The following is a 115,343-nucleotide window of genomic DNA, read 5'->3' on the forward strand; positions in this document are numbered from 1 at the left end:
GACAACTTAGAGTAACTGAAATGCTCCTGTTCAGGATCTGGGCTTTCCAGAAACCTTGGTTAGTGGTCAGTAGTAAGAGGCTGGAAAGAGCAAGGATCAGTCCCAAGTTGTGAGTTGTTAGACCGGTGTTGGGGGTAGCGGGTACGTGGTAGGAAAGAGCAAAGGAACTGGTTCGCCATTGAAAGGTTCTCCGTTCTCCGAAGAATAAATAGGAGCTGGATGCTGAAACAAGTTCATGACGAATTGAGATGTTCCCGGAATTAACAAACGCTTTCAAACCGCCATGATTTTTCAGAAGTCACGCATGCTGTCATCCCGAACTTGTTTCGGGATCTTGCTTTTCGAAGGGATATAGCGTGGTTTGCGGTAGGACGTAGGGCGTTGGAAAAAGCCAAGTGAAACCGGTTTGCCGTTGAACGGTTCTCCGTTCCCCAAGGAGAACCCGTTCTTCCAGAGCGAGGATCTGTTCTTCGTTCTTCGCCATGTTCAAGAACCACAACCATTATGCTGAAACAATTTCAGATGACGCGGAGCGCAGGGTATCGATTACAGGGTATGGGGTCTCGTGAAGAGAACCGGCAATCAGTTCAGGGATTCAATGCAACTAAGGAAGTTATCCCGACATCGGCTTTGGGAAGTTTCTCACTGTGTCATCCCGAACTTGTTTCGGGATCTAGGTTTTGATCCTCTCGGAGGACCGTGGACCGTTGACGGACAACGCGGTTTTCATCGGCATACAGCGGGTTCTTGTTCCTAAATGGATAGCGGCTCTTTCGAGGGACAGGTTCATGATCCTTGACGAAGGACAGTTTCTTGAGGATGGCGGAATGTGACGTTATCGCAATCGCCTAACACTGTCATCCCGGACTTGATACGGGATCTGTTCAAGAACGAACAACCTGGACGCGCAGCGTCGGAACGAAGAACCAGTCTTTCCGAAGGACGGGTCCATGGTCTTGGACGAGCACCGAAGGACGGCTCTTTCCAGCGCACAGCGTTGCTTACATGTGAGATTCCGTTTGGTCTATGATTCTCCTTTTTGTTTCTTTCTAAGAGCCAACAGCATGGATTAAGAAGCACTATAAATCAAGCTCTTATAAACGACTTCCAGTTCTTATGAAGGATTAAAGCTCTTTCATGAAAGCCGATCACGGCTTACGTGACCGGCGACGGCATGAGAGTTATTCTTTTTCTGGGGCAGAGTCTTTTTCTTTTTTGAGTGCGTCTATAAGTTCATCGACGAGTTTTGGGTTGATTGTGATTCCTTTCTTAGTAGGTTTGTAGTCTCCTTCATCGTCCTGATAGTAGATCCTCAAATCAATGAATTCATGGCCTTTGTATTCTCTCTTGGAGACTCTTACGATCTCTGTGTCGTTTCTTTTTATGTCTGTCAAACTCGTCACGTCCTTTCGTTTTTGATCTTTCCCTTTATAACACATCAAGGGAAATTTGCCTATCTTTCTCTTTAAGAATTGAGTGATAGAATCGATTCAGTGAAGATGAAGGTGGTCGATTCTCTTGATAGATCTAATTATGATAGGCGCTGGAAATAGAGGGTATTTCGCATATGGTGAGGCTGTCCTTTCAATGGGCGATGCGCGCGTCGTTGCTGTGGCTGAGCCCGACGAGTTTAGAAGAGAGAGATTTGCAAAGGATCATTCTATAATTCCTCAAAATGCTGTGGCTGACTGGAAGTCGCTCCTTTCGCGACCCAGGTTTGCAGATGGTGTTATCGTCGCCTCACCTGAGGCGGTGCATGTCGAGCCGGCAATCGAAGCTCTCAGAAGTGGTTACGCTGTTCTACTCGAGAAACCGATCTCTGCGGATTTGAGCGGCATAAGGGATTTGATAAGCTCCGGTGCAGATACGTCGAGGCTTTTTCTTGCCCACGTTTTGAGATACTCCGGCTTCTTCAAAACGATCAAGTCGCTTCTTGAATCTGAAGCTATCGGAAAGTTAATTGCTGTTGAGTACACCGAACAGGTCGGATACTATCACTTCGCCCATTCTTACGTGAGGGGAAACTGGAGAAGATCGGAGCTTGCAGGTCCTTCTATCCTTTCAAAGAGCTGTCACGATATGGACATCCTCACCTGGTTGCTTTCGTCAAGAGCACTTTCAGTTGTTTCCCACGGTGGCCTCAAATACTTCCGTAGAGAGAACGCACCCGAGAGTTCTACTGGAAGGTGCCTGGACTGTCCTCTAAAAGGAACCTGCCCGTATTCGGCCGTCACCCAGTATCTTTCAGATAATACCGACTGGCCAGTGAATACGATTGGAAATGATATGTCACTCGAGAAGAGAAGGGATGTTCTCCGTACGGGTAATTACGGCAAATGCGTTTTCAGAAGCGATAACAACGTTGTCGACTATCAGAACGTTTTGGTCTCGTTCGAAAATGGTGTGGAAGCATCTTTCTCCATGAATGCCTTCACAAGTTCAAAGACAAGAAAGATTTTCATTAGCGGAAGCGACGGAGAGATCTACGGAGACTTCGAAAGCGACAGAGTCGAGCTGAGATTGTTCTCAGGAGAGACGAAGATTTATAAGATATCACATGACGAATCAAGGCACGGCGGCGGAGACATGGAGATTACTAGAGATTTCGTAAGATACCTTAAAGGCGAAACGGCTGGGCTGTCAACTTCGTTCAAAGAGTCGATTCAGAGTCACCTCATGTGCTGGGCTGCAGAAAAGTCAAGACTTGAAGGTGGTTTGAAGATCGATCCGTGGAGTCTTCTAGCTCTATGATTTCTCTCCGGTAAGCTCGACGAATACGTCTTCAAGAGAAGGCTTTATGTGATCAACATCTATCACTTCGAGCTTCATCTGGAGTATCTTGGGAAGAACGCTTTCCATAGTTGTCCCTGGCCTGAAATCTATCCTCACAACTCCGTTTAGCCGGCTATCGCTCATGTAGCCATCTATAGATTCAAATGGAACCTCTGGTCTGTTTTTCACAGTTATAGTAAGGCGGTCTCTATTCAAAGAAGCGCGGATGGCCTCCAGTTTTCCGGTCGTTATGAGTTTGCCTTTATTCATTATTCCTACTGATTTCGCGATATTTTCAGCTTCACTCATGATATGGGTGGTCAGCACGATCGTTCTTCCCGATTCATTGAGTTCTCTGACCATATTTCTTATAGTCCTGGTCGAATGAGGATCCAGTCCGAGTGTCGGTTCATCCATGAAGAGAATCGATGGCTCGTGCAACAAGGCCCTTACAAAGTTGACTCTTTGCTTCATTCCTGTCGAAAAAACCCTTACAGGTTTGTCTTTCCACTCGATCATGTCTACCTTTTCTAAAAGAGAATTTATCCTTTTCAGCGCAGTCCTTTTCTCAATCCTCAACATTGAAGAGAAGAATAGAAGATTCTCGACCGGAGTAAGACGATCATAGAGAATTACTCGCTCCGACACAAGACCGACTTTCTCTCTAATCTTCTTCAGATCTCGTTTCATATCAAGTCCGGCAATATTCACTTCACCTGACGTCGGTTTCATCAATCCAGTAAGGATTCTTATAAGGGTTGACTTGCCTGCACCGTTCGGCCCCAGAAGGCAGTACAGATCGCCGTCTTCTATCGAAAGTGAAACGCCCTTCAAAGCCTCAAACGAACCGTATCTTTTCACGAGATTCGATGTAACGATTCCATTCAATTAGAACCACCTCAAGAATATTCTACTACATTTCCTGTATATGGCTCACGATGTTGTGATATGTTGAACCTCACGATCACGACACAGTCTAATTTTTAGCCTAGATCTTTGACAAGTTACTGGGAGAGAATTATAAAGGTGCTAATCCCCGTTCGCCTATAACTTGGATTCTGTACTATTGACGACATCCTTAAAATCTGATATATTTAAATTCGTGAGCGGGGAGTAGCGCAGTTGGAAGCGCGCCTGTCTTGGGCACAGGAGGTCGCAGGTTCAAATCCTGTCTTCCCGACCAAGGGTCATTAGTGCGGCTGTAGCTCAATTGGTAGAGTATCGCCCTTCCAAGGCGAATGTTGCGGGTTCGACTCCCGTCGGCCGCTCCAGCGCCCGTGGCTCAATGGATAGAGCACTGGACTTCTAATCCGGTGGTTGCAGGTTCGAGTCCTGCCGGGCGCGCCACGCAATTTCTATGGTGGTTGTAGCTCAGTTGGAAGAGCGCCTGACTGTGGATCAGGCGGCCGCGGGTTCGAACCCCGCCAGCCACCCCATTTTTCTCTTTTTCCATGCGCCCGTGGCTCAACGGATAGAGCATCGGATTTCGGCTCCGATGGTTGCGGGTTCAAATCCTGCCGGGCGCACCATCCTAAATCTCTCTCCCAGTAGCATGACAGATCTCAAGAGGAGGTAGCAGTCATGGAAGTACTAAAGGTAGCAACCCACTCAAAACCAAACGCAGTTGCTGGTGCACTTGCCGGAGTACTCAGAGAGAAGGGCGTAGCAGAGATTCAGGCTATTGGAGCCGGAGCGGTCAATCAGGCAGTAAAGGCCATAGCAATTGCCAGAGGTTACGTTGCTCCAAGCGGTATGGATCTCGTATGTGTTCCAACCTTTTCGGATGTTGACATCGACGGAGAAGTAAGAACGGCAGTTAGGTTCTATGTACAGCCAAAGAAGTAATTCCTAGATATAAGAAGGGCCCCATCGGGGCCCGTTTTTTTATTTGATTTCTGCCACTGCCACCTCTCCGGGACCTAACGAGAGATGAAAGTCGCCTCCTACCTTCCATTCCGAGTGACCATCGAAACCCTTGAGCTTCCACGCAACTTTGTGTTCGCTCTTCCAGGTAAAATAACCCAGGTTTATGTGAAAATCCTTCATGCTTTGGAAGTCACCATTAGCAACAACCAGCAATCCCTTCGACCCATTCCAGTAGAAGAGTCCTGCAGATTCGATGTCTTCCTCCCAGAGAAGTTTCAAATCATGGGGGTTGATGAGCTCAAGATTATCTCTTCTCAGTGAAGATAGAAGGGAAATCAGATCGACCATGTCGTCATCCGCGTTCCAGTGGAGAACATACGGATCGAAGAAAGCCAGCTTGCCGTAGAATGGATCGTTTGGCGGAAGGACATATCTGCCGTCCTCGTCGTTATCCAGGCCTAGATTCATCGGTTGTATCTCGAATATCTCCTGGCCGGAATTGACGTAAGTTATTCCGTTTGGCAAGAAGTAGTTCAGAACGGTCGCAAAGCGCGAAAACTTCTTCCCGTTCGGTCTCGCGACTGCCCTGGGAGTGTCTGGAGTTTCAACACAGGCCAGCGTCGGCACGCGTAGTCTGGGAAGAATCTCGTATACAAGTTCTTTGAATTTTCCCTCAGTTATTCTCGGTTCCATCCACCATGTATTCCCCAAAATACAGTCGTAGCCAGACTGTCTCGCCTTCTCGTCATTCCCCATCACAAGTTCTTCGGCAATAATTGCAAACGAAGCATCGTTCTCCTTAGCCTTACGAATTATTCTAAGCTCTAACTCTCTGGGGAGGGCGTGACCCATGTCGAGCCTTGCGCCATCGACGCCAAATTTACTGTTGTAAAAGGGCATAATATTCTCAATGGTTTCCCAGAGATCCGTCATGGGCTCTTTCCCAGGAAAGAAGGATGATTTTACTACATCAAAGAGAACGTAGGGAGGCTGGTCCTCTGAAAGAAATTTCCGTGATTCCTCGGGATGATCTTTGTACAGCCTCAGGAAGGTAACATCGTCCCAGGTGGGCTGGTTGTCGTTTATCCAGTCGGAAAAACCCGGAGGTGTTATTACGCCGAACTCCGAAACGAGCTCATCAAGGAAGTTGTCGCTGCCTTCGTGGTGGGCGACGAAGTTTCTCCACTTTTCCGGATTGAGTTTCTCCGGCGAGTACCTGAACATCGCCAGATGCTTCTTCACGTTCTCATTCGAGTAGATGACAGGCAACGTCTCAACCCTGGCCTGGTCGAAGCCGAGACCATCAATCTTGGGCGGCCTGTAGTCCTTAAGATGAGATGCGTCTATCCAGTAGAACCACTCGGGATGTTTGAGTATTAAGGCAGAGTCTCTAGCGGAAGTTCTCGGGATGAAGTCTAGAACGATCCTCATTCCCATAATATGGGCCGCTTCGACAAATGCCTTGAATTCGCGTTCGACGTCCATATCCTCAAGCAAGACATCGTGGTAGCGTTCATCGATTGAGAAGAAATCCTTCACGGAGTAAGGTGAGCCTAGTTCTCCCTTCTTGAACTTGTCGCTGTAACTGGTAACAGGGAGGAAGTAAAGAGTGTCGAAGCCCATCTTCGATAGATATGGAAGCATATAGATCATCTTAAGGAAGGTCCCTGATTCCGAGTATTCTTGCGAATGGAGATCTGAGAAGAATTCCGGGTCTTGATGCGAGTAGGCTGCGGTCGACCTGACGAATGATCCGTAGACGATTGCGGATTTGATCCAAAGATTGTCGCTCTCGTTTCTAATCCTGCCCAGCGACTTCGAATAATCGACTCCCGGTTCGGCTTTAGCGGCTATGCTTTCAATTATGCTTGAGCCGAATTCGTATGGGTCCACAAATATGTATCGATCTCTAAGCTTCAAGGTACCTGAGTACCCGTCAGGTAACCACTCCTTTGGAATGGAGTAATCCATCTTACCCTTCTTACTCTTCAGAAGCTCTAGGATCTCCTTGAGGATCACGATACCACCTCCAAAAAATAAGGGCGCAACGGCCCGCTGGCGGAGGCGGTGGGACTCGAACCCACAAGGGGCGTCAACCCCACCGATTTTCGAGACCGGCTCCTTAGCCAATTAGGATACGCCTCCGTTTTCGTAACTGATTATATCACGGGCAATAGGGCTGTCAATATGGTAACTTGGGAGTCAGAGAGATCTCATCTATTCAAAACTCTTTCTCGTTCGTAATATAAACGTTACTCTTACACTGTTCTGTCACTGCCAATTATGATAGAATTTTGATCGCGAGTGGTTTTTCGTGCATGAAGCAGGTCTAAAATCCGAAAGGTACCTGGTTTCAGCACATTTCTATTGCATGAGGAGGTGGCTATTAGTGTATGCCATCATTGAGGCCTCGGGAAGACAGTATAGAGTCGAGGAAGGCATGACTCTCTTCACCGAAAGGCAGAATGGAAAGGAAAGCGGAGACGAGATAGTCTTCGACAGAGTGATTCTCGTCCACAACGGAGAAGAAGCAACGGTAGGCAAACCTTATGTGAACGGCGCAAAAGTTGTAGGCAAGGTTGTTTCTCACGGTAGAGACAAAAAAGTGCTTGTGGTCAAGTTTGGCCCCCGAAAGAACTTCGACAGAGTAAACGGTCACAGACAGTGGTTCACGGAAGTCTCTATTGAGAAGATCGAGACGGGGGTGAAATGAGATGGCCCGAAAAAGCGCGGGAAGGTCAAACGGGAGAGAGAGTAATCCCAAATATCTTGGGATTAAAAGAGGCGAATCTTCAGCCGTGAAGGCGGGTTCCATTATTGTTAGACAGAGAGGAACAAAGATTCACGCCGGTAAGAACGTAGGACTCGGCAGAGACCATACCCTCTTTGCTCTTATTGATGGCAAGGTTCACTTTGAAGAGAAGAACAACCGCAAGTACGTTAGTGTCTACAGCGAGTAGGCTGTTCGGTTAAGGAGGATTGCATCTATGAAGATTCAGAAGACACCTTTGTGCAGATGGGCAGTAACCCACTCCAAGGTGCAGACGAAAAGAAAGGGAGAAATCGAGAAGACACTCGGTTATCTGGTTGATCATAATGGCAACAAGATAGAGAAGAAATGGTACGTCGTCGATGCGACTGATGTCCCGCTGGGAAGACTTGCTGGACAGATCGCAATGGTTCTGATGGGAAAGAACAAGCCATATTATACTCCCCATCTTGATACCGGTGACTTCGTCATAGTAGTTAATGCCGACAAGGTTAAGCTTACCGGCAAGAAACTCGACCAAAAGAAGTACTACAGATACTCGGGTTATCCGGGAGGCATAAAGGAAAGAACGGCAAGACAGATGATGGACAAGTTCCCGGATAGGGTTGTAAGACTTGCAGTGAAGAGAATGCTCCCCAAGAAGGCTCTTGGTGAAAAGATGCTTAAGAAACTCAAGGTATATGCAGGTCCCGAGCATGAACACGCCGCTCAGAAGCCCGAACTTATCGAACTGGTTAAATGAGGAGGTTGAGGCATGGCTGACTTTGTTGATTATTACGGAACAGGCAGAAGGAAGACCTCTGTTGCGAGAGTTCACCTGAGACCTGGAACCGGTAAGCTCTTAATAAATGGAAAAGAATACAAGGATCTTAAGGAATACCTTTCAAATGACGCATGGGTCAGGAGTGCACTGAAACCCGCCGTTGTCACAAACACCATAGGTAGATTCGACATGATCATAAGAGTAAACGGCGGTGGACTTGGCGGCCAGGCTGGTGCGATAAGTCTAGGAATCGCCAGAGCGCTTGTTAAGTTCAATCCTGATCTCAAGAAGCTTCTACGACAGAACAGTCTCTTGACGAGAGACCCAAGAGAAGTCGAGAGAAAGAAATACGGCCTCAAGAAAGCAAGAAGAGCACCTCAATTCTCCAAGCGTTAACACGTTTCGAAAAATACGGCCCGTACATAGAGCGTATGGGCCTTTTTTTGCCGGTGGTGATTCAGTGTTCACCAAAGAGGAACTCGACGAGATAAAAAAATCCATAAACATCGTCGATTTCATAGGGCGCTATGTGAACCTGCAGAAGGCCGGAAGCTCTTACAGGGGACTATGCCCGTTTCACAACGACAACGACCCTTCATTTTATGTCCACCCTCAAAGGGGCTTCTTTCATTGCTTTGGCTGCGGTGAAAAAGGTGATGTGATTTCTTTCTATCAGAAGATCGAGAATCTTTCGTTCGCAGAGGCAGTTAAGAGACTTGCCGATTATGCAGGCATTCCCATTCAGGTCGATACGGCCGAGTCCGAGTACGATAAATTCACAACGATCATGTCTCGGCTTGCGGGTATTTACAATAGAGAACTAAAAGAGAAGAGGCCCGAGACACTGGCCTATCTTCTGGAAAAGCGAAGGATCTCCCAGAACACGATAGACGAATTTCAGCTCGGTTATTCACCGGATGAAAGAACTTTTCCGCAGTCACTGCCGTCGAAACTTAGAACCGATGAAAAGACTCTTCTTCAACTGGGGATTCTGGTGAGGAGAGGGGCGACCTATAGCGATAGATTTGCTGGCAGGCTTATGATTCCGATTGACAATGAATCGGGTAAAGTTGTTGGATTCGGCGGTAGAATCATGGATGCCGAAAAGGGACCGAAATACATCAACTCATCCGAGTCGAAATACTTCCAGAAAAATAGACTCTTATTCAATCTTTCACGTGCCAGGGCGGCCATTAAGCAGTTGAACTACGCGGTGATCGCAGAAGGGTACTTTGATGTCATTTCCCTGTTCGAGGCAGGAATAACGAACTCGGTGGGCCTACTCGGTACTGCGCTGACGGAAAGGCATCTTAGAATTCTCGGAAATTATACGCGTAACCTCTTGTTCTTTCTAGATTCCGACGAGGCTGGTCAGACAGCATCACTTAGGTCCATAGACATTGCAGAGAAGCTGGACTTTGGAACGGCCGTTGTTTTTTCGAGAGATCAGAAAGATCCGGCCGATTTGTTTGTTGCAGAAGGTCCAAAGGCGATAAAGGAGACCCTCGCGCTTGCGATTCCGGGCCCTGCCTTCAGAGTCGAGTTCTTTTCGAGAAAACTCGATCTGTCGATTCCTTTGGGCCGAAAGCACCTGATAGAGCATCTCAAACCATATGTGATCTCATTCAGAAGCACTGGAAACCTTGCTGCCGTCCAGTCGACGATTGCAGCGCTTGCACAGAAGACAGGTTATTCGGAGCGAGAGCTTGAATCCGCACTTCGCGGTGGAATGTCGAAGAGCTCCGGCGGGGAAATGAAAAGCGGTTTAGCTCTGAAACTCAAGGATCACATAAGGATATATTTGCAGCATCCAAAGCTGCGGGCAACGGTTGTCAAACAGCTAGAGTTGATGAATGAAAGCAGAGACCTGAAGGAACTCCTTAAAGGAATGAAAAAGGGTCTGGAACTTGAGGAGTTACTCGATCTGGTGGAAGAAAGTATAGGCAGAGAACTGATCGAACTGGCATCTACTTGCATTGATTTTGATACCGCACAACGTGTTCTCCAGTCAACCGGATTGTATGCCAACAAGAGACTTGTGGAAGAGGAGATGGCAGAGATTGACCGAAGACTTCCAAAGGTCAAGGATGAGGGGGCAAGAAAGGCTTTGCTGATCAGGAGGATCGAGCTAAGAAGAATGCTCGAGAGAAAGATGAAGGGTGGCGATTAGTTTGGAAAAACAGAAGAAAACAAAGTCAGGGGCCAAGGTTATTGCGGATAACATCAAATCTCTTGCCGAGAAAATAGCGGATGACGAAGCCGATTCAGATGAAACAGGCGATAACAGTGCTCTAATGACTAAGGAAGAGATAGACAAACGAATCAAGAAACTGCTTAGACAGGGAAAGAAGAAGGGATTTGTTACATACGAAGATATAGACAGCGCTTTTCCGCCGGATTACGAAGGCTTTGACTCTAGTCTTGTTGAATCGATATACGAGGAATTTGAAAAGAACAAGATCAATATCGTCGAAAAGGAGCCAGTTGAAGATGACGATGACATAGAAAGCGAAAGCAGCGAGGAGCTTGTTTCGATACTTGAAACTACGCCTGAGATGTATGACAACATATCATTAAAGGACCCAATAAAGATGTATCTGAAGGAAATTGGCAAGATCTCTCTTCTTACGCCAAGCAGGGAAAGGGAGCTCGCCCGTCGGGCACAAAAGGGAGAGCCGAAGGCTAAGGAAGAGCTGATCACTGCAAACTTGAGACTGGTAGTTTCCATCGCAAAGAGGTATATCGGACGCGGTTTGACCTTCCTTGATCTCATTCAAGAGGGAAACATCGGGCTTATTAAGGCTGTAGAGAAATTCGACTGGAAAAAGGGATACAAGTTCAGCACTTACGCCACATGGTGGATAAGACAGGCTATAACCAGAGCTATTGCAGACCAGGCAAGAACTATAAGAGTTCCTGTCCATATGGTTGAAACGATAAACAAGCTAAACAAAGTAATACGTGAACACTTGCAGGACCATGGTGAGTATCCAACGATAGAGGAACTTGGAAACCTAACCGGCAAGACACCGGAAAAGATAGAGGAGATCCTCGCCGCCTCGAAAGAAACCGTCTCTCTCGAATCGCCGATAAGTGGCGACGAAGAATCGACTATGGGCGACTTTATCCACGATGACTCCATGGAACAGCCAGAGGAAGCCGCGATGAAGATGCTTCTTAGAGAGCAGATCGATCAGATTCTCGATACTCTTTCGCCGAGAGAGGCGATGGTGCTCAAGATGAGGTATGGACTTCTAGACGGAAAGACAAAGACTCTAGAAGAAGTCGGTCAATTTTTTAACGTAACTAGAGAGAGAATCCGTCAGATCGAAGTAAAGGCACTAAGAAAGCTCAGACATCCTTCCAGAAGCAAGCAGCTCAAGGCTCTCCTGGGTATGCTGAACACGTCCAAGCGCGACTGATTTAGCCATTTAATTACAGGCTGTTAATTATTGCATCATTTCAGAGCAAAGAGTCTATGTTTATAATAAAGTACACCAGCGAAGGGACGTGAAAACTTGGTTGAGAAAAAGAAAGCAAGACCGGTTGAAACAAGTCCCAGGATTCTTTCCCAAATTGAATTATTGAAAAAAGCTAAGAATGGCGATTTACTCGCCAGCACGGAAATGTTTAGTCGCTTGAACGATAAGAACGGCAAAGAGGAGCAGTCTCGTGATTGAGACTGCTCTTTCATTGAAAGGTTTTACTCTACTCGTCGAGGGAAGGAAGATGCTCGACGGCATCACCTTTGATGTGCCAAAGGGGAGCATCGCACTCCTGCAAGGAGCAAGAGGGGCTGGTAAATCGGCGCTTCTCAGAAGTTTCATTCACTTGAACGAAGAACTGTTTGACAGAGTTAGCTATACAGGATCGATCAAGCTGTTCGGCGAGGATATAGACTCCCTCGAAAGAAAGAGCGTGAGGAAGAGAGTTGCTTACGTCGACACGACCTTTCTCGAGGCAATGTCTAATTTTACTCTAATAGAATTCTTCAGGTTTTTGAAAGGCAAGCGATTTGAGTTCGAAGACTTCGCGGAAAGCGAATTGGACCTCTTTCATGAACTTGATCTCCTGGACTTGCTTTCACTGAAGGCGGAAACCTCTCTAAAGACAATACCTCTTTTCAAGAGACTCTCGCTGCTCGTATTCTCCACCCTCATACGACACCCGGAGATAATCATTCTCGACAACATTTTAGACCACCTAGATGACGACGCCTGTACTGAAGTGAAAAACGTTCTTTTGGATACAAGGAACGGTGTGACAATGATAATCTCTTCAAGGTTTGTTTTGAGGCTTCTAGACATTTCCGATTTGTTGATTGTTCTTAAAAATGGTAAAATTTCATATGTCGGAAGTCCCGAAGTTTTCGTTTTGAACAACCGATAATTTCTCCCCATCGGAGGTGAACCGTGGACGTTCTTACCGTTACGCTTAACCCTGCACTGGACAGGGAGATCATTGTTGAAAATTTCAAGATTAACGAGTTCCACAGGGTGAAGAATCCCAGCTACTCGGTAATGGACCCAGGCGGTAAGGGCATAAACGTATCGGTTATTCTCTCCGGTCTCGGAGTCCGGAACGTTGCCATGGGATTTCTGGGTGGATACATAGGAAAAGTCGTTGAAGAGAGACTGCGTTTGATCAGTGATCTGATCACAACCGCCTTTGTCCATGTAGAAGAAGAGACCAGGGAAAACATAGCAATCGTCGATCCGCTTGGCGAGACTATAACAGAGATTAACTCATCCGGACCTTTGATCAAGTCTGATGATTTGAGGATGTTCATTCGAAGATTCGAAGTCGCTCTTTCAAGGGCGAAGCATGTAGTCGTCTCGGGCAGCATTCCGAGAGGCGTAGACAACGACATCTGTAAGACTCTGTGCAAGAAAGTCACTGACTCGGGCAAGATTTCCTTTGCAGAAGGAATCGGGCCGGCATTCGAAATAGCTGTGGAGGCTGGAGTTATCACCGTTGCCAGACCTGATTTGAGAAGCAGGAAACTGTTATTCGGCGAGACCATGGTAGAACTCGAAGATTACGTCAGGACCGCGAAGAAGATTATTGAAAGCGGTTCCCGATTGGCGATACTTTCTTATGCTATTGAAGGCGACGTCATAGCCACGAGAGACGGAATATGGTTGTTCAAAACCAAGGGCCACATAGATAGGTCTCACCTTTTGGGAACCGGAGATGCCTTCATGGCAGGAGTGGTACATTCCATGATAGAAAACGAGAACGATTGCTTTCTGGCGGCGAAGAGGGGAATGGCTGCTGCCGTTGCGGAAGCCGAATATATAGGTAAGGAACTTATCTCACTTGAGGATATCGAGCAACATCTTGATTCCTTCGATATCCGAAAGCTGGAGTGATCTCTATGAAAGTAAAAGAAGCTATGATAAGAGACGTATCGGCAATCTTCGAAGATGAGACGATCGAGGATTTCATTGTATTCTGCTTGAGACAGAATAAATCAGGGTTACCGGTGGTAGATCAGGAGTTCAAGGTTGTGGGATTCTTGAGCGAAAGCGACGTTATCAAAAGCGCTCTCCCAAGTTACTTCAGCCTTCTTCAATCGGCATCGTTCATTCCCGATACTCACCAGTTCGTTATCCGGCTCGGCAAGATAAAGGATGATCACGTTTCTCAACACATGGTCAAACCTCCTGTTCTTATAAAGCCCGACGATACGGTTATATACGCAGCCGACCTTCTGATCAAGAACGGGCTTAAAATCATGCCCGTCGTAGACGATGAAGGAAAGCTAGTGGGAATAGTAAACAGGATTTATCTTATACACGTAGCGACTCAAGGCAAGATCAATAGATGAAGCAAAAGGTTTCAATCTATACGTTTGGCTGCAAAATGAACCAATACGAATCCCAGGCAATGGCCGAGATGCTGCACGATTACCAAGTGGGCTTTTCACAGGACAAGGCAGATCTCTTCATTGTGAATTCGTGTACAGTAACCTCCGAAGCAGAACGAAAACTCAGGCAGCTTTTCAGGAGGTTGAAGGGACTTAATCCCAACTCAAAAATCATAATAACCGGTTGCTACTCACAGCTTTCTCCTAATGAGTTAAGAGAACTTGGAGCTGATGAAGTAATCGGAGTCAGAGAAAAAAAGGCAATACACAAGTATGTATCTCGTCAGCTTAATCGCCCCGACGGAGTTGCACCAAGTGAATTTCTAACCGTCACTTCAAGCATTGAAGGAAGAACGAGGGCCTTCCTAGGGATTGAGGACGGCTGCCTGAATTGCTGCTCTTATTGTAGAGTGAGGCTCGCAAGGGGAAGCAAGATTATTAGTAAACCAATAGATCTGGTGAAGAGGGAGTTTGAAGGATTGGTTTCCAGAGGTTACAGAGAGATCGTTTTGACCGGAATCAATATTGGGTACTATGGCTTCGATCTCGATTCCTCGCTGGTGAAACTGCTCATCGAGCTCGATAAGCTCGAAGGAGAATGGAGAATCCGGCTAGGTTCCCTGGACCCGGATAGAGTGGACGGTGAGCTCCTTCATTTAATCACTACTTCTCGGAGGATGGCGAGACACCTGCATCTCTCTCTTCAAAGCGGTTCAGATAGAATACTAAGAGCGATGAGACGGAAGTACACTGTAGATGAGTACCTAAGAGCAGTAGATAGGGCCAGATCGGTCGATACAAGATTCGCATTCACCACAGATCTTATAGCTGGATTCCCAGGTGAGAATGACTCAGACCATAAAGAGAGTCTGAAAGTCGTTGAACAGGTTGAATTCTTGAAGGTGCACGTCTTCCGTTTTTCGAGGAGACCGGGAACGGAAGCAGCGGAGATGAAGGATCAGATAGATTCAGGCACGAAGAAAGCTAGATCGCACGAGCTAATCGAGGCTGGAAAGAGATCAAGGAAAAAGTATCTCGAGAGACAAATCGGGAGAAAGGCAAGTGTTTTGATCCAAAAGACAGGCCATACAGAAAGCAGCGGATTCGATGAGTTCTATGCGCCTCATGCAATTGAAGGGGCACACGAAGGCTTTGTGAATACAACGATAATTTCTATTGAGAGTCAAAGGGAGGGTTCCGATGCTGAACTATATTGCCGATCAGTGGTGCGATGAACAGTCTTCGCTCGTAAGTGTTCTCTATCCGGGCGTAATGAACAGCGAGTCGGTCTATGAAGTAGTTCGAACGTACAACGGATTGCCTTTTGCATTCAGAAAGCATTTTGAGAGACTTAAGCAGTCGGCTGCTCTGATGGGGCTGGAAGTTCCATTTAGCTGCAAGGAACTCAACTCAATAATCATAGAGGGGCTGGAAAAAAACAAGGGATTTCAGACCCAGGATTTCAGAATTCGAATCTCCCTTATCAGTGATGGAGCACGAAGTAGACCAGCGATTATTTTCAGTGACCTTCCTTCACCATCTAAAGACATCTACGAACTGGGCGTAAAGATCTCAATCTCACCTTTTTTGAAGCCCTCCGCCGACATAGTCAATCCTCAACTGAAAATGCCCGGTTCAAGCTGGATCATAAGGACGAGAAAGGCGCTCGGGGACAACTACGACATGCTCATTTTGAATGAAAAGGGTAACGTCTGTGAAGGCTCCTTTTCGAACGTCTTCCTCGTGATGGACGGTTCAGTTGTTACGCCCGACATAAGATCCGGGGTACTTCCGGGAATTACCAGAGACAACGTAATCGGGCTGTGCGAATCGCTGGAGATTTCGGTGGAGAAGAGACCGGTTCCCGCATGGGAGCTTTTCTGCGCCGACGAGATCTTCATAACTCACACGAGCGTCGGGATCGTCCCGGTGCGAAGACTTGAAGATAAAGTGCTTATTGAAGACTTCACCGATGGTATAACTAGACTGCTGCTGGATAATTTCGAAGGATATATAATGACCGAGGATAGTAACTGGAGCGGATTGGATGAAGTGGAACCATCGAACTATAGGGCAGATATTTAACGATCTCGCGAAGAGCTCAAGCCTGTTCAGAAAGATACGGGTTTTTGAGCTAAACAAAGATTGGGAAGAGATCGTTGGAGAGCCTATCGCAAATCACTCGTCGATCGTCGATTTCTCGGAAGGAACCCTGATAATTCGAGTCGACGACGGTATGTGGCTTAATGAGATGAAACTGCGAGAGAAAATCCTGCTTGAAAGGATGAACTCTTCACTGGGAGTAGAAGCAATAAAGAGAATCAGATTTAGAATTGGACGGTAGACCTGGAGGTGTTAAATGTCTGATTTATACAACGCACAAAACATAAAGATTCTGAAGGGACTGGATCCCGTCAGAAAACGACCCGGAATGTACATTGGGTCGACAGGAAAGTCGGGGCTTCACCATCTTGTCTACGAGATCGTGGACAACAGTATCGACGAAGCTATGGGGGGATTCTGCGACAGAATCAATATCGTAATTACGGAGGACGGCTCTGTAATTGTTAGTGACAACGGGCGTGGAATTCCGATAGACATCCATCCCGATACCGGGACAAGCGCTCTCGAAGTTGTAATGACAACGCTTCACGCGGGAGGCAAGTTCTCCAAGGACTCTTACAAGATCAGCGGAGGTCTTCACGGTGTGGGCGCTTCCGTTGTCAATGCCCTGTCCGAGTGGATGATCGTTGAGGTAATGGTCGATGGAAAGATTTACAGGCAGAAATACGAACGAGGCAAGGCCCTTGCTCCGGTGGAAGTCGTCGGGGAGACCAACGAGACGGGAACGGTAACAAGTTTCAAGCCCGATCCACTTGTTTTTACCGTTACTGACTTCGACTTCGATATTCTTGAGGCGAGGTTCAAGGAACTTGCTTACCTCAACGGTGGAATCAAGATCACCTTCGAAGACAGAAGAATCGGAGAAAAGAGGAGCTATCATTTCGAAGGCGGAATCGTAGAGTTCGTGAAGGCTCTAACGAAGAACAAGAAATCCATCCATAAGGATCCGATCTATTTAGAAGGCACGTACAACGATGTCAAGATACAGCTTGCAATGCAGTACACATCTTCCTACGACGAAGACATTCTTACTTTCGTAAACAACATAAAGACCATAGAGGGCGGAACCCACTTGACTGGCTTCAAGACGGTTCTAACGAAGACAATGAATGATGTCGGCAGAAAGCACAACGTACTCAAAGACAAGGATCCGAACCTTCAGGGCGAAGATCTTCGAGAAGGGCTGTCAGCAATCCTAAGCGTCTTTGTCAAGGAACCTCAGTTTGAGGGTCAGACAAAGGCAAAACTTGGAAATGACGAGGCTTTCGAAGCAGTAATGAAGGTAGTCAAGGAGAAGCTTGAAGAGTACTTCGATTACAATCAAAAGGATCTCAAAGCGATCCTCAGTAAAGCTCTGGAGGCTTCCAGGGCAAGGCTTGCTGCCAAAAAGGCTAGAGAAATGGTCCGCAGAAAGAACGCGCTCGAAAACACGACCCTGCCAGGCAAACTAGCCGATTGTATCTCCGAGAACCTTGACGAGACAGAGATCTTCATAGTTGAAGGTGATTCTGCCGGTGGTTCGGCAAAGATGGCACGTTCGAGGGAGACGCAAGCCATACTCCCTCTCCGGGGAAAGATATTGAACGTCGAAAAGGCCGGTCTGGACAGAATGTTGAAAAGCGAAACGATAAGTAATATCATTGTTGCCCTTGGAACCGGGATGGGGGAGGATTTCGAGATCAAGAATCTGAGATACGGGAAGATAATCATCATGACTGACGCCGACGTAGACGGCGCACATATCACGACACTTCTCTTGACTCTCTTCTATCGTTACATGACCCCACTCATAACAAACGGAAAGGTCTACGTTGCTCAAGCCCCCCTGTACAAGATCGAGTTGAACAGGCAAAAGCACTACTTCTACAGCGACGAGGAGTTGACGACTTTTCTTAAGGAGCATTCAGACAGAAAACTGAATTACTCGAGATTCAAGGGACTCGGCGAGATGAATCCCGAGCAACTGTGGGAAACAACGATGAATCCAAATGACAGAAAACTTGTGAAGATAACCATAGAAGATGCGGAGGAAGCAGATCGGGTATTCACAATACTAATGGGTAGCGAGGTGGAGGAAAGAAGGTCGTTTATCCAACGGCATGCACTGAGTATTTCCAATCTTGACGTATGAGTCTTTCACTGAGAGCCGGAATTTGCATGGTGATTCTCTTTGCCATGTGGATATTGTCTATAGTGAACTTCGTGCTAGAGTCGTTTTTCACTGAACCCGTAGAGCAGTTAACCAGGATTGTAAATAAGGACGAGATTCTCATTGAATTTCCGCTGGCCTTTAGAAGAGCCTGGAAAACTGATATAATTTACCCACCGGGAAGTGTTGATGTTTCAGGCGGTAGAGTTTATTTGAAACCTGGTAAGTATATCGTCAGTTACGAGGGCAAATACTACTGGGTTTCGGAGGATTTTGTTATAGTAGACTATGCCCATCTTTCTGAAATTCTAAGCTATCCGATTATGGGTGGAATACAGTTCATTCTGACCGATGGAGTTTATGTAGCCAGCGAAAGAGACATAGATATTTTTGCCGGAGCGGTAGAGGGCATTCTTGCTGACAGAAGAGTTCTTGCACTGGTATCGTACTTTGATTTCGAGAACAACGTGTTGCTTCTCAGGAGAGGAATCAGAGTTAAGGTACTTGATTGGGAGAGTTTGGAGACAAACAAGGAGCTGCTTCTTCAGTTGGAAAACGCCTCCGACAGGAGCGAATATATTTTCTTGAGTGATGGTAAACTGTTGAGAGCGAGGTGACATTGATGGCCAGGGGAAAGGATTATACAGTTTCTCTCGATGTTGGCACGAACACCCTAAAAGGTGTGGTGGTAAGTAGAGAACAGACAGGTGAGATGACTCTTGAAGCCTATGGAAGCGTTAAGACTGTTGGACTCGACAAGGGCGAAGTGAAAGATGCTGTCGCTCTTAAACAGTCTATTCAGAAGTTGATCGAAGATCTTACGGGTCAAATGGGAAAGAAGGACGTTGAAGCGGACTTCAAGATAAGTTTTACGGATGGTGATTACTCGGTATTCTCTCAAAATATCGAAGAAGTCCTGTCTGAAGATAAACAGGTGATGGTAAAGGAACAGACAATTGTCGGTTTGATGAGCAGACTCAAGGCCGAGAAAATGAAGACCGGGAACACCAACATACACAGGAGTTACATTCGCAAATACATTCTCGACGATGACAAAGTCGTTTTCAACCCGGTTGAGATGTACGCGAAGAAACTCAATGTCGAGATGGTCTTCGTTTCCAGCGAAGGCAAATCAGTAGAGATATTCCGGAGGCTCTTCGAAGAGCTTTTTGGCAGAGGTGACTTCTTCATCTCTCCTGCGCTTATCTCCGCCTCCGAGGCCGTACTCACGGATACCGAGAAGCAGCACGGTGTGGTCAGCGTAGTTCTTGGCCATAGTTTCTCGGAAATGGTAATCTACAGAGAAAACCTTCCCGTATACATTTCGAGAATTCCTCTTGGAATTCGACATATCGTTCTCGACATCGCTAGAGTCCTGGGTACTTCTGTCGACGAGGCCGAAAGACTGCTCGTGAATTACGGCCACTGCAGCATGTTCCCGCCCGATGCTGAAGATGTGGTAGAGTATTTTGGACTGGACGAGAGGACAAGGAAGAATGTCTCCGTCAGAAGACTCTCAACAGTCATCTATGCAAGGGTTAAAGAACTCCTGAATAAGATTCGCAAAGAGATTCAACTCTTCGTAATAAACAATCCCGAGTATTCAGAAGAGAGAATACCGGGAGGAGTGGTCTTCACAGGCGGTGGATCTAAGCTCAGGGGGTTAACGGATGTGGGAGTCGAGTCTCTTAAGATGCCCGTGAGAATCGGTACGTACGAAACGAGCTTTAACAGGCGAATTGAGAATAGTCACGATGTTGCTAATGATCCCATATTCAGTTCGTGTTTGGGCAATCTGGTCTCCCCAGAAGAGATTCAGGGAGAAGCGGTGGAAAGTGTGGTAGAGAGACCCAAGAAAGGTTTTGCATCTTTTATTAGATCCCTCTTCTTTGGAGGTGTAGATGATGAGCTTTGAGATTGACACAGGCAAAAAAAACACACAAATTAGATTGCCTTCCATAAAAGTAATCGGTGTGGGCGGAGCCGGTGGTAATGCAGTCAACAGGATGATATCCGAAGGCATTCACGGTGTCACATTTATTGCTGCCAATACTGATGTCCAGGTCCTTGAAAGCAATAAAGCCGACCTGAAGATCCAGCTCGGTACGGAGTTGACAAGGGGTCTGGGAGCCGGCGGTAACCCCAATGTCGGTGAGAGAGCTGCAGAAGAATCGGTAGATGAGATTGGTACGTTCCTTGAAGACACAGACCTTTTATTTATTACCGCAGGAATGGGCGGAGGCACCGGTACAGGTGCAGCCCCGATAGTAGCCTCTATCGCAAGAGAAATGGGAATTCTGACGGTTGCAGTGGTCACAACTCCCTTCTTCTTCGAAGGAAATACCCGTTTAAAGACTGCACACGAGGGCCTCAGAAGGCTGAAGAATTCCGTAGATACTTTGATTCGAATCTCGAATAATAAGTTACTACAGGAACTACCACCAAACACTTCCATTGTCGATGCATTTGCGAAGGCCGACGAGACGCTTCATCACGGAATCAAGGGTATCTCTGAGTTAATAACTAAACGTGGCTACATCAACCTTGACTTCGCCGATGTCGAATCAGTTCTGAGAAATGCAGGTACGGCCATGCTAGGGATCGGAGTCGGCTCGGGTGAGAGACGGGCCGAAGAAGCAGCAAGAAGAGCTCTTGAGAGCAGACTTCTCGAAAAGCCCATAGATAACGCAACCGGTATAATCCTGAACGTCTCTGCAAAGAATATAACTCTTAGAGAAATGAATATCGCCGCGGCGATTGTTAGACAGAACTGCAGCGAAGATGCCGATGTGAAACTCGGCCTTATTGTCGACCCCGACATGAATGATGATGAACTGGATATAACTTTAATTGCGGCTGGTCTGGAACTCGACGAAGGTGAACTGATGGGCGATGCTTCCGATATCCCTGCAATTTATAGGTTTGGATTGGATCTTAGCGAGGAGGAGTAATTGTTGAGAGTCTACAAGAGACTCGGAGAGCTTTTAATAGACCAGGGTTTGATAAGCGAAGATACTCTCCAGCAGGCTGTTTCTCTGCAGAAAAAAGTAAATAAGCCGATCGGAGAAGTCCTCGTTGGGATGGGAGTAATCTCCTGGGAGGACATCTACGATTCGCTTTCGAAGCAGTACGGCCTGAAGGTACTGGAAGATCTACCTAACATGCTTTCTCCAGAAGTTCTCAGGATGATTCCCAAGCCTGTCGCCGACAGGCTGAATGTGATACCTATAGAGTATCTTCCAGAAAATGGTCTTCTGAGAGTTGTAACGACCGATGTTCTGAAGGTTCCCCAGATAGACAGAGAGCTTTCATTCCTTACCGGGAACAAGATTAGCACTCTTCTCGTACCTCCCCCGATGTTCGACGCTCTCTACAGGTCGTCATACGAAGAATCTGCTTCGAGTGAGATAATCGACAATACCTTTAGCATAGACCAGCACTCAGAAGTCGATCTCGACGAGCAAAAGGTCGACGAAACGGATGACACACCGGTCGCGAAATTCATAAACTCACTTCTCGATAACGGTATAAGAAGCGACGCCAGTGACATCCATCTCGAACCTTATGAAAAGATGGCCGTAGCGAGGATGAGGGTCGACGGGGTTCTGAGAAAGATACTGAGCTATCCTAGAAAGGCACATAATTCTGTTGTCTCTAGAATCAAGGTTATGAGTAACCTAGACATCTCTGAGAAGAGAATGCCGCAGGACGGAAAGTTCTACATCCGCCGTGGCAATGAGCAGTTCGACATGAGGGTCTCGACGATGCCGACGATTTTCGGTGAGAAGGTCGTCATGAGAATTCTCCGTGTCTCGAATGCGAAGAAACAGCTCGAGGACCTTGGCCTTTCGGAGTACAACCGACAGCGTTTTGAAAGCATCATTACTTCTCCATACGGCATCATTCTGGTATCCGGTCCCACGGGTAGCGGAAAATCGACCACTCTCGTTGCCGTTCTAAACCAGGTTACTTCCGACAAAGTAAACGTACTTACAGCCGAAGACCCCGTTGAATATACCATTGAGGGAATCTCTCAGTGTCAGGTAAACACAGACATAGGATTGACCTTTGCCAGATACCTAAGATCATTTCTCCGTCAGGACCCCGACATAATAATGGTCGGAGAGATTCGTGACAGGGAGACGGCCCAACTGGCAATTGAGGCTTCACTTACCGGCCATCTGGTCTTTTCAACGATTCATACGAACAGCGCAGCAGGTGCCGTGGCCCGTCTTGTCAATATGGGTGTCGACCCATTTCTTCTTGGCACATCCCTGATTGGAGTCATGGGCCAGCGACTGGTCCGTAAGCTCTGCAACAACTGCAAGGTTAAGATTCCCGTGAGAGAGGAAGTAAGGAAGATAGCTTCGATGCTTTATCCCAATCGCGATGATTTCAGTGAGTACATCCCCGGCAACGGCTGCCCCGAGTGTCGCGGAATGGGATACAGGGGAAGAACCAGTATCAGCGAGATACTTGTAGTCGATAATAAGCTGAGACAGCTTATAGGCGAAAACGCTTCCGAAAGGGAGATCGCAGCCGCCGCAATATCCGGTGGCATGAGAACGCTTTACAATGACGGCGTTCAGAAGGTAATAGACGGAATAACTTCACTCGAAGAGATCAAGAGAGTCGCCATAGAGTACTGAGTCATTCTCACTTCTAGTTATCTTATCCATACTTACGCATACTCAAACATACTCACGCAAGGTGTGTTTAAACGGGTTTTTTCACGAATAGCCGCATTTTGCTCAAATAGCTTCGCTTTTCTTCCGATGATAGTATTGAATTGAATAATCTAGAGTTCAGAATGGAGGTTTATTTATGGCTTACAGGGTTTTGGTATGGGGCCTGGGCGCCATGGGTAGTGGCGTGGCAAGAAATCTTTCTCAGAAGGAGGGCCTCAGGCTTGTTGGCGCCGTTGAAAAGGATCCACAGAAGATCGGCCGAGACCTGGGAGAGTATCTTGGCGGAGAAAAGACTGGGCGGCAGATCTATTCAGATGTGGAGAAGGCTGTATCCGAAACGAGACCGGACATTGTGGTTATTGCTACAAATTCCTTCGTCGAAGAAGTTCTAACGAAGATTGAAACCGTGGCCAGACACCACGTGGACATTCTTACGATAGCAGAAGAGATGGCTTTCCCATTTTTCTCGCATCCCGAAGAGTCGGAGGTGCTTGAGAACATTGCATGGCGCTATGGTGTATCGATTCTGGGAACAGGAATCAACCCAGGATTCGTACTTGACCTTCTAATAATCGCCATGACGGGCGCATGCTTGAAGGTTGACAGAATCGAAGCGAGAAGGATTAACGACCTCTCGCCCTTCGGTAGGACCGTGATGAGAACCCAGGGAGTCGGAACCTCGCCAGAGGAGTTCAAGAAGGGAATAGAAACCGGAGAGATTGTAGGGCACATAGGCTTTCAACAGTCAATAGCAATGATCGGCAACGCACTGGGATGGGATATCGACAGAATAGAGGAGAGTCGAGAACCGATCATCTCGAAAACCGAACGAAGGACGAGCGTTGCGCATGTCTTGCCTGGAATGGTGGCCGGATGCAGGCATATAGGCCGGGGTTACTGCGGAGACAAGTTGATGATAGAGCTGATTCATCCTCAGCAGATCCTTCCCGAAAAGGAAGGGGTCGACACGGGAGACTATATTGACATATTTGGCGAACCAGACATTCACCTATCAATAAAGCCTGAAATTCCGGGCGGAAAGGGAACGATCGCCCTTGCCACGAACATGATTCCTGCCGTAATTGAGGCAGGTCCGGGACTTCTGGAGATGAGTGAACTCTCGATTCCCAGGTGCTTGCTTAACGAGATCAAGGAGATCTAAGTATGAGTGTAATTAAGGGACAGTGGGTGCAGATTCGTCGAATAATCCTTGCTGCGGGTGAAAGAGCGCCCTCGGTTCCCGAGGACACGAAAGAAGTCCCTCTCGAACTAAGGGTTAAAGGCTTTCTCTTGGAGGAAAAGTCCGAAGTAGGTGAGATGGTAACGGTAGAAACGGCTTCAGGGAGAAAAGTGTCGGGAAAGCTTGAGACTGTTGAGCCGGCTCACGAACATAACTTCGGTGATTACATTCCAGAACTGTCCGAAGCGGGAAACGAGTTGACAAGATGGCTTACCGGTGGCGATAACGATGAAAGATAGATCTTACGAAGCCGTTATGGCAAGAAGAAAAGAGATAATGAAGGCAACTGTGGGAGTCGATTACGACAGATACGAACTGGACGGAATCGCCTTTGATTACGAGAGGCTAATGAAGGATACATCGCATCCGATCGCTTCCATCAGAAGGATTCAATCGGAAACCGGAGTGGGAAACACTCCCCTGATAGAGTTGAAGAACATCACAAGATTGGTCAGGTCGATGAGTAAGTCCGGCTATGGCGCAAGGATCTTTCTCAAGGATGAAGCGACGAATCCTTCAGGCAGTTTTAAAGACCGACGGGCCTCCATAAGTGTTTCACGGGCCAAGGAGCTTGGATATAAAGGAGTCATCGCTGCAACGAGCGGCAACTATGGCGCAGCCGTTGCATCTCAGTCGATGAAGAGAGCCCTGAAGTGCATAGTTGTTCAGGAGTGTTACGACAGCAGGGGAAAGGGTCAGCCTGAGATACTTGAGAAGGCTCGTGCCTGTGAAGCTTACGGAGCGGAAGTGGCTCAACTGACTGTTGGCCCGGAGCTCTTCTATTACTTTCTTTTGCTTCTTGAAGAGACCGGCTATTTCAACGCTTCACTGTACACACCATACGCAATTGCAGGCATAGAATCTCTCGGATACGAGATAGTAGAACAGTCAAATACACTTATCGGAAGAAATCCCGACTTCGTTCTCGCGACGCATGCGGGCGGTGGAAATTTGACCGGGACGGCCAGAGGCCTTATCAAAGCCGGTGCAGATCAGACAAAGGTTATCGGTGTTAGCGTCGATCTTTCGGGCCTTCACATGGCTAGCAACAGGGATTTCAACAGGAAGTCTTTCACAACGGGCCATACCGGTTTCGGCATACCCTTTGCCGTTCTCCCCGATAGATCCGATGTTCCCCGAAACGCTGCACGAGCACTGAGATATATGGATAGATATCTTCTGGTCACTCAAGGAGAGGTCTTCTACGTTACCGAAATGCTGGCCAGGCTGGAGGGATTACAACGGGGACCGGCTGGCAACACCAGTCTGACTGCGGCAATAGCTCTCGCAAGAGAATTGCCCGAAGACAAGACCATAGTGGTCCAGGAGACCGAGTATACAGGCGCCGGGAAGCTCCCGAGCGCACAGCTTACATTCGCGAGAGACAATGGAATAGAGATAGTCAGGGGAGACCCGATCAAGATGGATTCACCTGGCAAGAGAATCGCAATTCCCGAAAGCTACTCGCAGATTGCTTACAAAGAAGTGAATATGGACGATCTCAGAAGGTCTTATATCAAGCAACTCATGAAACAGGGAGTAACGCTGATCGATAGCGATTTCGAGTTTCTCTCTGAAGAGCTGAAGATACCTGTGACAAAGGTTCGGGAACTGGTTAAGGAGGTAAGTGATGATGTCGATTCAGAGAAGTGATGATTTCGAGAAGCGGAGTGTGCATCTTAAGAATCTAACCGACGAGGAGCTCGACAGAAGATTCTGGGAGCTAGCTGATAAGATTGTTGAACCCTTGATAGATCTTGCGAAGGCTAATACAAGCCCTTCAATCGAACGCTCTGTGCTTCTTAGAATGGGGTTTGATAGTTTGCAGGCTGGATCAATAGTCACGAAGGCCGTCGAACACGGTTTGCTCGGGAAGGGCGCCGGAAATATCGTTCTAACCTACGCGAAGATGAATTCACTGACCCTGGAAAAGGCGGTTGAAGAACTAGCTGTCGGAAAGGGATGGGAAGCTCTCGTTTCTAACTTCAGGGGAGGCGATCGTAATGCTGCCCGTTAATGAAAAGCTGAGAGTGGAAGAGATTCTAAAGGATCTCGAACACTATGTACCCAAGAGAAAGGGCTGGACCTGGAGAAAGAAACTTCCCGAAGGCACGAAGGTCGATGGCTTCTACTACGACGAGATCTCCGAACCTCTGAAGAACAGCGTGGGTCTTCCCGCTTCTCACTACTTTGATAACATAGATCCTCAGCCCGATCCCGTTATAACCTCGGAGATAGCTTCTGGAAGATTCGAAGACGATGTAAGGAGAATGAGAATGGCCGCATGGCATGGGGCCGATCATATAATGGTAATAAGGACTCTCGGCCAGAGTCACATAGACGGCCTAATAGAGGGAACCCCCGAGGGGATCGGTGGTATTCCAATAACGAGAAAGCAGCTTAGAGCCACACGTAAGGCTCTTGACATTATTGAGGAGGAAGTTGGAAGACCTATAAACTTCCATTCATATGTAAGCGGAGTGGCCGGTCCGGAAATTGCCGTTCTCTTCGCAGAGGAGGGAGTAAACGGAGCACACCAGGATCCTCAGTACAACATTCTATACAGGGGAATAAATCCACTTCGCTCCTTTGTCGATGCGGCTGTGGCGAAGAAGATTATGGCAAGCGTCGACATGCTGCAGATCGACGGCGCCCATAACGCTAACGCCTCTGCTAAAAGAGCATGGAAGGTTATGCCTGAACTCCTCGTCCAGCACGCGATTAACTGTGTGTTCTCTGTCAAGGCCGGAATGAAAAAGGATTTGATATCCCTCTCCACAGTTCCACCCGTCGTTTCTCCGGCTCCTGAGTTCAAGCTGAACTTCATATATGCGCTAACTGTTCGCGAATTATTCAAAGAGTACAGGTTCAGAGCGCAGATGAACACGAGATACATCGAATCCGATCTCGTCGACGCAACCAGAATACATGTTCTAGATACCCTAATATCAAGATTGACCAAAGCCGACATCCAGTCGACGATAACTCCCGACGAAGGCAGAAATGTTCCCTGGCATGTTAATTCGATCAGAGGGGTAGAAACAGCAAAACATACACTTGTTGCCCTGGATGGAATCAAGGATTTGCTCAAGGTAAATGAAGAAGTTGTAAGGCCAAGCATTCGAGAGCTGAAGATGCGGGCGATTCTTATGATGGAAGAGATACTGGAAGTCGGCGGATACTTCGAAGCTGCGGAGAAGGGCTTCTTCGTCGATAATGGTCTTTACCCGGAACGAAATGGAGATGGGATAGCAAGACCAAAAGACGGAGGTATAGGCGCAGGCACCGTAATCCCAAGGGATGCCGATTACTTCGCTCCTGTCTGTGAACACTTCGGCTACAACAGAATTCCCGAAGGCTTATCCTCTCCAGACGAGCCTATTGGCGGCTGCACTCTCCACGACAGGGCGAAAATTAAGTATATAGACGAACTAGATGAATCAGACAATGTGAATCTCAGGATCACACAGCAGCTCGAGGACAGGGAAAAGGGCCTGATATCGCCTGAAGTGGAATGGTGGGGTGACGGATGGGTTCAACTCGACATGACCATTCCAGATGATCCCGAACACTCAGAGGCGGCCGCAATTGAAATCGCAAAAAGGATGGGCTTCACAGATGCCTCCGTCATAAGCAAGACGATCCTACACCCCGTAGAAGGCACATATCTGGAACTCAAGGCGAGAGTCCCATTCAAGATCGAGAGAGATTCCTTGCAGCTGCCGCAAAAGCCCGATCTATTAAGTGAAGAGGAGATTACCGCCTTCATTGATGAACATCCCATGAGAGTCGTGGCGGGGACCGTTGGAAACGATGAGCATTCTGTAGGTATAAGGGAGATTCTCGACATCAAACACGGGGGAATCGAAAAGTTCGGCTTCAAATACACATACTTGGGAACGAGCATTCCTCCGGAGAAGTTTATAGATGCTGCTATCGAGACTGGAGCAGATGCGATTCTGGTTTCGACGATAATAACTCACAACGAAGTACATGTAGACAATATGACGAAGATTGCGCAACTAGCTGTTGAAAAAGGTGTAAGGGACAAGGTAATAATTATTTCAGGAGGAACACAAATAACGAATGACCTTGCAGTTTCCTGCGGAATGGACGCTGGCTTTGGCCGCGGAACGAAGGGCATTAACGTAGCATCTTTCCTTGTAAAGAAGAAACGCGACCTTCTCCGATAGAATCGAGTTAACATCGAAGGCGGCATTCGCCGCCTTCTTTGCGTTATACTTGAAAAGATGACTGAACAGATAGAGAATTCCATAAACAACACGATAGATGAGATCAGAGAACTGGCCGGCGGGGAACGACTCACGGTGGCTTTTTCGGGAGGCCTTGATTCAACTTTGGTTGCCTACTTGGCTTCGAAAGCCCTTGGACGTGATCGAGTCAAATTGATAAACGTTTGTTTCGGCCCTTACTCATACAGTAGAGGACTAGAAATTGTTGCATCCCTGGCAGAAAGGCTGGACCTAAGACTTGAGTTTACACCGGGCTATGAAGCTCAAGAGAACGTTTGGAAGCGTGGCCCTTCATGCAATAGATGTACCAGATTGGCCAAGCTGCCGGCTGTCAGATCTGGAGTTCTTGGCCTGGTTGCGACCGGGGCCAACCAGTCGGACACCTGGGGAAAGACTGGAATTGTGATCAAGGATGGTTTTTACGCGCCTTTGAGAAATTGGACCAAGGCTGAGATAGAAGAAGCGCTTTCTTATCTTGATATCGAGGTCCCGAAGATTGGCGAGGCACCCGTGAGGGAAGGCTGCAAGTTGAAACACCTGTTGAAAATTATGGCCAAACCTTCCTATCACGGATATTCGGTTGCGATTTCAAATGAGATTTTGCTCGATGAATTAGATGGTTTCTCACATACTCTGGCAAACGTAAAGATAATCGGTCCGCTCTCTAGGAACGTTGCACTGATAAATGTCAGTCCCCTTCCATCGGAAAGAAAGAGAGGCAGGATCGCGGCTTCTCTGGAGTCGCTTGATTCGATCGATGAAGTTAGATGGGTAGAGGGTCCCATGGTGCTCAAGATCATTGCCAATCCGGGATTGTTCAACAGTCCCGAAGCGAGAGAATGGGTCCTTAACGGAAGGCTGGCGCCGGAGTTTGCATTTCCGATCCATGCCAGGTGGGTGAAGTCAAAAAACAACAGGCTCGAGACTTTTCAGGTAATAGATTGCTGGAGGTTGGAAGATGATTCGGCTCATAGTTATTGATCTCGACGGTACTCTTCTAAATGATGAGAAGAAAATCTCTCAGGAAAATGAAAATGCTATACGCCGCGCTCTCGAAATGGGAATTGCGGTTTCAATATCCACAGGAAGAAGCTACGTTTCAGGCCATGAGTACGTTGAGCAGCTTGGAATCGATGTCCCTGTCTCGTATCAGAACGGCGCTCTGGTAACTTTCGGCCATGGAGAAGAGATCAAGGTGATTTCAAGGTCTGTCCTCGATCCCAGCAAGGCAAGGATGATATACAAAAGAGCAACAGAAAAGAGCCTGAATACTCTGGTCTTCTTTGACTTCTTCACACTTCCCGATATCTCTACCGTTGGGCCTTACGATTCCCCTTACAGAGAGTACTACAGACATAACAAGTACCGCATGGTATTTGAAGAGAATCCGCTAAAGAGAATCTCAAACGACGGAATTCCAGAAATCGCTGTAGAAGGCAAAGAATCCTTGATCAAGGACCTTATTCTTGAGTCGAATTCCCATCTCCAAAACGTCACTGTAGTGAAGAACGATTCCCTTGAAGATCACGCATTCTACGAGTTCTTTGGACCGGGCGTTGGAAAAGAGAAAGGTCTTAGGCACATACTCGATTATCTCAATCTAGACTGGGATAGTGTAGCTCACATAGGTGATAACTACAACGATTTGGAGATATTGAAGAAAGTGGCTTTGCCGATCGTAATGGCTAATGGTCCACTTGGTGTCAAAAAACACGCGAGTTTTGTCACAGTTAGAGACAACAACAGCGGAGGTGTGGCAGAAGCAATTGAAAGAATCCTCCGAACCAGGGGTGAACTTTAGTGGTCCTAGTTCTTGTTTCGGCAGCTCTCACTGCACTGGCCATGCCGGGAATGCTTTGGGGGTACTTGATATGGGTCGCCCTGATCCCTTTATTCATGGCAATGAAAGATGTATCACCCCTAAAGGGGGCTTTGAGAGCCTTCGTCTGGGGCTTTGTATACCTTCTTCTAACCCATTACTGGCAGCTCCCAGTGTTGACAGTGAACGTTCCCGAAGTACTGAATTCATTTCCCAATTTCATAGGGGTCGTCGTCTTCTTCTTGATGGGAATTGTAATGGCCGTTCCCTTTCTAGTATTTGGTCTAGTTTATGGTTTGTATCAGAGATTCTTCGACAGATACCCGGTTATTCTAGCTCTTTTTGCCGCTTCATTCTTTACGGTTACAGAATATCTGAGAGAGATCGGCCCGCTCGGCTTCACTAACGGAAGACTCTCTGATGCGCTTCTAAATGGGCAGCAAGGAATCTCTCAGTTACTTACTATTGGTGGGCCTCTCCTTCTAGTATTCATTATTGTTTTCGTAAATCATTGTCTTTCCTATCTCTTCGTGAACAGAACAAGAGACAGAGCAATTCTTATTGTCGTTTCAGTGGCAATCGTAGCCCTAGTTAATGCGGCTATCACGGCCTTAGTTCCGATCCCCCATTCCTCAAGCAAATATGAAAGCACTCTCTATGCTCTGCAGACAAACATATCGATGCAGATGAAGTACTACCAGCCACCGGATGAAACTCTGGCAGTCGTATCACGAGCACTCAGAGAGATTCCGGAGGGCTCCGTCGTGATTTTGCCGGAGGCAACCTTCATGAGCGACATAAGAAGAAACTCAACCGGAACCCAGCTGCAGCAGATTGCTCAGGAAAGAAATCTGAAGATTCTGATCGGTTTCCCCACCTACAACGATCACAACTACAATCAGGTGAGATTTGTTACTGCAGAGGGCTTCTCCGATAAATACTATGCAAAGATCCAGCTTACCCCGTTCGTAGAGTCTCTTCCTTGGCCCAAAGTATTTGGTGTATTCAGTTTCCTAAAATTCCTTGATTATTTTGATGCCGGAGAAGAGTTTACGATCTTCTCGGTCGACGAACATCGCATTGGAGCTCAAATCTGCTTTGATTCGCTATACAGTAACGTCGCCAGAGGGCTTACTCTGAACGGCGCAAATGTGATCGTGACGGCGACAAATGATGGCTGGTTCGATATTTCAACTGCTCTGAATCAGCATCTCTCAAAAAGTATTGCAAGAGCGATTGAAAATAGAAGATACGTCATTCAGGTATCCAACACAGGAATATCTGCAATAATCGACCCCTATGGGCGAATCGTCAAGCGTCTGCCGACCTCTAAGGAGTTGAATGCAGATTATGTTATTGGCGAATTCCAGTATCTTCCCACGGTCAAAACTACACTTTACACCAGGTTTGGAAACTGGTTCTTCTGGTTCTCACTATTTCTGGGAATAGCATTGATAATACTTGGAGGTGTTGTTCTTTGATCTACAAAGAGAACGCAAAGAAGATCCTAGAGACTTTCAAGACAGTAGTTGTCGTTGGTTTCTCGAAGAGTCCCGAAAAGGCCGCCAATTATGTCCCGATCTATCTAATTGAAATGGGATATCGGATAGTACCTGTCAACCCAAGTATGGAAGAGTACAGCGGCCTAAAAGTCTACCCGGACCTCGAAGCCGTTGTGGCAGATGGGATAGAACTTGAAGTGGTTGAAATCTTCAGACCCTCTGAAGAGGCCGAGTCCATCGCCTTGAAGGCAATAGAACTAGGCGCCAAAGCAGTCTGGCTTCAAAAAGGCATTTATAGTGAAAAAGCTCAGTTAGCTGCAGACGAAAACGGCGTCGTTTACGTAGAGGACCTCTGCATGTTTGAAGAACATAGAAGAATATCTCTTTGAAAACGTATCGTGTTCGCAGCTATGGGTAGGCGATCGAAAAGAGCACAAATTACACTTTTTGCTGAAGCAGATTATCCTCGACTCCTTAGAAAGTTAGGCTGCTTTGCAGAAAGCCTTATCAGGTCAACCGCCGACGGTACGCCGTCCTCCGAAATCAGCAGACTGGCGAGAGCTGAAGTGATGCGGCGAATAACATCGCCGGAAGTCATGCTACCATAAAACACTAAACGCAAGGCGCCGAAAATCATCGGCGGTCGCAATGACCGCTTCGCGGGTAAGATTTTAAAAACCAGTCTGCTTCGCAGGCCAGTCACCTTTGGTGGCCAGTCTCGCTTTGGCGAGCCCAGTTCCGCTTCGAGGGCCACAATATCCGCTGAGCGCTGCAAAGAGCCGTCCTTCGTACATCGTCCCAGATCATGGACCCGTGCTTTTCAAGACCCATGATCCTGAAATGAATTCAGTGACAGCGTAAGGTAACTTCGAATGCGGAAAATCTCGTCATTCTGAACTTGGTTCAGAATCCTGCTCTCAGAACCACTGTGCGCTTAGCCACAACCCGCTGTTCGCTGCAAAGAGCCGTCCTTCGTACATCGTCCCAGATCATGGACCCGTCCTTCGAAAGAGCAGTTGCAAGTTTTCCTATTCCAAGTTGTAAGTGCAAGAACAAAACAATTGTCAAAGAACGGTTCTTCAACGCGTCCCAGTTCACGGTTCACCGTATGGGATTCCGTTTGAATTTGATTCAGCATCGTGCTTTTCGTTTTTGATCTTGGCCAAGCACGAAGAACAGATCCTCCCTTCGGAACCAAGAACATGCTCTTTCCGGAGAACGGAGAACCGTTCGACGATGGACCAGTTCCTTTGCTCTTTCCTACCACGTACCCGCTACCCCCAACCACGCTTCAAGAAACGGCCCAGATTCTGAGCAGGATCATCTCAGAATGACGTGACCAAGGGGAATAGCGTGAAAAAAAGAAGACTTTTTATCCCCAGCAGCTCGTACCTACTTCTTAACTTTATCATCCCGTATAACCTGCAACAGATGCCTGTGTTTCGTGCTCCCGTTCAGGGTCATCCTCGTGTTTCTGCTCAGGATCTCGAATCTAAGAGCCGCTGTATGGTGATGAAAACCGTGTGCAAGTCAACGGTCCGCCGTCCTCCACCGAGAGGATCAGAACCTAGATCCCGAAACAAGTCCGGGATGACAATATTGGGCGATCAAGAGAACATCACATTCTATCTGAATTTGTTTTGGCATCCAGTTCTTGCATTATGACTTCAGTTCCGCTTTTTGCAGCTGATCTTTTGCTCTTTCCAGCGTTGAACGTCTCCTAGCGAGCGGTGACCGGCTCTCCTCGGCGAACGGAGAACCGTTCGACGATGGACCAGTTCCTTTGCTCTTTCCAAACCCTACCCGCTACCCCCAACCACGCTTCAAGAAACGGCCCAGATTCTGAGCAGGATCATCTCAGAATGACGTGACCAAGGGAATAGCGTGAAAAAGAGAAGACTTTTTATCCCCAGTAGCTCGTACCTACTTCTTAACTTTATCATCCCGTATAACCTGCAACAGATGCCTGTGTTTCGTGCTCCCGTTCAGGGTCATCCTGTGAGTGTTTCTGCACAGGATCTCCATCTAAGCGCCGATAAACGCCGATGAAAACCGCGTTGTCTGTCAACGGTTCGCTGTCCTCCGCCGAGAGGATCAAAACCTAGATCCCGAAACAAGTCCGGGATGACAAAGCGAGGGATTCCCACAAACCGATGTCGGGACAACTTCCATAGTTGCATTGAAACCCTGAATTGATTGCCGGTTCTCTTCACGAGACCCCATACCCCGTAGTCGATAGCCTGCCCTTCGCGTCGTTCTGAACTTGTTTCAGCATCTCGTTCCGTCCAAAAGATCAGGCGAGAAAGACCATTATCGAGAGCTCCGGCAAGAGACATAGCGGGAAGGGGGAAGCAATTGCCTTAAGAAGTAGGCTGCTTTTTTCTTTTGCACAGCAATAAGCGCGTAATTTCTTGAGAGTGGAGCATTTATTGCTCAAACTCCTTTTCAAAGGATCGCAGTATAGCCGAGCATTCAAATAAGCGTTAGTTATCACTGCATGATTGTGACGGAATGTTCAGTCTGAAATGAATTCTCCAGGTTGAAAAATAAATTGCGTTCAGTCGTACAGGACTCTATCGCGGAATTCTTTCACAAGTTCCGGTGAGTTGTTCGCAACGAGGACGTTTGGATTGAACAGGTCGAAATCCTCTTCGACACAGCTGCCGACAAAACCTCCGGCTTCCTTGACGAGTAAAATGCCACTTGCGACATCCCAGGGTTTAAGTGTCTCTTCCCAGAAGATGTCGGCTCTTCCAGACGCAACGTAAGCAAAATCGAGACAGGCACTTCCGGTTATTCGCAGTCCCCTGCAGATCTTTATTGCTCTATTTATTCTCCTTGTAATCCGCTCGAAAGCAGTTTCAGACGAGTATTGCATCCCCACATGGCTCGTGGCTTCTCGGAGTTCTCTCGTCTTACTCACCCAGATCCTTTTGTTATTAAGATAAGCGCCCTGCCCCTCGATCGCATGAAAGGTCTCCCTCCTGTTGTGATCGTAGGTAACTCCGAGAACAACTCGGCCTTCACTGTATAGAGCTATTTGAGTAGAATAATGGGGGTTGGATTTTGAGAAGTTTGTGGTTCCATCAACTGGATCAACGATCCACATTGTAGAAGATCTTACATCGGGACCGGACTCCTCACCGAGATAGGCTGCTTCGGGATAAAGATCGTGCAGGAAGACACGCAGGTTGTCCTCGATCTCCAGATCAACAGAGGTAACTATGTCCTTGTATCCACTCTTGCGTTCAATAGAGAACTCTTCTTTGGAGATCTTTCTCCAGAGTTCCGGAAGATACAGACGAATCTTTTTGCTGAAATTATTGAGAAGGAGGTTATCCACGTAGCTTCACACCAATCTTCTCGGTTTCTCTTAAGACGAGTTCAATGAGTGTATTGATCTCATCGTCAGTGAGAGTCTTGTCAAAGGATTCAAAAGCCAGGGTAACTGTGATGCTCTTGTATCCAGGTTCAATTCCTTTGCCTCTGTAAAGGTCAGAGACCCTGATCTCCTCGAAAGAGGTACCGTCAAGAGTTCTTCTTATTAATTCCTCCAGCTCTCCATAGGCTATTGAGCCAGGAACAAGGAAGGACAGATCTCTAAAAACCCTCGGGAATGGCGAGATTTTCTTCGCTCCGGAGAATCCCTTCATCAGGCTCTCGATTGTGCTAATGTTGAGTTCTCCTACGTAGACTTCACCACTCTTTATCTCATAAAGCGCATCGGCAGCTGAGATATCCACAGCGCCAAAAAATCCAATTTCCGTTCCGTCAACGTCCACCGATACTGCCTTGCCCTTTTCAAGCCAGGAGATCGTCAGGGGATTGTACACGGGATCCAAACCATATAGAGAGCACAACTCATCAATGACTCCCTTGAAGGTGAAGAAATCAAGTATTCTTTTGTCTGAATAATCAAGTGGGTTCTCCCTCCCGGTAGCAACAAAACCCAGTGCCGTTGTTTCACTCTGCTCTCTTTCCGGATTGAAAACAGAAGCTATTTCGAAGAGTTTTATATCTCTGTTTTGTCTTCTGTAATTGTATGAAGCCGCTGCCAAGAGGTTGTAGACGAGAGATGGTCTCATGACGGCCATGTCCATTGAAAGAGGATTCAAGAGAGCGACGTGTTTCGGATCAGTTCCAAGCTTGTCAAACTCGTCCGGGTTCATGAAACTGTATGTCACAATCTCATCGAAGCCATTGGCAACCATCAGATCTTTCACTCTCTTCTGCCTTTTCAAGAACTCCGGAACACCTCCCGAAATCGGCAGAACTCTGGGCAATACATTATCGATCTTGTCGTAGCCATAGATTCGTCCTATCTCTTCAACAAGATCGATCTCCTGTCTCGTATCGTAGGACCGGAAAGCCGGTGGAGTGACCTTCCATCCGAAGTCGGTTCTCACGGTCTTGAAACCCAGACTCTCAAGTATCGCGCCTATCTTTTCGGAAGGAACTATGCCACCCAGTCTATCGGTTACAAATTCCTCTCTCAAATCTATGGCCTTGACTGGAACAGTTCCGCCGGCATCGACAATCTTCGAGGCAACCGACGCACCACTAAGCCTCTCCATGAGATCGGCAAGGCGCCGAATCACGTATATAGAATCTTCGTAATCTATTCCTCTTTCAAATCGATACGAACTATCTGTTGAGATTCCTAGCTTTCTCGATGTTTTTCGGATTCTCACTGGGTCGAAGACGGCGACTTCTAAAAGGACTCTTTTCGTTGAAGAATAGATTCCGGAATCCTCACCGCCCATGACTCCAGCCAGAGCGAGTGGTGTTTCACCGTTGGTAATAAGCATGTCGCTACTGTCGAGCTGAACCACTTTGCCGTCCAGAAGCTCAAGCTTCTCACCGTTTCTTGCTGAACGAACAACTATTTCCGTAGATCCTATCCGATCAACATCGAAAGCGTGAATAGGATGGCCAGTTTCGAGCATCATGTAGTTAGTTATATCAACAACATTGTTTATCGGTCTCAAACCGGCCGCTACTAATCTTCTCTTCATCCATAATGGAGAATCACAGATTTTTACATCGTTCATTAGAAGTGCCGTATATCTTGTGCAGCCTTCATCTTTCAATGTAACCTTTAGCAGTCGGTCGTCTCCAACGGGGATTGAGTCGTCAACACAGGGTCTCTCTACCTTTCTCTCATAAATGGCACCGAGCTCCCTAGCCATTCCAACAACTGAGAGACAGTCGCCACGATTTGCAGTCAACTCCACTTCAATAGCCGCCGAATCGAGTCCCAGCAACTCAATGACGGACTCTCCAGGTTTGCCCTGCTCAAGTCGCATTATCGTTTGCGACTTCTCTTCAAGTTCTAACTCTTCAAGAGAAAGGAACATTCCTTCAGATAAAACTCCTAGAAACTCCTTGTTCTCGATCTTCGTACCGGAGAGGACGGAGCCTTCCGGCAGCACGCCAACGGTTTCGCCTTCCTTAACGGTCAAATCGGCAGTAACAATTGTTAGTTCACGAACCCCTGCGTCCACCCTTGTTACCAGAAGTCGATCACTCATGGGATGAGGTCTTGCTGACTTAATCTTCCCTACCACCGCACCCTGGACATAGCTCCATGGATACTCTATTCCCGCCACTTCCGTACCGCTGAGTGAAAGGCTGTTGTTTAATTCCTGGGGAGATTTGTCGCTTATGTCAACGAATTCATTAATCCATTCGAGATACAGTTTCATATTACTGCCCTCCTGTAACCCCTGAGGAAGCGTCTGTCATTGCGAAGAAGATCCCTGATATCTTCGAGATCGTACTTCAGCATAGCAATTCTCTCAAGGCCCGTTCCGGCAGCAAAGCCACTCCAGACCTCCGGATCATACCCAACATTCCTGAATACGTTCGGATGCACCATCCCGGCCCCCAGAATTTCTAGCCACCCACTTCCACCACAGCTTCTGCAACCAACTCCTCCACAAATTCCGCAGCTGACATCGACTTCGAAACTCGGCTCGGTAAAAGGGAAGAAGCTTGGCCGCAGCCTTATCTTCCTGTCTTCTCCAAAGAGCCTCTTGGCGAAATGGTCCAGAGAGCCCTTTAGATGGCTCACCGAAACACCCTTATCCACAAAGAGGATTTCAAACTGGTGGAACATCGGCAGGTGTGTCGCATCGGGAGTGTCTTTTCTGTAGCATGTCCCGGGCGCGAAAATTGCTAGAGGGGGCTTTCTTGATTCCATCGTTCTTATCTGCACAGGCGAGGTGTGCGTTCTAAGAAGTCTTCCGTCCTGAAGATAGAATGTGTCCTGCATGTCTCTTGCGGGATGCCACTCGGGGGTATTAAGTGCTTCGAAGTTGTAGTAAGAGGTCTCGATTTCCGGGCCCACTGTCACTTCGAAACCCATACTGACCCAGATACTCTGCACTTCTTCCATTATCTGCGTTATCAAGTGTAGAGAACCGATGTCTCTTTTCTTTCCGGGAATTGTGTAATCGAGTCTTTCAGAGGCTTCCCTTTCTTTTTTAGCCTTGTTCTCCAGTTCGCTCTTACGCCTGTTAAGAGCTTCTTCAATGAAATTCTTATACTCGTTTACGGTCTTTCCGTACTCTCTTCTCTCTTCAGGAGGAATCTCTTTCAACTTTTTCATAAGAGAAGTTATCACGCCTTGTTTTCCAGTGAGCCGTGACTTTTCTTCCTGAAGCTCATTAAGGTCGGATATTTTCATCAATCTTTCGAGGACTTCTTGTAGATTAATATCGAGTCCCTTCACTCCAGCACCCCCAAAAAGATAAAACTTGTCTATAGAAGTTTTTTCTTGCAGTCTGGACAAATTCCCTTGATGGTAAGTTCGAAAGAATTCACCTCGAAGTCAATCATTTCAGAAGGAAGCACCTTCAAGCAAGCTTCGTAATATTCCGTCGGAATATCGAAGACTCTCCCACAGCTATTACACATGAAGTGGCCGTGAGGTTTCACATCTGAATCATAACGTCTCGATCTCTTCGAATTCGCTATAGCCTTTATGATTCCTTCCTTTTCGAGAACTTCCATTACGTTGTAAACGGTTGCCATCGAAATATTCGGATGAACCTGTATTACCGATCTAAAAACCTCTTCGACTCCAGGATGGCCTTCATGATCCCTTAGAATCCTTATTATCGCGACTCTCTGAGGAGTAATTCTGTAACCTTTGCTTTTTAGAAGAGCAACCGTATCCTTTATTTCCATACAATTAAAGCCTCCATAAAGGGTTTGAGTTGATTATACAACAGAATTCAATCAATTTTGAGAAATCTTTATGAAAACCTCAATAAGTCTTACTTTTAGTGAACGCTCGCATTCAGTAGAGATCTTCAAGAAGGGAAGAGAGTGTTTCTGTATCTATCATCCCGAGAAGACTAATCGCAGAGTTCTCCGAGAGTCTCTCAATCGCGTAACTGTAACCGTTTGCCTGGGCCATCTGAGCGGAAAACTTCTGAAGATAGTCCGGTTCGGTATTGAATGAGAAGTATAGAACCATTCGACCATACTCGATCGAATACATCAGAACAGTGTAAAGATATGTCTTTCCGTCAGTTGCGAAATCCATTGATGACCAGGCAAAGTGCTTTTCCAGCATTGCCTCTGAAAAGTAGATTGGAGGACGGATTATTATCATGCCTTCAGTCGCGTTTGACAACTTTGTCAACGCTTCGTGAGACATTTCCGAATAACCTCTGTAACTCGCGCTAATAGTATGAAATGGATACGACTTAACCAGCTTCAACAACTTGTAATTGTCATCGTAAGTAGCTTCGAAAGTTAGATTGCCCGATGATATGGTGATTTTTCTGCTGTTGGGAAGATCTAGAAAGAGATCGACCACATAGTTCTTCCTGTTCACCAGGTCAATGAAGTTGTCTTCCACATCTTTGATTTTTGTTAACGGCTCGAAAGCAATACTCCTTGTGCGAAAGATAGCAAAATGGCCTGAGCTGTTTCTCACCCAGCCAAATTCACCCTTTGCAGAAGAATACGATGTAACCAGTTTATAGGGACCGGATTTTATTACTCGCTCGTTCTTTGCAGTAGTAACTATTCCGCTCTCTTGTACGTATCTATCTACTTCATACGAAGAGTTCTTCAAAACATCTACCAGGGTAGTTAACTCTTCGACAGCATCCTTTCCAACCGCCAGCCCGACAACAAGCAACAGGACAACGAGTACGGACAGTTTTTTCACGGCGATTTCACTCCTTCTGTGTCTTAGAGCGTCTATAGATTAGTAGGTCGTGCTGATTCCAGAGATCTCAAAATCATTCTCCACAGCTGATTCACTAAGAAAGCCGAGCGAACGCTCCATTTCCTTCTCCATCATTACCAGATTATTCCCCTCTGCTTCGCCCTGCGTAAAGGCATTCAGATTGACCCTGAGCCTTTCATTCAGACTCGAGCTACTGCCTAGGACATCTGCGAGCTGGTAAAGCTCTCCCTTTTTCTTAATAAGAATAGTGTTACCAGTGAAGAACGAAACCGAAAAGATACCCAGTACCAAACAGGCAGCTACGGTACCGAGAATTTTGTAAGGTCTGCTCTTTAGCTTCCTTACATTGCTCAGAGTTCTTTTCTTCAGTTCATCAGAAGGCTTGTAGCAACAACTCTCTTTCAGAGCGTCTATAGCCTTCACATAGCCTTTTAGTTCTTTCCTTTCATCTACCCTCAGCTTATCAAACGGGATCTCTCGATCCAAAATGCGGACAAATCTTTCTTCATCCAATGTAACCTACCTCCTCGAGAAGCTCTTTAAGCCGCTTTCGAGCGTAATGCAATCTGCTCTTGACCGTGCCGACCGGTTTATCGAGTATGTCGGCTATCTCCTCGTACGACAGATCATCTATGTCTCTCAACTTTATAAGTAGTCGATCATCTTCAGCAAGTCTCTCAACAACAGACATCAGTTCCTCAAAAGAGATCTCGTCCATGACTTCTCTGAACACATTTGTCGTAGCCGGAGGTTCAAACGCAACCTTATCTTCACTCTCTCTGAAATCCGTAAGAAATTCGTTGTTTCTCTTCCTCTTCACCAGAGTATCCTTACAGACATTCACAGCTATTCTATAAAGCCAGGTCGAAAGTTTTGCATCCCCACGAAACTTCCTAACGTTCTTGAAGACCTTTATAAAAACCTCCTGGATAACATCCTCAACATCATCGTATCCAAGGTATGATTTTACGACACTTCCCAACCTCGGAGCATATTCATCGTACAAGACTTCGTATGCCCAGACCTTCTTCTTCTTTAGTCCATCTATTAGCTTCTTTTCGTCCAACCATACCACCCTAATCTGTTCTATATGACGATAAAGGAGCGAATACAGTTCAACTCCTCACGTTAATTATATAATTATCCTTAAATCAATCATAACACCGGGGAAGAGACTGCGAATCTTTTGATTAGCGAATCATGAAAAACAAGACCATCTGCAAGCAAAAACGGAAATTTTGTAAAGCAAATCACTGAGCTCGAAAAAGCCAATCAAATCGGATAAAATTAAAGGTGAAAGAACTTATTCGCATTACTGGAGGTGAAGAATTGAAACGGGAAGATGCAAAGAAGCTCAGTAATAAGCTAACGATGAGGAAAAGGAGTGCCTGGTTCTCGCTTGATAAGGAAGAGGTCTTCGCTTACTCGAAAGAGTACATGAAATTCATTGGCAAATCTGTTACAGAGCGCCTGGCAGTGAAGAATCTCGTTGATCTTCTTGAATCGAGAGGTTTCAAGCCCGTATCATCATTTGAGAAGACGGGCGTGAAAAGGGGAGACCGAATTTATCTGACGAAAGACAACAAGGCGCTTATCGCCACAGTGATCGGCGAAGACCTCAAGGAAGGTATCGACATGGTTGCCGCTCACCTAGATGCGCCAAGGCTTGATCTTAAGCCCAGTCCGTTGGTCGAAGATTCGGAAATCGCAATGCTCAAGACTCATTACTATGGAGGAGTCAAGAAATACCAGTGGCTCAACATTCCTCTTGCCTTTGTGGGGACTGTAATCAAGAGTAACGGAGAGTCGGTTGACGTCTCGATAGGATTGAACAGTGGAGATCCCGTCTTCGTTATTTCCGACCTCCTTCCACACCTAGACAACAGGGAAGGGGATTTCAGAAAGGTATTTCAGGGTAAAGACTTGAACGCAATGTCCGGCACGATACCTATTGTTGAGGGAAAGGATTTCGAGAATCCCGTCAAACTAATGTTCCTTAACCTCCTCTACGAAAAGTACGGACTTGTCGAAGAGGATTTCTTTTCTGCCGACATCCAGCTGGTACCCGCTCTTGAGCCCAGGGAAGTCGGACTGGATAGATCCATGATCGGAGCTTATGGTCATGATGATAGAGTCTGTTCCTATTCTGCCCTCACTGCGCTTGCAGATATGTCCTCGATTGATAATCCTAAGCGTACGGCAATGGTTCTCCTCTTTGACAGAGAAGAAATAGGAAGCGAGGGAGTCACCGGAGCGAAGGGACAGTTCTGGGTAACGTTTATCGAAAAGCTCCTCAATCTCTCGGGGGCAAAAGGGCTTTACGAAATAGATTTCCTTTTGGAGAAATCGAGAATGCTTTCCGGGGATGTCGCAGCCGGCTTCGATCCTACTTTCAAGGATGCTCATGACCAGGCAAACGTAGCGAGATTCGGCTATGGAATCGCTATCCTCAAATACACGGGTTCTAGAGGAAAATCGGGGACAAGCGAAGCCAGCGCAGAATTCATGGGCTATGTGCGAAGACTGCTTAACCAGAAGGGAGTGCATTGGCAGAGCACGATCCTCGGAGAGGTAGACAGAGGCGGTGGCGGTACAGTAGCAAAGTTCTTTGCCGAAAGAGGAGTAACCGTAGTCGATGCAGGAACGCCAGTCTTTGGTATGCATTCGCCGTTTGAGCTTCTCTCCAAAGCAGATCTTTACGAAACTTACAGAGCATACAAGGTTTTTCTGGAGGGGGGCGATGTCTAGAAGCGACTGCTCTCCCGAAGCTGTTTCTAGCTGGATAGTTGGAAATTTCCCGCGCGAACAGGAATACGGAGACCCGTTCAAGGTTCTGGTAAGCACAATTCTCAGCCAAAGAACAAGAGACGAAAATACCGAGGAGGCCTCTCGCAGGCTCTTCTCGGTTTACCCAGATCCTCAATCCTTAATTGACGCAAAACCCGAGGATCTCTACGACCTAATAAAGGCCTCGGGGATGTACAGACAGAAAGCCGCAAGAATTATCAATTGCGCCAGAATGATAGTGGAGAGCTTTGCCGGCGAAGTGCCGGATACTCTCGAAGAGCTGGTGACAATCCCTGGAGTCGGGAGAAAGACGGCCAACATCGTTCTAAACGTTTCCTTCAAAAAGGAGGCACTGGCCGTTGACACACATGTACACAGAATCGCCAACAGGTTGGGATGGGTGAAAACGAAGACTCCCGATGATACTGAATTTGAGCTGATGAAGATCTTGCCACCTAGTATATGGGGACCGGTGAATGGATCGATGGTCGAGTTCGGCAGAGAAATCTGCAGACCGATCGGTCCTAAGTGCAATCTCTGCGGAATCAGCCAGTGTTGCGAATACTTCTCTCTGGTTTCTGAGCAAACCACCGAGAGACAGAAACAACAGAAATGATAATTATTCCCAACGCCGAACTGAGAAATCTCGCCTCCAGAAGATAGCGGCTGCCGTTGAGTCTGTAGATCGCAACGGCAAAGGTTGGAAAGTCTTTGCTCCCAAGTATGAGCGATCCACCGAACTCACCCATAGAGATCGCGAAGACAACGGTTGCCGCATATATAATTGTGCTTCTGAAGAAGGGAATGATCATGTATCTTAAACGCTCTATCTTTGAGGCGCCGTCTATCTGTGCCGCCTCAAGGAAGTTCAGTTCTGCTCCGATAACCTGACCGCTTATATAATTTAGAACAACCGGCAGGGAAATCACAATATAGAGCAATAGAATCAAGATTGGAACCGGAAAACCACCGAACACAGTAAGATACGATACTGCCAGTATAGAGGGTGTTACGGAGAGTGCGATCAAAGAAATTATCCGAAGCTGTTTCGAGCCTTTTATGGTTTTTCGTGCCTGCCAGGAAAGCAAAAAGGCTATCGTTACGGTCACTAGCGCCGCAAGGGCAGAGAGTGTCAGTGAATTGATCAGAGTATTTGTCAGACCGGCTCCAATGAGTACGAGTTTCTCACCAAAGAGCTTTGAAATTCTACTGAATATGAATTCCCCTCTCGTCCAGTCGTAGAAGGAACTCAGGAGCGCACCAAGAATTGGAAGCCATTCGAAAAGAAGGAAAGTCCATGAGTAAATCGCCGTAAATCTGTTTTTCTCTTTATACTGCTCACCCTGCTCAAAAGTCGCACTTTTTTCACTCGCTGAGATAAGCAATCCAAACAACATGATGAAAATGAACTGAACGACGGCAAGCACGACTGCGTTTTGAGGAGCAGCCAGAAGCCTGAAATTCATGTAGATCGAGACTTCAAGAGTGGCGAATTGAGCACCGCCAAGGATAAGTACTACTGCGAAAGAGGTAAAACAATAAGTGAAGATGAGCAGTGCCGAATTGATTATTGCCGGCGTAACGAGAGGCAGTTCAACGCGGAGAAGCCTCATTATTCTTCCAGATCCGTCTATCTTTGAGCTCTCGAGAACATCCGAGGGCAGTTTCCTAAGAGCGTTCCCTAGCACGAGAATAACAATTGGCGCATTGTAAAACACGTGCCCAAGGAGAACGGCCCCCAAAGAATAAAGAATCTGTACCCTTTCGAACCCTAAACTAGACAGGAAGTTGTTGAAGATTCCATTTCTGCCATATACAGACAAGAAGCCAATTGCCATAGAAATACTTGGAAAGAAGAATGGTATGTACGTAGTTATACCCAGCAAACTTGAAAGCCGTCCGCTGCTCCTCGCATAGTGTACCGCCGCGGGGAAACCTACGATCATTGCAAGCAAAGTGCTTAGCAAAGACTGTTTTACAGTGAATCCCGCAATTGATTTGAATGAAGGCGATGAAACCACAGAGAAGATCGTTTCAAAGTTTAGGTTTCCAAATGCGAGAAACAGCGGCAAAAGAACAACGGCCGCGATAGCGACTGAGTATATTGTTAGTGACTTACCTTTCGTAAATTACCTCTTCCCACGTTTCAATCAGCTTGGAGAGATCAACATCGGCTGAGAGTTTTAGAATCTTTTCAGGTTTTACCGCATAATCGAAGGCCGGCGGCATCTCTACTTCGATAACCGGGAACATCCACTGGTTCAAAGGGATGTGGCTCTGGAAATCTTCGCTAAGAATGAAATCCATGAAGAGCTTCGCTTCTTCAAGATTATCAGTCCACTTAATTATCCCCGCTCCCTCGACCTGAACATATCCCTTACCCTCGGGTATAACGGTTGAGTAGATCGATTCTCCGTAGTAGTGCTTCGAATACGCTCCATCGGTGGCGTAGGAAACCATGATTGGAGCCTCTCCCGACTCGAACTTCTGGAAGGCGTCGTCCCAGCTCAACGAAACCGTCAGAATCGACGGAGTTATCGCCCGCCAGAACTCTTCGAAGCGCTCTCCAAACAAAAGGTAAGTCCATGCAAGAAATGAGAGACCGGTACTGGAGGTTCTCGGATCTTGGATTATTACGCTTCTTTCGAACTCCGGCTTAGTAAGGTCCCACAAGGTTGAAATTGACTCTTCGATCTGACTTCCGTTACAGATGAGCGCTATACTTCCAAAGTCATAAGGCGTGAGTCGCCACTCCTCATCCAGCAGGAGATCGTTGCTTATGATTCTCTCAAAGCCCATGGGGCGATAAGAGAGAAATATGTCCTCTTCGAAGGCCCGCCGCGAAAGAAGATTGTCGATCCCAATAACGACATCTCCATCAAACTTCTCTCTCTCCGAAATAATCAAGCTCAACAGTGAGCCCGAGTCTCCCACCGCACGAAACTCGACGTCAATTCCAGTCTGTTCTGTGAATTTCCCAAAACTCTCTTCGGCAAGCGGTTCGAGGGAATCATATGAGTAGACAGTCAACGCTGATACTGCTGAAAGAGAGAGGAAGAAGATCATCAGTGAGAGCAGTAATGCTCTTCTCATAAAAATACACCTCCTGTAAATGATTACCGGAGGCGCACTCACTGGCCGTCCCTACGCCGGTCCTAACCGGATCAGGTTCATGGGGTCTGCTTTCAGCACTCTCAGCCCTTTGGGCTCCCCCGGCAATCAATTATACCACCGTCCGTTTGGTGATACAATTGACGAGGAGGTGGTCATTTGAAGGCTGCAATCCTTCTTACAGGCGATGAGATTACTAAAGGAGTTGTCAAAGACAGTAACGGCGGCTATCTTTCTGAAAAACTCACTGCCCTGGGATTCGAAGTTCAGTCAATAGTCATTGTACCCGACAGGAAAGAATTCATAGAAAGAGAAATCAGTAACGCTCTGGATAGAGCCGATCTCTTGCTAATAACTGGCGGACTCGGAAGCACTTTCGACGACATAACGCTCCAAACGGTTGCCGATTTTCTCGGGAAAGAGCTGATTTATGACAGCGAGTATCATTCGTCGCTCTCCGAAAGTTTTGAAGAAAGGTATGCTCGAAAAGCTCCCGCAGGGTTGAAAAGACAGTCTTTTGTGATTCAGGACTCCATTCAACTAGCAAATCCATCGGGAAGCGCGAGAGGAGCTTACATAAGAGAAGACAATAAGGAAATCGTTATACTTCCGGGACCTCCAGTGGAGATGGAAGCGGTGTTCAGAGAGGCGCTTAAGTTCATCACGCTCCCACCGCCTTCTTATTCTAGAACAATTGGTTTTGTCGACCTTACGGAACCCGAAGTAGAGGAGTTCACGGAGCAGATGCTCACGGAATTTCCAAGCGTCAAGTTTGTCACGAGAGTAAGATACTTCTCGGGGCCAACTGTCATTCTCACTTCGGATAATGAATCTATCCTTGAAGAGATCTGTTCGTTATTCACAAGACGATGGAAGAAATACGTGTATACCACGACCGGCGAAGAGTTGGTCCAGGTAGTAGTGAAAGAGCTCAAGGCTAGAAAACTATCTGTCTCGGTTGCAGAATCCTGTTCGGGGGGGCGTCTCTCAGCTCTTCTAACATCGGTTCCCGGAGTATCCGATGTTTTTCCCGGTGCAATTGTCTCCTATTCCAACGACATCAAGATATCACTTCTGAAAGTGAATGAAGATACTCTGAATCGCCATGGGGCAGTTTCAGAAGAGGTTGCCGCTGAGATGGCGGCCGGAACAAAGATCCTTTTCGGCACAGACATCGGTCTTTCCGTCACGGGAATAGCCGGACCGACTGGAGGCACAGAAACTAAGCCCGTGGGTATGGTCTGCTCTGCAGTCAGGATCGGCGATTTAACAAAAACTTATACCGACATGTTTAGAGGGGATAGAGAGACTATTCAGCTTAGAGGTGCGAGCACCGTCTTAAAGAGATTGTGGAGGTTATTTTGGAACGAGTTTTATATAGAGTGAATGAACCAATCTCCTGGGTTGAAAAAGGAAATTATAATGCTTCGCGAAACTTGATCATCTTCCCAAGTGAGAGAATGCTTGATTCCTTCATTGAGATCCATGAGAGACGTGAAGGAGACGGCTTCTTTTTTTCTCATGATGTGTTTCCATTTGAGGAAATAGGTACTTCTTCGAGGATAAGATCGGAAAGGCTAGCCCTGCTCAGAAAGCTTCTCCTCGGAGAGCTGAGAACGGTTTACACTTCTTTTCACGGAATCCTGAGAAAGACCGTACCGATCGAAGTTTTCGAAGAGCTGTCCTTCAAGGTCGAAGTTGGCGGCCCGATGACAATCAGCGAGGACCAGCTTCAGAGTCTCGGATATTCGAGATCATTCTCAGTTACTATCCCGGGAGAGTTCGCAATAAGAGGTGGAATTGTAGATGTCTTCATACCCGGATCGGAAATGCCGGTGAGGATAGACACCTTCGACAGGGAAATTGAGTCCATCAGGAGTTTCGATCCGGTCTCCCAGAAGAGTCTACAAAGGTTGAACGAAGTGTTGATTACTCCGGCCGCAGAAGGGATTACGGCTTCGCCTTTCAAAGAAACTGCACTGAAGCGAATCAGGGCGGCCGAGCAGGCGACTGGGGTCTCAGATGAGATTCTCTTAGCCCGATTGGATACCATGGACACAACGGCCGGCATCTTCTACGAACGCCAGTCGATACTTCTCGACTTTCTAGAAGGCTACAGCGTTATCTTTGTGAAGCCCGACGATGCGATCGTCGAATATGGAAGAAGAGAACGAGAAACACTGGAACTCCTTTCCGAAAAGGCGGTAAGAAAGTTCCTTTACATTAGGTACGGGGGAGTTTCGTCGGAAGTGCTGATGAAGCTCAACGAATACTCGATCGTTTCCGACGGCGACGTTTCTTCTCTAGACTACGACGAAGAATTGACTGAAGAACTTCAGATCATCAAGAGACCGAGAAGAGAAGAGGAGTACTTACCGAGAATTCCCGTTGTCGACTGGACGGAACTTGAAGAGGGAGACTACGTAGTCCATAAGGAGTATGGCATCGGGCGGTATCTTGGAGTGAGAACGGTAGAGAATATTCTGGGAACGAGAGAATATCTTCTACTTGAATACAGAGATGGGAACAAGATCTATGTACCGGTAGACAGGGTTGATCGGGTCCACAAATATATTGGAAGCACCGAAGGAATTCAGTTAAACTCCTTGCGCGGGACTGCCTGGACGAGACAGAAATCTAAGGTCAACAAAGAGGTAAAGGCCCTCATCTCGGACCTGTCGAACCTCTACGGATCTAGAGAAGTCACTTCCGGCATTCCACTCACTGGAGACAGCGAAATGGAGAAGGGCTTTCGTGACAGCTTCCCGTATGTCGAGACAGAAGATCAACAAAAGGCAGTACAAGAAGTAATGGAAGACCTTCAAAGCACCAAACCTATGGACAGACTCATAAGCGGTGACGCGGGCTATGGAAAGACCGAAGTTGCTTTACGCGCTGCGTTCCGAACGGTGGTCTCCGGAAAACAGGTAGCCGTAATGGTTCCCACTACGGTACTGGCCCGACAACATTACGAAAACTTCGAACGCCGGTTGAATCCCTTTGGAATAAGAGTCGAGATTCTCGACCGTTATCGGACCGATGTACAGCGAAACAAACTTTTGAAGAAACTCAAGAAGGGCGAAGTCGATGTTGTAGTAGGAACACACTCTCTACTTTCGAAAGAAGTGGGGTTTGCCGACCTCGGCCTCGTCGTGGTCGACGAAGAACAACTTTTCGGAGTCCTTCAGAAAGAGCATTTCAAGAAGCTCCGTCTTCAGGTCAACGTTCTCTCAATGAGCGCGACTCCGATTCCGAGAACTCTTTACATGTCTCTTTCGGGTCTGCGGGATCTTTCGATAATCTCCACACCGCCTGCGGGACGCACCTCACCAGAAATCTATGTTGGACAGATCAACGACAGACTGATCAGAACCGCGGTCCTCAGAGAGACCAATAGGGGCGGCCAGACGATCTTCGTTCACAACAGAGTGACCGAGCTGCAGGAGTTACTCTCTCGATTGAGAGACCTTCTGCCCGAAGTTAAGATAGACGTCGCCCACGGGCAAATGAACAAGACCGCATTTGAGCGAACAATCAGAGACTTCTATCTTGGCGAACTAGATATGCTTTTGTGCACAACGATAATCGAGAGCGGAGTCGACGTTCCTAATGCCAATACTCTTATAGTCGATGACTCTCATAGATACGGACTTGCCCAGCTTTATCAGTTGAGGGGAAGAGTTGGCAGAAGCAACAGAAGGGCATTCTCGTACTTTCTGTACGATCCAAAGAGATTGTCCGGTCCGTCGAGAGAGAGACTGAAGGCTTTGAAGGAGTTCTCCGGAGCGGGAAGTGGTATGAAGATCGCCATGCGGGACCTGGAAATAAGAGGATTCGGAACCTTATTGGGAGCGGAGCAACATGGAAACATAAACTCCGTTGGACTCTATCTCTACCGCGAGATGGTGGAAAAGGCAATGAGGGAACTTCATGGTGAAGAAGAGATCGGAGTAGAGGAGCGAACCGTCGATACTGAGCTTAAGAACATTCCATTCGATATGGTTATCCCCGAGGAATATGTTTCCGATTCCATTGAAAGATTGAAGATCTACCGGAGAATAGCCGCATGCAAAATTCAGGACGAGATAGATGAAATCGAGCTGGAGCTTCTGGATAGATTTGGTCGGCTTCCCTCTCAGGTCAATTCGCTTCTCGAAGCTTCCAGGGTTAGGCTAGGCGCCTTCAACATTGGGATAAAAATCGTAGAATACGATCCACATTCAGAGAGTATAGTTATGTTACACGGTGAAAACCATATTCGGGATTCACTGGGAATCAAAGGAAGAAGGTTAGTTGTAAATGAACGCGAGGGCAAATCGATACTCTACGGCGTGCCGGAAAGACATCTTATGAGAACACTGAAATCGCTTTTTCTTGGAGCTGAGAGAAATGTTCAATGATCCTATATGTGCACTTTCAACACCGCGCGGACTTTCTGCTACCGCTGTAATTAGATGTTCCGGAAAGGGGATAGTTTCAAGGACAAGTCACCTGCTGCCGGACTTGAAAACCTTGAAACCAAGGCATGCACACTTGACCTCATTTATGGAAGGTGGTCGCTACATCGATGAAGTTGTCGTCGTCTTCTTCCAAGGACCTGCTTCATACACCGGAGAAGATTTACTTGAGCTTTCCTTCCACGGCAATCCCCTCATAATTGAGAACGCGCTTGAATCATTATTCAGAGTGGGTTTCAGAATGGCCCTCCCCGGAGAGTTCACAAAGAGAGCAGTCCTGAACGGGAAATTCGATCTTGTGAAGGCCGAAGCGATCAATGCCCTGATAGCCTCTAAGACCGAAAAGTCTCTTGAAGCTGCAATCAAAAGCTTCAGAGGATCTCTTTCCGAAGAAGTGGCTTCATTCAGGGAGAGGATGGTTCGTCTCCTCGCCTCAGTTGAAGTCGAGTTGAATTATCCCGACGAGATTGAAACCGACTACTCTTCGCTCTATGAAGACCTGGTGCGCTTAAAAAAGGAAATGGGTGAATTCATAGAGAAATCCAGGAACGGTGTTGTGATCTCTCAGGGTATAAAGACCGCAATCGTAGGGGAGACGAATGTCGGTAAATCGACTCTTCTGAATGCCCTTTTGAAAAGAGATAGAGCGATCGTCTCCGAAATGCCTGGAACTACAAGAGATACGATCGAGGAGGATCTCAACGTCGGCGGGGTACTTTTCCGCGTAATTGACACGGCAGGAATAAGACAAGCCGAGAATGAAATCGAAGAGCTTGGAATTGAGAGAAGTCTCAAGGCCATCGAAGAGGCCGAACTGGTAATACTGCTGCGCGACCCACACAACCCTGAGAGCAAAGACCTCGAAGAAGAATTGAGAAACAAAGGAAAGAGGCTTATAGTCGCCGCGAACAAATCCGACATCAGAAAAGTCGAGCAGCATCATTTCGACGTTGTTATTAGCGCAAGAACCGGAGAAGGTTTGAAAGATCTAGAGAAGCTTATGTTAAAGAGAACGGAGGAGATTACTTCCATAGGAGACGAGGTAATCATCAGTGCGAGGCAGAAACAAAAGCTCTTAGATGCGGTCGATTATATTGCCAGATCTATTGAGGCCATCGAAGGTAACATTACCGTTGATGTTTTAAGCACGATGATCGAGCAGGCAGCAAGGAGTCTGGACGAACTTCTTGGAACACACATAACGGAAGACGTGCTGGAGAGAATCTTCAGCGATTTTTGCGTGGGGAAGTGATTTCGATGACTGGAATTCTTTTGCTTTTAGTCGGATCTGCGACAAGATTTCTGCTTTCGCCTCTATGGTTTTTCCTTGCCTGTACACCGTTCTATATAGCCTTTACGGTTCTAAGAAAGAGGTTCGACTATCGAGTTCTGGTCCTGGCTCCGTTTGTTCCCATAGTTGCAGAGATAATTGCAATTTTTTCAGGCAATTTCAGAGCCGGATTTCTTTTTGGTGATGTAATCTGCATAATTACGGTTCTACTGGGAATGGGAGATGAGCGTCCCAAGGAAAAGATGACAAGGGAGCTCGGCCTGTCAGGACCCATAAACAGAAGAAGGGTCAGTTCGGTGTTCTACACGTTCGGAAGAGTCGCCCAGATCGAAAAAGTAAATATGAGCCAGAGCTATTCGATAGTCCATGAAAATGCCTTCCATTTCACGGTCGATGTGCCCGGAACGGGGAGAGTGAAGATGACAGTTCCGCTTGAAGAAATAGAAGAGGTCTCGGTTCACATGAGCATGTCCCCCGGTGAGCTGTATCTTCCTTCTCTGAGGGATATGTTTCTTCCCGCAAAGAAGATCAAGATGATAGGAAAGCCAAAGATTAAAGACTACTTCCTGCTCGTAAAGACTTCTGAGGATACTTACTCTTTCTATGAGGAGCCGTCGACGGTACTGAGGATTCAAGAGGAAATTGAAGAAGCAAAGAAGAAAATCTCAGTGACCTGAAGAAAGGCCTTCCCTCGACGTCCGTTATTAATACAGCGGTCGATACAAGTAGAGATATTTGTCGGCTAACGATTCTATCAATAACATACTTGTTTTACTAGCTTCATACTTAATGTTACCGGCGCTCCTTCTTTCCTACGATATAATGTCATAAAGGAAGCGAGGTGTTTATTATGGATAAGACGAAGAAGCACCACTTTGATACCCTCTCGATTCACGCCGCAGAGCAAGAAGACCAAAATCAGTCTCTGAATCCGCCAATATACATGACCTCTACGTTTACATTTACTGACCTGCAGCAGGCGGAGGATACTTTTTCATTCAAACGACGTGCCTACGTATACACACGAGGTGGGAACCCTACGATAAATCTTTTCGAACAGAGGCTGGCAACCCTGGAAAACGGTGTTGACGGGGTAGCCTTCTCTTCAGGCATGGCAGCCATAAGCTCAGTTGTCATGTCCTTTGCCGCCGCTGGGGATTCGTTGGTTGCCCACAGGAATCTCTACGGCTCTACATTCGGTTTTCTAAATCACCTAATAACGAACTACGGGGTCAAGACGAAATTCATAAACATGACCGATCTTAACGCCGTAGAGAAAGCTATTACTTCGGAGACAAAGCTAATCTACCTTGAAACTCCTACCAATCCTGCACTCGAGATAATCGACATAGAAGCACTCGCTAAGATCGCACATTCAAACGGTGTCAAGGTAGTTGTCGACAATACATTTGCAACACCCGTCTTTCAACGACCGCTTGATTTCGGCGCGGATGTCGTGCTTCACAGCGCAACGAAGTACATATCCGGTCATGGAGACGTAATCGGCGGCTTTGCAACTTCAAAGGACTTCGACTACGTTCAAAAGCTCAAGTTTGGATACATGTGCGAACTGGGGGGAGTGATGAGTCCCTTCAACGCCTGGTTGTTGCTTAGAGGTATGAAGACATTGGGCCTTAGAATGGAGAGACACGAAAAAAACGCAAGGGAAATCGCAAACTTTCTGAGGAACCGCCCCGAAGTAGTGAAGGTATCTTATCCTGGCTTTGAAGATCATCCCGGACATGATATTGCATCGCGGCAGATGGAAGGATTTGGAGGTATCATAAGCTTCGAATTGAAGGGTCCAAGAGAGAACGCTGAAAGCTTCGTGAGAAATCTGAACCTAATCAAACTCGCGGTATCTCTCGGTGATGCCGAGACACTGGTGGAAGTGCCAGCGATGATGACTCACAGAGATTATCCGGAAGAAGAGCTGCACGAATTCGGCTTTTCAAGCAAGACTGTACGAATTTCTGCTGGACTTGAGCATTACTCGGATTTACTCAATGATATCGAAAATTCTCTCGACAAGGTTTACAGACAATGAAAGCGCTTGTCTTTGATGGCACCCTTAAACTGCTGGACGTTCCGTTACCGGTAAGATGGCCCGGAACATCTTTGGTAAAGGTCAATCTTGCCGGGATATGTAATACAGACTTGGAGATCACCCGCGGCTACATGGACTACCATGGAATTCTCGGCCACGAGCTTCTGGGGACGGTTATTGAAAGCGACTCGGCCATCTTGTCAGGCAAACGTGTAACTACGGAGATCAACATTCCCTGTAAGACCTGCGATCTCTGCAAACAGGGGCTTCTCAAACACTGCAGAAACATCAAGACCGTTGGAATCTCCGACTACCCGGGGGTATTTGCAGAGTACGCGGTACTTCCAGACGAGAATCTTCATGTGATTCCAGAATCTGTTTCAAGTCTGAAGGCAGTATTTACCGAACCTCTGGCAGCGGCGGCTCAGGTCTTCGAGTCCGTAGAACTCTCACCGGATCAGAGAGTCTGCCTGATTGGTGACGGAAAACTGGGTTTGCTTATTTCAATGGCTCTTTCGGCAAAGAAGATTGAACACCGACTGGTAGGTAAACACTCCCAAAGGATAGGGCTTCTCGGAAGCAGCTCCGGTGCGCTATTTTTGAGTATCGATGAAGCCGAATCTTACGACAGGCACTTCGATATCGTAATCGAAGCAACGGGAAACTCTTCAGGACTTGCTCAAGCGCTTAGGCTAGTAAGGCCACAGGGGAAGATAGTGCTGAAAAGCACCTATCAAGGAATACCGTCATTTGACGTGACGAGCGTGGTCGTTAGGGAAATAGAATTGATCGGTTCAAGGTGCGGACCCTTTGATAAAGCTATTTCCATGCTTGAAGAAGGAACGGTAGACCCAACAACACTTATCGAGAATATCTTTCACATCGACGAATCACTAAAAGCTTTTGAAGCGGCAAAGAAGTCGCTCAAGGTGATAATAAGGATGGATTGATTTTGAGCAGTAAATATAAGATGTACTTCTTTGATCTGGATCACATGATCCTTGACTTTGAAAGGAGCGAAGTAGAATCTCTTCTAGAGCTCTTCAAAGCGCGAGATATTGATCTCTCTGAAGAACAGGTGAGATCCTATCAGTCTATAAATTCAAAGTGGTGGGGCTATCTTGAAAAGGGAACAAGGAATAAAGAAGAAGTAGTAGTCGGAAGGTTCAGGGAATACTGTGATTCTATTGACGTAAGCTTTGATCCTGAGGAACTTAACGATGAATACCTTACAAGGCTTTCGAGAAAGGCATATTTCCTGCCCGGCGCAAGAGAGTTTCTCACGACCCTGAGGCGACAGGGTAAACGGATGGCAATAATAACCAACGGTGTATATCGCGTACAGCATAACAGATTTCTATCTGCGGGCCTCCCCGAATTTTTCGAATTCTCACTTTCTTCCGAAGAGGCGGGAGTGGCAAAACCCGATCCAGGAATATTTCATGAAGCAATCCGCAGGGCTGGCGTTCAAAGGAATGAGGTTGTGTATATAGGAGACAGCCTTGAGTCAGACTATAGAGGAGCCGAAAATGCGGGAATCGATTTCATCTGGTTTGGAAAACATGTCAGGAGAAACAAAGGCCCCGTTAACATAGCAAGAAACTACGATGAGCTATTAATGCTTCTTGTCTAGCTGCTGTTCCCTTACGTTAGTTTCCAGTTCCCGACTAGGGCAACGCGGGAGGTTAGAGGTATGAGGTTAGAGGTAAGAAGATCAAGCTCTTATCGCTCTTTCAACCTCTTCCCTCTGACCTCGGCTTTTACCAAGAACCTGGACGCGCAGCGTCGGAACGAAGAACCGGTGTTTATTGGCGGGGACGCTGTACCGTTGACTGGCAAATGGTTTTCATCAGCGTACAGCGGGTTCATGCTCCTAAGCGAACAGCGGCTCTCAAGACCAAGATGGTAAAACAAGTTCAGGCCGACGTTTTCGGAATCAGCAAACACTGTCACACCCCTCTCGCCTTCTCGGGTGTCTCTCACATTGTCATCCCGAACTTGTTTCGGGATCTGTGTTTCCATCTTCGAAGGATCCTCTCGGAGGACGGTGGAACTTTGACTGGCAAACGGTTTTCATCAGCGCGCAGCGGGTTCTTGCTCCTAAGCGAACAGCGGCTCTCAAGACCAAGATGGTGAAACAAGTTCAGGCCGACGTTTTCGGAATCAGCAAACACTGTCGTACCCGGCTCGCTTTCTCGAATGTTCTTAACTTAGTCATCCCGAACTTGTTTCGGGATCTCTGTTTGCATCTTCGAAGGATCCTCTCGGAGTACGGTGGGCCGTTGACGGTTGACCCGAAACTCTTCCTGCGTAACAGCCTCACTTCCGGTGATGTTCTTCGCCGCATCACTTCAGCTCTCGCCAGTCTGCTAATTTCGGAGGCCGGTGGACCGTTGACTGACAAAGACGTCTACTCTCGAATTTCCGAAGACCTTCCCGGAAGCTTATCACCAAGTTATGATAAAATCCGACTGGCCGTGTAACAAGTTGATTTTTGGTGGTGAGCTTTATGGATTATGGTTCTCTTATCAGGTTGATCGGCTTCGGATTGTCGTTACTCATGCTCTTCTTTTCTTTCAGATCGTACAGGCGAAAGCGGTTGATCGACGACATGCCAACTTCGAAGGCACACGGGGTCTTCATAGGTCTGGTGGAAGTGTCGGGAAAGGTGGAATGCCAAAACCCCGTTACGAGTTACCTTACTGAATCTCCATGCGTACAGTGCTCTTGGGAAATCTCTGAACACTGGAGCAAGACGACTACAGAAACCTATACCGATTCAAAGGGGAAGACCAGAACGAGAACGAAACGTGAGAGTGGTTGGAAGACAGTCGCATCTGGTGAGTCGATGTGTCCATTTAATCTCCGCGACGAGACAGGCACGATTCAAATTAGACCCGAGAAAGCGAAAATCGAAGGAGTTAGAGCGATGAATTTGAGATGCAGACCGTCCGATCCGCTGTACTATGGCAAGGGTCCTGCAGAATCGATAATTCACTCCGATCACTTAAGAATGTTCACTGAATCGATTATTCCCCTTGACGCAAGAGTTTATGTTATCGGCCAGTCCAGAGAAAGAGAGGATGTTGTTGCCCCTGAGATCGCTCATGATGAGAGTTCACCCCTGTTCTTGATTTCAACTCGTGAAGAAGACAGGATTAGCAAGTCTTACTCCCTAAATTACTGGCTGCTTTCTCTGGGCGGATTGGGAGTATTGTTGATCTCATTCTTCATAGCAAGCAGGATTGGCTTTTATAGATGGATACCTTCCGGAGTTTCAGATTACTTCATGCCGACCGGAATATATCTGGGCCTCTGGCTGATAGGATGGTTCTGGACCACTTTCAATAGTCTCAAATCGCTTAGAGAAAGAGTGAGACAGGGCTTTTCACAGATTGAGGTTCAGCTGAAGAGAAGGCACGATTTGATACCGCGCCTTTCTTCCGCCGTCTCGAGTTTGATGAAGCATGAGCAGAGTATCCAGACAAAGATAGCAGCTCTCAGAAGCGAGGCAGCTGTGAACGAAGAAGCGGCTGAAAGGCTCCTTCTTCTTATCGAAAACTATCCAGAGCTTAAATCAAGCGATGCCGTATCCAGACTTCAAAGAGAACTATCGGATACCGAAAATAGGCTCGAACTCGCCAGAGCCTATTACAATAACATCGCGACATTTTACAACACAAGGCTCGAGAGAATCCCCGACAATATAGTCGCTACTCTGGCTCGTTTGAAGAACTGTGAGTTACTTCTTCAATCAAAAAGCGACGGAGATTCCAAATAGGCCTCCATCGGGGCTGGATGTGCTTTCGATAAAAGGTATGTCCAGCTCGAAATAGAACTTTCCATTTGTCAAGAAGAGACCGGAAACGATACCAGCTTCGCTGGCCACGAAAAGCTGGATTTTAGCCCCAACCATCCAGTCTCGTATGTAAAACCCCGCCATCGGCGCTACCCTGAGGAATGGTATGAAGTAGTCGTCTCCGCTTATTCCACTTGGTTTTTTGCCGAAAAAGGCCCCTCCACTCACCAGAAGGGCTGCGTTTCTGAAGCCCGGTACTCCCAGCTTTGCCCCAGCTTCGACCGTGGCTGCCGGCGCGGAAATGAAGATGCTCGGAATTGCTACCCTAAGTGAACCTTCGAGATACTCCGTAAGGCCCATCCTGGCAAGATACTGGAAACTCCAGGGGGCGAGGATAGATTCTTCGAAACCTACAAGGAGATCCATTCCAACGGCCTGTTTCAACGTGCCGCTAGGTAAAATCTCCGGTCCCATCATTAAAGCCATCGGAACGCAACCGGAGAACAGAAACATAATTACCAGAGAAAAAATCATCCATTTCATAGTATTCACTCCTCTACTCCCCTAAGCGTTATGAAGGAAGATTTGAAAAGGTCGAATTGAGTGGGTGGTTCAGGAATCTCTGCCTTTTCCAATAGGAAGATAAAAAAGCTTAGCATCTTCCTGAGGTGAACAGGTGAGACTTTCTCATCTAGGAATCCTTTGCTCAGGTAGGCATCACGCAGGGCTTGGAGTATTTCTTCGACGCTGTACAGATCAAGAGCCGGTACCTCAAGCATTGAAGCCAGCTCATCTACTACGTCTATCATGGGATCCTCACTCTCATAAATCACTTCAAGAGATGATAAGAGCTCAGAATAGAAGCTCTCGGGATCGTCCCATTCCCGAGAATCATTGATTATCTTCATTGCCTCGTTCTTCTCTTCCGGGGAGAGCGAATCGAACATCATCTTGAAGATGTCTCTGTTCTCGAAGATATATGTGTACTTTCCCTTCGTCAAGCCAAAAGCGGCCAGGGTATCTAGATAGCCTGCTTCGATCTGTAGTATGGCTTTCTCCGAATCGAAATCCAGAGTACTGCCGTACATAACTCTCGGTCTTATATGGGTGAGCTTAGCCCCGGAAAGATACGCCTGGAACTTCCCTATTCTATCTCTAAGAGCAGTTCTACCGATATCGACCAGAATGATCTCTCTAAAACCTCTTTCCAAAGCCATCTCAACTGGCTGATTTGAGTAGATTCCTCCATCGACAAAGGCCTTTCCATCGATGACTACCGTTTTGAATCCGGGGAAATTCGCGCTTGCCATCAAGTAATCCACTAGAGATCCTTGAGGTATGTCTTCAATGAAGAGCATTTCGGGCCTGACATCGGTCAGATCAAAAGTCACAAGTCCGAAGTCTATCGAGGAGTTTCTCACGGCTTCTTCGGATATCACAGAGCTGAGCAGCTCCTTGAGCGGCGTCACATCTATGCCTTCATTGATGACGTCTACAGCTCCCTGATAAAGCTCACCGAGACTCCAGTCAGAACCTCCTCCATATGCCTCGATCAACTTTCGCTGCGCTTCCGTTGGCTTCATCACGCTCTCTTCAGAAATGTTTCTCCAGACATCCAATGCTTTATCGAAATCGCCTTGTGCAACTGCAGCGGCATTAAGAGAACCTACCGAAGTACCGTACACTCCACCCAAATCGACTCCGAGATCTATCAAAGCCTTCCAGGCACCGATCTCATAGCCGCCCTTCGCTCCACCGCCTGAAAGAACCAGGGCAACACTTCCCGACAACACAATCAAAGGAGCCAAAATAAAAAAAGCAACCGCGAGACGTCTCAATTTTCACACCTCTCTTCGGGAGTTTATAGAGGGATGATAGCATTATCTCAAAGCAAAACGGAAGAGAAAATCTAGATCTGACCTTTTCATTCAAGAAAAGAGATGATTAAAGGGATCGAAATTAGGGAGAAAAGAGTTGAGGAAGCTATCAATCTTGAAGAAAGCTCGAAGTCCGAATCAAAAAGCCGCGCAAAGATCGACGTATTAGCTGCAGCCGGCATTGCACTCATTATTATCAGCACTTTCTCGACCGTTTGCGGCAGTCTCAAGAAGGAAAGGAAAAGAAAGACTATCATCGGCGCAACGCAAAGTTTCAAAAGGCTGTAGATTATTATCGTTCGCCCTTTCAGAATCGCAGAAATCTTTGAACTTGCCAAAATGATACCGGCTACGATCATAGCCAATGGAATAGTACTCTCCCCAAGAAGCGCAAGAGCTTCGTCGAGAAAGACCGGAAGTTTAAGAGGTGTGAAGAAGAGAACAAGGCCAATGAAGACCGAGATCATTCCGGGATTCAGGAAGGCTTTTTTCCCTGACAGTTCCGTCTTGCCCGACATTATCCTGATCCCAACGGTCCAGGTTAATATGTTGAACCAGATATTAAACACTGCACTGTAAAAAACACCTTTCTTTCCGATCACCAACTCCACAACCGGATAGCCCATATAGGCGACGTTTCCGAAGAGCATAGCATAACGAAATACACTTCTAACATCACCGGTAAGCCTGAGAACTCTGGAAGAAGCAATTCCCAGGATCCAGAGAAACAAATAGAGCACACCACCGGCCATTAACAATATTACGGAGTTTGAAAGCATCTCGTAAGAAAAGTCGAAATTCATAGACTCTACTATCAAAGCGGGTAGGGTTATGTACAGGACAAATCTTGAGATCCCCTTTGTGAATAGATCGTCGGCCAAATTACTTTTCTTCATTATGAATCCAGTTCCTATCAATACAAAGAAAGTTAGGATTTTCGAGACGATTGCGCTCATCAAGAGGATTATAAACCAGCATAACAAAGGACAGAACAAAGAGAGGAGACTAGACGTACTTAGGGAGCTTGAATGACCAATACTGAAGAACCAGGTCATTACATTAATGACTCAAAATTGTGATAAACTAGTCTCGTTAAACATTATACTTTCCTTTTTGATATCCGGGCCATCCGGCTTTTATATCGGTCAAACAAGATATGTTATTAAAGGATGCCTGTCGGGCAGCCTAAATCCTTAATAAAAGGGGGGTTTTGAATGCGTAAAGCACTATTAGTTCTGCTGGTAGTTCTTGTAAGCGCGGCTTTCATGTTTGCCGCAGAATTTCACATCGGCGTTGTAACCGGAACGGTGTCACAGTCTAAGATGATCTTCGAGGCGCCGAAGCGCTGATCAAGAAATACGGGGATGCTGCTTCCGGTGGGATGATCGTACATCTTACTTACCCTGATAACTTCATGTCTGAACAAGAGACAGTTATAGCACAGATAACTGGTCTCGCAGACGATCCTCTAATGAAGGCTATCATTGTCAACCAGGCAATTCCTGGAACAGTCGAGAGCTTCAGAAGAATCAAGGAAACAAGACCAGACATTCTTCTTCTTGCCGGTCTGCCTCACGAAGATCCTCCAATGCTAGCCGATGCAGCTGATCTTTCCGTCAACGCCGACTCACTGGCACGTGGCTACCTGATAATCTACACGGCCAAGCAGCTGGGCGCAGAGAAGTTCATGCATATCTCATTCCCAAGGCACATGTCTTACGAACTTCTTTCCAAGCGAAGAGACATCATGAGAGCTGCATGTGAAGAACTCGGCCTCGAGTTCATTGATATGGGTTCTCCTGACCCTGTCAGTGACGTTGGAATCGCAGGAGCACAACAGTTCATTCTTGAAAAAGTCCCTGCCTGGCTTGATGAGTATGGACCAAAGACCGCCTTCTTCTGTACAAACGATGCCCACACAGAACCTCTTCTAAAGAGAGTTGCCGAACTTGGCGGTTACTTCATCGAAGCCGATCTTCCTTCTCCTCTCATGGGCTATCCTGGCGCACTTGGTATCTCCTTCACTGAGGAAGAGACTGGCAACTGGCCGGCAATACTCGCAAAGGTAGAAGAAGCCGTTGTCGCGAAAGGTGGGGCAGGGAGAATGGGTACATGGGCTTATTCTCTTGGTTACACGACTACAGCCGCTCTTGCAGAACATGCCAAGAATGTCATCGAAGGCAAATGTGAGATTGACGACTTCGATGCCATTATGGCGGCATTTGCCGAATACACACCAGGCGCGGCTTGGAATGGAAGCTATTACGTCGATGCCAATGGAATCGAGCAAGAGAACTACCTCCTGATCTATCAGGATACCTACATATTTGGCAAAGGTTACATGGGAATCACGGAAGTAGAAGTTCCTGAGAAATATCTAAACTTCTAAGCTAATAGCGTCAAGAAGGGGGGTAAGCCCCCCTTTTCTTGATTCTTTCCAACGTTCGGTATTTGGGGTGAAGCCATGGATGAAAAGCAATACTTGCTGAAGATGGAAAATATCAGTAAAGAGTTCTTTGGTAATCAGGTTTTGAAAGACGTAACTCTTAGTGTTGGAAAAGGCGAGATCGTTGGATTAGTTGGAGAAAACGGCGCCGGAAAGTCAACGCTCATGAACATTCTCTTCGGCCTGCCTGTGATTCAGGAAACTGGGGGTTTTCAAGGAAGGATACTTCTAGATGACGTCGAAGTCAATTTTACCAGTCCCTTTGAAGCGATAGAAGCAGGGATTGGCATGGTACATCAGGAGTTCATACTTATACCCGGCTTCACGGCAACGGAGAATATCCTGCTGAATAGAGAGTCCACAAACTACAACATTTTCGTAGAGGTCTTTGGCGAGAGACTACGTACTCTAAACAGAGAAGAAATGCACAAAAGAGCCGTTGCTGCAATAGAAAAGCTTGAGGTACAGCTGGACCCTGATATGCTCGTTAGCGAAATGCCTGTCGGTCACCGGCAGTTCACCGAGATCGCGAGAGAGATGGATAGAAAGTCTACGAAGCTCCTCGTTCTCGATGAGCCGACGGCCGTCCTAACGGAATCCGAAGCGGAAACCATGCTAACGGCGGCAAGAAGACTTGCAAATAAGGGACTTTCTATAATCTTCATTAGTCACAGGTTGAGCGAAGTGTTGAAAATAGCAGATCGTCTAGTAGTACTGAGGGACGGTCAGGTTGTTCGAGAGCTGGAATCCTCAAAGACGACTCCAAGAGAGGTCGCCTCTTTGATGGTAGGAAGAGAAATAAAGGACAGCTCATCGGTTAGAGAAAACAAAAGTGAAGAGCCTGAAATTGTTCTGGACATAAAGGATCTCTGGGTAGACATGCCCGGAGAACAGGTAAATGGAGTCAATCTCCAGGTTCACAAAGGAGAGATTCTCGGCATAGGAGGTCTCGCCGGCCAAGGAAAGCTTGGAATAGCCAACGGAGTAATGGGACTCTTTCCCGCGGAAGGTGAAGTCTATTACAAAGGCGAGAGATTACCGCTAAACAATCCCGTCGGCGTCCTGAGTAGAGGCATCGCATTCGTTTCGGAAGACAGAAGGGGCGTTGGTCTCCTCCTTGATGAACCGATAGATTTGAATATTGTTTTCACCGCGATCCAGATTCAAGGAAGGTTCATCAAGAATCTTCTAGGTGGCTTGATCAAGTGGCGAGATGACAAAGAAATCTCAAGGGTGGCCAGAGAATACGTTGAATCTCTCCAGATCAAATGCGTGAGTGAAAAACAGCAGGCGAAGGAGCTTTCAGGAGGAAATCAACAGAAGGTATGTCTTGCCAAGGCCTTCGTTCTCGAACCCGATCTCTTGTTTGTCTCTGAACCAACGAGGGGAATTGACGTAGGCGCGAAGAGCGTGGTTCTCGAAACCCTAAGAACACAAAATCGAGAACACGGCACAACAATCATTATGACCTCCTCCGAGCTAGAGGAGCTTCGCTCGATCTGCGACAGAATAGCAATAGTAAGTGAAGGAAGGATACTTGGAATTCTACCGCCGACCGCCGATCCGGCTGACTTCGGTTTGCTTATGCTGGGCGAGCAGGAAGAGGTGAAGGAAAGTGTTTGAAGGCATTGCGAACCTTATAGAGAAGGCCGGTTGGCCGAGAATCATAATTGCTCTCTTCCTTTTATCTCTTTTCGTAATAGCGCCATTTGTCAACATAAGTATAGGGACGTCGATTAGCGACACATTAGTAAGGTTTGCCATGAACTCCGTTCTGGTTCTTTCGCTCGTACCGATGGTTCAATCCGGTTGCGGATTGAATTTCGGAATGCAGCTCGGTGTAATTGCAGGATTGATCGGTGCGGTTACAAGCATTGAACTCGGTGTAACGGGGCTTGCCGGTTTCTTGACAGCAATTGGTATTGCAATACCATTCGCAGCAATTCTAGGGTTCTTCTACGGCCTTTTGCTAAACAGAGTTAAGGGAGACGAGATGGTCGTAGCAACATACGTGGGTTTCTCTTCAGTGGCCTTCATGAGTATGATGTGGCTTCTCCTGCCATATAAGAGCCCGAACATGATATGGGGATATGGAGGCTCCGGTCTAAGGACAACCATAAGTGTCGAGGGATACTGGTTGGGTGTTCTTAACAACTTTCTCAGCATAAGAATCGGAAACTTTTTCTTTCCAACGGGGACGATCCTTTTCTTCGCCCTCATTGCTTTGCTCGTCTGGTCATTCTTCAAGACGAAGCTAGGAACGGCGATGACGGCGGCAGGATCAAATCCTGTATATGCAAAAGCAGCCGGAGTTAATGTAGACAGAATGAGAATTCTATCAGTCGTGATCTCTACGGTTATTGCGGCTGTGGGAATCCTTGTCTATGAACAGAGTTTCGGATTCATTCAGTTATACATGGCCCCTCTATTGATGGCCTTTCCGGCCGTTGCTGCTTTACTGCTCGGGGGCGCATCCGTTTCGAAGGCGTCTATGGGAAACGTTATCATTGGAGCGTTCTTGTTCCAGGGAATTCTAACTATGACACCTTCCGTCATGAATAATCTCATTAAGAGCGACATGTCGGAGGTAATCAGGATAATCGTCTCTAACGGTATGATCGTTTATGCTTTGACGAGAAGAACGAAGGTGAGAAAATGAAGGATCAGAGCTTAACACGCGCAAAGAATCCATTGGTGAGATTCGTAATTTCCAATGCGGTTCCAATCTTGTTTGTCATTCTCCTTATTTTCGCCGTGCCGTTGTCGGGATTCTCAACTGATTATCTTCTGAACGAAATCATCACGAGACTCGGGAGAAACTCCTTCCTTGTCATATCTCTACTGATACCTGTTATGGCCGGCATGGGATTGAACTTCGGTATTGTGCTTGGAGCCATGGCAGGGCAGATAGGCTTGATTTTCATGCTCGACTGGGGAGTAGTAGGTATTCCGGGAATTGTTCTTGCTATGCTTATTGGAACACCAATCGCGATTCTTTTGGGCATGCTTGCGGGAATGATCCTCAATCGTGCAAAAGGCAGAGAGATGGTTACATCAATGATTTTGGGATTCTTCATAAACGGGATTTATCAGCTTACGATCCTCTACGGTATGGGAAGTGTAATACCGATTGCCAGTGACAAGTTGCTGCTTCCCAGAGGATACGGTGTCAGAAATGCAATCGATTTAATAAGCATAAGAAAAGCTCTCGACAATATGTGGTCCATAGAAATAAGCGGGGTCTCTATTCCTCTAGGTGTCTTCGCAATAATAGCTGCACTCTGTATATTTGTTTTCTGGTTCACGAGGACAAAGCTCGGTCAAGACATGAGGGCTGTGGGCCAGGATATGCAAGTGGCGGCAACCGCCGGAATAAACGTGGATAGGACGAGAACGCTCTCGATAATTATTTCGACGGTTCTCGCCTGTTACGGTCAGATTATCTTCCTGCAGAATATCGGGACGATCAACACATATAATTCCCACGATCAGGTCGGAACGTTCGCCATTGCCGCGCTTCTTATTGGAGGCGCCTCAGTCGCAAAAGCAACCATTCCAAATGTCTTCATTGGAATCACTCTCTTCCATCTGACCTTTATTGTCGCTCCAAGAGCGGGAAAAGAACTCTTAGGCCAGGCACAGATCGGCGAGTTTTTCAGGGTCTTTGTATCTTATGGAATAATCGCCATCTCACTCGCTCTCTACGCCTGGAGAAGGCAGGTTGAAAAGGAGACCGAAAGAAGGCAGGCAAAGGCAGCAATCAAAGCAGCGGTTGAAGATGGGACAGGAGGCTGATCGCATGAGGAGGAACATTATTAGAGTCGCCCTTGTTGTGGTCCTTGTTGCTCTTGGATTTGGTCTTTACGTTCTCGGAAAGGAACATAACATCTTCGTAGAAAACAAAGACATCGTCGTAGACGGCGTCGAATATAAATCGGCAAATACAATAAATGTAATTGTCGACGATATCGAACTTGAGGATGTCAAAAAGGGAAAGAGAAAGGTTGCTTATTCAGCCGGTCCGTGGCACAGAATAAAGGCAGTTGAAGTGTTTCCTGATGGGACTACAAGGGAAATTGAACGAAAGTTTACTTTGTCGCCAAACGATACTGCAGTAATAAATCTTGTCGCGCTTTTTGAAGTCGAAGAGGGATGGCTTACGATAGAGCAAGCCGAGCGATGAAATCTCGAAATGAATGGTTGAGCTAACCGCAATTGATGATAAAGGGACTGAATGATGTCAGCGTTCGGTCCCTTTTCTTTTTGCATCGAAAAAACTTCGAATAAAGCGTCGTTCTTCTAGGCCAAGCCTTTCACAAGTTGATAAGCGAATCATCGTCAATCGATTTTTGAAAGCTCCTCTTAAAAGCGCAGTCTGGATCGTTATTTGAGCTTAGCAAGGATTGTGATATACTAAATATAGCAGATAGAAACTATCGGAGTTCATCCTTATATAAGGAGGTTCACTATGAAGAGATTCGAAGGCAAGGTAGTAATGATATCGGGAGGAAGCTCTGGAATCGGAGCCGAAACCACCATCGCATTCGCAGAAGAGGGAGCAAAGGTAGTAATTACAGATGTCAATGAAGAAAAAGGAAGGAAGTTAGCCGAAGAGATAAACGAATCCGGCGGCACTGCAGTGTTCATGAAGCACAATGTCGCAGACGCCAAGCAGACAAAGGAAATAATCAACAAAATCGTAGAGAAGTTTGGAAAGCTTGATGTCGCATTCAATAACGCTGGGATTGCTGGCCCTTCTCTTCCGATATCTGAGTACCCTGAAGAGGAGTGGGAACGAGTGATTTCGATCAATTTGCTGGGCGTCTATTATGGAATGAAGTACCAGATTCAGCAGATGCTTAAGCAGGGCGGAGGAACAATTGTAAACAACTCTTCTATACTTGGAAAAGTCGGTTTCAACAATGCCTCCGCTTATGTAGCCGCCAAACACGCTGTCGTTGGATTGACGAAAGCCGCAGCGCTGGAGTATGCAAGCAAAAACATAAGAATCAATGCCGTTAATCCTGCTTTCATAAAGACGCCGCTGATTGAGAATGCCGGAATGAAGGAGGGAACGGAGATGTACGACATGCTAGTTGGCTTGCATCCTATAGGCAGGCTCGGAAATCCCAGAGAAGTCGCTAATGCCGTCTTGTTTCTTTCCGGTGAGGACGCCTCTTTTATTCACGGAGAGTCTTTGATGGTAGATGGTGGCTATACGGCGAAATAATTGTGAATGTTCCTACTGAGGGCGCCATTAGGCGTCCTCTTCTTTTATAATGGAGTAAAGCATTCATTCAGAGGAGAACTTCATGGGAGAAGAAACTCTTGAATTCAAGGATCTTGACAATATGCTAGAACATATAAGAACGATTCTTGCAGATGCGGGTTTAACCAATCTGAGAGTCAAGTTTCCTGCCGATGTTACCAATATAAACGTCAGAGGCAGCTATGTATATATCAATGTATCTCAGGATTACGTTGAGCGAGGTACGAAGCGGCGAATAGATCTGAGCATGATTTCAGGCACCTCTGCCTTTGCAAGGATGGGAAGACAGCTAGCTCTAAAGAGCTCGTCCGACTTGAAAGGTAAGAAGTGGCTCTTCGAAGGTACTCTCAGTTTCTACAAACCGCGTGCAAGCTTTTCCATCTGGATAGATACGATCGCGCCGATCGGTGAGTCGGATATTGCCGCTCGAAGAAGGGAGATCTATCTCGCTCTTAAAGCTCGGAATGCATTGAGAACCGAGGAACACGATCTCGCCGAGCTGCCCCCGATTAAGAGGATTGCCGTCATCTCGTCTTCAACTGCAGCGGGACTCGGGGATTTCTTCTCCAATCTCTCTCTTCAATATCCTTACAAACCCATTGTTCATCTTTTTGAATCATATATGCAGGGGAATCGAACCGTCCCCGGGATTCTTTCCGCTTTGAAGAAAATCGCCTCCTGTCCCGTTAAATACGACGTTGTGGTCCTGACCAGAGGTGGTGGCTCTGCGAGCGACTTAATGTACTTCGACAACCTGGATTTGGGAAGTGCAATTTCGGATTTCAACAAGACTTACTGCCCTGTGCTTAGCGCTATCGGCCATGAAAGAGATTTCACGATTCCGGACTTCGTCGCATGGAAGAGATTCGACACCCCAACGGCAGTAGCGAGAGGAATAACCGAACAGGTAAACGAGTATATCGCCTCTCTTGAAGAATTCGCGGATCTCTTAGACGACGAAATGAACTGGCTATTCCAAAGAGCTTGGGATGAGACCGATCCTAAAAGACTTGGGATCATGTCGGACAGAATAGAGGAAAATATGAGTCGAACGGAGCATTTCTTCGAGGATGAGATAAGGGTTTTGTCGGGAACCATTCTTCACAGGATCGGCCAGGCTGTAAACGAACTTGGATCCTTCAACCCAACCAGGTATGTTCTCTCGATTGAGCGAACGATGAACGAAATTTTAGCACTTACCGAGGGCCTAATAAACAGGGCGGAGACGACCATCCAAAGAAGTTTTCACTACAGTGAAAGTCAGCTAGATTATGCAGGATTGAGAAATCAGCTCGACAGACATTTGATGAACGCAAACGGACAGGTCGAGCTACTTGACAAAGGAATATTCAGACTGATCGACGACAAAATCAACGAGGCAGGTAACGACCTCGACGACCTCTTCAACGACCTCACTTTGCATGGGGGATACGCAGCCTCCCTCCTTTTCGGTGGTGTGGTCCTGAAGAAAGCCGACAGGATTGTTAACAGTGTCAGAATTGTCTCTCCTGGAGATGAAGTTGACTGTATTTTCAAAGACGGCGAAGCAAAAGCTACAATTGATGAAGTGAAATCGGAGGTATGAAATGGATGAAAAGACTCTCGAATCAATTCTGAAACTGAAAGAAGATCAGATAAACGCTATGGACTTCAAGAAGCTTCTTGGCTACATAAGATCGATAGACGAGTATTTCCGTGGCAACTCTCAGATCGACGTCGAAATTGCGCTCAAAGCTTACCAGAAGGCTATTCAGCTGCTTACAGCCGCCCGATTGCGTTTGATCACTCTCAAGAAGGAGAAAGAAGAACTTGATCAACAGTACTCTAGTTTTCTGAATTCAATTGAGGCGGAAGATGTTTCCGAGGGGCCTCCAGAGACATCCGCGGAAGGCGAAGATGGAAAACTACCATTCTGAGAGCCCTCTACGCGAAATCACTCTAAGAAACGGTGATTCTTGTCACTTCTACAGAGCAGACATCGGCGATTCAGATAGAATAATCGAATACATCAATTCAGTAGCCGTCGAGTCCGACTATCTCAGCTTTGGAAGAGGCGAGTTCACCATGAGCAGTGAGGATGAAAGGCGTCTCATAAGTTCTTTCAAAGAGAGAAGCAACTGTCTCATGGCAGTAGCCAAATGTGATCAGAGCATAGTAGGTCTTATCACAATGCAAGGGGGCTCAAGAAAGCGAATATACCACTGGGCCGAAATAGCTCTTTCAGTGTCAATGAAGTACTGGGGAATGGGAATAGGAAGAGTCCTTATTGAACTCGCAGTTGAACATGCTGGCAGAAACGGGATTACAAGGATCGGTCTTAAAGTCCGTACCGATAACGATCGGGCGATAGCTCTCTACAGAAAGATGGGCTTCGAAATCGAAGGGAAACTGAAGAAATTCATGCGAGTCAACGATGATTACTTCGATTTCTATCAGATGGGACGAGACGTTTGACTATTTCCTTCTAAAAAGAATGAGCAAACCAAAGACAATAAGAACCGCCCCAACCACTATCATTGTCCATTGGGAAAGTGATGAAGGTATAAGAGCGATCACACCCACAGCAGTTAATATCGCAATCGGAACGAGTAAACCGAAATTCCTTCGTCCATCGGCAAAATAGAGCTGTAGCAGCCCAAAGGCAGGAGCAAGAACGAAGAGACCCCAACCTCCTTGAGAATAGAAACCGGGGAAGATGACTCCAAGAGTGAGCGCAAGCGCAACGACCAGAAGAATTCCACCGGGAACAAGCAAGCCGTTATTCCTGTTTCTAAAAGCATTGTATTCCATTATCACTCCTGGAAGCCAGATAAACAAGAGCCAGAAGTTCGACAGTACGGCGGGCACAAAAATGATCACCAATCCTAGCGCAATAACAATCAGACCCAGAAAGATCTGAGACAGTCCGCTCCCCTTCTTTACAGTCTCTTTCTTCACATTCTCTTCTTCCATACAAAGACCTCCCTTACGAAATCCCCTCACAAATATAATACCTGATAATCCTGGATGTTACACCTCTGCAGCTCAAGAGTCACAGAAGAGTTAGATTCTTCCTCGAATTTACGCCTCGCAGCAGACAAAGAGCAAAGTGCAGTCCCGAAGGCGAACTACTAAGATACAAACTGGACTATGAGGGTAAAAGTTCCAACGGAACGCATCCAGTCATTCAGTCCAACAAATCAGATTCCAAACATCTCAGTGACAAATGACCGCAAAACCTGGATAATGGAAACGCGTACCTTGCAATTACATCTGTGACTCGATCCACTTCTAGCTTCAAGAGCGGGGCGATACTGCCGATCGCCCCGTGCAATGTTTAGCAAAGAGACACTATCAAATCTTGAATCTAGGTTTGAACTCCTCTTCAAAAGGCGCAAAGGCTTTCTTACTCTGAAGGTAACACAGCACGATCTCTTTGAAGTTCGGGAATCTGCCTGCCTCTTCATCAGTTCGGACCAGGGTTTCCTCACCCGTAACACCTATAATCTCTCCTGAAGGTATAGTCTGCCCCTTCGGGATAATCCGGTGTGTTTCCTTGGCACCATCTATTGTGTCTGAATATAGCACCTTTCCCTCAAGGACTACGGCAAAGGAACCGGCAATCTCCTCCAGATCGTAGATCTCGTGAGAGGAGATAATCATTGTTTTGCCCTCCTGAAGAACATAATCTCTCAGTACACCCATCACTTCCTGTCTTATCACCGGATCGAGACTTTGAGTGGGTTCGTCAAGGATGAGCAGATCGGCTCCGCTAGCAACCGTAAGAGCTATATGGAATAAGGTTTTCATGCCCATTGAATATGTTTCAACTCTCTCGTTTAGATTGAACTTGTAATGCACTGCGAAACTGGCGAAAACCTTCTCTCGCCAGCCTGGATAAAGCATTCTCCACATCCTTAGGTAGTCCTCGCCGAGGAACCTCCTGAAGGTCAGGCGATCTTCCGTCATGACCGCTATCTTCTCCTTAATACGCGATGTAACCTTCTCTCCAAATACCGTTAGCTCTCCACCTTCCGGAGCGATTTCTCCGAATATACAGCGGAGCGTCGTGGTCTTTCCCGCGCCATTTGGTCCGACTATCGCAAAGATATCTCCCTGCTCTACATTGAAAGAAATATCGTTCAGAACGGGCTTCGACGAGAAGGACTTTCTTAGTTTATCTACAGAGACTATCATTTCTGCACTCCTTTCTTGACGAATAGATAGTTTGCAACCAGCAAGACAGCTAGTGATACGGCCCCACTGATCCAAACGTTACCCTGGTGGGCCGGGCTGGCATAGAAGTACGGATTGCTGAACCTGTTTCCGACACCCCCAGCTATTAAATCGGCAATCAGCACGAGGAATGGAATACCAAAGTTGTCCAGACCGGCCGTTACGCTTATCATTGAAACGGCAAAATAGGCAGTAGAAAAACTTATGGAACCGATCACCATTGAAAGCCAGTAAATATTCATCGATGAGATTAGGCTAGCGCCGAATAACGCCATTCCAATCACCTGTGTAACAACGCTCAACGCAATGAGAAAGAGATACGATATCCAGAACAACTCCTGGCGCGAGTACGGAAGCGCCAGCAGCGACCCAAGCCTCTTATGCTGAATATCTGATGGGAGAAGACTCGTTGCCAATAGAAAGAGGAATATCATTCTCACCGGATAGAAGGGAATCAGCAATCCAAGGGAAAAGACGGCTATCCTTCCTGCCTTTTCGCTGAACTCTTTCATAAAATATGCTTCAATTTTTTCAGTCATTCTTCCATACCTCCTCCAGCAAAACCTTAGCCATCTGCAGATCTATGCCGTTTTTCTTTAATTCCCCTACAGTTTCAGATATCGTCTCCATTACTTCTCTGTTTATCGAATGTGCTGTCTTCACAAAATAGCCTACCCCATGTTCTGCCTCCACTAACCCTTCGAACTGCAACCTTTCGAGTGATCTGATTACGGTGTTCATATTCACTCCGAACATCGCGGCCATCTCCCTAACCGGGGGCAACTGGTCTCCGTTTTCTAGACGTCCGAGCATTATCTCCCTCTTAACTATGTTCATAATCTGTAAATAGGCCGGAACACCATCGTGTTTATCGATTTTTCCAAACATGACATCACTTCTTTCAATACTTCTCAGTAACGACGCTCACCCTACCAGAGGTAATAAGTTCAAAGCCACCACTCCCGGTGGGCATCAATAGATTGAGCGACCCGCCTATTCCCGAAACGTTCACCCGTCTGCTTCCGGTCCACGAATCGCTGAATTTTATCCTCCCGTTCACCACGGTTCCATGAATCGAAAGATTCTCGATTTTCGACGCATCCATAGAAAAGGCCAGTGCTATCCCGTTCTGCACGGTAAACTTTTCTGCCTCTACACTTCCCATGAAGGACAGCGAAGGCACATTTGCAATAATTATTTCCGGAGCTTTTAGGGTTCCAGTTATTGAGAGAGATGTACCCTCAATCGAAATCATATTGCTCGCCATGATTTCTCCCCTGATCTCTCCTGAGATAGTCTGAATTTCCATCTTCGCAACATTCACGTTGTCGTTCAGCCTCAAGAAAGCCGTTCTAAACTCCAATCTCTCAAATTCTAAAAGCGTTCCAATAGTTATTTGCGCAGTTGAGTTTTTCATATCCTTGGGCATCGAAATCTGCAAACTCTCTCCATATCTGTTAATTTCGAGCTCCGAAGGGATGTGGACCTTATCTGAGTTTTCATCGAAGCTAATCTCAAAACCAAGTCCCGAAACAACGATTTCCTTTGCTCCATCCACATACTGATCAGGCATATAAGTCTTATGATCTGAGCCTTTCCTGTTGTAGTCCCTTTCGTTGTTGCCATAGTATTCGTAATCATCGTTCTCGATCCAGTTGAACCACTGAAGAATCGAAGGATCGTCTATGAAACCGAGAGGCCAGTTGAGGAAATTCTGCCCGATTCCATTTATCGCGCCCAGGGCTACTATTGGAATAACAAGGAACAGAACACCGAGAGTTATGAGCAGCCATTTGAATTTCTTCAGGCTTAACGCAACTATAACGATTCCAGCAATAGCTAGGAGTATCTTGACCGCCGCGAAAGGAATCAGCAAAGCCAAAAGACCAAGCACTCCTGCCAATATTAGCTTAGTAATCGAAGGATACTTGTTATTCACCTGCACACCTCCTTAATCACATTGTGTTCTAGTCAACTAGAACATTGGTCATCTATATTGTCAAGTGCTACTTTTGGAAATTTCCCTTCGACTTTTGCTCTAATTCACTAACTTTGAATCAGCATGGAGTTATATAGATTCGTTCCGGAAAACCGTGCTTCGGGGTCGGAGGTTGGGGGTTTGAAAGAGCAAAGGATCAGTCCCAAGTTGTGAGTTGTTAGACCGGGGTTGGGGGTAGCGGGTACGTGGTATGAAAGAGCAACGGAACTCGTTCGCCGTTGAACGGTTCCCCGTTCTCCGAAGAATAAATATGAGCTGGATGCTGAAACAAGTTCAGATAATCTAAGTTGTCAAGTATAGAATTAGGAAAATTATGAGAGTGAAAGGTCGAAAGGAACGTTATTTTTCAAAAGTTGGTGCACCATTTCCGCTGCATGACGAATTTAGACGTTTTCGAAATAACCATCGCTATTATTGCATTAATGACTTCTCAGTCCTCCCTCCCTTTGTCATCCCGAACTTGTTTCGGGATCTCGGTTTTCGAATATAACGTGGTTTGCGATAGCACGTAGGGCGTTGGAAAGAGCCAACTGAAACCGGTTCGCCGCCGTTGAAAGGTCTCCGTTCTCCAACAAGAGCCGCTTCCCGCTTGCAAGGAGACGCTTAACGCTGGAAACAGCAAGAGATCAGCTGAAAAAAGCGGAACTGAAGTCATAATGCAAGAACTGGATGCCAAAACAAATTCAGATAGAATGTGATGTTCTCTTGATCACCCAATATTGTCATCCCGGACTTGATCCGGGATCCGGTTTTGATCCTCTCAACGGAGGACGGTGTACTGTTGACTGGCTTACGTTTTTCATCAGCGTTCAGCAGGTTACTGCTACTAAGCGCACAGCGTCCTTTGGACCGAAATTCTGACCAGGGGCATTGTCAGAATGACGGGATATGGCCTTTTCACAGTAACCATTAGTTGTCATCCCGTAGTGCTCCTGTACGGGATCTCGCGACTAAGAACAGTCATCCCCTTAATAACGAAGATCCGCTGATCGCTGGAAAGAATCGCCCTTTCGCACAACAGCCCGGTATTCTGACCAGGAGCATTGTCAGAATGACGACATGTGTTGCTTTCAGAATAACCGAAGAGCCATTTAACATAGTCATTCTTTCTCGCACTGCACACGATCGAATTCTCTGACTTTCATTTCTTTTGAGCATCCTGTCACAAAAGTGTTAGCATCGCCGGGAAACGTTGTAATCAGTAATAATCAGCGGAGACCTGTTATTTACCCGACGTAGTCCGAACTGGCCTCGCCGAAGGCGAGACTGGCCACCGAAGGTGACTGGCCTGCGAAGCAGACTGGCTACGCAGATCTTCCCCGCGAAGCGGGCATTGCAACCTGGCGTGACCTTCGCCAGCCTTGCATCCCGCCGCAGGCGGCATTGCGACCGCCGATGATATTCGGCGCCTTTCGTCTTTCGACTAAATATGCTCTTATCGGAGGACGGTGGACCGTTGACAGTTGATTCGAGGCTCTTCTCGAAATGTTCTTGCCAGCCTTGCGTCCACGATTTCTTATCAGAATCACGTTTTCGAGATTCCTCTAATTTCTTCTGAATCTGCTATTCTTTGTTATGCTAAACTTATTTATATAGCTGAGGAAGGGGAGGGTTGTATGATTGATAGAAAGGAAGGAAGAGCCTTCTTGGGCAATAAGGTCTGGGAAGAAGCGAATAGCCAGCTAAAGAAAACAGATCAAATGGAAGGAAAACCTCAGCCTCCACTGGAAAAAAGCTCGGAGGGATATGAACTAATCAAACTGCCCGACCCGAACGTTGTTAACCTCCATATGAAAGACTTGAGGGAAATCATCTTTTCCAGAGAAAGCAGGAGAATATTCTCAGATGATAAGATCTCTCTTGAGTCGCTTTCATTTCTTCTCTGGTCCACACAGGGAGTCAAGGGTGTTCTGAAAAACAACTATGCGACACTGAGGACGGTCCCCTCAGCAGGCGCTCGTCACCCCTTTGAAACTTACCTTTTCGTCAGACTTGTTAAGGGTCTCAAGAAAGGTTTATATCGCTACGTAGCTCTGTCTCATTCGCTAATCCTCCTAAAGGAAGGAGATTTCGCGAAAGAAGTGGCAGAGGCCGCTTTCGGTCAGAAGTTTGTCGGCCAGTGTGCAGTCACCTTTGTTTGGTCCGTCATTCCTTACAGAACAGAGTGGAGATACGACTTGACTTCATATAAGCCGATTCTCCTGGATGCAGGTCACGTCTGTCAAAACCTCTACCTGGCGTGCGAGGCACTCAATTTAGGGACATGTGCTATTGCCGCTTACGATCAGACAAAGACAGACGAGTTAATCGGTTTGGATGGTTATGACGAATTCGCAATATACATGGCTCCAGTAGGAAAACCAAAGAAGTATTGATTTTGAGTATCTTTCAACCAGAAAAGCTGGTTCTAGAAAGTATATCCAGAAAAGTGTTTGGAAGAGAGGAGAGGTATTTTCCAGTAGAGTAAGTAGTTAGGAAGTCAGACCGTTACCCAGATGAACTAAATGAGATCGTGCAAGTCCTCGGCGAGAAGAACTCTATGATATAAAGCCCTTCAAAATGCATGGAAATACACGCAAAGGTATTCTAGAAGTAGAAGAAGAGAACAAACCCGAAAAGGAAGGAATTATGCGGGCATTGTTGTCAAAGATAATGGAATTAACTTCGGCAGACCGTTCTATTTTCATCAACATTGATGCTCTGGCAGGAAAGATGAACATGATGAGATATGAAACGTTCGATGCTCTGAATTTCCTTCACGGGCGATGGTCTTGTAAAGATTCGCTCTAGAATCTCCGTGTCATTACCAGCAGAACAGAGAAAGAAGTCAGTCTCCTGGCTTCCATTTGGGGATGATGAAAAGGGCATTTTTCACTTTCTCAGAAGCGGAGCCTGATTTACTATCGCTTTACCGGAGTAGCTTAATCATCGTCAGGCTCCCTCTTCGTAATTTGCATTACCTACTCTGCGTACAGGGATGGAATCTATGTGAATCTTCTATCGCTGCATCAACTTAACTATAAGGCTCTTACATTAGAGAACAATTAGACTATCATTAGAGTTTTCTAATCTTCGAAGGTAGGCTTACTTTGAAGGTAGATCCTTTTCCTGGAGAGCTTTTTACCGAGATAACGCCACCATGCGCTTTTACAATTTCCTTAGCAATCGAGAGGCCGAGACCTGTGCCTCTCGTTTGCGATCTTGCTCTGTCCACTCTGTAGAATCTATCGAAAATCCTCTCCATATCTTCTAACTGTATGCCAATGCCGTTATCTTCAACGATTATCTCGATCCTCTCTTTAGATTCACTAAGTTTTGCCGCAATTCTTATCTTGCCGTTTTCAGGCGTGTACTTTATTGCGTTGTCCACAAGATTGAACACAGCTCTCGACAGATGCTTTCGATCACCTGCTATCTCTAGGTTCTCCTGTAAGTCGGTTTCGATCTCGATATTCTTTTCCTTCGCGAGAACCATCATCGTTTCCAGAACCTCCCAGATTAGAGCGCTCACAGAAAAGACCGCAAATTCCCTTTTCGGAAGAGTATTCTCCAGCCTTGTAATAATTAGCAGATCGTCTATTACGCTGCTCAACCTCTCTATTTCGTTCTGAATCTGCAAAAGAGCACTTACATATTCCTCGGAACTGCGATCTCTATGAAGCGTAACATCCACTATGCTTCTGATTGCCGTTAGCGGTGTCCTGAGCTCGTGAGCGGCGTCAGATGTAAATTGTCTCTGTTTCTTCACAGATTCCTCGAGCCTTTCGAGCATTCCGTCGAATGTACTGGCGAGATGACCCAGTTCATCATCCGGGAGGGTGAGATTCAACCTCTTATTGAGCTTTTCAACACTGATTTCCTCTGCGAGAAGCGTGATTCTTTCAACGGGTTCCAGTGATTTCTTCGCCAAATAGAAGCCCCCAACTACTGCAAGAATGATTATTGTAGGGCCAATCAACATCATGAGCCTTGATAAACGAAACAGTGCAACCCTGACGCTTGAAAGAGATTCGCCCACTTGTATCCATCCCCATTGACCTATCTGCAGGGTGAAGATTCTCCAAACTCCAACGGAGGTCGAAACGCTTGAAAACTCTTTGTCAGTCAAATCTATCGAGGCTTTCAGTATTCCAAACGGTCCAAAACCCTCTACTATGCTTCCAGAATTGTCCATGAGTCTTACGGCAAAACCCTCTGCCAGAAGCCTGTTGGTTAGCGAATCCATTTCGACCGTCTTTTTGAATACTGGATAGTTCTGAACAATCTCTATGTTCGCCAATAGCTGTGAAGAGACAATTCTCAGCGAAGAATCTGTTTCGCTGTGCAGTTGAGCACTCAAAATCATGTAGATGAGAATGCTGAAAGCAAATAAAATCACACCAAGAAAGAGAACATACCAGAGGGTTAACTTTATCCGTATCGGAAGTAGTTTCTTCATTCTATCAACCTAGCTTGTAACCGAATCCTCTCACAGTATTGATGAGTTTCGTAGGGAACGGGTCGTCTATCTTCTTTCTCAAATACCTGATGTAGACATCTACTACATTAGAATCACTGAAGAAGTCCTGATCCCAGACGCTTTCAGCAATCTGAGTTCTGCTCAACACCTGATGTGCATTCCTCGCCAAATGCTCCAAAAGGCGATACTCTTTTGGCGAAAGTTCTATCTCCTTGTCGCCACGCTTGACGGTATGAGAAACGGTATCTATAGACAGATCGCTAACTCTCAGGACCCTGTCGAAACTTTCTCGGGGTCTCCTGAGCAACGCGTTCACTCTCGCAAGAAGCTCCTTGAAGGCAAAGGGTTTCACAAGATAGTCGTCCGCCCCAGTGTTTAGTCCCTTTACTCTTTCATCTACGGAGTCAAGAGCCGTGAGCATAAGGACCGGAGTGTGGTTGCCGCTGGCTCTAAGTTCGCTGCAAACTTCAAACCCGTTTTTAATAGGCAAGAGAACATCCAGTATAATTACGTCATACGGATTGGATGACGATAGTCGTATCGCTTCATTTCCATCCTTTGCGGAGTCAACTACGAATCCCTCTTCTCTCAAACCCTTTTGGAGAAAAGCAGATATCGTCTCTTCATCTTCGACAATCAAGATTCTCAGAACTACACCTCCAGAAATCAAAAAACCGGAGGGGAGACCCTCCGGTCAATTCTAGCATCCCAAATCAGTATCTTGGATCTATATCAGTAAATCCAGTCAGTCTCCACTCCTTCAGGGACATTTTCCTTCATGTAATCTGAAAGCTGTAATAGCCACTCCTGAAGAGCAAGGGCTTTATTAGGATCGGTCGGGCTCCAACCCTTCCAACCATGGCCCTGGTTTGGACCGAAATCGAAGGTCATGTCGGAGACTGGATTTTCCATCTTCTCCATAGCTGCCTTCAAAAGATAGACGGCCTCATTGAGATAATAGTTGTCCATATCGCCCACTGCAACGTGAACGTCTCCAGCAATTTTCGGACCAATCTCTTCCCAATTTTCCTGAAGAATATAGTTAAGATCAAAGTTCTCTTTCCAGTATTCGGCAACATCCTTGTTTATTTCGCCGGTAATTTGGTCCCAAATGGGTTGAGGGAATCCATCTACTCCCACAGGGCTATATGTTGATTCCCATACGGACCATTGCCCGCCGGATCTGTTGCTCGGTCCTGCAGCCATCTCATAGTAGTTCTCCTGCTTAACGGTGAATCTGATATTTCCGTGAGTGTCTCTTGCACTCGGTCTTTCCGTCTTTACCCAGCCGAAGTCAGAGTAATAAGCATTGTCGTCATTGTAGATATTGATTAGCTGGTAATAGTTGAAATCAACCGCATCCGGATACCAAACATATGTTCTCCCGAAGAAATCTGGATAGAAGACCTTCATTGCAAGAGCTTCCCATCCACCGGTAGAACCGCCAGCAAGAACTCTTGCCCACTTCTCGGGAATCATTCTGAACTGGCTTTCTAGGTAGGGAATGAATTCTTCTGTAATTGCCGTTCCGTATGGGCCTGAGTTTTCCGAATCAACTGAATAAGAGGTGTCGTAATAAGGTGTCGCATCTCTGAAAGAAACAGCGATGAATCTCGCATTGCCGTCCTCTGTCCAGAACTTGTAGACATCGTTGTCTACTCTGAATCCTACCGGCGCGCCTCCGCCAGGGAAGTGGCCCTGATAGTAAATGACAGGGTAATATACATCTGGGTTATCGTAATAGCCTTCAGGAAGAAGAACATTGGCGCCGATATACATGTCTTTTCCCCAGAATTCCGACACCACGTCACTCTTGATCTTTACGTATTTCACCCATTCTGTGTCTGTGTAATTTCCCTGCTGAAGTACCATTCCCGGCTCCAGATCGTAATCAGGCATTATTACTTCAGTGATAGCAAGTTCTACTGACCCTGGGTTTGCAGGATCAAGATAGACTTTCTTTGTCTTGCTCGTAGCATTACCAATGGATTCCCAGAACCATTGACCGTCGCCGGTATCGTCATGCATAAGAATTGTGTGACCGTCTGCCCTGTTAAATGTCGTGTAGACATTAATCAGTGCCTGAACGAAATATTCTCCAGCAGGCAAGTCAGATAGATCGATGGGATAGCCGGCTACTGCCATATCTCCATCGGAGATCTTCACAACCGATTCAGAGGTCATTTTGAATACATCTTTCCCCCAGAAGGGAACTCCTCTAACATCTGTCTGCATACTTGGCTCACTGGATGAGTCTTTGCTGACAATAACGAAGACCCTTCCATTTATCGGTGTCTCAAGGCCTAGAGAAGCCACTGTATCAATGGCTTCCTGGCTCATTGACACTTCGAAAGTCAGTGAAAACGCCGTAAATCCAACAAAAAGAATAACAATTAGGGCAACAAAACCCTTTCTAAACATATTTCCCACCTCCATAGAATCGTGAGTATTTGTGGAATTATTGTCAAAAATCGCAGGTCAATAACGGTCGTACTCAAATGATTGCCGAGATTGGAATTGAGGGATGCTAGCTTTGAAAGACTTTCCTTAGAAGCAACGACGACGAGCGCGGAGAGAGCGAAGTGAGTCTTCACACGAATGAAGTTTCACACTTTGAGGTTGGTTAAGTTTCATAAATTCGCATTCAACAACAGAAAGAAAGATGAACTCCATTGTTTACCTCCTCTTCCAAACCCTATTAGGTCGGTCTTTGCTATTATACACTCCTGAAGGTTATGAAAGTACACTATGCGAATTTATTTACATCATCTTATGTTTTCCGTTGCTTTGCTCGTTCTTTCTTCAAACCTCGCTATCTTCTACCGTGACAGAAACTATCGAAATCCTTGAAGTCGATATAATCTCGAACTCTTTGCAGAGAAGCCCATATAAACTCCTCAAAGAGCTTTGCATCATCTTCGCTGTTTAGTTCTTCAACAACATCCTCTTGCTCCGTTGGACGTGTAGCGATGTACCGACTCCCTACTGCCTTGTAATTTGAATAGAGGTTGAAATTGAAAATCCCATTTTCCTTTGATCTGTAATACACAGCTTACACCTCCTGCATTTCATAACAATTATATCATCCTCTGTAACAAGCGTAATTGGGGGCTTCAGGCAGGGGGGAGGAAAGAGCAAGGGATCAGATGCAAGTTGTGAGTTGTGAATTGTCGTAAAAAAGGCCGGGGTTGGAGGTTGGTGGTTGGAGGTCCGTAAGAGCAAGAGAAACTGATTGACCGTTGAGCGGTTCTACGTTCGCCGGGGAGAGCCGTGAAGCAATAGCATCGAGATTCCGACCAGTAGCTTTGTCGGAATGACGGAATGAGGCGTTTTCGGGAAAACCATCTGCTGTCATCCCGAACTTGTTTCGGGATCTCGGTTTTCGAATATAACGTGGTTTGCGATAGCACGTAGGGCGTTGGAAAGAGCCAACTGAAACCGGTTCGCCGTTGAGCGGTTCTCCGTTCTCCGAGAAGAGCCGATCACCGCTTGCTAGGAGACGCTTAACGCTGGAAAGAGCAAAAGATCAGTTGTAACTTGTGAGTTGTAAGCCCGTAGTTGGGGGCTCGAAAGAGCAGATTGAAACCGGTTCGCCGTTGAGCGGTTCTACGTTCGCCGGGGAGAGCCGTGAAGCAATAGCATCGAGATTTTGACCGGGAGATTTGTCGGAATGACGGAATGAGGCGTTTTCGGAATGACCAAGCGTTGTCGTCACGATGGTAGTTTTGGGCGACTTTTCGCATCGTTATCACGAAACGGTTTTCGGTATAACCATTCGCTGTCATCCCGAACTTGTTTCGGGATCTGGTTTTTATCCTCTCAACGGAGGACGGTGTACTGTTGACTGGCTAACGTTTTTCATAAGCGTTCAGCGGGTTCTTGCTCCTAAGCGGACAGCGGCTTTTAGACAGAAATTCTGACCAGGGGCATTGTCAGAATGACGGGATATGGCCTTTTCGCAATAATCTTTAATTGTCATTCCGTAGTGCTCCTGTATGGGATCTCGCAACTAAGAACAGTCATCCCCTAAGAACGAAGACCCGCTGATCGCTGGAAAGAACAGTCCTTTCACCCAAAAGACCGAGATTCTGACTAGGACCATTGTCAGAATGACGGGATATGGCCTTTTCGCAATAATCTTTAATTGTCATTCCGTAGTGCCCCTGTACGGGATCTCGCGACTAAGAACAGCTATCCCCTTAAGAACGAAGATCCGCTGATCGCTGGAAAGAACAGTCCTTTCACCCAAAAGACCGAGATTCTGACTAGGACCATTGTCAGAATGACGGGATATGGCCTTTTCGCAATAATCTTTAATTGTCATTCCGTAGTGCTCCTGTACGGGATCTCGCAACTAAGAACAGTCATCCCCTAAGAACGAAGACCCGCTGATCGCTGGGAAGAACAGTCCTTTCACCCAAAAGACCGAGATTCTGACTAGGAGCATTGTCAGAATGACGACATGTGTTGCTTTCAGAATAACCGAAGAGCCATTTAACATAGTCATTCTTTCTCGCACTGCACACGATCGAATTCTCTGACTTTCATTTCTTTTGAGCATCCTGTCACGAAAGTGTTAGCATCGACGGGAAACGTTGTAATCAGTAATGATCAGCGGAGACTGGTTCTTTACCCGAAGCAGTAGGAACTGGCATGCGAAGCAGACTGGCTGCGTAGATCTTCCCCGCGAAGCGGGCATTGCGACCTGGCGTGACCTTTGCCAGCCTTGCGTCCTGCCGCAGGCGGCATTGCGACCGCCGATGATTTTCGGCGCCTTGCGTCTAGTGTTTTATGGTAGCATCACTTCCGGCGATGTTCTTCGCGCATCACTTAAGCTCTTGCCAGTCTGCTGATTTCGGATGACGGAGAACCGTTGACGGTTGACCTGATAGGCCTTTTGCAGATGTAGTTTGCATGTCAAATGAACACAGGTTGCGATTACTAAAACACTGTATAATTCATTGTGAGGTGATTGAATGAAGATAGATCTCAGATGTATTCCCTGCAATCTAAACAGCCTTCTCAGGATTCTTGACCAGAACCATGCCGGAGAGGAAGAGAAAAAGCAAGTAGTAAGAACCTTCATGAAAGAAGTCGCGGAAATGGACTGGTCAGATACTCCAATAGACATCGGCCGAAAGGTCGGTGAAGTACTTGAACCACTCTTTGGTGATAGCGATGCCTTTAGAGATATAAAGAAGATGTCTAATGACAATCTTCTGGAGATCTACGATGATTTAAAAACTGAGCTCCTCAAACTTGACGATCCGTTGATCGGTGCGCTGAAGCTTTCTGTCGCAGGTAATATCATAGACGTTGCTCCCGGTCACAAGATCGATATCCACTCCACGATGAAGGATGCTCTTTCCAGACCTTTTGCGATAGACGATCTTCAGGAACTTGCCGATAGAATCCGCAAGGCGAACTCTTTGCTGATCGTCGGAGATAACTGTGGCGAAGCCGTTTTAGACAAGCTCCTTCTGGATATTGCGAAAGTGCCCAATAGCTACTTTTCTGTCAGAACAAAACCTGCGCTGAACGATATTACTATGAAAGAGGCGCTTGAAATAAGAATGGATGAGGTTGCGACACTAATGGATTCCGGGGCGGACGCGCCTGGCGCTCAGGAAAAGACAATGAAGAGAGCGTTTTCCGAGGTCTATTTTAGCGCCGATGTAGTAATCTCTAAAGGACAGGGCAACCTTGAGGGTTTGAGTTCCGTGAAACGTGAGATTTTCTTCTTGCTTATGGCAAAATGCGAGGTAATTGGAGGCTTCCTCGGAGTTCCAAAGGGTTCGTTCGTTGCCTACAAAAAGGCAGAATCGAGGGGATAGAATGGAGCTTTTCAAAGATTTTCCGGTCCTAGTTGTCGATGACGATCTTCGTTCAGAAAATACTGGTGGAAGAGCTACAAGAGAGATAATCAAAGAGCTTCAGAAACGAGGTTTTTCCGTAATTGAATCCTATTCAGGCTACGATTGCAGAATAGAGTTCATGTCACACTCAAATGTAAGCTGTGTCTTGCTTGATTGGGACCTAGTCATAAAACCCGATGCGGAATTTCTAGGCCCCGGAGAGATAATAGAGATAATCCGGGGTAGAAATATGCTTATTCCCATCTTTCTTATGACCGAAAAACTTCGAGTCAAGGAAATTCCGCTCGAAATTGTAAGCCAAATCGACGGCTATGTCTGGAAACTCGAAGACAGCCCCTCTTTCATTGCAGGCAGAATTGAAGAAGCAACTGAACGCTACATGGACGAGCTTCTTCCGCCATTCTTGAAGGAATTAATTAGATACGTAGATGAATTCAAGTATTCTTGGCACACTCCCGGCCACAGTGGTGGAGAGGCTTTTCTGAAGTCTTCTACCGGGAAGATCTTTCATAAGTTCTTCGGAGAAAACATATTCAGAAGTGACTTATCCGTATCAGTTCCCGAGCTTGGATCGCTCCTTGAACATACCGAGGCGATAGGGGAGTCCGAGAAATCCGCCGCAAAAATCTTTGGTTCCGACGAGACCTACTTCGTAACGAACGGCACATCGACATCAAACAAGATAGTTTTCCATTACTGCGTTACACCCGGAGATATCGTTCTCATTGACAGAAACTGTCACAAGTCGATTATGCATTCAATTATCATGACCGGTGCGATTCCCATCTATCTCACGCCGAGCAGAAACTCACTGGGAATAATCGGACCGATACATGAGGAGAATTTCGAGTGGAGCGAAATAGAAAAGGCAATCAAGGAAAGCCCCCTTGTAGAAGACAAAGAGAATTACAGAATAAAACTGGCAGTCATTACAAATTCCACGTACGATGGTCTCTGCTACAACGCAAGAACGATCCTCGACAGGCTTGAGAAAGTGGTCGATTTCGTTCTTTTTGACGAGGCCTGGTACGCCTACGCAAAATTCCACCCCATGTATCTTGGCCGATTCGGAATGTCTTCCGATATCGACAGGGAGAGATCCCCGGTAGTCTTTTCAACACACTCCACCCACAAGCTCCTGGCAGCCTTCTCTCAAGGCTCCATGATTCACGTGAAGGACGGGAGAAAGAGGGTTGATCACGGGAGATTTAACGAAGCCTATATGATGCATATGTCGACTTCCCCCCAGTACGCGATTATTGCATCGCTCGACGTCGCTGCAAAAATGATGGCCGGGAATGCTGGAAGATTCCTTATAGATGAAACGATTCAAGAGGCAATTATTTTCAGAAAGAAGATGAAGCACCTCAAGAAAGAGATAGAATCCAAAGAGACCGATCGAAAGAGACGCTGGTGGTTGGAAATATGGCAGCCGGACAAAGTCTCTATTGAAACCGAAAGCGGCGAGCGAAAGACCTTTGATCTCGAGGACATAGATGAGTCCATCTTGAAGGACAGGCCCGACTGCTGGTATCTCAAGGCTAACGAAGACTGGCACGGATTTGGAAAGCTCGACAATGACTATGCCCTTCTCGATCCCGTGAAGGTAACTGTGATGACTCCGGGTATCACGAGACAGGGTGGAATGAGAAACTGGGGAATACCTGCAACAATAGTGACTACATTCCTTAGACACAGGGGAATCGTAGTTGAGAAATCAGGCCATTATTCCTTCCTCATTCTTTTCTCCTTGGGACTGACTAAAGGAAAATCCGGGACTCTTCTGGCAGAGCTCTTCACTTTCAAAAAGCTTTTCGATGAAGACGCCCCTTTGGACGATATATTTCCGGATATCGTTAGGGAGTTTCCAAAGAAGTACGGGAAAATGACTCTACAGGAACTGTGCAGACAAATGCACGAGTACCTAAGAAAAGTGAAAATTACGAAGGTTCTAAAAGATGTCTACTCACAAAATCCAGAGCAGGTAATGCTGCCAGCTAAGGCCTACGCGGAGTTAGTAAACGGTAATACTGAACTGGTGAGAATCCGCGAGCTGCAGAACAGGATCTCTGCCGTCATGGTCGTTCCGTACCCTCCCGGAATACCAGTGATAATGCCCGGCGAGAGATACACCGGTGAAACAAAGAGAATAATCGAGTATCTCAATCTCTCCGAGGAGTTCGACAACAAGTTCCCTGGATTTGAGAATGAGATGCACGGCCTCAAGATGAAGATAGACAGCGCCAACAAGAAGAGGTACTACACTTATTGCTTGAAGGAGATCGAACAGGAAGACAACCGATAGACGATCGCTTTCATTCAAAGAATTCTCCCTTATTGCATGTAAAGGCGCGTATCTGATGCTATAATTCTTTCTAACACTGATAAATGAAGGGATAATCGTGATCCTCGCTCTTCTGCCTGCTGTTTTCTTCGGGTGGACTCTTGGAAGGAACGATGCAGCGAACATTTACGGTACAACAGTAACAAGCGGAATTCTCAGATACAGATCGGCGGCACTGATCTCTGCGCTTGCCGTACTCATTGGAGCTATAATCGGTGGTGCAGGAGGTATGCAAACCCTCTCTAAACTAAGCTCCCATACTTTGCTCTCAGCTTCAGTAAACGCTGCAGCGGCAGGAATCTCTGTTCTTTTGCTCAACAGAATAGGTCTACCCGTTTCCTCATCTCAAGCAGTTGTTGGCTCGGTGGTAGGTATTGGACTTATCAGCGGAAGCGTAGACTGGCTAGCTGTATTGAAAATCGTAGCTTGCTGGATTACAACTCCATTGGGAGCGGCAATCGCCGGTTACATCTTATACAGGTTCTTTGGTTTCTGGTTCAGGAAGATTCCATCGATACTTGCTCAGGACATAATTCTGAAATCGTCCGCCATAATCATTGGAGGCTTAGGTTCATTTGCACTTGGCGCAAACAACGTAGCAAACGTTACTGGGAGCTTTGCAGAAATAATTGGTGTTGATAAAGCCGTGTTGATCGGAGGACTGAGCATATCAGCCGGGGCAATAATGTTCAGCAGAAGAGTTATGTACACTATAGGGACAAAGATAGTAGCTCTCGAATCTTTCGCTTCTATTATTGCCTTACTTGCACAATCATTGACCGTGCTAATTTATGCCTTTATTGGAGTCCCGGTTTCGGTTTCACAGGCAATAGTGGGAGCGGTTATTGGAGTCGGCCTGGCCAGAGGTACGAAAAACTATGATTCTGGAATGACAAGGAGGATCGTATATGGGTGGGTATTCACTCCCGTTATCTCAGGGGTTATCTCGATTGTCCTCTACTTATCCCTCAGTTCCATATTAGTTACACTGCCAAAATGAGCATTGCCTTACCCTAATCTCAATTATTAGGCATAAGTGCGAGAGAAAAACAGAAGAATGCAAGTGGGAAGCACAGTCCTGTCTTTGAACAGCTTTCTGGTTCTGCCAATACGAGCGAACTAAATGCCTTCCGCGTTCGAAAACTCTTGGAACTCATTTGATCTCGATGCCTATGAATGAGATCTCTAGGCTCAACGCAATTAGAATGTCAGCAAATAGCTTCTCTGGCTTATTGCTTCAACTTTCGCTTTGTCGCTCATAGCATTTGCCATGAGATACATGTGCGATAAAACAACACCGAGATCGATCGCTATAACCTCTTCATAGATCAGAGGAATCTTCTTCCAGCCGTGAATTGCTATCTCGTTTTCTCCCAAAACCTCAAACTTCCAGGGTTGTCTGTTGAACGATGAGGGTGCCATTCTTCCCGCATCGATAATGTCTTTCATTTTTTCGTCTATGTAATTTTCCTTGCCATATACAACTTCTTTGAGGGGCTTCCTGTTAGCCTCCCTGTAAAGAAAACGGGAAGCTCTCTCGACGATGTCTCCACTACCATCCGCAGCAAAGCCAACAACAATCATAGATAGATAATTTGGCAGTCGTGCCCAGCTAGTCGAGAATCCCTTCAAAGTAAGGTTTAGAACGATCTGCTCGCCTTCGAATCCATACTTCACAAGACTTGGTGTGGAAAAGTCACTCATTTTCGCAAGCACAATTCCCGATCCGGAAGGAAATTCTGGAGAGAAGTACCAATGCAAAACACTTTCGGAGTTAATCGGAACAATATCTCTCAGAGCGTCATTGACTTCTTTCTTCTGTTCAGGAGACAACTGCCTTTCCTGAAACTTTCTCTGTGTTACTCTCAACCCGATTGCCTTCTTGATCTCCTGTTTGCTTAACATTCAACCACCTCTTCACTCCTATTCTATATAATTTGACAATAAAACTCAAGATTAATTGGCTCAGTAGACTAAACGTCTCAAAAAGAAAACGCCGAGAGCATGCCCTCGGCGTTTCGGTAAATCAAATCTATGGTGGAAACTAGAGACTCTCCTTAACCTCTCTCACCCATTCCTTCGCAGTCTCGATATACTCCTCTAATCTTGAAGAAGGAGATTCGAAGTCACTCTCCTGAACGACTTCATTCCCCTTCAAAGCCTTTTTCAGATTCTCGAGGGCGCCACCTATCATTCCTTCATGCGTACAGAAGAGAGCGATCTTCTTTCCCTGGATTTTGTTCTCTTGAAGAAATGTATTGATCGGAGGTGCATATGTAAGAGCCCACACCGGACTCCCCAAGACTATGAAATCATACATGTTCGGATCGAAGCTATACGGCTCAAGTTCGGGACTGTTATTCATAGTCACCGACTCGCTTCCCCAGATATGCTCCTTATCTGGGTCATAGCCGGGCGTGGTCTCTATCTGTTCGGGATTCTCCACATGGTGATAATAGGTCCGAGTAAACTCCCCCGTGGGAACCAGCCTCAGAAGGTCAGCACCTATTGAAGAGGCCATTGCCTCTGCAAGTGCTTTAGTGCTTTCATCGTATGAGAAATAAACAACAATAGACTTCATACTATTACCTCCCTTCATTGCTATTATAGCTTGACTTAGAAGCGAAATGAACGTATCTCTACAAAGGAACCGCTATTCTTTGCCAGAACAAATGAAACAGAGAAGGATTTCTGAAGAACCTGCGCCGATTTATCATTCAGGTGTTGGTCTCCCTTGAATCAGTGACTCGGGGAAGTTGGGTTTTGTCGACCGTTTCGAGAAGTTTTAGTAGAAGCGCTAAATCACAAGTAATCAACAGCAACTTTATGTTCTTCAGCTCTCAAAGGCACCTTTCAAAAAGTAGAGATAACTTTCCTTATGCGCTTCACTTTGATTGCATAATCGCTTGCCTTGTTAGTTCTTTCACCTGTGTCCACAAAAATCGATCGAGCTTGCGCGATACGAAGTATCCTTTAGTAATATCATTATTTAGTAGAGGCGGGTTTTCCGCTTTTGGATAATCGGCTCGCGGCTTTCCCGCTTACGGAAAATCGGCTTGCGGATTAACGCGGCTTCGACAGAGCGTCTTGTCAATTTCTTATTTGACTTGTTCCGATTTGCTTTTTTGCCGAAATTTGAGCCCTCTGAAGACATGAACAAAGTAATTCAAGTTCCCACTGACTTCAGTCATAAAAACGGAGAACAACCCACTTAGGCACGAACAACCTGAATGAAAACAGCCGATGGGAGAAACCTCATTCCGTTTTTTGTTACGCTTAGTAAATCGAAGATGCGGAGAGCATATGATGCTAGAAAGCGACTCAATAAGTAGTTCCAATAAGCCTCTCAAACCATTCACGGCTTATTACTCTGTAATGTGGATGATAGCTTCTCTTATACGAAGCACTGTGATGCACCAGTTTTCCGCCTTCAACCGCTTCCTTAACAACCATTGAAGACTCAGGAGTGAAAATCTCCTCAGGAAGTGAGTCTCTGAGTACGCTTTCTATCCTGTACCACTCTTCCTTCCATTCATCATGTGATAGGGTGGCCCCTATTCTACTGCTGGCAACCAGTGCCCGGAAGAGATCATCGATAAGTACCTGCCGGTTCTTAACAATAACAAAATTGATCCTGAAGAAGTTCTCCATATAACTTACATCCTGCCATAGAACCTGATCGAACTCATCGCAGTCGATCTCTTCGGCAAGAAATCTAAGGGCGACCGCTTGATCCTCCATTATGTGACTCGGACCAAAAGTCCCCTGATAGAAGAGCTTGTAAAGATCGTGGAGCCTTGCTTCGGGATGCAAATCCAGCTCGTGAGAAGCGAGTTCAACAATTCTATTATCCATTCGAAACATATACTCCCCCTCTTTAATTAACTATTATACAGCTATCAATAGCCGATTCAAAAACCATCGACTGCTATGATGACGCTTTCGAGGTAAACAGCGCATTAATATCCAGTAAGATAGCTAGAAATTTTCTCAAGACCTTATTTCATTGAATGCCCAGAACTGATCGAATAATTGAAGTGATACGAAGACATCCAGTAGTTTATCGCTATGAGTTCCCACAAAAAAGCCCCCGCACGTCGCGAGGGCTCCCTGGGGGTTAACTGTGGCCTAAAGTACAGAAGCTAAGAAGAGAATCTCTTCTTCCCCAGACCGAAAAACTAGCAAGCAGTTCATGATCACCAACTCTGAATACCAAGAAGTGCAAGGGTTCCGCCCGATCCATCTGATGAGCCACTTCCTAAGGCATTAGGATCACCGGCCGCTACAAGTGCAAGGGAATTCAGAAGGTCTTCTCCATTATTATCAAGAGGATTTTCAAACTGCCAAGTAGTAATTGAACCTAGTAGGAACAACTGTGAGAATTGTCCCTGTCCTGGATTGTTGATATTCGACACATTTGACAAATCACCTAGAAGGAAGTTGCCGCCCGAACCATCATCTCTTTTAAGAGCAAAAAAGTCTCCCATTAGATTTTTATCGCCGTGAGTAGCAGAACTATATCCAAGGGAAATATCCCCGTATGAAGCAACGCGCAGATAAGAGTAGTTTTCTTCTGCAAGTAGTTTTTGGTAATCTTTGATCCTTGTTTCTGCATCAACTGCAGTTTTATTTGCAACTAGGGACATTCCATTTCCATTATTGACTTCCTCAACAAGTTTCTTCACGTCATACACAAACTGAGTATCAATTGTCACGTCACCTTTTACCTGTATATCATACTTGCCACTAACTATACTTATTTTGTGTTCCTGATCAGAGAAAAAGGTCGTGGTACCATCGATCATTATGTGTACAGTTGTTTCACTTGCAATAGAAGTTGGAACTAAGAAAGATTTCCCCGAACCAGATATTATTAGTCCTTCGGATGTAAATTCTGCATCAAATTGATCAGAACCGCTCACTTCAATAGTTAGTTCATCCGAGTAACTTTCCAGTTGACAGGTTGCACCACTACATATCACATTAATTTGTGAGGGCTCCTGTGCATAGGTAACAGTGGCAGTAGATGTGTTAAGCGTCACTGTTGCTTCGGGATTTTCAGGAAAACTCTGCTCATATTCATCTACCCATTGTCCATAGAGAGTGGCAGCGTCATCCTCGATTTCATGGAAGTAGTCGCTCAAAAATTCGGCTAGGGTTTCCTCATCAGTGATCTGATTACCATCAGCATCATATACAATGATTCCCGCAGCGTTTAAAATACCCTCTACAATATCTTGAAGAGTAGAACTTGACGAGCTATTTAAAGACAAGACTCCTGCTATTATGGCATCGCCAAAAATAATATCTCCAACGATTTTCTTTGATTTTCCATTCCCAATACTCCTTAACGATGATAATACTCGATCTAAAGAAACAGTCCTTAGCGCAGGCAATCCTCCCTGGGGCAACGCGTCTGTCATAACCAGACCCATCGAATAACGCTTTGTTCCATCAAACTCAGCCGAACAAATAACGACGAATTTCTCTGCTCCACCTGCAACCGGAAATATGTGCGATGATATATTGTATCTTCCTTCACCAAGCCCTTTGCTATTCCTGAATGAATTGACCTGATCTGTCAAACTAAAACCCTCAGTGTCTTCTCCAACAAAACTAAGAAAATCTGCCCAGTATTTGCTTTCAAGACCTGATCGAGAATCAAGCATGCTAATGAATTCGACTGCTTCAGACCATGTTACCTTATCATCTTCAGTGTAGCTGGAGAGATTGTCTACGAAGTAACAAGATGCTACTTCTACAACATTGTTTGCAATATTCTGCACATTAGCTATTCTTCTATAGGAATTCACCACATCTGTTGTTCTTGAAAGCTGTAAACCACTTGCAAGAAGAATCACCGTTCCAAAAGCAACAAGAATGAGTGTCATGACCAAAGCGAACCCACTTTTTCTACTGTGATGAGATAGTAACATATACTTTCTCCTCCTTTGAGTTCCTGTCTATGTCAGAAATCATCGCCTCCACCGTGAAAAGAATCCAGTCATTTCCGTTATACATGACCGAGCTCTGTTCCAATGGTGAAATTTCGATTCGCAGATTCCCAAACCCTGCTGTAGCCAAGAAACCCATTCCTTCATTAGGTCCATTAAGGGCGTTCTCAATCAAGACTAACCTTTCGTTGACCTTTTCCAAAATGACATCTGAATCATCTCCAACAGCTCTCAAAACCGAGTCTTGCCTAATGAAATCGCGAACAAAGTATGTTGCAGCTTGTATTGCTGAAACGTGAGTTATCCCTTGCGACATAGAATTGTATCTTACTATAAGAAAAATCCCACCCGCAATGAATAGACCAAGAACAGCAAGTGCAATTATCACTTCAAGCAACGAGAAACCATCTCTAATAAAACCTCACCGCTCCTCTCGCACTTCGCGTCAGAATCGGGTCATTGCTGACTGGATCAAAATACGTAAAGGTTCCACTATATGTTAAATATGAAGTCAATGGAACAGGATCAAACTCAAAATCCACAACATTCTCCGCAATCACAGACGAAACTAAGCTCCCAGATTTGTTATAATACTGATGAACCACCTTTCTTAGACTTGAATCATAGGTAATTGTAGATACAGCAGAAACCACATCGACACTAGAATCAGGCACACCTGAATACAAAGTTATCTCTTGAACTTTTTCCTCAGGCACATCTTCCGAGAATGTGAAGGAACCTAATGCTGTGAACTGCCGCGAAATTATATAGTTCAGCGACGAATGCAACTTTGAAATCTGTTCATCAAGAGACATCGATGCCTCTGTCGCTTTAGCAATTCTTAATGACTGAGTAGTTATTAGAGTAACTGTAAGAAGAACAACAGTCGATATAGACACAGCTATCATAAGCTCTGTAAGCGTCATACCTTTTTTTCTGAGCTGTTCAGTATTCTTCAATACCCAACCTCCGTACTTGAGCTGTCATAGTTCCCTCGTTGCAGATATAAAAGCCAACGTTGCAAAATAATTAATCTGCATCTGGACAAAAATAATGACAGGATTTGACTATTAGGGAGCGAAACTATCTTTTTGTGTTGGTTCAAATTGTCAACTAGAGTATAGCTGCAACCAGAGAGCATCTTTACCCGGAACGATTTTATCACACTACTATGAACAATAGCTCTAGAAAAGCGCACCTAGGTCAAGCCGCTCGCGTTCTCGGATCAATGCAACAAAGACTCCTAACCTTTTCTAGCAACAATGCTCCAGTAGTGATGAAGCAACTGCATGTCACCTGTTCTCATTGCGAACACTCTGACTTTTCGAAGTTGATAAAACACGCGTCCGCTTTTCAATAAGCATCCCGGATTCTTTTTCTACTTCAAGCTCTCTTGAGCAAATGCAATTGATTTCACTTTCGTCTGTTTTTTGGCCATCTTTTTTTGATCGGAAGCCTCCTAAAAATTCCAGTGAAGTTAGAATCGAGAATGCTTGGACTCCAACATTAGAGAAGAAGGCAATTCTTACACCGGTATTGGAAAGAAGCTTCTACATGTTTTCAGATAAAAGCCACAAGATCCCATCAACGTGTCAATGTATACTACCGAATCTGTGTTATTCCTCATTGATTGGCAATTATCGTCAAACATCCAGAGTCAGCTCTAAGACTAAGTTTGTGTCATTTCAGTTTCTTCATGTTACAGCTTTGGTTTTCCTTGCATTTTGCGTTTGATCTGGGGTATTATTATTTATTCCCATTTGATTGCGAGGGAGCTGACAATCGAATCGATTAGACGGTTTCTGAGGATAAGATATCACTGGAGAACCTCCTAGAACAGAGTTGAGAACGCCCGAAAGACCTCCTTATTTCTAATCAGTTCCCTCGTGTTTCCTTATTTGTCCGTCTTCGTTTTCTTTGATCCTCATTTACTCTAAACGGTTATTCCGTTTTCTATACTTACATCGTTCGTCGTAGCAGGTTCGGGGTAGGGGTAGGAAAGTACAAAGGAACTGGTTCTCAGTTAGCCGTCCTCCGTTCTCCGAAAAGAACCGCTTACCAATTGCTAAGATACGCTAAACACTAGAAAGAGCATGAGATTAGCTGCAAGATGCAAGTTGTGAGTTGTAAGAACCGAGGACCGGGGTAGGGGGTTGCAGGTTGGAGTTCGAAAGAGCAGATTGAAACCGGCTCGCCGTCGAAAAGTTCTCGGTTTTCCAACAAACTGTCCCCTCACAATTTTCCGCACGAGAAGAACGAGATTCTGACTAGGAGCATTGTCTGAATGACATAATGTAGGGTTTTCATGATCAGCATACGCTGAAATTCTTGGAGCATGCCCTGAAAACCTGCCCCACTTAGTCTGTCCTGAAGCTTGCCCCAATGAGCCTGTCCTGAAATGCTCCTGTTCAGGGTCAGACCGAAATCGTGAATCAAGAGCATCAAGATTCCGACCAGGAGCTTTGTCGGAATGACGGCATTTGACGCTTTTTCTCTGGACATCAGCTTGCAACTGCTGCTTCCCTGAGGATGGAGGACCGTCGCGGATAACGTTGTTTTCACAGCGATCAGCGGGTTTTTTCTTAAGCGCAAAGCGGACCTTTGGATCTAGATGCTGAAACAAGTTCAACATGACGCCGAGTACGGGGTTTCGATTACAGGGTCGGGGTCTCGTTAACAGAAACGGCAATCAATCCACGGGCTCACTACAACCAAAAAGATTATCCGGCAACGGATTCAAGAAACCCCTCACAATGTCATCCCGAACTTGTTTCGGGATCGGGTTCTAAGAACGAACAATCTGGACGCGTAGCATCGGAACGAAGAACCGTTCTTCTCGGAGGGCGGGTCCTTGCTCTTGGAAGGACCAAGGACAGCTTTTAGAACTGAAAAACGACACATCCTCTTGCGAATCTGCACCTCTCAATGTGACGCCATATCTCTCGTTTTGGCGCCTTTCGAGCTTTCTACATGTTACAATTTTAAATGTGATAAAATAGTTACGAAGTATGGAAAACACATCAAATTACGAGGAGGAATGTATATGAGCAGTTATCATGAATCGGTTGATCAGCTAAGCGAAAAGGCAAAGGACATTTCCAGAGCTCTCAACAGCCTTAAGGAAGAGATCGAGGCCGTAGACTGGTACAACCAGAGAGTGGATGTAACTGAAGATGCCGAACTGAAGGCTGTAATGGCGCATAACAGGGACGAGGAGATAGAGCATGCCTGCATGACTCTCGAATGGCTCCGTAGAAATATGGACGGTTGGGATGACGAGCTTAAAACATATCTGTTCACGAAGGCACCAATCACCGAAGTTGAGGAAGCCGGAGCGGGTTCCGAAAACAGCGGTCTGAACATCGGAAAGATGTAATAGGGAGGGATTAGAATGGATCTTTTCAAAAGACAACTAGCCCCATTGACGAGCGAGGCGTGGGAAGAAATAAATGAAAGAGCTAAGCAGGTTCTTAAGAGCTATCTCTCCGCAAGAAAAGTGGTTAGTGTGGTTGGACCAAAGGGATGGGAGTATTCTTTCGTTCCGGAAGGAAGGGTCAAAATTCTCGAAAAAGAAGGAGAGGTCGGTGTAGGTCTTAGAAAGGCGAAGCCCCTTTTAGAGGTGAGAGTTCCCTTCAAGCTGGTCCGCTGGGAGATGGACGATATAGAGCGAGGCGCAAAGGATTCCGATCTGGGACCGCTTGAAGAAGCGGCAAAACAGATAGCGCTCTTCGAGGAAAATGTAATCTACAATGGCTATGAAAAGGCGGCCGTCAAAGGAATCGTAGAGTCGGTCGAAAACAAACCGATTCCTCTGGGTTCAAAGCCGAACGAAATCATCGAATCACTTTCAAAGGCTGCTCAGGTTTTGAAGGACAATTTCGTGGATGGACCGTTCGCTCTCATCGTCAATCCCGAAACAATGGCGATTCTCAATTCTCATGTTTCCGGATACCCGCTTGTGAAGCGAATCGAGTCCTTCCTCGGCACGGATATTGTTGTAAGCAGAGTTGTGAAGGACGCACTGCTTCTTCCGAAGGATCATGAAGACCTTGAACTGGTTATCGGCGGAGACTTCGAAATAGGTTATCAGAGTCACACTGACAAAGAAGTCGAACTCTTCATATCGGAATCATTCACCTTCAGGGTTCTCGATCCGGCGATCATTGTTAAGTTGACAGTCTAAATAAGTTCTGCATAAAAGGAAAACCGGGAGCAGATGCTCCCGGTTTCTCATATCGCATCAAACTCTTTGAACTCTAATCAAAGTGTCATAACCATTCAAGTTCCACTCTGTCCCAGAGTCGAGACTTTCTTCAAAGACAACGGCATTGGAGAGTGTTTCTTCTTTTATGTATTCTCTGTAAGTATCGATCGCATCGACTACTTCCCTCGGGCCAGAGAAGGAGACATTGATTCTGTCTGTTATCTCAAAATCCGCTTCCTTCCGCATTGTCTGTATCTTTGATACCATCTCTCTTGCGAGTCCTTCTTGAAGAAGCTCTGGAGTGAGCTCGGTGTCAAGTATGACAAAGTTTTCATTGCTCATTTCGAAGGTGAAACCTTCAAGTTCCTGGATTCTTATGTCGAGATCTTCTTCTGTGAGTTCGAAAGTCTTCCCCTCTGCCTCGATTGAGATCTTTCCTTCATGCTTGACCCTGGCAACTACATCGGCCGGCTTCATAGACCTTAGGGCATTTCCGATCGCTTTCAGATCTTTACCGAACTTGGGGCCCATAACCCTGAAGTTTGGCTTTACCTCGTAATTGACGTAGTCTCCGAGCTCTTCAATATACTCGATGTTCTTGACGTTGATCTCTTCCAGAATCAACTCGCGCATCGATTCAACGATCTTCTTTATCCGCCCGTCAACGAGAATCTTCGGAAGAGGCTGTCTGACCTTGATCTGCACCTTGTTTCTGCATGCCCTACCCAGGGTAACGATATCCATGACGGCAGCCATTCTCTTCTCGAGATCCGGCTCTATCAAGCTCTCGTCGGCAACAGGATAGAACTCAAGATGGACCGATTCCTTCTCTTTATGCGTAAGGTTCCTGAAAATCTCCTCGGCCGTGAAAGGAGCGATTGGAGCCATAAGTTTGGCTACTGTAAGAAGAACTTCGTACAGGGTTAGATAAGCTGCCTTCTTACTGTTGTCCAGTTCGCTCGTCCAATATCTGTCCCGTGTTCTTCTGACATACCAGTTTGAAACCTCTTCAACCACGAAATCTTGAATAGCCCTCACAGATTTCGTCATATCATAATGGTTAAGAAGATCTGTTACCTCTCTCACGAGAGTGTTGAGTCTGGATATTATCCATCTGTCCACTTCTTCCCTTTCGGAAACGGGAAGATCGAATTCCCCCGGGTCGACGTTGTCCACATTTGCATACATTGTAAAGAATGAGAAGACGCTGTGAAGCGTTCCAAAGAACTTGCTGAACGTATCCTTTACGCCCTCTTCGTCGAACTTGGTTGGCACCCACGGTGGCGAGACGGCAAGCAGATACCATCTCAACGTATCGGCTCCATATTTTTCTATAATCTTCCAGGGATCGACCGTATTGCCTTTGGACTTTGACATCTTCTGCCCGTTCTTATCGAGAACGAGATTGTTGACCAGAACGTTCTTGTACGGTGACTGCCCAAAAAGGAAGGTCGAAATCGACATGAGAGAATAGAACCAACCTCTGGTCTGATCAATTCCTTCACAGATGAAGTCGGCCGGGAAAAGATCGCCCATAAAATTGTCTTTGTTTTCAAACGGGTAGTGATGCTGTGCGACTGGCATCGCACCTGAATCAAACCAGCAGTCTATGACTTCCGGGGTTCTCGTCATCCTGCCACCGCATTCACATCTCAGATGAACGTCATCTACGTACGGCCGATGAAGCTCTATATCTTCAGAAATGTCCTCTATTGTTCTCTCGACTAGTTCCTTTCTAGAGCCTACCGCTGTCAGTTTCCCACATTCGTCGCACTTCCATACATTTAGAGGTGTTCCCCAATATCTGTCTCTCGAGAGGGCCCAGTCGACCATGTTCTCGAGCCAGTTTCCAAAGCGCCCCTCCCCAACAAATTTTGGATACCAGTTGACGGAGTTGTTCACTTCTATCATTTTGTCTCTATATTCGGTGGTCTTTATGTACCACGATTTTCTTGCGTAATAGAGAAGCGGAGTGTCGCATCTCCAACAGAATGGATAAGAGTGAGTGAGACGCTCCTTTTTGAACAAGAGATTCCTGTCTTTCAAGTATCGGGTGATCAAAGGATCAGCATCTCTTACAAACATTCCAGCCCATGGAGTAACCTCTTCGGTAATCTTCCCCTCTTTGTCGACAAGCTGAAGTAAGGGAAGACCGAATTTCCTTCCCAGGATGTTGTCATCCTCTCCAAAAGCGGGGGCCATATGGACGATGCCGGAACCATCCTCGAGCGAAACGAAGTCGCCATATACTACGTAGAAGGCTTTCTTATCTACTTTTGCAAAGGGTATTAATTGCTCGTATTCAAGATTTACAAGGTCCATACCCTTGAGTTCTTGGACTATTCTGTAATTGCTCTCTTCGCCAAGAAGCGCGCTCAGCCTTTCCTTAACAAGGTAGTAGTATTCGACCTCGTCTCCGTCTACTTTTACTTCGACCTTGACATAGTTAAACTCAGGATTTACCGCAAGAGCGACGTTTGATGGAAGTGTCCATGGAGTCGTAGTCCAAACGATGAAGTATTCGTTGTCTTTTCCTTTAAGGCGGAATTTGACATATATTGAATCTATGGTCTCATCCTTGTAGCCCTGAGCTACCTCGTGAGAGGCGAGCGGAGTTCCACACCTTGGGCAGTAAGGCATAATTTTGTGGCCTTCGTAGATATAGCCCTTATCAAAATATTGCTTGAGAATCCACCAAACCGATTCGATGTAATCGTTCTCCATGGTGATGTATGGATGTTCCATATCGATCCAGTAAGCTATGCGTTCAGTCAATTTCTTCCACTGGCTTTCGTACTTCCATACAGATTCCTTACACTTCTGATTGAATTTCTCTATGCCAAAGTCCTCTATCTCCTGCTTAGAAGAGAAGCCCAGCTGCTTTTCAACTTCGATTTCCACGGGAAGACCATGAGTATCCCAGCCTGCCTTTCGCTTCACCTGGTACCCCTGCATAGTCTTGAAACGGCAGACCGCATCTTTCAATGTTCTTGATATAACATGATGAATTCCAGGCATACCATTGGCAGTCGGGGGACCCTCGAAGAAAACAAACTCGGGGCTTCCTTCCCTTTCCGTTACACTTCTAGTTGCAAGATCATCTTTCCGCCAATAGGAGAGTATCTCTTCTTCTCTCTCTGCTGCAGGACGTTTGAGGTCTACATCTTCAAACCTTGGCATACTTTGTTTCCTCCTGTCTTGAAGTATTCGTCAGATCATATAGTCCAATTATGAATGTTTTCGACAATATTTGCTTTAAGGAAAAAATAACATGAAGCGTACGACTGAAGAAAAAGGACAGTCTGTCTGTCCCTGAAGAGCGTTCTAATCTGTAATCCCCGGTTCCGAAGTTGTCTTCAACATTAGCTCTTCTCCTTCCCGAATGTTTCCGTCACTTATAGATAATATGATACATCACAATAGAGACTTGTCAAGCAAAGAAACCCGCTGACGGGAGTTACACCTAGTGAAATTGAGAGAATTTCTTTCTCTTTTTGACAGCAAAATTATGATCGCTGGCTTCTTCACCACTCCTTCTTCGCACGCATATATGCAAGATCCAGTTCATAGGGCCATTCCCAGAAATCGGTCTCACCTTTTTCCTTTGCTTTCAAAGCTTTGTGGACTCTCTCTCTGCTGAGGGGATAACTGTGGATCCTCATGCCCGTCGCTTTGAACAGCGCGTTATTAAGTGCCGGAGCCGGAGCTATCATCGAATGCTCTCCAACACCCCGGTTCCCGTAAGGAGAAATCTCTTCAGGTACCTCTTCCCAGAAAGACTCGATTTCTGTAGGAGCATCCATTATCGTGGCGATTTTGTAGTCCGTGAAATCGGGATTGAGCAGTCTGCCACGCTCGTCATACGACAAGCCTTCCATAAGGCATGCAGAAAGACCCTGAACGGTACCGCCTTCTATTTGACCCTTAATGTTTATCGGGGTTATTGCCTTGCCGACATCGTAACCCGCGCAGACTTTCTTTACAAGTATCCTTCCTGTGCCGGGATCGACCTCAATATCTATCCCGACTGCGCCAAGGGTGAAATGGGCAACTACCTTTGAGGACTGCCCCGTATCGGGGTCGGGATAGATCAGATCCGGCGGTGTAAACGAACCGGTACCAATAATCGGGCCACCTTTCAAAATTCCGTCAGGCATTTTGAAACCATTCTGAACTCGTTCGTCTATCCTTTCACTCTTGCCAAGTTTGTGACACTTGACGACTCCGTACTCTATGCTTATTGTTTCGACCGGTGTCTGCCAATACTCTGCAAACAAAGCTAGGAGCTTCTCTCTCAATTCGCTGGCAGCTCTTTTCACAGCCATCCCCATTGACCAACAGGATCTGCTAGCAACCGTCTGCCAGTCATAAGGGTGGCTCTGAGTATCTGGATAATATACTTTGATCCAGTCGTAAGGAATCCCGAGTTCTTCAGAGACGATCTGTGCGAAGGCGCTGTAAGTACCCTGCCCCATGTCCATCGTCGCAGCCAGCACTTCTACGGTCCCGTCTCCGTTTAGCTTGACAATAGCGGACGAAGAGGCGTCTGCAGGAATCGCAGGCGCTTTTATTGCCAGCGCGATCCCCTTTCCTCTCTTCCATCCCTTCCGTGTCGCCGGTTCTTCTTTGTGCAAATCCATCTTCTCTACCACTTTGTCGACGATCTTCTCAAGAGCGTGATCGTGCATTGGCATCCCCGTGCAAGTTGTCTGGCCCTTCTTAATAAGGTTCTTCTTTCTGAACTCTACCGGATCGATTTTGAGCTTGTGGGCAACGATATCCACAACCACTTCCAGAGCACTCATAAGCTCCGGCAAACCAAAGCCCCTATACGCCCCCCCAAAGGGTTTGTTTGTGTAAACCGCATAACAGTCTGCCCAGACGTTGGGAATGTTGTATGCTCCCATTGAAGTGTACCCGGCGCTCCTGACTGGATTTGCACCATATTCGGCCGAGATTCCAGTATCGAACCAGAACGTGTTACGGATTCCCTGCATTAATCCATCGTCGCTTACCGCCATTTCTATTCTTGCAACGAAACCCTGTCGAACCCATGAGCTCAACATAACCTCTTCTCTTGGAATGAAGAGTTTCACAGGTCTTCCTTTGATGTCTTCGTCCATCGCGGCGGCAAGACAGAGAGCCTCGACTGTCATTCCTGCCTTTCCGCCAAAGCCTCCGCCTATCGGAGGAGCAATCACTCGGATCTTATGAAGAGGATAATTAATACCTTTGGCAATAATGTCTCTCACTGTGAAAGGAGACTGCGCGCTTGTCCAGATCGTGATCTCTCCAGACCCAGGATCCTGTTTGCATATCGTACAGAAAGTTTCAATGAAACCGTGAGCGATCTGAGGGCAGGTTATTGTTTCCTCGAAGACATGAGCAGAATTCTTGAATGCTGCCTCCGTGTCCCCCTTTCTAATTCTGAACCAGTTTGCGATATTGGTGTTCGGCTGAGGTGTTATGAAATCAACATGCTCGTACTTATGAAGATCCGGATGAACCAATACTGAATTATTCGTCGCTGCCTTCACGGGGTCAAAGATCGCTTCGAGTTCGCTGTAAGTTACTTTGACTTTTCTCGCTGCTTCTGCAGCTGCCTCTTCGGTCTCGGCAACTACAAGAGCGACGGGTTCTCCAACATATCTCGCTCTTCCAATGGCCATGGGGGTTCTGTCCTTCAAATATAGTCCAAAGTGATGGGGGAAATCCTCTCCTAAAAGGACCTTCAACACTCCAGGAATTTTCAGAGCTTCCGAGTCATCGACGTTCAGGATCTCTCCATGAGCCACAGAGGAACGGACAACCGCTGCGTGAAGCAGTTCGGAGCCGAACCTCAGGTCGTCGGCAAACTGAAGTGTACCTTCGGCCTTTTCCAAGTCATACTTCCTCGGCAGCCATTTCCCTATCCCAGTCTTCGTCTTAATAGTCTTCATGCGTCCCACCTCCTCCGTTATTTCCAGAAAGAATGGCGGCACTCTTTTTGACCGCTCTGATGATTGCAAGGTAACCCGTGCACCTGCAAATGTTTCCCGAGAGGGCTTCCCTAATCTCTTCATCTGAAGGAGAAGGATTTTTCTTCAGCAGTGCGTAAGTAGTCATTACCATTCCAGGAGTGCAGTATCCACACTGGATGGCGCCTTCATCGATGAAGGCCTGCTGAATTGGATGTAGTCTTCCTTTCTTCACAAGTCCTTCGACGGTGAGAATGTCTGCACCCTCGGCTTCTCTGGCAAGAATAAGGCAGGACTTCTGGGGAAGGCCATTCATTATCAAAGTACAGGCTCCACATTCTCCCTCTTCACAACCCCTCTTGAGACTGGTAACGCCTTGCTCTCTTAGGGCATTTAGAAGTGTCGTTCTATCTTCAACAACCAGAGTTGTCTTACGGCCGTTGAGCGTAATTGTTACGCGCTTGTCCTTCATTTGTGAACACCTTCTCCCGCAGGTCTTTCAAGACAACGAGAGATCGCTCTTCTCGTCAGTTCGGCAATCATCTCGACCCTGTATTCTCTGGAGGCTCTCACATCCGTGATGGGATCGACTGCATCGGCCGCTAATTCTGCAGCTTGGTCTATTACCTCGTCATCTATGTTGCTGCAGGAGTTAAGCAGCTTTTCAGCCTCAGTCGCTCTAAGGGGTCTAGCAGAAACGGCGCAGAAAGCAATTCTGAACTCTCTGTTATCACCCTTGAAGAGTGTGCAACAGACGGCAGCCTGAGCGATATCTAGAGCCTCTCTTCTTATTGCTTTGAGGTAACAGCCGCTGGTCTCCACGACTGGAAGAGCGATCCTTATTCCTGTGACGATCTCATCGGTTCCAAGAGAGGTTCTCTTTGGTCCAGTAATAAACTCCGAGACCGGAACCTTTCGACTGCCGTTCGGTCCCGTGATCTCGACTTTCGCGTCATAGCAAACCAGAGGTGCGATCATATCTCCTGAAGGGACTGCGGCACAGACATTTCCGACAACTGTGGCACGATTCCTTATAAGTGGATCCGAGTGTGCCTTGCATGCCTGAACCAAAGCTGGGAAGTAACGATTCAATGAATCGTCTCCGATAACTTCGTTGAGAGTTACCAGTGCTTTCACTTCAACGTTGTCCTCGTTCACAACTATTCCTTTGAGTTGCTCCACAGCCGTCAAGTCAACGATATAGTCGGGTTCCTTAATGGACTTATGCAGCCATACAATAACGTCAGTGCCGCCGCTCTTAACCATGGCCTTATTTCCATGGCGCTGAAGCGTGTCCAGTACCTCCGAAATCGAGCGGGGTCTTTCTAGAACGAAGTCACGCATTCGCTATCGCCACACTTTCAATAAGATTTATTCCTCTTCGTCGAAAGCTACAATTCTGCTTATACACGACTCTCCGCCGACGAACCGCCAGGGGAAGCAACCTATTACCATTCTTTTGTTAAGTATCTTGTCTATCTCTCCGCCGACGTTTTCTGCGTGAATAATGTCATATGGGAAGAGAAGAACATGCATCAACTGATAGTCTTCGTCAGGAAAGATCTCTTCGAGTGACTTCCCGTATTTCTGATGCATATAGCGATCGCACTCTTTTGCCTGAACCGGCATCCACTCACGAATCTTCGTGTTCATTGGATGGTCGGCAGAACCACAGTCGACACCTATCCACTTGATCTTCTTCATTTTGCACCACTCTGCGAATTCCCTGGTTGGTCCGGGGTGTTTTATCATGTATCTTACTTCGTCGGCCTCGGGCTGATCGTAAGCATATTTGTGGTATCCAGTGTTGATAATGAGAATATCGCCTTCTTTCACCTCTACTCTCTCTTCGATGTCCTTGGAAGTGTAGATTCCATAGTCTTCTGCGATATCCGAAAGATCAACTATTACTCCGGGCGCAACAAGTTCATTGAGAGGTATGCTCGCGATGTCTCTCCCGTGAGTGCAGAAATGCAACGACCCGTCCAGATGAGTCCCAACATGGTTGGAATGCGTTAGAAGCTGTCCGTTTGCACCGTTTGGGGCAAGCCTCTTGAAAAACTTTATCTGTAGGGGCTCATAGGTTGGCCATGGTGGTGTTAGGTGGCTGATCGGTTGCGATAACTCGTAAATCCTTATCTTGTCCCAATTCTTCGGTACCATAAACTACCTCCTCTATTTGGAATATTTCTCAACGAATGCTTCAGCTGCCTTGACAAAGGCTTCAGACGGCATCCTTACTATTCCCGCTCCGACCTGTCCTTTGCCGGCCTCTTTGTGAGCCGCACCAGTGTCGAGGATTGGAGTGATGCCCGTTTCCACGACTTTGATCAAATCAATTCCCGTAGGAGTTCCGCGAAAGTTCAGTACGGGAATCGTGAAGTGCTTGTTTTCTCCCACACAGATCTCATACATTTCTTTCGTGTAGTTAACCGCGTCTTGAGGGGTGCCTCCGACGAACTGAACGATCGCAGGCGCAGCGGCCAACGCAAATCCGCCTACTCCGTAAGTCTCCATAATCGCGCTGTCTCCTATGTCTCGATTTACATCGTCTTTCGTGAAACCAGGAAATAGCAGGACATCGGGCAGAGCCGCCTGACAGGTAAACCACTCGTTCTCTATTCCGGCAATCTGTATTCCGAAGTCGGTGCCGTTTCGAGCCATGATTGTAATCATGCTGGAACCCTCTACATAACCGACGCTGTCAAGTGCGGCCTTTGCCGCGGCCATTCCAGGATTCAAGAAGAAGTGATCATTGCCTGCCATAAACTTCACAACCCTGGAGAGGTTGTGATTACCCCGTTCCGCGTCTATCAAAGAAGGAACAAGTGTTCTAATCAGAAGTGAAGTGGCTGCCCTGTTGCGATTATGGAGTTCATCTCCCATGTGGAGAGACTGAGCGATCAAACTCTTTAGGTTAAGGCCACCATTATCTTCGACGTATTTTCGTACCCCATTTCTCAACACTGGATAAAGAACTTCACGCATCCAGTTCAGTCTTTCTATGACCTCTTCGCTGAATGCACCCATTCGCAAGACCTTTCCGAGTCCCTCGTTAAGAGTCGCATAGCTTCTCCTTCCAGAATTCTTTTCTTCAACTAGCCATACCGGCAGGTTAGGAGATATTATTCCTGCCATAGGGCCGACCGAGTTGTGGTGATGGCAGGGTTCAAAAGTGATTTCTCCTTTCGAAGCCAACTCTCTCGCCTTTTCCGGAGTTTCCGCCCAACCTTCGTAGAGAATTGCGCCTGTTATGGCGCCTATCATAGGGCCCGACATCCTCTCCCAAGTTATGGGCGGACCGGCATGAAGTATCATTTTTTCTCCGAAATTTGGAATAAACTCTTTGGCCATTCCGAGACCAACAATCTGGGGTTCGGCCTTCAAAAGCCTTTCAAACGCTATAGAATTTGCTTTATCGATGTCATTCAACCTCTTCACCTCTCAATTTCCTCAATCTATCCATCAACGAACTTTTGGCAAGAGGAGGTCTCCAATTGACCTTGACCGCCGGAACCTCTTGCTCCAGAAGATCGAGATAGAATCTCTCCATCCCAAGGTTTATTACTTTTGGACCACTGTTTAGCAAATCTTTGAACGACAAGATTATCGCTCCCTTCTTGAAATGAGACTCGAGGCCAGAAGCGCGGCCCTGGCATTACTCTCACAGACTATGACACCTGCATCTTCCAAAAGAGAAATCTGTTTCGCCAGGTCTTGAGGATCTCCCGCTGTACCGCAAACATATGCAACATAAACCGGCTTAATTTCTCTTTTTACCGCTCCGATCGCCTCTGCAACTTCTTGTGATGGGTTTTCCGCACTCCCATATCCCAGGACTACATCAAAGAGAACAACAGCCACCGAATTATCTTCCGACTGTTCCTTAAGCTGCTCGGCCCTGAATGAAGGATCTATCATGGGATGCAGTCTCCCCTGAGTGAACTCGTCTTCTCCGTAATCTATGAACGAATGACCTATGGGTTTCAGGCTGTTCTCTAGCTTGAGTTCCTTCCTTAGAGGCGCATTGCTGTAAATAGGGTTGATGTAAGACTGTGCGATGTACTGCGCTTCGTAGCAGAGAGTGCCACCGGTGAAAAGACCCCTGACATATTTCCCCTGAACCTCTTCAATAGGCCTCCAGCCTGAAAGGCTAGCGTACTCGGCTCTCAACTTGTCCCTCGCAGCCGACACGTCTTTGCCATTAAGAATCGCCTCCGCAACGACGGCGCATTCCTCGAGCTCTGCCGAATAATGCACTCTATCTTCGTCATTCCGGTAATTATCTCCCATAAAGCAAATAACACAATCCTTTCCAGTCTTCTTCAAAGAGTTTAAAATCCTCTCTTTAACCTCCGGATCGGGCGGTTTTCCGACCGCAACAATCAGAGAGATGTCTGGATCATCAGAGAGTTCTCGTATTCCTTTCAGGAAAGATATCCCTCCGACGGATTTCTTAACGTCTCTGCCTCCCGTTCCGATCCCATGCTTAACACCGATGCCGCGCCTACTGAGCTGCACCATTACTTCCTGAAGGCCGGTACCAGAAGCCGCAACGATTCCAACAGGACCCTCTAGACACACATTTGAAAAGCCAAGGCCCTTTCCATTGATGACCGCCGTGCCACAGTCCGGTCCCATGACGATCAGGTCGTTCCTGTCAGCGTACTGCTTCAGCTTTATCTCATCTTTAGTCGTGACGTTGTCTGAGTAAAGCATTACGTTCAAGCCGTTCTTGAGAGCCTTCATCGCCTCGGCTGCCGCGAATCTTCCGGGAAGCGATATCAAGGCAAGATTGGCGTCTCTCAACACAGTGAGAGCACCTTCAAGCGTTCCGGGAGTATACTCGGTGTCATCTTCTTTCTTCTTCCAAGGCGGAGATGCGAGATATGAACGGGCCGTTTCGAAGATCCTATCTATTTCGTCTTTTCTGTAGTCGATTCCGATTAACAGGTCATCCGGAGAAAGGGACCCCGCTTCGATTTCAAAGCCGGCAGCTTTTATAATGTCAATGTTCGCCTCCGTCGCCATGTTCAATACAGCATCTACGACGCCATTAATTCTCTTAATTTCCTTGGCCACGAGCATCAACGTTACGCTATCATAGTATTCGCCTCTAACGACCTCGATTTTCTTCATATGAACCTCCAGAAACGATATCGGCAGTTCTAGTAATTATCACTTATCAAATGTTTAATATTCACTCTGACAATTCGATAGACCTTACATAACAACTCTCATTAAAGACATTGAGACCTACTCAGATAAGCTGTGGATCATTTCCTCTCTCAATTCCGTAAGCGAAACCCGCAAGCCATGCTTTTCCAGAGGAGTGTCCCCAGTTAATGATCTTTCCTGCCCTTTCCATGGCTTGAAAGGAGTCGCCTTCATTGAGCGCTCGTGCAAGTTCTATTCCTCGCTTCCAGAATTTTCCGTCAAGTGCATCTCTGATCATCTCAGATGAAAACCACGTAGTTTTTCGACTGAGTGCTTCCTCTATCTCACTTGACAACTTCTTTGTGTTTCTCCCTTCCAACTTACAGGCCGTAATCCATCCGACAAGAAAATCATCTCCTGCCGGCGTGAGGCCCGGCCCTAGACCCACTAGTCTGAATGGTTCCTCAAGGTTTTCCAGAATATATTTGAGTTCAGCATTGCCTATTAAGCTTAGCCATTCAAGCCACAATCCCCTCAACTTTCTATCCGGCATTCCGCTTATGGTTGAAGGATCGAATTTCACTGCGGCGCCTTTTATATCGATTCCAACTTCGTGACCGCTTGCCATTGGAGGAAGTCCCTCGATCAATGCCGATCGTGGCAGGAAATCGTCACCATCGACTAGAAGTGAGTATCTTCTCCCTTGTTCGTCTCTGAAGTTCACAGATTTGCTGAAGGCCGTCTTCACTGTGAGTCTATATGTACCCTCTTGCCAGTCTGAACTTCTTTCGTAAGGATAGAGGTAAATCATATAATGCCTTTTGCCTTCAGCTCTTCCATTTCCAGATCGCTAAGCCCCAGCATCCCAGCATAAACCTCCCGGTTGTGTTCCCCTAAGAGAGGGGCTGGCCCGGCAATCGAGGCCGGCGTATCCGAGAACTTTATCGGTACACCCGGCATCTTGACATTTCCACATCTGTGGGGAACTTCAACGATCATTTCCCTCGCTCTGATTTGCTCGTCTTCAAATATGTCGGCGATATTGTTAATCTTTCCACTTGGAATATCAAGCTTCCCGAAGACATCCAGCCATTCGTCTGAGGATCTCTTTTCTAGTTCTCGCCCAAGGATTTCCATAAGTTCTTCGAGGTTTCTTACTCTTGCAGGATTATTGACGAATTTCGGGTCGTCACACATTTCAGGTCTTCCAATTGCCTTACAAAATTTCTTCCATAAGACGTCGTTCCCAACTGCGATATTGATAATCCCATCAAGCGTCTTGAAAGATGCAAAAGGCGCGATTGAAGGATGCCTATTTCCTATCGGAACGGGTGACTCGCCGGTTGCGGCGTACCTGGCGATGGCATTTTCCAAAACGGAGACCATGCTGTCAAGCATTGCCACGTCTACCTTCTGTCCTTTGCCGGTGAGATTACGGCTATGGAGAGCGGCGAGAATTCCGATACAGGCGAAAGTTCCGCAGAAGATGTCTGCAATGGAACTTCCGACCTTTGTCGGACTGTTTTCGTCGGGACCTGTTATGCTCATCATTCCACTCAGACCCTGAATGATAAGATCATAGGCAGTTCTATGACTCATGGGACCGGAGTGCCCAAACCCAGATGAACAAGTGTAGATAAGCCTTGGGTTGATTTCACGCAGTCTTTGGACCGGAAAACCAAGTCTCTCGAATACACCAGGCCTGAAGTTCTCCACAAGTACGTCGAACCTCTCAATAAGCCTTTCAAGGAGCTTCTTTCCTTCAACGGTCTTAAGATTCAATGTGATGCTTTTCTTTCCCCTGTTTATGCTCATGAAGTATGCGCTGTCATCACCCACAAAAGGGCTGAACGATCTCGAGTCGTCGCCTCCGTCCGGCCGTTCTACCTTCACAACTGTCGCGCCCATGTCGCATAGAAGCATTGTGCAGAATGGACCTGCAAGAACCCGCGTAAGATCAAGAACGGAAATACCTTCAAGCGGCTTTGACAAGTTTATCTCCTCCTGTATGGAATTCGTTTTGAAGGCTGAAAAGCGCTTTTACCTTCGCTGAGTATTCCCTTGTAGGAATCAAGGTTTCGATCTTCTATGTGGTCGAATATCTGATCTCTTGAAGCGCCCGGAGTTATCTTTCTTATAGGATCGGCCTCAAGCATCGCCGAAACAAACTCCTCACAGCCAGATGCCTGTGCTAGCTTCATCCCCGACGGGTGAACAATCATCGATGAGCCAAAGAAGTATGACCCGCTTGAATCCTTACCGACGAGATTAGATGCAATCCAGTAGACATGATTATCATATGCTCTGGCCCGATTAGTGAGTTCCCATTGGTCGAAGGTTCTCAAAAAAGCAGAAGGACGGCAGATGACTTCTGCCCCCTTGAGTGCCGTAACCCTTGCAAGTTCAGGAAAATCCCCATCGTAGCAAATCACTACACCTATCTTTCCTATCGACGCCGAAACCACAAGAGGATCCGACCCCGGAGTTGTCCAACCTCCCGCCGACAGTCTTTCAGTAGGGAAGGGATGGGTCTTCCTATATACACCAATCATCCCCTCGGGACCGACGATGGCTGCGCTATTGTATATGACACCGCGCTCTTTCCCCCGTTCATAAGTGGGAAAGCAAATGTAAGTATCGAACTCCTGCGCCCATCTCACAGCTTCATCTGTAAGACTACCGGGGACAAAATCCACTACGTCCCAAAGAGACTCTGCATTTCCAGTCGGAGTGAACCCCGTAGTGAAGCTTTCAGGAAGAACTATGAGGGAAGCACCGGTCTCCCTTTTGCAATTTCCTATCAAGTGATATGCTTTTTGAAGATTTACCTTGACGTTCATAGGTTCTGCTTCAAACTGAATGGCTGCCGAGACAAAGTTTTTCATGATGGACTATCCTTTCCTTTAACAAAAAGAGCATCTATATGTCACAATCTAGCACATGACAGACCAATTAAAGATGCGTTATCTACACACCCTACTGTCTGCCGCGGAATTGCTTTCACCATATCGGAAATCTGAGACAAGAAAAAAGCAGGAGAAGTCAATATCTCTGGACCAAAACGTTTTTCTCTGAACCGAGAGAAATTTGGAGGTTGCAGAAACGAAAACAAGTATTCGGCGGTCTTTGCATTTGCTCAATAATACTTTCGATCGCTTTCCTATGATCTATAACTTATCATCGTTAAAAACCCATTGGTCGAAATTCGAAGTATTACTTGACTTGTAACATAGTTAGGTTGTATAGTTGATTAATGAAATTCTGTGAGGGATTATTTATGGTCGACAGCGTATATCTAAATAAACTAAATATGTTCTGGTGGTGGAGCAGCCCCTTCAATGGGGGTTAGCCTTTTGCTACCAGGGTAAACCCATACTGAAGGGGCTCTCATGATGGAGAGCCCCTTTTATTTTAAGGAGGTAGTGGCATGAAGAAGAGAACTGTAGTGAATTTGAAGTCGGAGGAGTTGCCGAGAAGCTGGTATAACATAAAGGCTGATTTGCCATTCAAGATGGATCCGCCTTTGAATCCGGCAACAAATGAAGTTATAAACCCCGAAGATATGATGGCGATCTTTCCAAAGTCAATCGTAGAACAAGAGATGACTGAAGAGCGGTTCATTCCAATTCCCGAACCCGTTCTCGACGAATATGCGGTCTTCCGCCCGAGCCCACTCATCAGAGCTACCTTTCTTGAGGAGTACTTAAACACCCCGGCGAGAATATATTACAAGTATGAAGGAAACTCCCCGACTGGCAGCCACAAAACCAATACGGCTATCGCACAGGCCTATTACAACAAGGCCGATGGCATCACCGAGCTCACTACCGAGACCGGAGCCGGTCAGTGGGGTAGCGCCCTCTCTTACGCCGGAAGGAAGTTTGGTCTCACCGTAAGAGTCTTTATGGTCAGAAACAGCTTTCAGTCTAAACCAATGAGACAACACATGATGAGAATGTTCGATGGCACCGTAGAACCAAGTCCGGGAGAGAACACTGAAAGCGGGAGAAACTTCCTGAAAGACAGAAAAAACTTCTCCGGCTCATTGGGAATGGCAATAAGTGAAGCAGTTGAAATTGTACTCAATTCAAAGACGAAGAAGTACTCCTTGGGAAGCGTTCTCGATCACGTTCTCCTTCATCAGACAATAATCGGACTGGAAGTCGAGAAGCAGCTTGAAATGCTTGGGGAGAAGCCCTCTTCGATTATTGGCTGCCACGGCGGTGGATCGAACTTTGGTGGAACTATCCTCCCATTCGTAAAGAGAACATTTAACGGTGATGATATCGAGTTCATTGCATGCGAACCGGAATCCTGTCCCTCACTCTCAAAAGGTGAGTACAGGTACGACAGTGGAGACTCTGCCGGTTTCACACCCCTGCTTAAAATGTACACGCTAGGAAGAGAATTCGTTCCACCCGCAATTCATGCAGGTGGACTGAGATACCACGGCGCAGCGCCTCTCATCTCAAGACTGGTGAAAGAAGGAATCGTTACTCCGATTGCCTTCCCGCAGGAAGAGACCTTCAGGGCAGGACTTCTCTTCGCAACGACTGAAGGAATCATTCCCGCTCCGGAATCATGTCACGCAATTGCCGGTGCTGTGCGAAAAGCAATCGAAGCCCGAGAAACTGGAGAGGAGAAAGTAATTGTATTTACACTTAGCGGAAATGGCGCGCTTGATTTATCCTCATTTACAAGCACACTCGAGGCGCATAGAGACGTTCTCAACTTCGATAAGCTGCGCGAATCGAGCATCATAGAACAGTAACTCTTTGAAAGTCCTTTTGTTAAACGGTTTCGGTGGATCGGCTGTTGCAATAATCATGTAGAAAATGTTAGAATTGTTTTGTAATGTGAATTCTAGCTAGGGGGTGTACCTGTGAATAAGAAGGAACTTATTGCTGTGCTCGCGGAAAAGACCGGAGCAACCAAGAAACTCGTTGGAGACGTAATGGACGGTTTCATCAATGTGGTTGGAGAAGAGCTATCGAAAAATGAAGAAGTGAAACTTGTCGGTTTCGGGACATTCGAGGTTACCAAGAGAAAGGCAAGAAAGGGAGTTAACCCGAGAACAAAGGAAGCAATCGAAATTCCTGGCGGCAAGGTTCCGAAATTCAGACCCGGAAAAGAACTTAAAGAGAAAGTACAATAGCAATTATCCTAACCAATAGAGAAAAGTGGAGCTCAGTCTCCACTTTTTTCATTTGCCCATTTAGAAACGGCTTCAACGGCCTTGCTGTTTCTGAGAACCGAGTAAAGATCGGCCTCAGAAGCTTCCGCAATGCCCTTGACGCTTCCGAACGCCCTCATTAGCGCCTTCTTCCTTTTTGGACCGATTCCCGGAATGTCATCAATCTTTGAGCTCTGAAATCTTCTTTCTCTGAGTACCCTATGGTAGTTGATAGCAAAACGATGGGCTTCATCGTCAATAGAAATTATCATTCTCAAAACAGGATGCTCTTCTTTCAGCTTCACTCTGTCCCTGTTATCTAAAAAAACAAGCTCATTGAACTCCTTTGCGAGACCAACAATTTCATATTCTTGAATGCCTATCTCTGCAAACGCTTTTTCCACTGCTCTAAGCTGCGGCTCTCCTCCGTCGATTAAGAGAAGGTCGGGAAGCGGGTGCTTTGTATATCTTCTCTTCACAACCGTCGCCATCGCTTCGAAATCGTTTGGTTCTTCCAGTTCGCTTATCCTGTATCTCCTGTATTCCGACTTGTTGGGCTTACCGTTATCAAAAACGACCACAGAAGCAACTGTGTAGAGTCCCTGTGTGTGAGAGATGTCTATTCCCTCTATTCTTGAAGGAAATCGCTTCAAGCCCAGTATTTGCTGGGCCTGTTTAAGCGAATGTGTCGCATTTAGTCTTATCTTCAGTTCTTCATCAATATTCTTGAATGCGATGCTTAGCAACCTTTCTTCCTGTTCATCACGGGGCTCCCCAATATAAGGGAAATCCCTCTTGAACTGTTTAATGTCCTTCTTCTTCAATCCAGTTACGATCAAGGCCTTCGGCATCCTGTTTCCCTTGGCGTAGTAGAACTGCGTGATGAAATCTATCGGAGTTCCCTCTGGAAAATCGAAAATCAGTTTTCCTAGTAGCATGCCGCCCCTCACCTGAAGCAACGCTGCCAGTCCGGCCGAAACGGCCAGAACATCTGCCTTAAGATCCAGTGGGGCTTCAACACCCTGGAAGGCATAAAGATCGTCCATTGTCGAAAGAATATCCCTTATTTCCGCAGCTCTTTCAAACTGCAGCGCCTCAGAGAGCACCGCCATTCTCTTCAAGAGAGCTTCCCTTACCTTCAAAGTGTCTCCTTCTAGAAACTCGATCAACGCCGAAAGCTGTTCTCGATACTCCTCGGGGGAGACTTTCTCTACACAGGGCGCCGAACACATCTTCAAGTGATATAAAAAGCAGGGTTTCTTGACTCTGCTTAGGTCATACGTGCAAGTGCGGATCTTGAACACTTTCTGGAGAAATTCAAGCAGCTTTCTTACGAGGCCTGCGCTGGTATACGGACCGAAATAAGAACCTTCAAGCTCTTTTGTCCTCGTAATCGCTAGATATGGGTATTGATCAGCCGAAATGTAAATATAGGGATAGGTACGCGAGTCTCTGAGCAAGACGTTGAATTTCGGCTTCTTGTTGAAGATCAGATTTGCTTCGAGAAGGAGAGCTTCTCGCTCCGACGTAACCATTATGAAGTCGAGATCTTCCGCCTCTTCTGCAATACACCTCGCCTTTTCATTCTTTGCCCAGGTTGATTCTCTGAAGTATGAGAGGACTCTCCTCTTCAGTTTTTTGGCCTTGCCAACGTAGACAACGTCATCTTTCTTGTTCTTAAATATGTAGACTCCCGGTTCCTCCGGAAGCTGACTGGCTTTGTTGAGTATCTCTTCATTCATTCTCTCTCAGCAACTCTCTGCAGATTATTTTAGTTGAAGAACACTGTTTCTTCTCGAGAAGATTCCAGACTTCTCTTCCCACGGGGTTATCGATCCCACCAAGGTAGTTCGCAAGGTGAAGGTGAAGACACTTCACTTTCTTCAGATTTCTGATTCCCCCGATACCTCTATCAAGAATGAGTCTTCGGCTTTCCTCCGACACAGAGGCTTCACAGAGTATCTTCTCTTTAAGCAGTGTTGTCTCATGATGCGCATCGAAAAAAGCGGTCGCGAAGGATTTGTCGTGCTCAATCCTCTTCTCGAAATGAGAGATCATTCCTTTACTCTCAAGTCTGGAGACCTCTTCTTTCAAGAAAGGGCAGGTAAGCCAGAACAGGGTTGGAAAAGGCCTGCCATCAGAGATAAGCGAGGACTCGATTACTTGAGGGAAACCCCAATCGCAAAGCCTTACAACTACTAAATCATTCTTCACAACTTTTTTGAGTTGAAGCGATATTATTTTCTCTTCAATGTTATTGCTTTCCAATCTCCATCTTCCCTGACGTTCTCAATCGAAAACGCCTCTTCTACGAGGCTCTCTATTTCCCGGTACTTGTCTTTGTAGATCCCCGAAAGGATTACGATCCCATCTTCAGTAAGAAACTTTGGAAGATCCAAAACAAATTTCATCAACAACTCAGCGACCATGTTTGAGACTATGAGATCAAAACACTCTCCCAGCTTCACTGCAGAAAGAAAATCCGACAGTCTTGCTTCTATCGAGACCTCGTTGATTCGCGCGGTTTCGATTGTCTTTTCGATAGAGTGCTCGTCTATATCGAGGGCAATTACAGCTGCAGCACCTTTTTTGGCAGCAATCACTGAGAGAATACCGGTTCCACAGCCAACATCGAGCACTTTTGAACCCTCTCTCACGGTTTCATTGAGAATAGCGGCGGCAAGTCTCGTAGATTCATGTAACCCAGTTCCAAAGGCCATTCCCGGGATAATTCCGATTTTTCCTGAACCGACCATCTTCTCTTCTTCCAGGGGAATGACCTCGAACCCGTCGCATAAGTTGAACGGGACTAAGGTCTCCTTCCACTTTTGAAACCAATCTCGCTCCTCGCTGAAGCCGAGATCTGAAAACTCTATCTCGCGAAGAAAAGCCGGGACTTC

At 46.5% G+C, this 115,343-nt stretch carries 102 protein-coding genes, 6 tRNA genes, 1 pseudogene and 1 riboswitch (1 of these 110 running past the window's edge); of the genes and pseudogenes, 62 read left to right on the plus strand and 47 right to left on the minus strand.

The features are described 5' to 3' along the window. The first annotated feature begins 707 nt into the window (after window positions 1-707). On the plus strand, window positions 708-833 hold the full coding sequence (locus tag Y696_RS14275) for a hypothetical protein (protein WP_006486555.1): 126 nt from the start codon (window positions 708-710) through the stop codon (window positions 831-833). Window positions 834-1,181: 348 nt separating this feature from the next. On the opposite strand, the gene Y696_RS06375 is transcribed toward Y696_RS14275, so the two are convergent. Further along, window positions 1,182-1,394: a transcriptional coactivator p15/PC4 family protein gene (locus tag Y696_RS06375; protein WP_006486560.1), complete on the minus strand. Its 213-nt coding sequence runs from the start codon at window positions 1,392-1,394 to the stop codon at window positions 1,182-1,184. Window positions 1,395-1,518: 124 nt separating this feature from the next. Between Y696_RS06375 and Y696_RS06380 the strand changes: the two genes are divergently transcribed. Beyond that, on the plus strand, window positions 1,519-2,751 hold the full coding sequence (locus Y696_RS06380; protein ID WP_006486562.1) for a Gfo/Idh/MocA family protein: 1,233 nt from the start codon (window positions 1,519-1,521) through the stop codon (window positions 2,749-2,751). Here the strand turns inward: Y696_RS06380 and Y696_RS06385 are convergent. Then, window positions 2,746-3,660, minus strand: a complete 915-nt coding sequence (locus Y696_RS06385; protein WP_006486563.1) for an ABC transporter ATP-binding protein — start codon at window positions 3,658-3,660, stop codon at window positions 2,746-2,748. The two genes, Y696_RS06380 and Y696_RS06385, sit on opposite strands and share 6 nt — an antisense overlap. Window positions 3,661-3,879: 219 nt before the next feature. On the opposite strand from Y696_RS06385, the gene Y696_RS06390 reads away from it, so the two are divergent. The 6 genes from Y696_RS06390 (at window position 3,880) to Y696_RS06415 (ending at window position 4,617) form a co-directional block, all read left to right on the plus strand. Next, window positions 3,880-3,955: transfer RNA gene (locus Y696_RS06390), tRNA-Pro, on the plus strand. A gap of 12 nt (window positions 3,956-3,967) precedes the next feature. Next, a tRNA-Gly gene (locus Y696_RS06395) sits at window positions 3,968-4,043 on the plus strand. Next, window positions 4,044-4,119, plus strand: a tRNA-Arg gene (locus Y696_RS06400). It abuts the tRNA gene before it with no gap. A 13-nt stretch (window positions 4,120-4,132) separates the two neighbouring features. Continuing rightward, a tRNA-His gene (locus Y696_RS06405) sits at window positions 4,133-4,208 on the plus strand. Window positions 4,209-4,225: 17 nt separating this feature from the next. After that, window positions 4,226-4,301: transfer RNA gene (locus Y696_RS06410), tRNA-Arg, on the plus strand. Window positions 4,302-4,353: 52 nt separating this feature from the next. Further along, the gene (locus tag Y696_RS06415; protein ID WP_006486564.1) at window positions 4,354-4,617 is read left to right on the plus strand and encodes a stage V sporulation protein S; all 264 of its coding nucleotides are present in this window, start codon (window positions 4,354-4,356) and stop codon (window positions 4,615-4,617) included. Window positions 4,618-4,656: 39 nt separating this feature from the next. On the opposite strand, the gene Y696_RS06420 is transcribed toward Y696_RS06415, so the two are convergent. Together Y696_RS06420 and Y696_RS06425 are read right to left on the minus strand one after the other, a co-directional pair. Next, on the minus strand, window positions 4,657-6,657 hold the full coding sequence (locus Y696_RS06420) for an alpha-amylase family glycosyl hydrolase (protein ID WP_051070360.1): 2,001 nt from the start codon (window positions 6,655-6,657) through the stop codon (window positions 4,657-4,659). 37 nt (window positions 6,658-6,694) lie between these two features. Further along, window positions 6,695-6,783 (minus strand) — tRNA-Ser (locus Y696_RS06425). 244 nt (window positions 6,784-7,027) lie between these two features. On the opposite strand from Y696_RS06425, the gene rplU reads away from it, so the two are divergent. The 26 genes from rplU to Y696_RS06555 all read left to right on the plus strand — a co-directional run bounded on the left by rplU (window position 7,028) and on the right by Y696_RS06555 (window position 32,204). Further along, complete coding sequence (gene rplU / locus Y696_RS06430) at window positions 7,028-7,351, plus strand: 50S ribosomal protein L21 (protein WP_006486566.1); 324 nt, start codon at window positions 7,028-7,030, stop codon at window positions 7,349-7,351. Window position 7,352: 1 nt separating this feature from the next. Then, on the plus strand, window positions 7,353-7,598 hold the full coding sequence (rpmA, locus tag Y696_RS06435) for a 50S ribosomal protein L27 (RefSeq protein ID WP_006486567.1): 246 nt from the start codon (window positions 7,353-7,355) through the stop codon (window positions 7,596-7,598). Between the two features lie 27 nt (window positions 7,599-7,625). Next, window positions 7,626-8,150 (plus strand): 50S ribosomal protein L13, encoded by a 525-nt coding sequence (gene rplM, locus Y696_RS06440; RefSeq protein WP_006486568.1) that lies wholly within the window; start codon window positions 7,626-7,628, stop codon window positions 8,148-8,150. A gap of 12 nt (window positions 8,151-8,162) precedes the next feature. Next, a complete protein-coding gene (gene rpsI, locus Y696_RS06445) occupies window positions 8,163-8,567 on the plus strand; it encodes a 30S ribosomal protein S9 (RefSeq protein WP_006486569.1) in 405 nt (134 codons plus the stop codon). A gap of 64 nt (window positions 8,568-8,631) precedes the next feature. Beyond that, on the plus strand, window positions 8,632-10,341 hold the full coding sequence (gene dnaG, locus Y696_RS06450) for a DNA primase (RefSeq protein ID WP_006486571.1): 1,710 nt from the start codon (window positions 8,632-8,634) through the stop codon (window positions 10,339-10,341). A gap of 124 nt (window positions 10,342-10,465) precedes the next feature. Continuing rightward, window positions 10,466-11,593: an RNA polymerase sigma factor RpoD gene (rpoD, locus tag Y696_RS06455; RefSeq protein ID WP_201764222.1), complete on the plus strand. Its 1,128-nt coding sequence runs from the start codon at window positions 10,466-10,468 to the stop codon at window positions 11,591-11,593. A 250-nt stretch (window positions 11,594-11,843) separates the two neighbouring features. Next, a complete protein-coding gene (locus Y696_RS06460) occupies window positions 11,844-12,560 on the plus strand; it encodes an ATP-binding cassette domain-containing protein (RefSeq protein WP_006486574.1) in 717 nt (238 codons plus the stop codon). 23 nt (window positions 12,561-12,583) lie between these two features. Further along, entirely contained in the window at window positions 12,584-13,543 is a 960-nt protein-coding gene (locus Y696_RS06465) for a 1-phosphofructokinase family hexose kinase (protein WP_121510013.1), read from the plus strand. A 5-nt stretch (window positions 13,544-13,548) separates the two neighbouring features. Then, complete coding sequence (locus Y696_RS06470; protein ID WP_006486576.1) at window positions 13,549-14,001, plus strand: HPP family protein; 453 nt, start codon at window positions 13,549-13,551, stop codon at window positions 13,999-14,001. Further along, on the plus strand, window positions 13,998-15,275 hold the full coding sequence (mtaB, locus tag Y696_RS06475) for a tRNA (N(6)-L-threonylcarbamoyladenosine(37)-C(2))-methylthiotransferase MtaB (protein WP_006486577.1): 1,278 nt from the start codon (window positions 13,998-14,000) through the stop codon (window positions 15,273-15,275). The genes Y696_RS06470 and mtaB overlap by 4 nt, the downstream gene beginning before the upstream one ends. Continuing rightward, on the plus strand, window positions 15,241-16,125 hold the full coding sequence (locus Y696_RS06480) for an aminotransferase class IV (RefSeq protein ID WP_039882224.1): 885 nt from the start codon (window positions 15,241-15,243) through the stop codon (window positions 16,123-16,125). The genes mtaB and Y696_RS06480 overlap by 35 nt, the downstream gene beginning before the upstream one ends. Continuing rightward, entirely contained in the window at window positions 16,088-16,384 is a 297-nt protein-coding gene (locus Y696_RS06485; protein ID WP_006486579.1) for a DUF721 domain-containing protein, read from the plus strand. Before Y696_RS06480 ends, Y696_RS06485 begins: the two co-directional genes overlap by 38 nt. Window positions 16,385-16,399: 15 nt before the next feature. Beyond that, window positions 16,400-18,295 carry a DNA topoisomerase (ATP-hydrolyzing) subunit B gene (gene gyrB, locus Y696_RS06490; RefSeq protein WP_014730915.1) on the plus strand — a complete coding sequence of 632 codons (1,896 nt, stop codon included), beginning with the start codon at window positions 16,400-16,402 and terminating at the stop codon, window positions 18,293-18,295. Then, window positions 18,292-18,930, plus strand: coding sequence for a DUF4894 domain-containing protein (locus tag Y696_RS06495; protein ID WP_014730916.1), 639 nt, complete (start codon window positions 18,292-18,294; stop codon window positions 18,928-18,930). The genes gyrB and Y696_RS06495 overlap by 4 nt, the downstream gene beginning before the upstream one ends. Window positions 18,931-18,935: 5 nt before the next feature. Continuing rightward, a complete protein-coding gene (gene ftsA / locus Y696_RS06500; RefSeq protein ID WP_014730917.1) occupies window positions 18,936-20,228 on the plus strand; it encodes a cell division protein FtsA in 1,293 nt (430 codons plus the stop codon). Then, a complete protein-coding gene (ftsZ, locus tag Y696_RS06505; protein WP_041928104.1) occupies window positions 20,218-21,264 on the plus strand; it encodes a cell division protein FtsZ in 1,047 nt (348 codons plus the stop codon). Before ftsA ends, ftsZ begins: the two co-directional genes overlap by 11 nt. Continuing rightward, a complete protein-coding gene (locus Y696_RS06510) occupies window positions 21,265-22,962 on the plus strand; it encodes a GspE/PulE family protein (protein ID WP_014730919.1) in 1,698 nt (565 codons plus the stop codon). Window positions 22,963-23,137: 175 nt separating this feature from the next. Further along, complete coding sequence (ord, locus tag Y696_RS06515; RefSeq protein ID WP_121510014.1) at window positions 23,138-24,163, plus strand: 2,4-diaminopentanoate dehydrogenase; 1,026 nt, start codon at window positions 23,138-23,140, stop codon at window positions 24,161-24,163. A gap of 2 nt (window positions 24,164-24,165) precedes the next feature. Beyond that, window positions 24,166-24,480, plus strand: a complete 315-nt coding sequence (ortA, locus tag Y696_RS06520; RefSeq protein WP_121510015.1) for a 2-amino-4-oxopentanoate thiolase subunit OrtA — start codon at window positions 24,166-24,168, stop codon at window positions 24,478-24,480. Continuing rightward, entirely contained in the window at window positions 24,470-25,894 is a 1,425-nt protein-coding gene (ortB, locus tag Y696_RS06525) for a 2-amino-4-oxopentanoate thiolase subunit OrtB (protein ID WP_121510016.1), read from the plus strand. Before ortA ends, ortB begins: the two co-directional genes overlap by 11 nt. Beyond that, window positions 25,872-26,258 carry an ornithine aminomutase subunit alpha gene (locus Y696_RS06530; protein WP_121510017.1) on the plus strand — a complete coding sequence of 129 codons (387 nt, stop codon included), beginning with the start codon at window positions 25,872-25,874 and terminating at the stop codon, window positions 26,256-26,258. The genes ortB and Y696_RS06530 overlap by 23 nt, the downstream gene beginning before the upstream one ends. Further along, window positions 26,245-28,434 (plus strand): D-ornithine 4,5-aminomutase subunit OraE, encoded by a 2,190-nt coding sequence (oraE, locus tag Y696_RS06535; protein ID WP_006486592.1) that lies wholly within the window; start codon window positions 26,245-26,247, stop codon window positions 28,432-28,434. The genes Y696_RS06530 and oraE overlap by 14 nt, the downstream gene beginning before the upstream one ends. A gap of 57 nt (window positions 28,435-28,491) precedes the next feature. Next, window positions 28,492-29,475, plus strand: a complete 984-nt coding sequence (locus tag Y696_RS06540) for a phosphoadenosine phosphosulfate reductase (protein ID WP_006486594.1) — start codon at window positions 28,492-28,494, stop codon at window positions 29,473-29,475. Further along, window positions 29,453-30,295 carry a Cof-type HAD-IIB family hydrolase gene (locus Y696_RS06545; RefSeq protein ID WP_006486596.1) on the plus strand — a complete coding sequence of 281 codons (843 nt, stop codon included), beginning with the start codon at window positions 29,453-29,455 and terminating at the stop codon, window positions 30,293-30,295. Before Y696_RS06540 ends, Y696_RS06545 begins: the two co-directional genes overlap by 23 nt. Beyond that, window positions 30,295-31,794 carry an apolipoprotein N-acyltransferase gene (gene lnt / locus Y696_RS06550; protein WP_121510019.1) on the plus strand — a complete coding sequence of 500 codons (1,500 nt, stop codon included), beginning with the start codon at window positions 30,295-30,297 and terminating at the stop codon, window positions 31,792-31,794. The genes Y696_RS06545 and lnt overlap by 1 nt, the downstream gene beginning before the upstream one ends. Next, window positions 31,791-32,204, plus strand: a complete 414-nt coding sequence (locus tag Y696_RS06555) for a CoA-binding protein (RefSeq protein ID WP_006486599.1) — start codon at window positions 31,791-31,793, stop codon at window positions 32,202-32,204. The genes lnt and Y696_RS06555 overlap by 4 nt, the downstream gene beginning before the upstream one ends. 2,168 nt (window positions 32,205-34,372) lie before the next feature. Here Y696_RS06555 and Y696_RS06570 read toward each other — a convergent pair. The 7 genes from Y696_RS06570 to Y696_RS06600 all read right to left on the minus strand — a co-directional run bounded on the left by Y696_RS06570 (window position 34,373) and on the right by Y696_RS06600 (window position 41,087). Beyond that, on the minus strand, window positions 34,373-35,158 hold the full coding sequence (locus Y696_RS06570) for an inositol monophosphatase family protein (RefSeq protein WP_006486603.1): 786 nt from the start codon (window positions 35,156-35,158) through the stop codon (window positions 34,373-34,375). Beyond that, the gene (gene pheT / locus Y696_RS06575) at window positions 35,151-37,520 is read right to left on the minus strand and encodes a phenylalanine--tRNA ligase subunit beta (RefSeq protein WP_006486605.1); all 2,370 of its coding nucleotides are present in this window, start codon (window positions 37,518-37,520) and stop codon (window positions 35,151-35,153) included. The genes Y696_RS06570 and pheT overlap by 8 nt, the downstream gene beginning before the upstream one ends. Then, complete coding sequence (pheS, locus tag Y696_RS06580) at window positions 37,517-38,548, minus strand: phenylalanine--tRNA ligase subunit alpha (protein WP_006486606.1); 1,032 nt, start codon at window positions 38,546-38,548, stop codon at window positions 37,517-37,519. The genes pheT and pheS overlap by 4 nt, the downstream gene beginning before the upstream one ends. 29 nt (window positions 38,549-38,577) lie before the next feature. Beyond that, the gene (locus Y696_RS06585) at window positions 38,578-39,006 is read right to left on the minus strand and encodes a Fur family transcriptional regulator (RefSeq protein WP_006486607.1); all 429 of its coding nucleotides are present in this window, start codon (window positions 39,004-39,006) and stop codon (window positions 38,578-38,580) included. Window positions 39,007-39,118: 112 nt separating this feature from the next. After that, complete coding sequence (locus tag Y696_RS06590) at window positions 39,119-40,000, minus strand: hypothetical protein (RefSeq protein ID WP_121510021.1); 882 nt, start codon at window positions 39,998-40,000, stop codon at window positions 39,119-39,121. A 39-nt stretch (window positions 40,001-40,039) separates the two neighbouring features. Next, complete coding sequence (locus Y696_RS06595; RefSeq protein WP_006486609.1) at window positions 40,040-40,534, minus strand: hypothetical protein; 495 nt, start codon at window positions 40,532-40,534, stop codon at window positions 40,040-40,042. After that, complete coding sequence (locus Y696_RS06600) at window positions 40,527-41,087, minus strand: RNA polymerase sigma factor (RefSeq protein WP_006486610.1); 561 nt, start codon at window positions 41,085-41,087, stop codon at window positions 40,527-40,529. The genes Y696_RS06595 and Y696_RS06600 overlap by 8 nt, the downstream gene beginning before the upstream one ends. A 263-nt stretch (window positions 41,088-41,350) precedes the next feature. Between Y696_RS06600 and Y696_RS06605 the strand changes: the two genes are divergently transcribed. Further along, window positions 41,351-42,769, plus strand: coding sequence for an aminopeptidase (locus Y696_RS06605; protein WP_006486611.1), 1,419 nt, complete (start codon window positions 41,351-41,353; stop codon window positions 42,767-42,769). After that, window positions 42,762-43,424, plus strand: a complete 663-nt coding sequence (gene nth, locus Y696_RS06610) for an endonuclease III (RefSeq protein ID WP_006486613.1) — start codon at window positions 42,762-42,764, stop codon at window positions 43,422-43,424. The genes Y696_RS06605 and nth overlap by 8 nt, the downstream gene beginning before the upstream one ends. On the opposite strand, the gene Y696_RS06615 is transcribed toward nth, so the two are convergent. Then, complete coding sequence (locus tag Y696_RS06615) at window positions 43,354-44,880, minus strand: iron ABC transporter permease (RefSeq protein ID WP_006486615.1); 1,527 nt, start codon at window positions 44,878-44,880, stop codon at window positions 43,354-43,356. The two genes, nth and Y696_RS06615, sit on opposite strands and share 71 nt — an antisense overlap. Before the next feature lie 43 nt (window positions 44,881-44,923). Then, window positions 44,924-45,901 carry a thiamine ABC transporter substrate binding subunit gene (locus Y696_RS06620; protein ID WP_006486617.1) on the minus strand — a complete coding sequence of 326 codons (978 nt, stop codon included), beginning with the start codon at window positions 45,899-45,901 and terminating at the stop codon, window positions 44,924-44,926. 30 nt (window positions 45,902-45,931) lie between these two features. Next, a riboswitch (TPP riboswitch) is annotated at window positions 45,932-46,032 on the minus strand. Window positions 46,033-46,078: 46 nt separating this feature from the next. Here Y696_RS06620 and Y696_RS06625 point away from each other — a divergent pair. From Y696_RS06625 to Y696_RS06665, 9 genes are all read left to right on the plus strand, one after another. Next, complete coding sequence (locus Y696_RS06625) at window positions 46,079-47,305, plus strand: nicotinamide-nucleotide amidohydrolase family protein (protein ID WP_006486619.1); 1,227 nt, start codon at window positions 46,079-46,081, stop codon at window positions 47,303-47,305. After that, complete coding sequence (gene mfd / locus Y696_RS06630; protein ID WP_121510022.1) at window positions 47,281-50,319, plus strand: transcription-repair coupling factor; 3,039 nt, start codon at window positions 47,281-47,283, stop codon at window positions 50,317-50,319. The genes Y696_RS06625 and mfd overlap by 25 nt, the downstream gene beginning before the upstream one ends. Continuing rightward, complete coding sequence (gene mnmE, locus Y696_RS06635; protein WP_006486622.1) at window positions 50,309-51,628, plus strand: tRNA uridine-5-carboxymethylaminomethyl(34) synthesis GTPase MnmE; 1,320 nt, start codon at window positions 50,309-50,311, stop codon at window positions 51,626-51,628. The genes mfd and mnmE overlap by 11 nt, the downstream gene beginning before the upstream one ends. 5 nt (window positions 51,629-51,633) lie before the next feature. Then, window positions 51,634-52,344, plus strand: coding sequence for a hypothetical protein (locus tag Y696_RS06640; protein WP_014730941.1), 711 nt, complete (start codon window positions 51,634-51,636; stop codon window positions 52,342-52,344). A gap of 173 nt (window positions 52,345-52,517) precedes the next feature. Beyond that, window positions 52,518-53,714, plus strand: a complete 1,197-nt coding sequence (locus Y696_RS06645) for a PLP-dependent aspartate aminotransferase family protein (protein ID WP_006486627.1) — start codon at window positions 52,518-52,520, stop codon at window positions 53,712-53,714. After that, complete coding sequence (locus Y696_RS06650; protein ID WP_006486629.1) at window positions 53,711-54,664, plus strand: alcohol dehydrogenase catalytic domain-containing protein; 954 nt, start codon at window positions 53,711-53,713, stop codon at window positions 54,662-54,664. Before Y696_RS06645 ends, Y696_RS06650 begins: the two co-directional genes overlap by 4 nt. A gap of 2 nt (window positions 54,665-54,666) precedes the next feature. Next, on the plus strand, window positions 54,667-55,347 hold the full coding sequence (locus tag Y696_RS06655; RefSeq protein WP_259459867.1) for a YjjG family noncanonical pyrimidine nucleotidase: 681 nt from the start codon (window positions 54,667-54,669) through the stop codon (window positions 55,345-55,347). 610 nt (window positions 55,348-55,957) lie between these two features. Further along, complete coding sequence (locus Y696_RS14280; RefSeq protein WP_259459868.1) at window positions 55,958-56,197, plus strand: hypothetical protein; 240 nt, start codon at window positions 55,958-55,960, stop codon at window positions 56,195-56,197. A gap of 26 nt (window positions 56,198-56,223) precedes the next feature. Further along, a complete protein-coding gene (locus Y696_RS06665; protein ID WP_006486635.1) occupies window positions 56,224-57,495 on the plus strand; it encodes a LemA family protein in 1,272 nt (423 codons plus the stop codon). Here the strand turns inward: Y696_RS06665 and Y696_RS06670 are convergent. From Y696_RS06670 to Y696_RS06680, 3 genes are all read right to left on the minus strand, one after another. Further along, a complete protein-coding gene (locus Y696_RS06670; RefSeq protein WP_039882227.1) occupies window positions 57,469-58,056 on the minus strand; it encodes a hypothetical protein in 588 nt (195 codons plus the stop codon). The genes Y696_RS06665 and Y696_RS06670 overlap by 27 nt on opposite strands. 5 nt (window positions 58,057-58,061) lie before the next feature. Further along, entirely contained in the window at window positions 58,062-59,351 is a 1,290-nt protein-coding gene (locus tag Y696_RS06675; RefSeq protein WP_006486639.1) for a patatin-like phospholipase family protein, read from the minus strand. 86 nt (window positions 59,352-59,437) lie between these two features. Beyond that, window positions 59,438-60,445 carry an AEC family transporter gene (locus Y696_RS06680; RefSeq protein WP_006486641.1) on the minus strand — a complete coding sequence of 336 codons (1,008 nt, stop codon included), beginning with the start codon at window positions 60,443-60,445 and terminating at the stop codon, window positions 59,438-59,440. A gap of 159 nt (window positions 60,446-60,604) precedes the next feature. On the opposite strand from Y696_RS06680, the pseudogene Y696_RS06685 reads away from it, so the two are divergent. The 9 genes and pseudogenes from Y696_RS06685 to Y696_RS06725 all read left to right on the plus strand — a co-directional run bounded on the left by Y696_RS06685 (window position 60,605) and on the right by Y696_RS06725 (window position 69,559). Continuing rightward, a pseudogene (locus Y696_RS06685) lies at window positions 60,605-61,779 on the plus strand (DUF3798 domain-containing protein). Window positions 61,780-61,854: 75 nt separating this feature from the next. After that, complete coding sequence (locus Y696_RS06690; RefSeq protein ID WP_006486648.1) at window positions 61,855-63,459, plus strand: sugar ABC transporter ATP-binding protein; 1,605 nt, start codon at window positions 61,855-61,857, stop codon at window positions 63,457-63,459. Continuing rightward, a complete protein-coding gene (locus Y696_RS06695; RefSeq protein ID WP_006486650.1) occupies window positions 63,452-64,495 on the plus strand; it encodes an ABC transporter permease subunit in 1,044 nt (347 codons plus the stop codon). Before Y696_RS06690 ends, Y696_RS06695 begins: the two co-directional genes overlap by 8 nt. Next, the gene (locus tag Y696_RS06700) at window positions 64,492-65,631 is read left to right on the plus strand and encodes an ABC transporter permease (RefSeq protein ID WP_006486652.1); all 1,140 of its coding nucleotides are present in this window, start codon (window positions 64,492-64,494) and stop codon (window positions 65,629-65,631) included. Before Y696_RS06695 ends, Y696_RS06700 begins: the two co-directional genes overlap by 4 nt. Window positions 65,632-65,635: 4 nt before the next feature. Next, complete coding sequence (locus tag Y696_RS06705) at window positions 65,636-66,019, plus strand: DUF6672 family protein (RefSeq protein ID WP_259459871.1); 384 nt, start codon at window positions 65,636-65,638, stop codon at window positions 66,017-66,019. 285 nt (window positions 66,020-66,304) lie between these two features. Then, entirely contained in the window at window positions 66,305-67,066 is a 762-nt protein-coding gene (locus Y696_RS06710; RefSeq protein ID WP_121510024.1) for an SDR family NAD(P)-dependent oxidoreductase, read from the plus strand. An 82-nt stretch (window positions 67,067-67,148) separates the two neighbouring features. Beyond that, window positions 67,149-68,690: an exodeoxyribonuclease VII large subunit gene (gene xseA, locus Y696_RS06715; protein ID WP_121510025.1), complete on the plus strand. Its 1,542-nt coding sequence runs from the start codon at window positions 67,149-67,151 to the stop codon at window positions 68,688-68,690. Window position 68,691: 1 nt separating this feature from the next. Then, entirely contained in the window at window positions 68,692-69,021 is a 330-nt protein-coding gene (locus Y696_RS06720) for a hypothetical protein (protein ID WP_121510026.1), read from the plus strand. Further along, window positions 69,002-69,559 (plus strand): GNAT family N-acetyltransferase, encoded by a 558-nt coding sequence (locus Y696_RS06725; protein ID WP_121510027.1) that lies wholly within the window; start codon window positions 69,002-69,004, stop codon window positions 69,557-69,559. The genes Y696_RS06720 and Y696_RS06725 overlap by 20 nt, the downstream gene beginning before the upstream one ends. On the opposite strand, the gene Y696_RS06730 is transcribed toward Y696_RS06725, so the two are convergent. The 6 genes from Y696_RS06730 to Y696_RS06755 form a co-directional block, all read right to left on the minus strand. Beyond that, window positions 69,560-70,057, minus strand: coding sequence for a hypothetical protein (locus tag Y696_RS06730; protein WP_121510028.1), 498 nt, complete (start codon window positions 70,055-70,057; stop codon window positions 69,560-69,562). A gap of 381 nt (window positions 70,058-70,438) precedes the next feature. Further along, window positions 70,439-71,281 carry an ABC transporter ATP-binding protein gene (locus Y696_RS06735; RefSeq protein WP_121510029.1) on the minus strand — a complete coding sequence of 281 codons (843 nt, stop codon included), beginning with the start codon at window positions 71,279-71,281 and terminating at the stop codon, window positions 70,439-70,441. Next, window positions 71,278-71,859, minus strand: a complete 582-nt coding sequence (locus Y696_RS06740; RefSeq protein ID WP_006486668.1) for a hypothetical protein — start codon at window positions 71,857-71,859, stop codon at window positions 71,278-71,280. Before Y696_RS06740 ends, Y696_RS06735 begins: the two co-directional genes overlap by 4 nt. Further along, window positions 71,852-72,208 carry a GntR family transcriptional regulator gene (locus Y696_RS06745; protein WP_121510030.1) on the minus strand — a complete coding sequence of 119 codons (357 nt, stop codon included), beginning with the start codon at window positions 72,206-72,208 and terminating at the stop codon, window positions 71,852-71,854. Before Y696_RS06745 ends, Y696_RS06740 begins: the two co-directional genes overlap by 8 nt. Window positions 72,209-72,221: 13 nt before the next feature. After that, window positions 72,222-73,259, minus strand: coding sequence for a hypothetical protein (locus tag Y696_RS06750; protein ID WP_121510031.1), 1,038 nt, complete (start codon window positions 73,257-73,259; stop codon window positions 72,222-72,224). Window positions 73,260-74,235: 976 nt separating this feature from the next. Next, the gene (locus tag Y696_RS06755) at window positions 74,236-74,442 is read right to left on the minus strand and encodes a hypothetical protein (protein WP_121510032.1); all 207 of its coding nucleotides are present in this window, start codon (window positions 74,440-74,442) and stop codon (window positions 74,236-74,238) included. Window positions 74,443-74,935: 493 nt separating this feature from the next. Here Y696_RS06755 and Y696_RS06760 point away from each other — a divergent pair, with 493 nt between their 5' ends. Further along, window positions 74,936-75,694, plus strand: a complete 759-nt coding sequence (locus Y696_RS06760; protein ID WP_121510033.1) for a SagB/ThcOx family dehydrogenase — start codon at window positions 74,936-74,938, stop codon at window positions 75,692-75,694. Between the two features lie 680 nt (window positions 75,695-76,374). Here Y696_RS06760 and Y696_RS06770 read toward each other — a convergent pair. The 5 genes from Y696_RS06770 to Y696_RS14020 all read right to left on the minus strand — a co-directional run bounded on the left by Y696_RS06770 (window position 76,375) and on the right by Y696_RS14020 (window position 82,102). Then, window positions 76,375-77,757, minus strand: a complete 1,383-nt coding sequence (locus tag Y696_RS06770; RefSeq protein ID WP_006486680.1) for a cell wall metabolism sensor histidine kinase WalK — start codon at window positions 77,755-77,757, stop codon at window positions 76,375-76,377. Between the two features lie 4 nt (window positions 77,758-77,761). Continuing rightward, entirely contained in the window at window positions 77,762-78,427 is a 666-nt protein-coding gene (locus Y696_RS06775) for a response regulator transcription factor (protein WP_039882337.1), read from the minus strand. A gap of 83 nt (window positions 78,428-78,510) precedes the next feature. After that, window positions 78,511-80,199: an alpha/beta hydrolase-fold protein gene (locus tag Y696_RS06780; RefSeq protein WP_006486682.1), complete on the minus strand. Its 1,689-nt coding sequence runs from the start codon at window positions 80,197-80,199 to the stop codon at window positions 78,511-78,513. A gap of 391 nt (window positions 80,200-80,590) precedes the next feature. Then, a complete protein-coding gene (locus Y696_RS06785; RefSeq protein ID WP_006486683.1) occupies window positions 80,591-80,827 on the minus strand; it encodes a hypothetical protein in 237 nt (78 codons plus the stop codon). 1,098 nt (window positions 80,828-81,925) lie between these two features. Then, window positions 81,926-82,102, minus strand: coding sequence for a hypothetical protein (locus Y696_RS14020; protein WP_006486685.1), 177 nt, complete (start codon window positions 82,100-82,102; stop codon window positions 81,926-81,928). A 652-nt stretch (window positions 82,103-82,754) separates the two neighbouring features. Here Y696_RS14020 and Y696_RS06800 point away from each other — a divergent pair. The 3 genes from Y696_RS06800 to Y696_RS06810 all read left to right on the plus strand — a co-directional run bounded on the left by Y696_RS06800 (window position 82,755) and on the right by Y696_RS06810 (window position 86,998). After that, window positions 82,755-83,612 (plus strand): DUF89 domain-containing protein, encoded by an 858-nt coding sequence (locus tag Y696_RS06800; protein WP_121510034.1) that lies wholly within the window; start codon window positions 82,755-82,757, stop codon window positions 83,610-83,612. Window position 83,613: 1 nt separating this feature from the next. Next, window positions 83,614-85,959, plus strand: coding sequence for an Orn/Lys/Arg decarboxylase N-terminal domain-containing protein (locus tag Y696_RS06805; protein ID WP_121510035.1), 2,346 nt, complete (start codon window positions 83,614-83,616; stop codon window positions 85,957-85,959). A gap of 97 nt (window positions 85,960-86,056) precedes the next feature. After that, window positions 86,057-86,998, plus strand: coding sequence for an inorganic phosphate transporter (locus tag Y696_RS06810; protein WP_121510036.1), 942 nt, complete (start codon window positions 86,057-86,059; stop codon window positions 86,996-86,998). A gap of 200 nt (window positions 86,999-87,198) precedes the next feature. On the opposite strand, the gene Y696_RS06815 is transcribed toward Y696_RS06810, so the two are convergent. From Y696_RS06815 to Y696_RS06840, 6 genes are all read right to left on the minus strand, one after another. After that, the gene (locus Y696_RS06815; RefSeq protein WP_121510037.1) at window positions 87,199-87,903 is read right to left on the minus strand and encodes a nitroreductase family protein; all 705 of its coding nucleotides are present in this window, start codon (window positions 87,901-87,903) and stop codon (window positions 87,199-87,201) included. A 139-nt stretch (window positions 87,904-88,042) separates the two neighbouring features. Continuing rightward, the gene (locus tag Y696_RS06820) at window positions 88,043-88,579 is read right to left on the minus strand and encodes a flavodoxin (RefSeq protein WP_014730969.1); all 537 of its coding nucleotides are present in this window, start codon (window positions 88,577-88,579) and stop codon (window positions 88,043-88,045) included. Between the two features lie 740 nt (window positions 88,580-89,319). After that, complete coding sequence (locus Y696_RS06825) at window positions 89,320-89,853, minus strand: hypothetical protein (RefSeq protein WP_259459872.1); 534 nt, start codon at window positions 89,851-89,853, stop codon at window positions 89,320-89,322. Between the two features lie 341 nt (window positions 89,854-90,194). Next, complete coding sequence (locus Y696_RS06830) at window positions 90,195-91,934, minus strand: hypothetical protein (RefSeq protein ID WP_121510039.1); 1,740 nt, start codon at window positions 91,932-91,934, stop codon at window positions 90,195-90,197. Next, on the minus strand, window positions 91,912-92,367 hold the full coding sequence (locus tag Y696_RS06835; RefSeq protein WP_121510040.1) for a type II secretion system protein: 456 nt from the start codon (window positions 92,365-92,367) through the stop codon (window positions 91,912-91,914). Before Y696_RS06835 ends, Y696_RS06830 begins: the two co-directional genes overlap by 23 nt. Continuing rightward, entirely contained in the window at window positions 92,363-92,911 is a 549-nt protein-coding gene (locus tag Y696_RS06840) for a PilW family protein (protein WP_121510041.1), read from the minus strand. Before Y696_RS06840 ends, Y696_RS06835 begins: the two co-directional genes overlap by 5 nt. A 2,084-nt stretch (window positions 92,912-94,995) precedes the next feature. Here Y696_RS06840 and Y696_RS06850 point away from each other — a divergent pair. Next, entirely contained in the window at window positions 94,996-95,328 is a 333-nt protein-coding gene (locus Y696_RS06850; protein WP_121510042.1) for an encapsulin-associated ferritin-like protein, read from the plus strand. Between the two features lie 15 nt (window positions 95,329-95,343). Then, window positions 95,344-96,135: a family 1 encapsulin nanocompartment shell protein gene (locus tag Y696_RS06855; protein WP_121510043.1), complete on the plus strand. Its 792-nt coding sequence runs from the start codon at window positions 95,344-95,346 to the stop codon at window positions 96,133-96,135. 57 nt (window positions 96,136-96,192) lie between these two features. Here the strand turns inward: Y696_RS06855 and ileS are convergent, their stop codons facing one another. The 11 genes from ileS to Y696_RS06910 form a co-directional block, all read right to left on the minus strand. Further along, the gene (gene ileS, locus Y696_RS06860) at window positions 96,193-99,336 is read right to left on the minus strand and encodes an isoleucine--tRNA ligase (protein ID WP_121510044.1); all 3,144 of its coding nucleotides are present in this window, start codon (window positions 99,334-99,336) and stop codon (window positions 96,193-96,195) included. Between the two features lie 344 nt (window positions 99,337-99,680). Continuing rightward, on the minus strand, window positions 99,681-102,095 hold the full coding sequence (locus Y696_RS06865) for a xanthine dehydrogenase family protein molybdopterin-binding subunit (RefSeq protein WP_121510045.1): 2,415 nt from the start codon (window positions 102,093-102,095) through the stop codon (window positions 99,681-99,683). Continuing rightward, window positions 102,082-102,585, minus strand: coding sequence for a (2Fe-2S)-binding protein (locus Y696_RS06870; RefSeq protein WP_121510046.1), 504 nt, complete (start codon window positions 102,583-102,585; stop codon window positions 102,082-102,084). The genes Y696_RS06865 and Y696_RS06870 overlap by 14 nt, the downstream gene beginning before the upstream one ends. Continuing rightward, window positions 102,582-103,457: a xanthine dehydrogenase family protein subunit M gene (locus tag Y696_RS06875; RefSeq protein WP_121510047.1), complete on the minus strand. Its 876-nt coding sequence runs from the start codon at window positions 103,455-103,457 to the stop codon at window positions 102,582-102,584. Before Y696_RS06875 ends, Y696_RS06870 begins: the two co-directional genes overlap by 4 nt. 27 nt (window positions 103,458-103,484) lie before the next feature. Beyond that, window positions 103,485-104,276 (minus strand): cyclase family protein, encoded by a 792-nt coding sequence (locus Y696_RS06880; protein WP_121510048.1) that lies wholly within the window; start codon window positions 104,274-104,276, stop codon window positions 103,485-103,487. Between the two features lie 12 nt (window positions 104,277-104,288). Beyond that, window positions 104,289-105,554 (minus strand): DUF1116 domain-containing protein, encoded by a 1,266-nt coding sequence (locus Y696_RS06885; protein WP_121510049.1) that lies wholly within the window; start codon window positions 105,552-105,554, stop codon window positions 104,289-104,291. Continuing rightward, a complete protein-coding gene (locus Y696_RS06890) occupies window positions 105,538-105,717 on the minus strand; it encodes a hypothetical protein (RefSeq protein ID WP_006486719.1) in 180 nt (59 codons plus the stop codon). The genes Y696_RS06885 and Y696_RS06890 overlap by 17 nt, the downstream gene beginning before the upstream one ends. A gap of 2 nt (window positions 105,718-105,719) precedes the next feature. Beyond that, window positions 105,720-107,252 (minus strand): acyl-CoA synthetase FdrA, encoded by a 1,533-nt coding sequence (gene fdrA, locus Y696_RS06895; protein WP_121510050.1) that lies wholly within the window; start codon window positions 107,250-107,252, stop codon window positions 105,720-105,722. Between the two features lie 121 nt (window positions 107,253-107,373). Continuing rightward, window positions 107,374-108,081 carry a DUF2877 domain-containing protein gene (locus Y696_RS06900; protein ID WP_121510051.1) on the minus strand — a complete coding sequence of 236 codons (708 nt, stop codon included), beginning with the start codon at window positions 108,079-108,081 and terminating at the stop codon, window positions 107,374-107,376. After that, the gene (locus Y696_RS06905; RefSeq protein WP_121510052.1) at window positions 108,078-109,262 is read right to left on the minus strand and encodes a CaiB/BaiF CoA-transferase family protein; all 1,185 of its coding nucleotides are present in this window, start codon (window positions 109,260-109,262) and stop codon (window positions 108,078-108,080) included. Before Y696_RS06905 ends, Y696_RS06900 begins: the two co-directional genes overlap by 4 nt. 2 nt (window positions 109,263-109,264) lie before the next feature. Further along, on the minus strand, window positions 109,265-110,155 hold the full coding sequence (locus Y696_RS06910) for a carbon-nitrogen hydrolase family protein (RefSeq protein ID WP_121510053.1): 891 nt from the start codon (window positions 110,153-110,155) through the stop codon (window positions 109,265-109,267). A gap of 542 nt (window positions 110,156-110,697) precedes the next feature. Here Y696_RS06910 and Y696_RS06915 point away from each other — a divergent pair. Together Y696_RS06915 and Y696_RS06920 are read left to right on the plus strand one after the other, a co-directional pair. Beyond that, a complete protein-coding gene (locus Y696_RS06915; RefSeq protein WP_099771317.1) occupies window positions 110,698-112,041 on the plus strand; it encodes a TrpB-like pyridoxal phosphate-dependent enzyme in 1,344 nt (447 codons plus the stop codon). 111 nt (window positions 112,042-112,152) lie between these two features. Further along, a complete protein-coding gene (locus Y696_RS06920) occupies window positions 112,153-112,425 on the plus strand; it encodes an HU family DNA-binding protein (RefSeq protein WP_099771318.1) in 273 nt (90 codons plus the stop codon). Between the two features lie 32 nt (window positions 112,426-112,457). On the opposite strand, the gene uvrC is transcribed toward Y696_RS06920, so the two are convergent. The 3 genes in view from uvrC to Y696_RS06935 are tightly spaced (each overlapping or abutting the next) and all read right to left on the minus strand, a layout consistent with a single transcriptional unit that may run on beyond the window. Further along, the gene (gene uvrC, locus Y696_RS06925; protein ID WP_121510054.1) at window positions 112,458-114,185 is read right to left on the minus strand and encodes an excinuclease ABC subunit UvrC; all 1,728 of its coding nucleotides are present in this window, start codon (window positions 114,183-114,185) and stop codon (window positions 112,458-112,460) included. After that, window positions 114,178-114,711: a DUF501 domain-containing protein gene (locus tag Y696_RS06930; protein WP_121510055.1), complete on the minus strand. Its 534-nt coding sequence runs from the start codon at window positions 114,709-114,711 to the stop codon at window positions 114,178-114,180. Before Y696_RS06930 ends, uvrC begins: the two co-directional genes overlap by 8 nt. Continuing rightward, a protein-coding gene (locus Y696_RS06935; RefSeq protein WP_121510056.1) for a 50S ribosomal protein L11 methyltransferase crosses the window boundary here: on the minus strand, window positions 114,681-115,343 show its 3' portion. It continues 150 nt past the right edge of the window; only the last 663 of its 813 coding nucleotides appear in the window; its start codon lies beyond the right edge, outside the window; its stop codon occupies window positions 114,681-114,683. The genes Y696_RS06930 and Y696_RS06935 overlap by 31 nt, the downstream gene beginning before the upstream one ends.

This window comes from Mesotoga sp. H07pep.5.4 (assembly GCF_003664935.1).
Classification (GTDB): Bacteria; Thermotogota; Thermotogae; order Petrotogales; family Kosmotogaceae; genus Mesotoga; species Mesotoga prima.

Excerpts from the sequence above, each read along its gene's own strand:
- Y696_RS06710 (WP_121510024.1), top strand. The coding sequence starts at position 66,305 with ATGAAGAGATTCGAAGGCAAGGTAGTAATGATATCGGGAGGAAGCTCT.
- Y696_RS06830 (WP_121510039.1), bottom strand. The coding sequence starts at position 91,934 with ATGTTACTATCTCATCACAGTAGAAAAAGTGGGTTCGCTTTGGTCATG.
- mtaB (WP_006486577.1), top strand. The coding sequence starts at position 13,998 with ATGAAGCAAAAGGTTTCAATCTATACGTTTGGCTGCAAAATGAACCAA.
- ortB (WP_121510016.1), top strand. The coding sequence starts at position 24,470 with ATGAAAGATAGATCTTACGAAGCCGTTATGGCAAGAAGAAAAGAGATA.
- Y696_RS06800 (WP_121510034.1), top strand. The coding sequence starts at position 82,755 with ATGAAGATAGATCTCAGATGTATTCCCTGCAATCTAAACAGCCTTCTC.
- Y696_RS06865 (WP_121510045.1), bottom strand. The coding sequence starts at position 102,095 with ATGAAGACTATTAAGACGAAGACTGGGATAGGGAAATGGCTGCCGAGG.
- Y696_RS14020 (WP_006486685.1), bottom strand. The coding sequence starts at position 82,102 with ATGACAATTAAAGATTATTGCGAAAAGGCCATATCCCGTCATTCTGAC.
- Y696_RS06720 (WP_121510026.1), top strand. The coding sequence starts at position 68,692 with ATGGATGAAAAGACTCTCGAATCAATTCTGAAACTGAAAGAAGATCAG.
- gyrB (WP_014730915.1), top strand. The coding sequence starts at position 16,400 with ATGTCTGATTTATACAACGCACAAAACATAAAGATTCTGAAGGGACTG.
- Y696_RS06805 (WP_121510035.1), top strand. The coding sequence starts at position 83,614 with ATGGAGCTTTTCAAAGATTTTCCGGTCCTAGTTGTCGATGACGATCTT.
- Y696_RS06850 (WP_121510042.1), top strand. The coding sequence starts at position 94,996 with ATGAGCAGTTATCATGAATCGGTTGATCAGCTAAGCGAAAAGGCAAAG.
- Y696_RS06705 (WP_259459871.1), top strand. The coding sequence starts at position 65,636 with ATGAGGAGGAACATTATTAGAGTCGCCCTTGTTGTGGTCCTTGTTGCT.
- Y696_RS06480 (WP_039882224.1), top strand. The coding sequence starts at position 15,241 with ATGCTGAACTATATTGCCGATCAGTGGTGCGATGAACAGTCTTCGCTC.
- Y696_RS06915 (WP_099771317.1), top strand. The coding sequence starts at position 110,698 with ATGAAGAAGAGAACTGTAGTGAATTTGAAGTCGGAGGAGTTGCCGAGA.
- ileS (WP_121510044.1), bottom strand. The coding sequence starts at position 99,336 with ATGCCAAGGTTTGAAGATGTAGACCTCAAACGTCCTGCAGCAGAGAGA.
- pheT (WP_006486605.1), bottom strand. The coding sequence starts at position 37,520 with ATGAAACTGTATCTCGAATGGATTAATGAATTCGTTGACATAAGCGAC.
- Y696_RS06620 (WP_006486617.1), bottom strand. The coding sequence starts at position 45,901 with ATGAGAAGAGCATTACTGCTCTCACTGATGATCTTCTTCCTCTCTCTT.
- Y696_RS06680 (WP_006486641.1), bottom strand. The coding sequence starts at position 60,445 with ATGACCTGGTTCTTCAGTATTGGTCATTCAAGCTCCCTAAGTACGTCT.
- Y696_RS06725 (WP_121510027.1), top strand. The coding sequence starts at position 69,002 with ATGGAAAACTACCATTCTGAGAGCCCTCTACGCGAAATCACTCTAAGA.
- Y696_RS06495 (WP_014730916.1), top strand. The coding sequence starts at position 18,292 with ATGAGTCTTTCACTGAGAGCCGGAATTTGCATGGTGATTCTCTTTGCC.
- Y696_RS06665 (WP_006486635.1), top strand. The coding sequence starts at position 56,224 with ATGGATTATGGTTCTCTTATCAGGTTGATCGGCTTCGGATTGTCGTTA.
- Y696_RS06825 (WP_259459872.1), bottom strand. The coding sequence starts at position 89,853 with ATGGATAATAGAATTGTTGAACTCGCTTCTCACGAGCTGGATTTGCAT.
- Y696_RS06485 (WP_006486579.1), top strand. The coding sequence starts at position 16,088 with ATGAAGTGGAACCATCGAACTATAGGGCAGATATTTAACGATCTCGCG.
- ftsA (WP_014730917.1), top strand. The coding sequence starts at position 18,936 with ATGGCCAGGGGAAAGGATTATACAGTTTCTCTCGATGTTGGCACGAAC.
- Y696_RS06870 (WP_121510046.1), bottom strand. The coding sequence starts at position 102,585 with ATGAAGGACAAGCGCGTAACAATTACGCTCAACGGCCGTAAGACAACT.
- Y696_RS06740 (WP_006486668.1), bottom strand. The coding sequence starts at position 71,859 with ATGACTGAAAAAATTGAAGCATATTTTATGAAAGAGTTCAGCGAAAAG.
- Y696_RS06650 (WP_006486629.1), top strand. The coding sequence starts at position 53,711 with ATGAAAGCGCTTGTCTTTGATGGCACCCTTAAACTGCTGGACGTTCCG.
- Y696_RS06900 (WP_121510051.1), bottom strand. The coding sequence starts at position 108,081 with ATGATTTACCTCTATCCTTACGAAAGAAGTTCAGACTGGCAAGAGGGT.
- nth (WP_006486613.1), top strand. The coding sequence starts at position 42,762 with ATGTCTAGAAGCGACTGCTCTCCCGAAGCTGTTTCTAGCTGGATAGTT.
- Y696_RS06700 (WP_006486652.1), top strand. The coding sequence starts at position 64,492 with ATGAAGGATCAGAGCTTAACACGCGCAAAGAATCCATTGGTGAGATTC.
- Y696_RS06855 (WP_121510043.1), top strand. The coding sequence starts at position 95,344 with ATGGATCTTTTCAAAAGACAACTAGCCCCATTGACGAGCGAGGCGTGG.
- ortA (WP_121510015.1), top strand. The coding sequence starts at position 24,166 with ATGAGTGTAATTAAGGGACAGTGGGTGCAGATTCGTCGAATAATCCTT.
- uvrC (WP_121510054.1), bottom strand. The coding sequence starts at position 114,185 with ATGAATGAAGAGATACTCAACAAAGCCAGTCAGCTTCCGGAGGAACCG.
- Y696_RS06735 (WP_121510029.1), bottom strand. The coding sequence starts at position 71,281 with ATGATAGTCTCTGTAGATAAACTAAGAAAGTCCTTCTCGTCGAAGCCC.
- Y696_RS06470 (WP_006486576.1), top strand. The coding sequence starts at position 13,549 with ATGAAAGTAAAAGAAGCTATGATAAGAGACGTATCGGCAATCTTCGAA.
- Y696_RS06585 (WP_006486607.1), bottom strand. The coding sequence starts at position 39,006 with ATGGAAATAAAGGATACGGTTGCTCTTCTAAAAAGCAAAGGTTACAGA.
- xseA (WP_121510025.1), top strand. The coding sequence starts at position 67,149 with ATGGGAGAAGAAACTCTTGAATTCAAGGATCTTGACAATATGCTAGAA.
- Y696_RS06730 (WP_121510028.1), bottom strand. The coding sequence starts at position 70,057 with ATGGAAGAAGAGAATGTGAAGAAAGAGACTGTAAAGAAGGGGAGCGGA.
- Y696_RS06530 (WP_121510017.1), top strand. The coding sequence starts at position 25,872 with ATGATGTCGATTCAGAGAAGTGATGATTTCGAGAAGCGGAGTGTGCAT.
- Y696_RS06910 (WP_121510053.1), bottom strand. The coding sequence starts at position 110,155 with ATGAAAAACTTTGTCTCGGCAGCCATTCAGTTTGAAGCAGAACCTATG.
- Y696_RS06880 (WP_121510048.1), bottom strand. The coding sequence starts at position 104,276 with ATGGTACCGAAGAATTGGGACAAGATAAGGATTTACGAGTTATCGCAA.
- Y696_RS06745 (WP_121510030.1), bottom strand. The coding sequence starts at position 72,208 with ATGTTTGGAAAAATCGATAAACACGATGGTGTTCCGGCCTATTTACAG.
- Y696_RS06640 (WP_014730941.1), top strand. The coding sequence starts at position 51,634 with ATGACTGGAATTCTTTTGCTTTTAGTCGGATCTGCGACAAGATTTCTG.
- oraE (WP_006486592.1), top strand. The coding sequence starts at position 26,245 with ATGCTGCCCGTTAATGAAAAGCTGAGAGTGGAAGAGATTCTAAAGGAT.
- Y696_RS06645 (WP_006486627.1), top strand. The coding sequence starts at position 52,518 with ATGGATAAGACGAAGAAGCACCACTTTGATACCCTCTCGATTCACGCC.
- mnmE (WP_006486622.1), top strand. The coding sequence starts at position 50,309 with ATGTTCAATGATCCTATATGTGCACTTTCAACACCGCGCGGACTTTCT.
- rpmA (WP_006486567.1), top strand. The coding sequence starts at position 7,353 with ATGGCCCGAAAAAGCGCGGGAAGGTCAAACGGGAGAGAGAGTAATCCC.
- Y696_RS06670 (WP_039882227.1), bottom strand. The coding sequence starts at position 58,056 with ATGAAATGGATGATTTTTTCTCTGGTAATTATGTTTCTGTTCTCCGGT.
- rpoD (WP_201764222.1), top strand. The coding sequence starts at position 10,466 with ATGACTAAGGAAGAGATAGACAAACGAATCAAGAAACTGCTTAGACAG.
- Y696_RS06820 (WP_014730969.1), bottom strand. The coding sequence starts at position 88,579 with ATGAAGTCTATTGTTGTTTATTTCTCATACGATGAAAGCACTAAAGCA.
- Y696_RS06760 (WP_121510033.1), top strand. The coding sequence starts at position 74,936 with ATGATTGATAGAAAGGAAGGAAGAGCCTTCTTGGGCAATAAGGTCTGG.
- Y696_RS06780 (WP_006486682.1), bottom strand. The coding sequence starts at position 80,199 with ATGTTTAGAAAGGGTTTTGTTGCCCTAATTGTTATTCTTTTTGTTGGA.
- Y696_RS06415 (WP_006486564.1), top strand. The coding sequence starts at position 4,354 with ATGGAAGTACTAAAGGTAGCAACCCACTCAAAACCAAACGCAGTTGCT.
- ftsZ (WP_041928104.1), top strand. The coding sequence starts at position 20,218 with ATGAGCTTTGAGATTGACACAGGCAAAAAAAACACACAAATTAGATTG.
- Y696_RS06770 (WP_006486680.1), bottom strand. The coding sequence starts at position 77,757 with ATGAAGAAACTACTTCCGATACGGATAAAGTTAACCCTCTGGTATGTT.
- ord (WP_121510014.1), top strand. The coding sequence starts at position 23,138 with ATGGCTTACAGGGTTTTGGTATGGGGCCTGGGCGCCATGGGTAGTGGC.
- Y696_RS06690 (WP_006486648.1), top strand. The coding sequence starts at position 61,855 with ATGGATGAAAAGCAATACTTGCTGAAGATGGAAAATATCAGTAAAGAG.
- fdrA (WP_121510050.1), bottom strand. The coding sequence starts at position 107,252 with ATGAAGAAAATCGAGGTCGTTAGAGGCGAATACTATGATAGCGTAACG.
- Y696_RS06875 (WP_121510047.1), bottom strand. The coding sequence starts at position 103,457 with ATGCGTGACTTCGTTCTAGAAAGACCCCGCTCGATTTCGGAGGTACTG.
- rplM (WP_006486568.1), top strand. The coding sequence starts at position 7,626 with ATGAAGATTCAGAAGACACCTTTGTGCAGATGGGCAGTAACCCACTCC.
- Y696_RS06540 (WP_006486594.1), top strand. The coding sequence starts at position 28,492 with ATGACTGAACAGATAGAGAATTCCATAAACAACACGATAGATGAGATC.
- Y696_RS06545 (WP_006486596.1), top strand. The coding sequence starts at position 29,453 with ATGATTCGGCTCATAGTTATTGATCTCGACGGTACTCTTCTAAATGAT.
- Y696_RS06815 (WP_121510037.1), bottom strand. The coding sequence starts at position 87,903 with ATGTTAAGCAAACAGGAGATCAAGAAGGCAATCGGGTTGAGAGTAACA.
- rpsI (WP_006486569.1), top strand. The coding sequence starts at position 8,163 with ATGGCTGACTTTGTTGATTATTACGGAACAGGCAGAAGGAAGACCTCT.